Annotated in this window: 119 protein-coding genes and 5 tRNA genes (1 of these 124 only partly in view); 83 read left to right on the top strand and 41 right to left on the bottom strand. The window is 68.9% G+C overall.

Annotated elements, in window-relative coordinates; genetic code table 11:
* From ACFYQQ_RS34735 to ACFYQQ_RS34720, 4 genes are all read right to left on the bottom strand, one after another.
* Window positions 1–1,477: the 5' portion of a 2-oxoacid:acceptor oxidoreductase subunit alpha gene (locus ACFYQQ_RS34735; RefSeq protein ID WP_355782581.1), read on the bottom strand. It extends 452 nt beyond the left edge of the window; the window shows 1,477 of its 1,929 coding nt (coding positions 1–1,477); the start codon lies at window positions 1,475–1,477; the stop codon falls past the left edge of the window.
* 296 nt (window positions 1,478–1,773) lie between these two features.
* Complete coding sequence (locus ACFYQQ_RS34730) at window positions 1,774–2,433, bottom strand: response regulator transcription factor (RefSeq protein WP_355782578.1); 660 nt, start codon at window positions 2,431–2,433, stop codon at window positions 1,774–1,776.
* Between the two features lie 355 nt (window positions 2,434–2,788).
* On the bottom strand, window positions 2,789–4,156 hold the full coding sequence (locus ACFYQQ_RS34725; RefSeq protein WP_355782575.1) for a sensor domain-containing protein: 1,368 nt from the start codon (window positions 4,154–4,156) through the stop codon (window positions 2,789–2,791).
* Between the two features lie 574 nt (window positions 4,157–4,730).
* A complete protein-coding gene (locus ACFYQQ_RS34720; protein WP_355782572.1) occupies window positions 4,731–5,939 on the bottom strand; it encodes a sensor domain-containing protein in 1,209 nt (402 codons plus the stop codon).
* Between the two features lie 223 nt (window positions 5,940–6,162).
* On the opposite strand from ACFYQQ_RS34720, the gene ACFYQQ_RS34715 reads away from it, so the two are divergent.
* The 14 genes from ACFYQQ_RS34715 (at window position 6,163) to ACFYQQ_RS34650 (ending at window position 20,351) form a co-directional block, all read left to right on the top strand.
* Window positions 6,163–6,591, top strand: coding sequence for an NADH-quinone oxidoreductase subunit A (locus ACFYQQ_RS34715; protein ID WP_355782569.1), 429 nt, complete (start codon window positions 6,163–6,165; stop codon window positions 6,589–6,591).
* Window positions 6,582–7,178 (top strand): NADH-quinone oxidoreductase subunit B family protein, encoded by a 597-nt coding sequence (locus ACFYQQ_RS34710; RefSeq protein WP_355782566.1) that lies wholly within the window; start codon window positions 6,582–6,584, stop codon window positions 7,176–7,178. Before ACFYQQ_RS34715 ends, ACFYQQ_RS34710 begins: the two co-directional genes overlap by 10 nt.
* Window positions 7,175–8,938, top strand: a complete 1,764-nt coding sequence (locus ACFYQQ_RS34705) for an NADH-quinone oxidoreductase subunit C (RefSeq protein WP_388906528.1) — start codon at window positions 7,175–7,177, stop codon at window positions 8,936–8,938. The genes ACFYQQ_RS34710 and ACFYQQ_RS34705 overlap by 4 nt, the downstream gene beginning before the upstream one ends.
* Window positions 8,935–9,903, top strand: a complete 969-nt coding sequence (locus ACFYQQ_RS34700; RefSeq protein ID WP_355790090.1) for a complex I subunit 1 family protein — start codon at window positions 8,935–8,937, stop codon at window positions 9,901–9,903. The genes ACFYQQ_RS34705 and ACFYQQ_RS34700 overlap by 4 nt, the downstream gene beginning before the upstream one ends.
* Entirely contained in the window at window positions 9,903–10,673 is a 771-nt protein-coding gene (locus ACFYQQ_RS34695) for a 4Fe-4S binding protein (protein WP_356167144.1), read from the top strand. The genes ACFYQQ_RS34700 and ACFYQQ_RS34695 overlap by 1 nt, the downstream gene beginning before the upstream one ends.
* Window positions 10,670–11,434, top strand: a complete 765-nt coding sequence (locus ACFYQQ_RS34690) for an NADH-quinone oxidoreductase subunit J (protein WP_388906524.1) — start codon at window positions 10,670–10,672, stop codon at window positions 11,432–11,434. The genes ACFYQQ_RS34695 and ACFYQQ_RS34690 overlap by 4 nt, the downstream gene beginning before the upstream one ends.
* Window positions 11,434–11,826: an NADH-quinone oxidoreductase subunit NuoK gene (nuoK, locus tag ACFYQQ_RS34685; protein ID WP_355784845.1), complete on the top strand. Its 393-nt coding sequence runs from the start codon at window positions 11,434–11,436 to the stop codon at window positions 11,824–11,826. The genes ACFYQQ_RS34690 and nuoK overlap by 1 nt, the downstream gene beginning before the upstream one ends.
* Window positions 11,823–13,814: an NADH-quinone oxidoreductase subunit L gene (locus ACFYQQ_RS34680; protein WP_355784848.1), complete on the top strand. Its 1,992-nt coding sequence runs from the start codon at window positions 11,823–11,825 to the stop codon at window positions 13,812–13,814. The genes nuoK and ACFYQQ_RS34680 overlap by 4 nt, the downstream gene beginning before the upstream one ends.
* 6 nt (window positions 13,815–13,820) lie before the next feature.
* The gene (locus ACFYQQ_RS34675; protein ID WP_355784850.1) at window positions 13,821–15,398 is read left to right on the top strand and encodes an NADH-quinone oxidoreductase subunit M; all 1,578 of its coding nucleotides are present in this window, start codon (window positions 13,821–13,823) and stop codon (window positions 15,396–15,398) included.
* The gene (locus ACFYQQ_RS34670; protein WP_355784853.1) at window positions 15,395–16,894 is read left to right on the top strand and encodes an NADH-quinone oxidoreductase subunit N; all 1,500 of its coding nucleotides are present in this window, start codon (window positions 15,395–15,397) and stop codon (window positions 16,892–16,894) included. The genes ACFYQQ_RS34675 and ACFYQQ_RS34670 overlap by 4 nt, the downstream gene beginning before the upstream one ends.
* Window positions 16,895–17,202: 308 nt before the next feature.
* Entirely contained in the window at window positions 17,203–18,066 is an 864-nt protein-coding gene (gene htpX / locus ACFYQQ_RS34665) for a zinc metalloprotease HtpX (protein WP_355793258.1), read from the top strand.
* Window positions 18,063–18,455 carry a YccF domain-containing protein gene (locus ACFYQQ_RS34660; RefSeq protein WP_355793260.1) on the top strand — a complete coding sequence of 131 codons (393 nt, stop codon included), beginning with the start codon at window positions 18,063–18,065 and terminating at the stop codon, window positions 18,453–18,455. The genes htpX and ACFYQQ_RS34660 overlap by 4 nt, the downstream gene beginning before the upstream one ends.
* An 8-nt stretch (window positions 18,456–18,463) precedes the next feature.
* Window positions 18,464–19,612, top strand: a complete 1,149-nt coding sequence (locus tag ACFYQQ_RS34655) for a barstar family protein (RefSeq protein WP_355793262.1) — start codon at window positions 18,464–18,466, stop codon at window positions 19,610–19,612.
* A gap of 178 nt (window positions 19,613–19,790) precedes the next feature.
* Window positions 19,791–20,351, top strand: a complete 561-nt coding sequence (locus tag ACFYQQ_RS34650) for an SMI1/KNR4 family protein (RefSeq protein WP_356167157.1) — start codon at window positions 19,791–19,793, stop codon at window positions 20,349–20,351.
* A 246-nt stretch (window positions 20,352–20,597) separates the two neighbouring features.
* Here ACFYQQ_RS34650 and ACFYQQ_RS34645 read toward each other — a convergent pair whose 3' ends face one another.
* Window positions 20,598–21,863 carry an APC family permease gene (locus ACFYQQ_RS34645; RefSeq protein ID WP_355789829.1) on the bottom strand — a complete coding sequence of 422 codons (1,266 nt, stop codon included), beginning with the start codon at window positions 21,861–21,863 and terminating at the stop codon, window positions 20,598–20,600.
* Window positions 21,864–22,027: 164 nt separating this feature from the next.
* Between ACFYQQ_RS34645 and ACFYQQ_RS34640 the strand changes: the two genes are divergently transcribed.
* Entirely contained in the window at window positions 22,028–22,294 is a 267-nt protein-coding gene (locus ACFYQQ_RS34640; RefSeq protein ID WP_355789826.1) for a GlsB/YeaQ/YmgE family stress response membrane protein, read from the top strand.
* Window positions 22,295–22,390: 96 nt separating this feature from the next.
* Here the strand turns inward: ACFYQQ_RS34640 and ACFYQQ_RS34635 are convergent, their stop codons facing one another.
* Entirely contained in the window at window positions 22,391–22,879 is a 489-nt protein-coding gene (locus ACFYQQ_RS34635; RefSeq protein ID WP_355789823.1) for a YajQ family cyclic di-GMP-binding protein, read from the bottom strand.
* Window positions 22,880–23,080: 201 nt separating this feature from the next.
* Here ACFYQQ_RS34635 and ACFYQQ_RS34630 point away from each other — a divergent pair.
* A tRNA-Tyr gene (locus ACFYQQ_RS34630) sits at window positions 23,081–23,162 on the top strand.
* Window positions 23,163–23,315: 153 nt separating this feature from the next.
* Here the strand turns inward: ACFYQQ_RS34630 and ACFYQQ_RS34625 are convergent.
* The 6 genes from ACFYQQ_RS34625 to ACFYQQ_RS34600 all read right to left on the bottom strand — a co-directional run bounded on the left by ACFYQQ_RS34625 (window position 23,316) and on the right by ACFYQQ_RS34600 (window position 29,003).
* Complete coding sequence (locus tag ACFYQQ_RS34625; RefSeq protein WP_388906515.1) at window positions 23,316–24,680, bottom strand: tyrosine-type recombinase/integrase; 1,365 nt, start codon at window positions 24,678–24,680, stop codon at window positions 23,316–23,318.
* A complete protein-coding gene (locus tag ACFYQQ_RS34620; protein WP_355789818.1) occupies window positions 24,677–24,886 on the bottom strand; it encodes a helix-turn-helix domain-containing protein in 210 nt (69 codons plus the stop codon). The genes ACFYQQ_RS34625 and ACFYQQ_RS34620 overlap by 4 nt, the downstream gene beginning before the upstream one ends.
* A 445-nt stretch (window positions 24,887–25,331) precedes the next feature.
* The gene (locus tag ACFYQQ_RS34615; protein WP_355788481.1) at window positions 25,332–26,807 is read right to left on the bottom strand and encodes an ATP-binding protein; all 1,476 of its coding nucleotides are present in this window, start codon (window positions 26,805–26,807) and stop codon (window positions 25,332–25,334) included.
* 2 nt (window positions 26,808–26,809) lie between these two features.
* Window positions 26,810–27,658 carry a bifunctional DNA primase/polymerase gene (locus ACFYQQ_RS34610; RefSeq protein ID WP_355788478.1) on the bottom strand — a complete coding sequence of 283 codons (849 nt, stop codon included), beginning with the start codon at window positions 27,656–27,658 and terminating at the stop codon, window positions 26,810–26,812.
* Window positions 27,655–28,305, bottom strand: coding sequence for a DNA cytosine methyltransferase (locus tag ACFYQQ_RS34605; protein ID WP_355788475.1), 651 nt, complete (start codon window positions 28,303–28,305; stop codon window positions 27,655–27,657). The genes ACFYQQ_RS34610 and ACFYQQ_RS34605 overlap by 4 nt, the downstream gene beginning before the upstream one ends.
* The gene (locus tag ACFYQQ_RS34600; RefSeq protein WP_355788472.1) at window positions 28,302–29,003 is read right to left on the bottom strand and encodes an SAM-dependent methyltransferase; all 702 of its coding nucleotides are present in this window, start codon (window positions 29,001–29,003) and stop codon (window positions 28,302–28,304) included. Before ACFYQQ_RS34600 ends, ACFYQQ_RS34605 begins: the two co-directional genes overlap by 4 nt.
* 106 nt (window positions 29,004–29,109) lie before the next feature.
* Between ACFYQQ_RS34600 and ACFYQQ_RS34595 the strand changes: the two genes are divergently transcribed.
* On the top strand, window positions 29,110–30,096 hold the full coding sequence (locus tag ACFYQQ_RS34595; protein WP_355788469.1) for an HNH endonuclease signature motif containing protein: 987 nt from the start codon (window positions 29,110–29,112) through the stop codon (window positions 30,094–30,096).
* Here the strand turns inward: ACFYQQ_RS34595 and ACFYQQ_RS34590 are convergent.
* The 12 genes from ACFYQQ_RS34590 to ACFYQQ_RS34535 form a co-directional block, all read right to left on the bottom strand.
* On the bottom strand, window positions 30,093–30,281 hold the full coding sequence (locus ACFYQQ_RS34590; RefSeq protein ID WP_355788466.1) for a hypothetical protein: 189 nt from the start codon (window positions 30,279–30,281) through the stop codon (window positions 30,093–30,095). The two genes, ACFYQQ_RS34595 and ACFYQQ_RS34590, sit on opposite strands and share 4 nt — an antisense overlap.
* Window positions 30,272–30,535 carry a hypothetical protein gene (locus tag ACFYQQ_RS34585; RefSeq protein ID WP_355788463.1) on the bottom strand — a complete coding sequence of 88 codons (264 nt, stop codon included), beginning with the start codon at window positions 30,533–30,535 and terminating at the stop codon, window positions 30,272–30,274. The genes ACFYQQ_RS34590 and ACFYQQ_RS34585 overlap by 10 nt, the downstream gene beginning before the upstream one ends.
* A gap of 150 nt (window positions 30,536–30,685) precedes the next feature.
* Complete coding sequence (locus ACFYQQ_RS34580) at window positions 30,686–32,767, bottom strand: cell division protein FtsK (protein ID WP_388906509.1); 2,082 nt, start codon at window positions 32,765–32,767, stop codon at window positions 30,686–30,688.
* Window positions 32,768–32,858: 91 nt separating this feature from the next.
* A complete protein-coding gene (locus ACFYQQ_RS34575) occupies window positions 32,859–33,056 on the bottom strand; it encodes a DUF6257 family protein (RefSeq protein ID WP_355789121.1) in 198 nt (65 codons plus the stop codon).
* Between the two features lie 76 nt (window positions 33,057–33,132).
* Complete coding sequence (locus tag ACFYQQ_RS34570; protein WP_355789118.1) at window positions 33,133–33,507, bottom strand: DUF6251 family protein; 375 nt, start codon at window positions 33,505–33,507, stop codon at window positions 33,133–33,135.
* Complete coding sequence (locus ACFYQQ_RS34565) at window positions 33,491–33,787, bottom strand: RRQRL motif-containing zinc-binding protein (protein WP_355789116.1); 297 nt, start codon at window positions 33,785–33,787, stop codon at window positions 33,491–33,493. The genes ACFYQQ_RS34570 and ACFYQQ_RS34565 overlap by 17 nt, the downstream gene beginning before the upstream one ends.
* Entirely contained in the window at window positions 33,784–34,395 is a 612-nt protein-coding gene (locus ACFYQQ_RS34560; protein WP_355789113.1) for a GGDEF domain-containing protein, read from the bottom strand. The genes ACFYQQ_RS34565 and ACFYQQ_RS34560 overlap by 4 nt, the downstream gene beginning before the upstream one ends.
* A complete protein-coding gene (locus ACFYQQ_RS34555; RefSeq protein ID WP_355789110.1) occupies window positions 34,392–35,504 on the bottom strand; it encodes a conjugal transfer protein in 1,113 nt (370 codons plus the stop codon). The genes ACFYQQ_RS34560 and ACFYQQ_RS34555 overlap by 4 nt, the downstream gene beginning before the upstream one ends.
* On the bottom strand, window positions 35,501–35,947 hold the full coding sequence (locus tag ACFYQQ_RS34550) for a Pycsar system effector family protein (RefSeq protein WP_355789107.1): 447 nt from the start codon (window positions 35,945–35,947) through the stop codon (window positions 35,501–35,503). Before ACFYQQ_RS34550 ends, ACFYQQ_RS34555 begins: the two co-directional genes overlap by 4 nt.
* The gene (locus ACFYQQ_RS34545) at window positions 35,944–36,207 is read right to left on the bottom strand and encodes a DUF6284 family protein (protein ID WP_388906502.1); all 264 of its coding nucleotides are present in this window, start codon (window positions 36,205–36,207) and stop codon (window positions 35,944–35,946) included. The genes ACFYQQ_RS34550 and ACFYQQ_RS34545 overlap by 4 nt, the downstream gene beginning before the upstream one ends.
* Before the next feature lie 201 nt (window positions 36,208–36,408).
* Window positions 36,409–36,789: an RNase adapter RapZ gene (locus ACFYQQ_RS34540; protein WP_355779448.1), complete on the bottom strand. Its 381-nt coding sequence runs from the start codon at window positions 36,787–36,789 to the stop codon at window positions 36,409–36,411.
* A gap of 38 nt (window positions 36,790–36,827) precedes the next feature.
* The gene (locus ACFYQQ_RS34535; RefSeq protein WP_355779451.1) at window positions 36,828–36,998 is read right to left on the bottom strand and encodes a hypothetical protein; all 171 of its coding nucleotides are present in this window, start codon (window positions 36,996–36,998) and stop codon (window positions 36,828–36,830) included.
* 947 nt (window positions 36,999–37,945) lie between these two features.
* Here ACFYQQ_RS34535 and ACFYQQ_RS34530 point away from each other — a divergent pair.
* Together ACFYQQ_RS34530 and ACFYQQ_RS34525 are read left to right on the top strand one after the other, a co-directional pair.
* On the top strand, window positions 37,946–38,671 hold the full coding sequence (locus ACFYQQ_RS34530) for an XRE family transcriptional regulator (protein ID WP_355786917.1): 726 nt from the start codon (window positions 37,946–37,948) through the stop codon (window positions 38,669–38,671).
* A 2-nt stretch (window positions 38,672–38,673) separates the two neighbouring features.
* Window positions 38,674–39,147: an NUDIX domain-containing protein gene (locus tag ACFYQQ_RS34525; RefSeq protein ID WP_175434197.1), complete on the top strand. Its 474-nt coding sequence runs from the start codon at window positions 38,674–38,676 to the stop codon at window positions 39,145–39,147.
* Here ACFYQQ_RS34525 and ACFYQQ_RS34520 read toward each other — a convergent pair.
* The 3 genes from ACFYQQ_RS34520 to ACFYQQ_RS34510 form a co-directional block, all read right to left on the bottom strand.
* Complete coding sequence (locus ACFYQQ_RS34520) at window positions 39,135–39,701, bottom strand: HD domain-containing protein (RefSeq protein ID WP_355786921.1); 567 nt, start codon at window positions 39,699–39,701, stop codon at window positions 39,135–39,137. The genes ACFYQQ_RS34525 and ACFYQQ_RS34520 overlap by 13 nt on opposite strands.
* 1 nt (window position 39,702) lies before the next feature.
* Window positions 39,703–40,164 carry a GntR family transcriptional regulator gene (locus ACFYQQ_RS34515; protein WP_355786924.1) on the bottom strand — a complete coding sequence of 154 codons (462 nt, stop codon included), beginning with the start codon at window positions 40,162–40,164 and terminating at the stop codon, window positions 39,703–39,705.
* A 119-nt stretch (window positions 40,165–40,283) separates the two neighbouring features.
* Entirely contained in the window at window positions 40,284–43,289 is a 3,006-nt protein-coding gene (locus ACFYQQ_RS34510; RefSeq protein WP_355786927.1) for an AAA family ATPase, read from the bottom strand.
* 201 nt (window positions 43,290–43,490) lie between these two features.
* Here ACFYQQ_RS34510 and ACFYQQ_RS34505 point away from each other — a divergent pair, with 201 nt between their 5' ends.
* Window positions 43,491–43,679 carry a hypothetical protein gene (locus ACFYQQ_RS34505; protein ID WP_355786930.1) on the top strand — a complete coding sequence of 63 codons (189 nt, stop codon included), beginning with the start codon at window positions 43,491–43,493 and terminating at the stop codon, window positions 43,677–43,679.
* 77 nt (window positions 43,680–43,756) lie between these two features.
* Window positions 43,757–43,832, top strand: a tRNA-Tyr gene (locus ACFYQQ_RS34500).
* A 248-nt stretch (window positions 43,833–44,080) separates the two neighbouring features.
* Here ACFYQQ_RS34500 and ACFYQQ_RS34495 read toward each other — a convergent pair.
* The 4 genes from ACFYQQ_RS34495 to ACFYQQ_RS34480 all read right to left on the bottom strand — a co-directional run bounded on the left by ACFYQQ_RS34495 (window position 44,081) and on the right by ACFYQQ_RS34480 (window position 49,690).
* On the bottom strand, window positions 44,081–44,869 hold the full coding sequence (locus ACFYQQ_RS34495) for an NUDIX hydrolase (RefSeq protein ID WP_355787695.1): 789 nt from the start codon (window positions 44,867–44,869) through the stop codon (window positions 44,081–44,083).
* 37 nt (window positions 44,870–44,906) lie between these two features.
* Window positions 44,907–47,600, bottom strand: a complete 2,694-nt coding sequence (locus tag ACFYQQ_RS34490) for a CHAT domain-containing protein (protein WP_355787698.1) — start codon at window positions 47,598–47,600, stop codon at window positions 44,907–44,909.
* A gap of 162 nt (window positions 47,601–47,762) precedes the next feature.
* Complete coding sequence (locus ACFYQQ_RS34485; RefSeq protein ID WP_388906497.1) at window positions 47,763–49,298, bottom strand: CATRA conflict system CASPASE/TPR repeat-associated protein; 1,536 nt, start codon at window positions 49,296–49,298, stop codon at window positions 47,763–47,765.
* Window positions 49,299–49,345: 47 nt separating this feature from the next.
* Window positions 49,346–49,690, bottom strand: coding sequence for a CATRA system-associated protein (locus tag ACFYQQ_RS34480; protein WP_355781611.1), 345 nt, complete (start codon window positions 49,688–49,690; stop codon window positions 49,346–49,348).
* A 206-nt stretch (window positions 49,691–49,896) separates the two neighbouring features.
* Between ACFYQQ_RS34480 and ACFYQQ_RS34475 the strand changes: the two genes are divergently transcribed.
* The gene (locus ACFYQQ_RS34475) at window positions 49,897–50,109 is read left to right on the top strand and encodes a hypothetical protein (protein ID WP_151474131.1); all 213 of its coding nucleotides are present in this window, start codon (window positions 49,897–49,899) and stop codon (window positions 50,107–50,109) included.
* Between the two features lie 78 nt (window positions 50,110–50,187).
* On the opposite strand, the gene ACFYQQ_RS34470 is transcribed toward ACFYQQ_RS34475, so the two are convergent.
* Window positions 50,188–50,844, bottom strand: a complete 657-nt coding sequence (locus tag ACFYQQ_RS34470) for an NAD(P)H-binding protein (RefSeq protein WP_355781616.1) — start codon at window positions 50,842–50,844, stop codon at window positions 50,188–50,190.
* A 182-nt stretch (window positions 50,845–51,026) separates the two neighbouring features.
* Between ACFYQQ_RS34470 and ACFYQQ_RS34465 the strand changes: the two genes are divergently transcribed.
* Window positions 51,027–52,019, top strand: coding sequence for a hypothetical protein (locus ACFYQQ_RS34465; protein ID WP_355781619.1), 993 nt, complete (start codon window positions 51,027–51,029; stop codon window positions 52,017–52,019).
* Between the two features lie 305 nt (window positions 52,020–52,324).
* Here the strand turns inward: ACFYQQ_RS34465 and ACFYQQ_RS34460 are convergent, their stop codons facing one another.
* Window positions 52,325–53,578 carry an amidohydrolase family protein gene (locus tag ACFYQQ_RS34460; protein WP_355781621.1) on the bottom strand — a complete coding sequence of 418 codons (1,254 nt, stop codon included), beginning with the start codon at window positions 53,576–53,578 and terminating at the stop codon, window positions 52,325–52,327.
* Window positions 53,579–54,272: 694 nt separating this feature from the next.
* On the opposite strand from ACFYQQ_RS34460, the gene ACFYQQ_RS34455 reads away from it, so the two are divergent.
* The 9 genes from ACFYQQ_RS34455 to ACFYQQ_RS34415 all read left to right on the top strand — a co-directional run bounded on the left by ACFYQQ_RS34455 (window position 54,273) and on the right by ACFYQQ_RS34415 (window position 59,856).
* A tRNA-Thr gene (locus ACFYQQ_RS34455) sits at window positions 54,273–54,345 on the top strand.
* Between the two features lie 46 nt (window positions 54,346–54,391).
* Window positions 54,392–54,464: transfer RNA gene (locus tag ACFYQQ_RS34450), tRNA-Met, on the top strand.
* An 88-nt stretch (window positions 54,465–54,552) separates the two neighbouring features.
* Window positions 54,553–54,717, top strand: coding sequence for a 50S ribosomal protein L33 (rpmG, locus tag ACFYQQ_RS34445; RefSeq protein WP_003948671.1), 165 nt, complete (start codon window positions 54,553–54,555; stop codon window positions 54,715–54,717).
* Between the two features lie 234 nt (window positions 54,718–54,951).
* Window positions 54,952–55,404, top strand: coding sequence for a MaoC family dehydratase N-terminal domain-containing protein (locus ACFYQQ_RS34440; RefSeq protein ID WP_355781623.1), 453 nt, complete (start codon window positions 54,952–54,954; stop codon window positions 55,402–55,404).
* 1 nt (window position 55,405) lies between these two features.
* A complete protein-coding gene (locus tag ACFYQQ_RS34435) occupies window positions 55,406–55,834 on the top strand; it encodes a MaoC family dehydratase (RefSeq protein WP_356167181.1) in 429 nt (142 codons plus the stop codon).
* 307 nt (window positions 55,835–56,141) lie between these two features.
* Window positions 56,142–56,711, top strand: coding sequence for a TetR/AcrR family transcriptional regulator (locus ACFYQQ_RS34430; RefSeq protein ID WP_355786746.1), 570 nt, complete (start codon window positions 56,142–56,144; stop codon window positions 56,709–56,711).
* 93 nt (window positions 56,712–56,804) lie between these two features.
* Entirely contained in the window at window positions 56,805–58,253 is a 1,449-nt protein-coding gene (locus tag ACFYQQ_RS34425; RefSeq protein WP_355786744.1) for an MFS transporter, read from the top strand.
* Between the two features lie 30 nt (window positions 58,254–58,283).
* Complete coding sequence (locus tag ACFYQQ_RS34420; RefSeq protein ID WP_355786742.1) at window positions 58,284–58,673, top strand: DUF3291 domain-containing protein; 390 nt, start codon at window positions 58,284–58,286, stop codon at window positions 58,671–58,673.
* Between the two features lie 127 nt (window positions 58,674–58,800).
* Entirely contained in the window at window positions 58,801–59,856 is a 1,056-nt protein-coding gene (locus tag ACFYQQ_RS34415) for a UDP-N-acetylmuramate dehydrogenase (RefSeq protein WP_388906493.1), read from the top strand.
* 19 nt (window positions 59,857–59,875) lie between these two features.
* Here the strand turns inward: ACFYQQ_RS34415 and ACFYQQ_RS34410 are convergent, their stop codons facing one another.
* Together ACFYQQ_RS34410 and ACFYQQ_RS34405 are read right to left on the bottom strand one after the other, a co-directional pair.
* The gene (locus tag ACFYQQ_RS34410; protein ID WP_355781635.1) at window positions 59,876–60,895 is read right to left on the bottom strand and encodes an adenosine deaminase; all 1,020 of its coding nucleotides are present in this window, start codon (window positions 60,893–60,895) and stop codon (window positions 59,876–59,878) included.
* Between the two features lie 160 nt (window positions 60,896–61,055).
* Window positions 61,056–62,282 (bottom strand): pyridoxal phosphate-dependent aminotransferase, encoded by a 1,227-nt coding sequence (locus tag ACFYQQ_RS34405; protein WP_355781637.1) that lies wholly within the window; start codon window positions 62,280–62,282, stop codon window positions 61,056–61,058.
* Window positions 62,283–62,497: 215 nt separating this feature from the next.
* Between ACFYQQ_RS34405 and ACFYQQ_RS34400 the strand changes: the two genes are divergently transcribed.
* The 16 genes from ACFYQQ_RS34400 to ACFYQQ_RS34325 all read left to right on the top strand — a co-directional run bounded on the left by ACFYQQ_RS34400 (window position 62,498) and on the right by ACFYQQ_RS34325 (window position 82,460).
* Window positions 62,498–62,570: transfer RNA gene (locus ACFYQQ_RS34400), tRNA-Trp, on the top strand.
* A gap of 107 nt (window positions 62,571–62,677) precedes the next feature.
* Window positions 62,678–62,965 (top strand): preprotein translocase subunit SecE, encoded by a 288-nt coding sequence (secE, locus tag ACFYQQ_RS34395; RefSeq protein WP_121405488.1) that lies wholly within the window; start codon window positions 62,678–62,680, stop codon window positions 62,963–62,965.
* Window positions 62,966–63,042: 77 nt separating this feature from the next.
* Window positions 63,043–63,948: a transcription termination/antitermination protein NusG gene (nusG, locus tag ACFYQQ_RS34390; protein WP_355781640.1), complete on the top strand. Its 906-nt coding sequence runs from the start codon at window positions 63,043–63,045 to the stop codon at window positions 63,946–63,948.
* Between the two features lie 190 nt (window positions 63,949–64,138).
* A complete protein-coding gene (gene rplK, locus ACFYQQ_RS34385; protein ID WP_030359033.1) occupies window positions 64,139–64,573 on the top strand; it encodes a 50S ribosomal protein L11 in 435 nt (144 codons plus the stop codon).
* Between the two features lie 79 nt (window positions 64,574–64,652).
* On the top strand, window positions 64,653–65,378 hold the full coding sequence (gene rplA, locus ACFYQQ_RS34380; protein ID WP_356167199.1) for a 50S ribosomal protein L1: 726 nt from the start codon (window positions 64,653–64,655) through the stop codon (window positions 65,376–65,378).
* 178 nt (window positions 65,379–65,556) lie between these two features.
* On the top strand, window positions 65,557–66,405 hold the full coding sequence (locus ACFYQQ_RS34375) for a hypothetical protein (protein ID WP_356167202.1): 849 nt from the start codon (window positions 65,557–65,559) through the stop codon (window positions 66,403–66,405).
* Between the two features lie 122 nt (window positions 66,406–66,527).
* Complete coding sequence (locus ACFYQQ_RS34370) at window positions 66,528–67,385, top strand: DUF1396 domain-containing protein (RefSeq protein ID WP_388906490.1); 858 nt, start codon at window positions 66,528–66,530, stop codon at window positions 67,383–67,385.
* 353 nt (window positions 67,386–67,738) lie between these two features.
* Window positions 67,739–68,269 (top strand): 50S ribosomal protein L10, encoded by a 531-nt coding sequence (gene rplJ / locus ACFYQQ_RS34365; protein WP_355788074.1) that lies wholly within the window; start codon window positions 67,739–67,741, stop codon window positions 68,267–68,269.
* A gap of 112 nt (window positions 68,270–68,381) precedes the next feature.
* Window positions 68,382–68,765 (top strand): 50S ribosomal protein L7/L12, encoded by a 384-nt coding sequence (gene rplL / locus ACFYQQ_RS34360; protein ID WP_355788072.1) that lies wholly within the window; start codon window positions 68,382–68,384, stop codon window positions 68,763–68,765.
* A 612-nt stretch (window positions 68,766–69,377) separates the two neighbouring features.
* Window positions 69,378–72,863 (top strand): DNA-directed RNA polymerase subunit beta, encoded by a 3,486-nt coding sequence (gene rpoB, locus ACFYQQ_RS34355; RefSeq protein ID WP_355788069.1) that lies wholly within the window; start codon window positions 69,378–69,380, stop codon window positions 72,861–72,863.
* A 99-nt stretch (window positions 72,864–72,962) separates the two neighbouring features.
* The gene (locus tag ACFYQQ_RS34350) at window positions 72,963–76,862 is read left to right on the top strand and encodes a DNA-directed RNA polymerase subunit beta' (protein WP_356167209.1); all 3,900 of its coding nucleotides are present in this window, start codon (window positions 72,963–72,965) and stop codon (window positions 76,860–76,862) included.
* Window positions 76,863–77,372: 510 nt separating this feature from the next.
* Window positions 77,373–77,744, top strand: coding sequence for a 30S ribosomal protein S12 (gene rpsL, locus ACFYQQ_RS34345; protein ID WP_003948652.1), 372 nt, complete (start codon window positions 77,373–77,375; stop codon window positions 77,742–77,744).
* 2 nt (window positions 77,745–77,746) lie between these two features.
* Window positions 77,747–78,217: a 30S ribosomal protein S7 gene (rpsG, locus tag ACFYQQ_RS34340; protein WP_003974303.1), complete on the top strand. Its 471-nt coding sequence runs from the start codon at window positions 77,747–77,749 to the stop codon at window positions 78,215–78,217.
* Between the two features lie 39 nt (window positions 78,218–78,256).
* Window positions 78,257–80,383, top strand: coding sequence for an elongation factor G (fusA, locus tag ACFYQQ_RS34335; RefSeq protein ID WP_355791266.1), 2,127 nt, complete (start codon window positions 78,257–78,259; stop codon window positions 80,381–80,383).
* 144 nt (window positions 80,384–80,527) lie between these two features.
* Window positions 80,528–81,721, top strand: a complete 1,194-nt coding sequence (tuf, locus tag ACFYQQ_RS34330) for an elongation factor Tu (protein ID WP_093905285.1) — start codon at window positions 80,528–80,530, stop codon at window positions 81,719–81,721.
* A gap of 550 nt (window positions 81,722–82,271) precedes the next feature.
* Window positions 82,272–82,460: a hypothetical protein gene (locus ACFYQQ_RS34325; RefSeq protein ID WP_355782944.1), complete on the top strand. Its 189-nt coding sequence runs from the start codon at window positions 82,272–82,274 to the stop codon at window positions 82,458–82,460.
* A gap of 427 nt (window positions 82,461–82,887) precedes the next feature.
* Here ACFYQQ_RS34325 and ACFYQQ_RS34320 read toward each other — a convergent pair whose 3' ends face one another.
* The 5 genes from ACFYQQ_RS34320 to ACFYQQ_RS34300 are packed head-to-tail and all read right to left on the bottom strand — an operon-like array spanning window position 82,888 to window position 87,329.
* Complete coding sequence (locus tag ACFYQQ_RS34320) at window positions 82,888–84,189, bottom strand: YrhB domain-containing protein (protein WP_355782947.1); 1,302 nt, start codon at window positions 84,187–84,189, stop codon at window positions 82,888–82,890.
* 1 nt (window position 84,190) lies between these two features.
* A complete protein-coding gene (locus tag ACFYQQ_RS34315) occupies window positions 84,191–84,496 on the bottom strand; it encodes a YrhB domain-containing protein (protein WP_355782950.1) in 306 nt (101 codons plus the stop codon).
* The gene (locus ACFYQQ_RS34310; RefSeq protein ID WP_355782952.1) at window positions 84,497–86,251 is read right to left on the bottom strand and encodes a putative T7SS-secreted protein; all 1,755 of its coding nucleotides are present in this window, start codon (window positions 86,249–86,251) and stop codon (window positions 84,497–84,499) included.
* Window positions 86,251–86,904: a hypothetical protein gene (locus tag ACFYQQ_RS34305; protein WP_355782955.1), complete on the bottom strand. Its 654-nt coding sequence runs from the start codon at window positions 86,902–86,904 to the stop codon at window positions 86,251–86,253. The genes ACFYQQ_RS34310 and ACFYQQ_RS34305 overlap by 1 nt, the downstream gene beginning before the upstream one ends.
* Entirely contained in the window at window positions 86,901–87,329 is a 429-nt protein-coding gene (locus ACFYQQ_RS34300) for a hypothetical protein (protein ID WP_388906486.1), read from the bottom strand. Before ACFYQQ_RS34300 ends, ACFYQQ_RS34305 begins: the two co-directional genes overlap by 4 nt.
* Before the next feature lie 820 nt (window positions 87,330–88,149).
* Here ACFYQQ_RS34300 and rpsJ point away from each other — a divergent pair.
* The 31 genes from rpsJ to truA all read left to right on the top strand — a co-directional run bounded on the left by rpsJ (window position 88,150) and on the right by truA (window position 105,705).
* Window positions 88,150–88,458: a 30S ribosomal protein S10 gene (gene rpsJ, locus ACFYQQ_RS34295; protein WP_003948644.1), complete on the top strand. Its 309-nt coding sequence runs from the start codon at window positions 88,150–88,152 to the stop codon at window positions 88,456–88,458.
* A gap of 17 nt (window positions 88,459–88,475) precedes the next feature.
* Entirely contained in the window at window positions 88,476–89,120 is a 645-nt protein-coding gene (rplC, locus tag ACFYQQ_RS34290; protein WP_355782961.1) for a 50S ribosomal protein L3, read from the top strand.
* Window positions 89,121–89,125: 5 nt separating this feature from the next.
* A complete protein-coding gene (rplD, locus tag ACFYQQ_RS34285; protein WP_010986343.1) occupies window positions 89,126–89,791 on the top strand; it encodes a 50S ribosomal protein L4 in 666 nt (221 codons plus the stop codon).
* Window positions 89,791–90,207: a 50S ribosomal protein L23 gene (rplW, locus tag ACFYQQ_RS34280; protein ID WP_121405501.1), complete on the top strand. Its 417-nt coding sequence runs from the start codon at window positions 89,791–89,793 to the stop codon at window positions 90,205–90,207. Before rplD ends, rplW begins: the two co-directional genes overlap by 1 nt.
* 39 nt (window positions 90,208–90,246) lie before the next feature.
* Window positions 90,247–91,083 (top strand): 50S ribosomal protein L2, encoded by an 837-nt coding sequence (rplB, locus tag ACFYQQ_RS34275; protein ID WP_059192905.1) that lies wholly within the window; start codon window positions 90,247–90,249, stop codon window positions 91,081–91,083.
* Between the two features lie 12 nt (window positions 91,084–91,095).
* Window positions 91,096–91,377, top strand: coding sequence for a 30S ribosomal protein S19 (gene rpsS, locus ACFYQQ_RS34270; protein ID WP_015035577.1), 282 nt, complete (start codon window positions 91,096–91,098; stop codon window positions 91,375–91,377).
* A gap of 41 nt (window positions 91,378–91,418) precedes the next feature.
* Window positions 91,419–91,766, top strand: coding sequence for a 50S ribosomal protein L22 (rplV, locus tag ACFYQQ_RS34265; protein ID WP_003974262.1), 348 nt, complete (start codon window positions 91,419–91,421; stop codon window positions 91,764–91,766).
* Entirely contained in the window at window positions 91,766–92,608 is an 843-nt protein-coding gene (rpsC, locus tag ACFYQQ_RS34260; protein ID WP_356167229.1) for a 30S ribosomal protein S3, read from the top strand. The genes rplV and rpsC overlap by 1 nt, the downstream gene beginning before the upstream one ends.
* Before the next feature lie 5 nt (window positions 92,609–92,613).
* Complete coding sequence (gene rplP, locus ACFYQQ_RS34255; protein WP_099500627.1) at window positions 92,614–93,033, top strand: 50S ribosomal protein L16; 420 nt, start codon at window positions 92,614–92,616, stop codon at window positions 93,031–93,033.
* Window positions 93,033–93,257, top strand: coding sequence for a 50S ribosomal protein L29 (gene rpmC, locus ACFYQQ_RS34250; protein ID WP_003998824.1), 225 nt, complete (start codon window positions 93,033–93,035; stop codon window positions 93,255–93,257). Before rplP ends, rpmC begins: the two co-directional genes overlap by 1 nt.
* Window positions 93,254–93,541: a 30S ribosomal protein S17 gene (rpsQ, locus tag ACFYQQ_RS34245; RefSeq protein WP_095748091.1), complete on the top strand. Its 288-nt coding sequence runs from the start codon at window positions 93,254–93,256 to the stop codon at window positions 93,539–93,541. Before rpmC ends, rpsQ begins: the two co-directional genes overlap by 4 nt.
* 135 nt (window positions 93,542–93,676) lie before the next feature.
* Window positions 93,677–94,045, top strand: coding sequence for a 50S ribosomal protein L14 (rplN, locus tag ACFYQQ_RS34240; protein WP_003998823.1), 369 nt, complete (start codon window positions 93,677–93,679; stop codon window positions 94,043–94,045).
* Window positions 94,046–94,047: 2 nt separating this feature from the next.
* Window positions 94,048–94,371, top strand: coding sequence for a 50S ribosomal protein L24 (gene rplX / locus ACFYQQ_RS34235; protein WP_030967306.1), 324 nt, complete (start codon window positions 94,048–94,050; stop codon window positions 94,369–94,371).
* Window positions 94,371–94,928: a 50S ribosomal protein L5 gene (rplE, locus tag ACFYQQ_RS34230; RefSeq protein WP_121405503.1), complete on the top strand. Its 558-nt coding sequence runs from the start codon at window positions 94,371–94,373 to the stop codon at window positions 94,926–94,928. The genes rplX and rplE overlap by 1 nt, the downstream gene beginning before the upstream one ends.
* 5 nt (window positions 94,929–94,933) lie before the next feature.
* Window positions 94,934–95,119, top strand: a complete 186-nt coding sequence (locus ACFYQQ_RS34225; RefSeq protein ID WP_003948630.1) for a type Z 30S ribosomal protein S14 — start codon at window positions 94,934–94,936, stop codon at window positions 95,117–95,119.
* 209 nt (window positions 95,120–95,328) lie between these two features.
* Entirely contained in the window at window positions 95,329–95,727 is a 399-nt protein-coding gene (rpsH, locus tag ACFYQQ_RS34220) for a 30S ribosomal protein S8 (RefSeq protein ID WP_010986352.1), read from the top strand.
* A 24-nt stretch (window positions 95,728–95,751) separates the two neighbouring features.
* Window positions 95,752–96,291, top strand: coding sequence for a 50S ribosomal protein L6 (gene rplF / locus ACFYQQ_RS34215; protein WP_355793269.1), 540 nt, complete (start codon window positions 95,752–95,754; stop codon window positions 96,289–96,291).
* 3 nt (window positions 96,292–96,294) lie between these two features.
* Window positions 96,295–96,675, top strand: coding sequence for a 50S ribosomal protein L18 (gene rplR, locus ACFYQQ_RS34210; RefSeq protein WP_121405505.1), 381 nt, complete (start codon window positions 96,295–96,297; stop codon window positions 96,673–96,675).
* A gap of 41 nt (window positions 96,676–96,716) precedes the next feature.
* On the top strand, window positions 96,717–97,322 hold the full coding sequence (gene rpsE / locus ACFYQQ_RS34205; RefSeq protein WP_006376045.1) for a 30S ribosomal protein S5: 606 nt from the start codon (window positions 96,717–96,719) through the stop codon (window positions 97,320–97,322).
* Between the two features lie 2 nt (window positions 97,323–97,324).
* A complete protein-coding gene (gene rpmD / locus ACFYQQ_RS34200) occupies window positions 97,325–97,507 on the top strand; it encodes a 50S ribosomal protein L30 (protein ID WP_033319647.1) in 183 nt (60 codons plus the stop codon).
* A 2-nt stretch (window positions 97,508–97,509) separates the two neighbouring features.
* On the top strand, window positions 97,510–97,965 hold the full coding sequence (gene rplO / locus ACFYQQ_RS34195; protein ID WP_355780843.1) for a 50S ribosomal protein L15: 456 nt from the start codon (window positions 97,510–97,512) through the stop codon (window positions 97,963–97,965).
* 383 nt (window positions 97,966–98,348) lie between these two features.
* On the top strand, window positions 98,349–99,668 hold the full coding sequence (gene secY / locus ACFYQQ_RS34190; protein ID WP_355780846.1) for a preprotein translocase subunit SecY: 1,320 nt from the start codon (window positions 98,349–98,351) through the stop codon (window positions 99,666–99,668).
* Window positions 99,668–100,318, top strand: coding sequence for an adenylate kinase (locus ACFYQQ_RS34185; RefSeq protein WP_355780848.1), 651 nt, complete (start codon window positions 99,668–99,670; stop codon window positions 100,316–100,318). Before secY ends, ACFYQQ_RS34185 begins: the two co-directional genes overlap by 1 nt.
* Window positions 100,319–100,417: 99 nt before the next feature.
* A complete protein-coding gene (gene map, locus ACFYQQ_RS34180; RefSeq protein WP_355780850.1) occupies window positions 100,418–101,254 on the top strand; it encodes a type I methionyl aminopeptidase in 837 nt (278 codons plus the stop codon).
* 143 nt (window positions 101,255–101,397) lie between these two features.
* Entirely contained in the window at window positions 101,398–101,619 is a 222-nt protein-coding gene (gene infA / locus ACFYQQ_RS34175) for a translation initiation factor IF-1 (RefSeq protein WP_003948620.1), read from the top strand.
* Between the two features lie 57 nt (window positions 101,620–101,676).
* Entirely contained in the window at window positions 101,677–101,790 is a 114-nt protein-coding gene (gene rpmJ, locus ACFYQQ_RS34170) for a 50S ribosomal protein L36 (protein ID WP_003998809.1), read from the top strand.
* Window positions 101,791–102,002: 212 nt separating this feature from the next.
* Window positions 102,003–102,383, top strand: a complete 381-nt coding sequence (rpsM, locus tag ACFYQQ_RS34165; RefSeq protein WP_355780853.1) for a 30S ribosomal protein S13 — start codon at window positions 102,003–102,005, stop codon at window positions 102,381–102,383.
* A 99-nt stretch (window positions 102,384–102,482) separates the two neighbouring features.
* Complete coding sequence (rpsK, locus tag ACFYQQ_RS34160) at window positions 102,483–102,887, top strand: 30S ribosomal protein S11 (RefSeq protein WP_003956432.1); 405 nt, start codon at window positions 102,483–102,485, stop codon at window positions 102,885–102,887.
* A 140-nt stretch (window positions 102,888–103,027) separates the two neighbouring features.
* Window positions 103,028–104,050 carry a DNA-directed RNA polymerase subunit alpha gene (locus tag ACFYQQ_RS34155; RefSeq protein WP_003966937.1) on the top strand — a complete coding sequence of 341 codons (1,023 nt, stop codon included), beginning with the start codon at window positions 103,028–103,030 and terminating at the stop codon, window positions 104,048–104,050.
* Window positions 104,051–104,228: 178 nt separating this feature from the next.
* A complete protein-coding gene (gene rplQ, locus ACFYQQ_RS34150) occupies window positions 104,229–104,750 on the top strand; it encodes a 50S ribosomal protein L17 (RefSeq protein WP_355780856.1) in 522 nt (173 codons plus the stop codon).
* A gap of 91 nt (window positions 104,751–104,841) precedes the next feature.
* Window positions 104,842–105,705, top strand: a complete 864-nt coding sequence (gene truA, locus ACFYQQ_RS34145; protein WP_355780858.1) for a tRNA pseudouridine(38-40) synthase TruA — start codon at window positions 104,842–104,844, stop codon at window positions 105,703–105,705.
* Window positions 105,706–105,720: 15 nt separating this feature from the next.
* Here truA and ACFYQQ_RS34140 read toward each other — a convergent pair whose 3' ends face one another.
* The gene (locus ACFYQQ_RS34140) at window positions 105,721–106,587 is read right to left on the bottom strand and encodes a hypothetical protein (protein WP_355780861.1); all 867 of its coding nucleotides are present in this window, start codon (window positions 106,585–106,587) and stop codon (window positions 105,721–105,723) included.
* 74 nt (window positions 106,588–106,661) lie between these two features.
* Here ACFYQQ_RS34140 and ACFYQQ_RS34135 point away from each other — a divergent pair, with 74 nt between their 5' ends.
* From ACFYQQ_RS34135 to glmM, 4 genes are all read left to right on the top strand, one after another.
* Complete coding sequence (locus ACFYQQ_RS34135) at window positions 106,662–107,873, top strand: glycosyltransferase 87 family protein (protein ID WP_355780864.1); 1,212 nt, start codon at window positions 106,662–106,664, stop codon at window positions 107,871–107,873.
* Window positions 107,874–108,142: 269 nt separating this feature from the next.
* On the top strand, window positions 108,143–108,586 hold the full coding sequence (gene rplM, locus ACFYQQ_RS34130) for a 50S ribosomal protein L13 (protein ID WP_010986363.1): 444 nt from the start codon (window positions 108,143–108,145) through the stop codon (window positions 108,584–108,586).
* 42 nt (window positions 108,587–108,628) lie between these two features.
* Window positions 108,629–109,150 (top strand): 30S ribosomal protein S9, encoded by a 522-nt coding sequence (gene rpsI, locus ACFYQQ_RS34125; protein WP_355780867.1) that lies wholly within the window; start codon window positions 108,629–108,631, stop codon window positions 109,148–109,150.
* Window positions 109,151–109,374: 224 nt separating this feature from the next.
* On the top strand, window positions 109,375–110,733 hold the full coding sequence (glmM, locus tag ACFYQQ_RS34120) for a phosphoglucosamine mutase (RefSeq protein WP_355780869.1): 1,359 nt from the start codon (window positions 109,375–109,377) through the stop codon (window positions 110,731–110,733).
* Window positions 110,734–110,823: the final 90 nt, after the last annotated feature.

The raw sequence follows: 110,823 nt of genomic DNA, 5'->3' as shown, positions 1-110,823 counted from the left end.
GTTCCAGGCCGGGCGTGCCGGGGACGGCCCACGGGCGGGCGAGGGTCTGCGGGTCGCGCTTGTACGGCCAGAAGACCTCGGTGCCGTCGTCCAGGGTGTGATTCGGCCCCTGGGCGAACTGCACGCGCAGGTCCGGGAGTTCCTCGATGTCGGGGATGCGCCAGGGCTCGCTGCCGTTGGCGAGGTAGCCGTCCGAGAGCAGCAGGACCGGGGTGCGGTAGGTGAGCGCGATCCGGGCGGCCTCGACGGCCGCGTCGAAGCAGTCGGCGGGCGTCTTCGGGGCGACGACCGGGACCGGCGCCTCGCCGTTGCGCCCGTACATGGCCTGGAGCAGGTCGGCCTGCTCGGTCTTGGTCGGCAGACCGGTGGAGGGCCCGCCGCGCTGGATGTCGATGACCAGCAGCGGCAGTTCCAGGGAGACGGCGAGCCCGATCGTCTCGGACTTCAGCGCCACCCCGGGCCCCGACGTCGTGGTCACCGCGAGCGAACCGCCGAAGGCCGCCCCGAGCGCCGCGCCGATGCCCGCGATCTCGTCCTCGGCCTGGAAGGTCCGCACACCGAAGTTCTTGTGCCGGCTCAGCTCGTGCAGGATGTCCGAGGCCGGCGTGATCGGGTACGAGCCCAGGTACAGAGGCAGGTCCGCCTGCCGCGAGGCCGCGATCAGCCCGTACGACAGCGCCAGGTTCCCCGAGATGTTCCGGTACGTGCCCGTCGGGAACGCCTGCGCCGCCGGGGCGACCTCGTAGCTGACCGCGAAGTCCTCGGTCGTCTCGCCGAAGTTCCAGCCCGCGTGGTACGCCGCGATGTTGGCCGCGGCGATCTCGGGCTTCTTCGCGAACTTGGTCCTGAGGAACTTCTCGGTGCCCTCGGTGGGCCGGTGGTACATCCAGCTCAGCAGGCCGAGCGCGAACATGTTCTTCGACCGCTCCGCCTCCTTGCGGGACAGGTCGAACTCCTTGAGCGCCTCGACGGTGAGCGTCGTCAGCGGGACGGGGTGGACGCTGTAGCCGTCCAGGGAGCCGTCCTCCAGCGGGCTCGTGACGTAGCCGACCTTGGCCATCGCCCGCTTGGTGAACTCGTCGGTGTTGACGATGATCTCCGCGCCGCGCGGCACGTCGGCGATGTTCGCCTTCAGCGCGGCCGGGTTCATCGCCACCAGCACGTTCGGCGCGTCGCCGGGGGTGAGGATGTCGTGGTCGGCGAAGTGCAGCTGGAAGGACGAGACGCCCGGCAGGGTGCCCGCGGGGGCGCGGATCTCGGCCGGGAAGTTCGGCAGGGTGGACAGGTCGTTGCCGAAGGAGGCCGTCTCCGAGGTGAAGCGGTCTCCCGTGAGCTGCATGCCGTCACCGGAGTCGCCCGCGAAGCGGATGATGACGCGGTCGAGGCGGCGTACGTCCTTCGTGCCCGCCGGTTTGCGCTGCTCTCCTACGACGGCTTCGTCGGCCTGTTCGGTTGGACTGCTGACCTGGCTGGTCACTGAACTGGACCTCCCTCGAGGCGGCTGTCTGGGAACGGTCGTCCCGCCGACCCTCCCAGGATCAACCCTACGTCGGTAAGGGTCGCCTTCCCTCGGCCATTCGCATGACGGTCCCGGTTTCGGGACGCTCGGACGCGCTGCTGTGCCATGGTGTGCTCGCCCTCCGGCGCTCTACGTGAAGACGTTTCCCTGCCGTTCTGCGGTTCTCGTGCTCGGTGCGTGTCGCGGCCACCCGGCTACGTACTGCACACGAGCGGACTCGACGCCTGCTGGATAACTGACACAGTGTCGGCCACTCAGGAGTTCAGGTAGGTCAGAACGGCCAGAACACGCCGGTGGTCCCCGTCGCTGGGAGACAGCCCCAGCTTCAGGAAGATGTTGCTGACGTGCTTCTCGACGGCACCGTCGCTGACCACCAGCTGCCGGGCGACGGCCGAGTTGGTGCGGCCCTCGGCCATCAGCCCGAGCACCTCCCGCTCCCTCGGCGTGAGCCCGGCGAGCACGTCCTGCTTGCGGCTGCGCCCCAGCAGCTGCGCCACGACCTCCGGGTCCAGCGCGGTGCCCCCGCGGGCCACCCGCACCACCGCGTCCACGAACTCGCGCACCTCGGCCACCCGGTCCTTGAGCAGATAGCCGACCCCGTGGCTGGAACCGGCCAGCAGTTCGGTGGCGTACTGCTCCTCCACGTACTGCGACAGCACCAGCACACCGAGTCCCGGATGCTCCTTGCGTAGCTGCACCGCCGCCCGGACGCCCTCGTCGGTGTGCGTCGGCGGCATCCGCACGTCGGCCACGACGACGTCGGGCAGCTCGCCCTGGGCCGCGAACTCGGTGATCGTCTTGATCAGCGCCTCCGCGTCCCCGACACCGGCCACCACGTCGTGCCCGCGGTCGGTCAGCAACCGGGTCAGGCCCTCCCTGAGCAGCACTGAATCCTCGGCGATGACCACTCGCACCCTGTCCTCCACGATCTTCGGCCCCCCACAGCCCTGTGCCCGGCACGCGCCGGTTCTCTTCCACCCCGTGCGGACCGCCGCGTCACTTCCCGGCCCGGTCCGTCCCGCTCGTACGACAGCCCCAGCATTCCAGCATTCGAACCGTGCCGCGCCCGGGCCGGCGAATCCGTACGGGAACCGGGACCGGGGCCCGCCGCGCCCCGCTTCCGCAGCCCCGGACCACCCGGCCCGGCGCCCCCTCCGTCCGGTCCCTGGGGCGTGGACAGCGCGACGACGGCAAGCCCGACGTGGAGTCGGGCTTGCCGTCCTGTCCGTGTGCGGCGGCGGCCGGGTCCGGGGAACGCCGGGAACGCCGTCAGGCGATGTGCTGTCCCCGCCAGGGCAGCTCCGCGGTGACCCGGGTCGGTCCGGCCGGCGGCGAGTCGACCACGAGGATCCCGTCCACCGCGTCCAGCCGCTCGGCGAGCCCCGCGAGACCGGACCCGGCGGACGGCTCGGCGCCGCCCACCCCGTTGTCCGTGACCTGGAGCATCAGCCGGTTCTCGACCCGCCACACGTCGACCGTGGCCCGCGTCGCCCTGGAGTGCTTGCTGATGTTCTGGAGCAGCTCGGAGACCGTGAAGTAGGCGATGCCCTCGATGGCCGGGGCCGGCCGGGACGGCAGGTCCACCTCGACCCGCACCGGCACCGTGCAGCGCGAGGCGACCGCGGAGAGCGCCGCGTCCAGTCCGCGGTCCGTCAGCACGGCCGGGTGGATGCCCCGCGCCAGGTCCCGCAGCTCCTGGAGCGCCGTCTTCACCTCACCGTGCGCCTCGTCCACCATCCGGGCCGCCTCGCGCGGGTCCTCCGACAGCTTCTCCTTCGCCAGCCCCAGATCCATGGCCAGCGCCACCAGCCGGGCCTGTGCCCCGTCGTGCAGGTCGCGCTCGATGCGCCGCAGGTCGGCGGCGGCCGTGTCCACGACCACCCCGCGGTCCGACTCCAGCTCCACCACCCGCGTCGCCAGCTTCGACGGGCCGAGCAGCCCCAGCACCATCAGCCGGTCCACGGTCGTCAGCGCCCGCACGATCCAGGGCGTGGCCAGTGTGAACAGCAGCCCCACCAGCGCCGTCACCCCGATCTCGAACGGGTTGTCCAGGTAGATCCGGTGCCCCTCGTCGCCGTAGAGCTGGAGCCCGCCCTGGCCGCCGTACAGCGGGAAGAGCCAGAACCACAGCGGATACGTGAGCATCGCCCAGCCGTACGCCCAGAACGACAGCGCCACCACGAACGCGAACACCGCCCACGGGAACTGCACCAGCGTGTAGAGCAGGTGCCGCCAGGACGTGCCGCTCCTGAGCAGCGCCCCCATCGACGCCATCGGGCCCCGGCCCTTGCGGCGCAGCGGCTCGGGGTCGGCGATCTCGACGCCGAGCAGCGCCCGGGCCCGGGCCCGCTCCAGCGCGCCGAACCCGCGGCACCCGGCGAGCGCCGCCGCCAGCACCGGAACCCCGAGGAACGTGATCAGCAGTCCCGCGCCGAGCGAGACCATCGTGACCGCGTAGACGAAGCCGGCGATCGCTATCGGCAGGCTCAGCATGAGGTACCCGAACTCGCGCCAACTGCGGGCCTCGACCGGCGCCCGCAGCGCGACGGGGAGCCGCCGCGTCCAGCCTTCGGCGCCCGCCCCGTGGAAGCCGGGCCCGCCGTGCCGCCCGTATCCCTGTCCGTAGTCCGTGGCCATCGGCGTCGTCCGTTTCTTCTCGTCAGGTCGGTGAACTGTCGTGCGCTGAGCGGTGGTGCGCTGAGCGGTGCGCTGTCCTACCTCCACCCTGCTCGGCCGGGGGCCCACGGGCCATGGAGTCCATCGGCGTCTTCGACGGGGGGTTTTCCCTACCTCGGGAGGACGGGGCCCGGGTCGGGCGGGGCGGCGCCGGGACGCGGGGGGAGACCCCCTCCGGGGCGTGGCTCTCCAGAGACGCCGGTGAGAGCGTGCGGAGGATGGGGCTCACACGACTGCCCTCCGGCCACGGGACCGGGCGGCGCCCGCCAGGAGGCTGCCTCCGGGCGGGCGTGGGGATGGGGCGGCCCGTCTGGGGAGCCGTGGGAAGCCCTGTGTGTCAGCCAGGGACCGCGCCGGCAATCGCCCGCGGGTGCGGGCGGTGCGGGCGGTGCGGACGGTGTCCGTCGGGGTGATCGGTTCGGCGATCGCCGGTGCGGGGCCGCGGCTGCGCGGAGGTGCGAGGGGGCCGCGCCCTGCCCGTCAGGGTGGACGGGTGTGGAGGGCGCGGCCCCGGGGGGTGTGCCCGGAGTTGTCGCTAGCGGACTTCGCCGGGCTCGCGGTTCCGCCAGGGGAGCTCCGCCGTGATCGTGGTCGGCCCGCCCTCGGGCGACTCGATGAGGAACAGCCCGTCGACCGCGCCCAGCCGGTCGGCGAGGCCCGCCATCCCCGTACCGCCGTCGAGCCGCGCCCCGCCGCTCCCGTCGTCCCACACCTGGATGAGCAGCCGCTCGTCCGCCCGCCACACGTCGACAGAAGCCGAACGCGCGCCGCTGTGCTTGCTCACGTTCTGCAGCAGCTCGGAGACCGTGAAGTACGCGATGCCCTCGATCGCCGCCGCCGGCCGCTCCGGCAGGTCGGCGGTCACCTTCACCGGCACCGTGCACCGCGAGGCGATCGACGAGAGCGCGGCGTCCAGGCCGCGATCCGTGAGCACCGCCGGATGGATCCCGCGGGCCAGATCACGCAGCTCCTGCAGCGCGAGCTTCACCTCGCCGTGCGCCTCCTCGACCATCACCGCGACGCTTTCGTCGGCCTGGCCCTCCAGGAGCTTCTCCTTGGCCAGACCCAGCCCCATCGCGAGGTTGACCAGCCGGGCCTGCGCCCCGTCGTGCAGGTCGCGCTCGATGCGCCGCAGGTCCGCCGCGGCCGTGTCGACCACCACCCCGCGGTCCGACTCCAGCTCGGCGATGCGCCGCTCCAGCTCGTCCGAGGGGGACAGCAGCCCCCGCACCATCGCCCGGTCCGCGTTGGTCAGCCCCCGTGTGATGAACGGCAGCACCGGCCACAGCACGAAGAAGGAGACCAGCGTGACCGTGAACGTCGCGATGCCCCACGGCAGCCTTATGAACTCGTACAACGTCGTCCGCCAGGCCACCGGGTCCTTCAGCGTCGACCAGAGCCAGCCGAAGAAGCCGGTCCGCCGTACCGGCAACGGGCTCGGCTCGTCGATCCGCACGCCGAGCAGCGCCCGTGCCCGCGCCCGCTCGGCCCGGCCCAGCAGCCGCGAGCCCATCAGCCCGCCCGCGAGCAGCGGCAGCCCGACCACCGTCACCGAGAGCCCGGTCCCGATGGACATCACGGTCACGACGTACGTGAAGCCGATGATCGACACCGGAAGGTTCGCGAGGAGATGCGCGATCTCCTTCCACGTCTGCGATGGCAGCGCGAGGCGGGCGGGGGGCAGGAGCCCGCTGTCGGACGCCGGTTCGTCCGCGGCGCCGGTGGTCGTGATGCGTTCGGTCATATTCGCTAGCGTGCCGGGCCGCGGGCCCCGGCGCCATGAGGTGGGCCGCCACGATCCACTGGGGAAAACCCCACCCCGGCGGTTCCCGGCGGACACGTCCTGCCCATGCCAAGGCGTGACGGGCTGCTTACGGGTTCTTTAGCAGGCCCTAGACTCCCGTGCGTACAGATCGTCGAACGCGAGGTTCACGAAGGACCACGAGGTCAGAGAGCGAGGGGCGGACGTGCCGGAACCGACCGTGATCGCCGGGACCGGGGGCGCGGACACCGCGACCGTGGTCGCGTCGGACTATTTCCAGTCCTATTCGGTCGTCGGACTGCTCACTCTCGTCGGCGTGCTGTTCGTCGCCGTCGCCTTCGGCGCGGGACGGCTGCTGCGACCCGTCGTACCGACGCCCGAGAAACTCCTGACGTACGAGTGCGGCGTCGACCCCGTCGGCGAGGGCTGGGCCCACACCCAGGTCCGCTACTACGTCTACGCCTTCCTGTACGTGATCTTCGCCGTGGACTCGATCTTCCTGTTCCCGTGGGCGACCGTCTTCGCCCGGGACGGCTACGGTGCCGCCACGCTCGTCGAGATGTTCGTCTTCCTCGGCTTCCTGGCCGTGGGCCTGCTGTACGCATACAAGAAGGGCGTCCTCACATGGACGTGACCCCGGAGCCGGCCCAGCCGGTACTGCTTCCCGAGCCGAAGAGGCTGGGCGCGCTCGCCCGCCTGGCCCCCGAGCCGATGAAGGTGGTCCTCAACTGGGGCCGCCGCTACAGCCTGTGGGTCTTCAACTTCGGCCTCGCCTGCTGCGCGATCGAGTTCATCGCCGCGTCGATGGCCCGGCACGACTTCATCCGCCTCGGCGTGATCCCGTTCGCGCCCGGCCCCCGCCAGGCCGACCTGATGGTCGTCTCCGGCACGGTCACCGACAAGATGGCCCCCGCCGTGAAGCGTCTGTACGAACAGATGCCCGAGCCCAAGTACGTCATCTCCTTCGGCGCCTGCTCCAACTGCGGCGGCCCGTACTGGGACTCGTACTCCGTGACCAAGGGCGTCGACCAGATCATCCCCGTCGACGTCTACGTCCCCGGGTGCCCGCCCCGCCCCGAGGCCCTCCTCCAGGGCATCCTGAAGCTCCAGGAGAAGATCGCCCGCGAGTCGCTGAGCGAGCGCTACGGCACGTCCCGCCCCTCCACGGCCGCGCTCCAGAGCGGCCTGGTGCGCCCGCCGGCAGCGGGGGAGGACCGATGACCACCGGCTGGCTCCCCGCCCCCGTCGAGGAACTCTTCGGCCCCGACGCCACCGTCGAGGAGTCGTACGCGCTCCTCACCGTCGACGTACCGCCCGCTTCCTGGACCGACGCCCTGCGGACGGCCCGCGACACCCTGGCGTGCACCTACTTCGACTGGCTGAGCGCCGTCGACGAACCCGGCACGGGCTTCCACGTCTGCGCCCACGTCGTGGCACTGTCCCCGGTACGCCGCCTCCTCGTCCGTACGACCGTCCCGCACTCGGCGCCCGTCCTGCGCTCCGCCGTCGACGTCTACGCGGGCGCCGGCTGGCACGAGCGCGAGACCCACGAAATGTTCGGCGTCGACTTCGAGGGCCACCCCGGCCTGGACCCGCTGCTCCTGCCCGACGGTTTCGAGGGCCACCCGCTGCGCAAGGACTTCGTGCTCGCGGCCCGCGTCGCCAAGGCGTGGCCCGGCGCGAAGGAACCCGGCGAGTCGGACCACGGCGGTCCCAAGCGCCGCCAGATGCTGCCGCCGGGGGTGCCCGACCCGAACGAGTGGGGCCCCCTCAAGGGCCAGCTCCCGCCCGCGCCCGCCCGCCCGGCGCGGGGTGCCGCCCGCGGCGCCGCAGCCGACCGCCCGCCGCGCCGCACCCGCACCACGGGCGAGGGCTCGGCCGGCCAGCCCACGCCCGCTACCTCCGCGGCCACCACGCCCGCGTCCGCCCCGGCCTCCACGCCCGCCGAGCCGACCCCGGCAAGGCCGCCGCGACGCACCCGCTCGGCAACCGAGGGCTCGGCCAGCCAGCAGGTCGCGGGGGGTACGGGTGCTGGTGCCGGTGCCGGTGCCGGTGCCGGTGAGGCGTCGGGTGCTGGTACGGGTGGCGGTGCTGGTGCCGGTGACACGTCGGGTACCGGTACGGGTGCTGGTACCGGTGCGGCGTCGGGTGCTGGTACTGGTACTGGTACTGGTACTGAGGGCGCACGTCGGCCGACGGGTGCTGCCGGTTCGGCGGGGCCGCGACGGGCCCGCAGAGCGGGCGAGGGGTCCGCGACCCAGCGTTCCGCGGCCGGGCAGGCCGAGCCGAGCGCCTCGGGAACGGACGCGGTTACCGGTCGCGACGCCGGTCCGCGAACCCCGGGAACCGACACGGGCTCGGCGGAACCGACCCCTGAGGGGCCGACTCCGCCGAGCCCGACCACACCGACGCCCGCCAGAACCCCACGCAGCGCGGACGCCCCCTGGCACCACGCCCGGCCCGCTTTCGACGAGCGTGAGCCGGACGCCGGTCCGGGTACCGATGCCGGTGCCGAACCTGGTGCTGGTACTGAACCGGGTGCGGGTGCGGGTGCTGGTGCTGGTGCCGGTGCCGGTGCCGGTGCCGGTGCCGAGAGTAGGCCGGCAGCGACCGGGGCGCAGGCCGAACCGGACCGCGTGACCGACGCCGACGCGAACCCCGACGCGGAGCCTGCTCCGGAACGGGAGCCGAAGTCGGAGCCGGAGCCGGAGCCGAAGTCGGCGTCAGAGCCAGATTCCGGTGCCGAGCGGGACCGCGAGCGGGATTCCGACCCCGCGCAGGATTCCGCCCCCGCGTCGGATACCGGTACCGAGCCGGAGACCGGTACCGAGCCGAGTACCGGTACCGGGACCGAGCCGAGAACCGGGACCGAGCCCGACCGCGCCCCGCACCCCGGTACCGGTACCGACGCCGACCCCGGCTCGGACTCCGCACGCCGGAACACCCCCACCAAGGACGACCCCGCCGGAGGCCCGCAGTGAACGACGCTCTCGACGTCGCCCTGCGACTCCTCGTCGTCTTCGTCGTCTTCCTGACCTTCCCGCTGATCGTCGGTCAGACCGAGCACAAGGTGATGGCCCACATGCAGGGCCGCCTGGGCCCGATGTACGCCGGCGGCTTCCACGGCTGGGCCCAACTCGTCGCGGACGGCGTCAAGTTCGCCCAGAAGGAGGACGTCGTCCCGGCCGGGGCGGACCGCCGTGTCTTCCAGCTCGCGCCCGCCGTCGCCCTCCTCCCGTACCTCCTGGTCCTCCTCGCCATCCCGATCGGGCCGGGTGAGGGCGCCGTCGGCGAGGTCGTGGACGCGGGCATCTTCTTCGTGCTCGCGGTGATGGGCGTGGGCGTCCTCGGCTCGCTCATGGCCGGCTGGGCCTCGGCGAACAAGTTCTCCCTGCTCGGCGGCCTCCGCACCGCCGCACAGCTCCTGGCCTACGAACTGCCCATGCTCCTCACCGCGGCCTCGGTCGCGATGGCGGCCGGCACGGTCTCCCTCCCCGGCATCGTCGACGCCTTCGAGTGGTGGTGGCTGCCCTGGCAGATCGTCGGCGCGATCGTCTTCTTCGTCGCCGGCCTCGCCGAACTCCAGCGCCCGCCCTTCGACATGCCGGTCGCCGACTCGGAGATCATCTTCGGCGCGTACACCGAGTACACGGGCCTGCGCTTCGCCCTGTTCCTCCTCGCCGAGTACGCCGGAATCGTCGTCCTGTGCGGCCTCACCACCGTCCTCTTCCTGGGCGGCTGGCACGGACCGTGGGGTGCCGACGGCCTCGGCTGGGTCTGGACCCTGCTGAAGACCGCGATCCTCGCCTTCGTCGTCATCTGGCTGCGCGTCACCTACCCCCGTCTCCGCGAGGACCAGCTCCAGAAACTCGCCTGGACCCTCCTCGTCCCGCTCGCCCTCGCCCAGATCGCCCTCACCGGCGTCGTCAAGGTGGTGATCTCCTAGTGGCCCCCATCCCCGGCGCCGGCCTCGCCAAGGGCCTCGCCGTCACGCTCCGCACGATGACGAAGAAGACCGTCACCGAGCAGTACCCGGACGCCCAGCCCGAACTCCCGCCCCGCACCCGCGGTGTCATCGGGCTCTTCGAGGAGAACTGCACGGTCTGCATGCTGTGCGCCCGCGAGTGCCCGGACTGGTGCATCTACATCGACTCCCACAAGGAGACGGTCCCGCCCGCCGCCCCGGGTGGCCGCGAGCGCAGCCGCAACGTCCTCGACCGCTTCGCCATCGACTTCGCCCTGTGCATGTACTGCGGTATCTGCATCGAGGTCTGCCCCTTCGACGCGCTGTTCTGGTCCCCGGAGTTCGAGTACGCCGAGACCGACATCCATGAACTCACCCACGAGCGCGACAAGCTCCGCGAGTGGATGTGGACCGTCCCGGCCCCGCCCGCCCTCGACCCCGGTGCCGAGGAGCCGAAGGAGATGACCGCGGCCCGCAAGACAGCCGACAAACTGGCCGCCGAACAGGCCCAGCAGCTCCAGTCGACCCAGCGTCCCGAGCCGACCCATCCCACCGAGCCGACCCAGCCCACCGAGTCCGCCCAGCCGGCCAAGCCGTCGCAGTCGCCCGACCCGACCGGCCAGGCGGGCCAGGCGGGCCAGGCCGGAGAGGCGGGCCGGCCCGGACAGACCCGGCAGCCCCCGAGCACCGACGGACCAGATCAAGCCGCCCCTCCGACCGGCCCCACCGACCCGCGGGAGGGCCAGTCGTGAGCCTCGCAGCAGCCACGGCCGCCGCCACGGCGCACGCCACGGCCGCCGTCACCGCGCCCGTGACGACCACCGCCGCCGGCAGCCACGGCTTCCTCTCGCCGACCGGCGTGGAGATCGCGTTCCTGCTCGTCGGCCTCGTCACCTTCGGCGCCGCGATCGTGACCGTGACCACCCGGCAACTGGTGCACGCGGCCCTGTGGCTCGTGGTCGCGCTCGGTGGTCTCGCAGTCGAATACCTCCTCCTCACGGCCGAGTTCATCGCCTGGGTGCAGGTCCTCATCTACGTCGGTTCCGTCGTCGTCCTCCTCCTGTTCGGACTGATGCTCACCAGGGCTCCCATCGGCCGCTCGCCGGACGCCGACTCCGGCAACCGCTGGGCCGCCCTGGCCGTGGCCGTCGCCGCCGCCTGCGCCCTGGTATGGGTCGTCGTCGACGCCTTCCGTACGACCTGGATGGACCTGGAGGGCCCCGCCGAGGGCTCCACGGAGACCGCGGGCGAGAGCCTGTTCCAGAGCTGGGTGCTCCCCTTCGAAGCCCTCTCGGTCCTGCTCCTCGCCGCCCTCGTCGGCGCGATCGTGCTCTCCCGCAAGACAGCCGCGGAGGAGGACCCCGGCAAGGCACGCACGTCGTCCGGCCCGCTTCGGCCCTCCGGCACGCTCCCCCCGAGCCGCACAGCCCCCGGCCCGACGGCGACCCGCCCAGCCGCGGCGGACCCGAAGACGGCCGACGAGCGGCCCTCCGGCAAGGAAGGGAACCGCTGATGCACCTCGCCTATCCCGCCGTGCTCTCCGCCCTCCTGTTCTGCACGGGCCTGTACGGAGTCCTCGCGCGCCGCAACGCGATCCTGGTCCTGATGTCCGTCGAGCTCATGCTCAACGCCGTCAACCTGAACCTCGTCGCCTTCGACGTCTGGCTCTCGAAGGCGGCCCGCGACACCCTGCACTCCGGACAGGCGCTCACCCTGTTCACCATCGCCATCGCCGCCGCCGAGATCGGCATCGGCCTGGCGATCGTCCTCGCCGTGTACCGCAACCGCGGCACCTCGGACATCGACAAGCTCCGCGACACCGCCGAGACCGGCGACGGCCCCGACGGCGACGGCCCGGACACCGCCGCGCCGGCCACGGCCGAGAAGGCTGAGGCCACCGCGTGACCACGACCACCCTCGCCGTCCTCGTCCCCCTCCTCCCGTTCCTGGGCGCCGCGGCCGGCCTGCTCCTCGGCCGGACGGCCCCCGGCTTCGTACGCCCCCTCGCCGTGCTCCCGACCCTCGCGGCGCTCGTCATCGCCGTACTGGTCGCGGTACGCCAAGGCGGCGGCCGGGCCGTCGACGCGGCCACCGAACTCACGCCCACCGGCTCGGTCCCGATCGAACTGGCCCTGCACATCGACGGCTTCGCCGCCCTCGTCGCCGTCCTGGTCGGCCTGGTCGCCTCCTGCGTGCAGATCTACTCCACGGGCTACCTCCGCGACGACCCGCGCTACCCCTCGTACGCCGCCCTCGTCTCCCTCTTCACCTCCGCGATGCTGCTCGTCGTCTACTCCGGCGACCTCATCGTGCTGCTGGTCGGCTGGGAGATCATGGGCATCTGCTCGTACTTCCTGGTCGGCCACTACTGGGAGACCCCCGAGGCGCGCGCCGCCTCGATCAAGGCCTTCCTGGTCACCAAGCTCGGTGACGTCCCCTTCCTGATCGGCCTGTTCGCGCTCGGCACCGACGCCGGGTCCTTCCGCATCACGAAGATCCTCGGCACCGTCGCGAGCGGCGGACTCGACCACCCGACGCTGATCGCCCTGCTGCTCCTCGCCGGTGTCGCGGGCAAGTCGGCGCAGTTCCCGCTGCACACCTGGCTGCCCGACGCGATGGCGGGCCCCACGCCCGTCTCCGCGCTGATCCACGCCGCCACGATGGTCGCCGCCGGTGTCTACTTCATCGCCCGCCTCCTTCCGGTGTTCGAGGCCTCCTCGGCCGCGATGGTCGTGCTCGCCGTGATGGCCGCGGTCACGATGACCGGTTCGGCGCTGGCGGCGCTCGCCCAGGACGACATCAAGCGCGTCCTCGCCTATTCGACGATCGGCCAGCTCGGCTACATGACCGGCGCCCTCGCCGTCGCCGACCGCGGGGCCGCCGTCTTCCACCTCCTGTCGCACGGCGCCTTCAAGGCGCTGCTGTTCCTCGCCGCCGGCGTGGTCATCCACGCCTCCGGTACCAACTCGCTGGCAGCCATGTCCCGCATGAAGGACCTGCGCGCCCGCATCCCCGACGCCTTCTGGACGATGACCGTGGCGCTGCTCGCGCTCGCCGCCATCCCTCCGTTCAGCGGCTTCTTCTCCAAGGAGGCCGTTCTCGGCGCGGCCGAGCACGTCGCCACCGGCCACACCGAGCGCGCCCCCGGCGCCGCCGGCTGGATCGTCCTCCTCGCCGGCCTCGTCACGGCCGTGCTCACCGCCGCGTACGCGACGCGACTGTGGCTGCTGGCCTTCAACGGCCGGGGAGCCGAGGCCCCCGACCACGGCAGGCAGCCCCTCACCATGACCGCGGTGCTCTGGGTACTCGCCGTCCCGTCGCTCGCCTTCGGTCTGGCGTACGGACCGCTGCCCGACTGGTTCGACGGCCGCGACCTGACACCGGTCCTCACCACCTCCGTCCTCGGTACAGGGCTCGCCCTCGTCGGCGGACTCGTCACCTACGGCGCCTGGCGGCACACCACCGCGATGGCCGCCCGCACACCCCTCGGGGCGGTCGCCGCCCACCCCGAGGGCGACGCCGGACTGGTGGAGGCCGAGGCCATCGCGAGTCACACGCCCGCCTACGGAGACATCGCCTCCGCGCCCGACCCGGCGGACCCCGGCCGCCTGCTGCTCGGCCCGCTGCACCGTCATGCCGCCGCCGGCTTCCACCTCGACGCCGTGTACACGACGCTGTTCGTCCGCCCGGTCCAGGCCGCGGCCGCACTCGTCCGGTTCCTCGACCGCGAGGTCGTCGACACCTACGTACGGGGTGCGGGCGCCCTGCCCCGCTGGCTCGGCGAGGCCGCACGGCGCGCCCAGACCGGCAACGTCCAGACCTATGTGAGCGCGCTGCTCGCCGGCACCGTCGTCCTGACGGTCGCCGTCCTCCTCGTCGCCACGGGAGCGTGAGCAGGCGTGATCGATATCAGCGAATCCGTGATGCAGATCCTTCTCGCATTGATCGTCGTCGGCCCGCTCATCGGCGCGGCCGCGGCTCTCCTGCCGGCCCCGCCCGGGCTGAAGGGGAAGTCGCCCGAGCAGGCGGTGCTGCGGCACGGCGTGCTCGTCACCGGTGTGGTGCTCATCGCCGCGATCGTCCTCGCGCTCGGCTTCGACCACGACCATCCGTCAAAGATGCAGGCCACGACGGACATCAGCTGGATCCCCGCACTCGACGTGCGCATCCACCTCGGCATCGACGGCATCTCCCTCCCCCTTCTGGTCCTGACCGCGCTGCTGACCTTCCTCTGCGCGCTCTACAGCTACTTCAAGATGCCCGCGGGCCCCACCCCGAAGGCGTTCGTCGCACTCGTCCTCGTCCTCGAGTCCGGCACCCTCGCCACCTTCGCCGTCCTCGACCTGCTGCTGTTCTTCCTCGCCTTCGAGATGGTGCTCATCCCGATGTACTTCCTCATCGCCCGCTGGGGTGGTGCCGGGCGGCAGGCCGCCGCCTGGAAGTTCATCCTCTACACACTGCTCGGTTCCGTCGTCATGCTGCTGGGCCTGCTCCTGATCGGGATCAAGGCGGGCACATTCGACATGGTGGCACTCGCCACTGACAACGGCCGCGAACTCACCACATCCGTGCAGGTCATCGCGGTTCTGGCGATCGGGATCGGACTGGCTGTCAAGACGCCGATGTGGCCGCTGCACAGCTGGCTGCCCGACGCGCACACCGCCGCGCCCACCGTCGGCTCGGTCCTGCTGGCCGGCGTCCTGCTGAAGATGGGCACGTACGGATTCGTCCGGATCCTGCTCCCCGTCGCACCCGAGGGCATGAGCACCTTCGCGCCCTACCTCGCGGCGCTCGCGGTGGTCGGGATCATCTACGGATCGCTGGCCTGCCTCGCCCTCGCCAAGCAGGGCGCGAAGGGCGACCTCAAACGCCTCATCGCGTACTCCTCCGTCGGCCACATGGGCTTCGTCCTGCTCGGCATCGCGACGATGACCCCGACCGGCGTGAACGGCGCGCTGTTCGCCAACATCGCCCACGGCCTCATCACCGGCCTGCTCTTCTTCCTGGTCGGCGCCCTCAAGGACCGTACGGGCACGACCGACCTCGACACCCTCGCCCAGGAGACCGGCGCCGCCCTCTACGGCAAGGCACCCCGGCTCGGCGGTCTGCTCGCCTTCGGCGCCGTCGCCTCGCTCGGACTGCCCGGCCTCGCCGGGTTCTGGGGCGAGATGCTGGCGCTGTTCGGCGCCTTCGACCCAGCCGACGACCTCAGCCGCCCCGCGTTCCTGACCTTCATGTCGATCGCCGCCTTCGGCACCCTGCTCACCGCCGCGTACATGCTCGTCGTGGTGCGCCGCGTCTGCATGGGCGCGGTTCCGCAGCAGGACGCCCCGCGGCTCGCCGACGTCCAGGCCTACGAGTTCGCGGCCTGGACCCCGCTCGTCGCCCTCACCGTCATCGCCGGACTCTGGCCGAAGGCCCTGCTCGGCCTGACCGACCCGGCCGTGCAGCAGCTCCTCGCAGGAGGCACCCGATGAGCTCCCTGGTCCAGTCCGTCGACTGGCTCGCGATCGCGCCGCCCACCCTCGCGGCGGCCGTCGGACTCGCCGTGCTCGTCGCCGACCTCTTCGTCGGCGACGCGAGGAAGGCGCTGCTCGGCTGGATCTCGGTCGCCGGACTCGCCGCGTCCGCACTGTTGCTGCTGCCCCTCCTGGACGGGGACCGCGCCACGTTCTGCCTGACCGGCGACGCCGACGTGTGCAGCTACACCGCGGACCGGTTCACCCTCGTCATCCAGTTCCTGGTCCTCGGTGGCGCCCTCCTGGTGGCGCTGCTCTCGGTGACCGCCCTCAAGGACGCCGACAAGGAGCTCCCCGAGGGCGAGTACTGGTTCCTGCTGCTGTCCTCCGCCGCCGGCGCAGCCCTGCTCCCCGCCTCCCGCGACCTCGCGACCCTCATCGTCGCCCTCGAGGTCGCCTCCCTGCCCGCCTTCGCCCTGGTCGGCATCAGGCGCGGCGACCGCAGGTCCTCCGAAGCGGCCCTCAAGTTCTTCCTCTCGTCGGTCACCGCGACCGCCGTCAGCCTCATGGGCGTCAGCTTCGTGTACGCCACGACCGGCACCCTGTACCTGACGGAGATCGCCGACAAGATCCAGCACGTGGACGGGCAGTTCGACACCCTCGCCCAGACGGGCGTAGTCCTCACGCTCATCGGGTTCGCCTTCAAGACGGCCGCGGTGCCCTTCCACTTCTGGGTGCCCGACACCTACGTGGGCGCGCCCCTGCCGATCGCCGCCTACCTGTCGGTCGTCGGCAAGGCGGTCGGCTTCTCCGGCCTGATCCTCGTCACCGTCGTCGCGTTCCCCTCGTACGCGGACGTCTGGGGCCCCGCGCTGGCGGTGCTCGCCGCGCTGACGATGACCATCGGCAACGTCGGCGCCCTGCGCCAGCGCACCACGCGCGCGTACAGCGCGGTCCGGCTGCTCGCCTGGTCCTCCGTCGGCCAGGCCGGCTACCTGCTGGTGCCGATCGCCTCCGCCGCCTACTCCGACGACGCCGAGAAGGCCGTCGGCTCCACCCTCGCGTACGCCCTCATGTACGCCGCCGTGAACCTCGGCGCCTTCGCCGTGGCGGCCCTCGTCGGCCGTACGAGCCCGCTGAACCGCGTCAGCGACTACCGCGGCCTGTACGCCAAGAGCCCTCTCTCGGCGCTGATCCTCGGCTTCTTCCTGCTCTGCCTCGCGGGACTGCCGCCGGGCATCATCGGCCTCTTCGCCAAGGTGACCGTCTTCTCGGCGGTCGTCGACGCCGGACTCGGCTGGCTGGCCGTGGTGATGGCCGTCAACGTCGTGATCGCCCTCTTCTACTACCTCCAGTGGACGACGCTGCTCTTCCGGGCTCCCGAAGGCGAGACGGCCAGGCACCCGGTCCCGGCCCCGCTGACCGCGGCCATCGCCCTGACGGCCGTCCTCGGTATCGCCCTCTCCGGAGCACCCCAGTTGGTCCTGCGCTTCTCCGACACCGGCCTCTTCTGACCGGACCGCCCACCGCGGCCCACACCCGGGCGGGCCCGACCAGGACCCCGGCCCGGCACCCGCACGCGTGGACGCGGACGTGCCTTGGGCCCGCGCGCACGCGTGCCCCACGGCGCCCTCAAAACGCCCGCACGCGCGCGTGGGACACCCGCCCCGTCACCCGGTCGGCCCACGCCCGCCGGCGCGGGCACAAGGGAACTAGTGCCTCCCGCCTGGCGTTGACCTGTACGGGAGGGTCCACTGAGGAGTGGACGCATGCAGCATCCGCAAGCAAGGGTTCCCCTGCCGCACCACTTGGAGGGCGTACCGTGCACCGCCGGCACAACGGGCTCAGGACCGCCGTACTCCTCGGGGGACTGTCCGCACTCATCATCGTCATCGGCAGCTTCTTCGGGCGCACCGGTCTGATCGTCGCCCTCGTGATCGCCGTCGGCACGAACGCGTACGCGTACTGGAACAGCGACAAGCTGGCGCTCCGCGCGATGCGCGCCCGCCCGGTGAGCGAATTCGAGGCCCCGGCGCTGTACCGCATGGTCCGCGAGCTCTCGACCCAGGCCCGCCAGCCCATGCCGCGGCTGTACATCTCACCCACCGAGGCGCCCAACGCGTTCGCGACGGGCCGCAACCCCCGCAACGCCGCCGTGTGCTGCACCGACGGCATCCTGCGCCTGCTCGACGAGCGCGAGTTGCGAGGCGTCATCGGCCACGAACTCAGCCACGTCTACAACCGGGACATCCTGATCTCCTCGGTCGCCGGCGCCCTCGCGTCGGTGATCATGTTCCTGGTCAACTTCGCCTGGCTGATCCCGATCGGCCGCTCGAACGACGACGACGGACCCGGCATCCTGGGCCTGCTGCTGGTCATGATCCTCGGCCCGCTCGCCGCGTCCCTCATCCAGCTCGCCATCAGCCGCTCCAGGGAGTACGAGGCGGACGCCTCCGGCTCCCAGCTCACCGGGGACCCCCTGGCCCTCGCGAGCGCCCTGCGCAAGCTCGACGCCGGCACCAAGCAGCTGCCGCTGCCCCCGGAGCCGCGCATCGAGACCGCCAGCCACATGATGATCGCCAACCCGTTCCGCCCGGGCCAGGGACTCTCCAAGATGTTCTCCACGCATCCGCCCATGGCGGAGCGCATCGCCCGGCTCGAGAAGATGGCAGGTCGCCAGCAGTGAAGACAATCCTGAACGTCATCTGGCTCGTCCTGAGCGGCTTCTGGCTGTTCCTCGGATACCTGCTCGCGGGCGTACTGCTGTGCGTCACGATCATCGGTATCCCGTTCGGCATCGCCGCCTTCCGCATCGGCGTCTACGCCCTGTGGCCCTTCGGCTACACGACGGTGGAGCGCCGCGACGCGGGCGCGCCCTCGTGCGTGGGCAACGTCCTGTGGCTGGTCCTCGCGGGCTGGTGGCTCGCCCTGGCCCACATCGTGACGGGCATCGCCCTGTGCGTCACGATCATCGGCATCCCCTTCGGCATCGCCAACTTCAAGCTCCTCCCGGTGTCACTGCTCCCGCTGGGCCGCGAGATCGTGCGCTCGGACCAGCCGTTCGCGACGCGCTAGCCGCCGGGGTGCGCCCGCCGAAGTACGCCCTGGTGGCGTACGACCAGGACGCCGAATACGAGGCGGAGAACCGCGAGACCTGGGCTCTGTGCGCGGAGGCCGAGGACCTCTGCGCCGACCCGCCCGCTCCCACGCGCGCGAGGTACACGCTGCTGGGCTGCGGTCCCGAGGGCCGACTGCGCACCGCGCTGACCCGGTCCCGCGCCGAGGGCTCGGCGCCCGTGGGCGTCCTGGTCCTGACGATCCTCGACGGACGGGGCGAACCGGTCGAGGAGTGGGCCCTGGAGGACGTACGGGTCCTCGGCGACCGCCCGTGCGCACGCGACCTCGCCCTCCGCGACGTCGTGGTGGAGGCGTCCGAGTCCGCAGACAACCCCTTCGACTATCCGCAGTGCCCGCCGCTCTCCCCGGGCTACCGGATCCACGGCGAGACCGGCGAGAGCCACGGCACCTGCAAGGACCTGGCGCGCACGCGCGAAGAGGAGCCCGCGACGGAGTCATCCCTGCGGCTGCTCGGCTGCACCCCGCGCGGTGCCCTGCGCGAGGCCATGGACGCGGGCGAGGAGGACCTGGGCCACGCCGCGGTACTGCGCCTCGACGCGCACGGCCGCACCGTCCAGGAGGCCGTGGAGGGCGAGATCACCGCCTGGATCCCGTCCGCGCGCGGTCCCGGCCTCGTCGACCTCGCCCTCGAACCCTGGTCCGAGCGGCCCCCGTCCGCCGCCCCCGAGGTCTGGGACCTCTGGTGGGACGGGCGCCCGACCGAGCCCGGTCTCTGGGCGCGGCTGAGCCCGGAAGGCCGGAGTGCCTGGCTGGGGACGGCTCTGGCGAACCATCCGCACGGAGGGCCGGACCGGCCGGCGGGCACCACCTTCCACCTCGACGGCCGTCACGTCACCGACCTGCCCGCCTTCTTCTGCGCGCTCGGCGAAGCCGTGAACGGCCCGGGCGGCTACTTCGGCTCGGGTCTCGACGCCGTCACCGACTGCCTCCGCGGCCGCTGGGGCGCCCGACAGCCGCTGACACTGGTCTGGCACGACGCCGACGTCGCCCGCACCTGCCTCGGCCCCACACCGCACGTGAGCCGGCGTCCGTGGACGTTCGAGGAACTGGTCGCCTTCCTCACCGAGGAGGGCGTGGACCTCCGCCTCGCGTGACGACGCCTCAGGAGTCCCCACGCGGACTGCCCGAACCCACCTGAACCAAGGGCCGAGGATGCGGGCACCCTTGGTCCACGGCCGTGCGGGCGCAGTTGTCCACAGCACCGAACCCGCCCGCCGCGGAGGTTATCCACAGGCCCGCACGGTTGTCGGTGCCGCGCTGCATCATGAGCCCATGACCGAAATCGAGCAGTTGCTGGCAAGGGTCGCCCGACAGGCCCGCGACACCCGCCCGTGGGGCTGGCCGTCGCTTCCGGAGCCGGTGGACCCCTCCGTGATCGCCCGCGCGGAGTCCGCCCTGGGCTTCCCGCTGCCGGCACTGCTCGCCGCGCTCTACCTGCGGATAGGAGACGGCGGATTCGGCCCGGAGTACGGCCTGTTGCCCCTGCTCGACAGCGCGCCGTCCGGCGAACCGGCGGCCGTCCCGCAGTACGCCGCCAACCGCGCCGAGGGCCTCAAGGACCCCGACTGGCCCTGGCCGGAGGGAGTCCTGCCGATATCCCACTGGGGCTGCGGGATGTACGCGTGCGTGGACTGCCGGGACCCGGACGGCACGGTCCTGTTCTTCGAACCGAACGCCGACCGCGCCGACGACGCCTGGTACGTGGACGCCGCGAGCCTCAAGGACTGGCTCCACGCCTGGCTGGACGGCACCGGCTGGTACGAGGAGTCCAACGACGGCGCGGACCTGCCCCCTTGGCCCGACTTCCGCAGCCGCACGGCCCCGACCAGGTAGCCCGACGACGCGACTCACGCCCACGGCGGGGCGACGTACCGCGAAGCCGCGCCGCCTCACTTCCACCCGCGAGGCTGCCCACCGGGGGACAGCTTTCGCCTCACCCCGTCCGCGCGAGGTCGGCGTACCGCGAGTCAGCTCCCGGCTGACTCCTCGCCATCCGCGGGGCGGTCCTACGGCTGGGCAGCCCCCACCAACTCCCTGCCGTTCGAGAGGCGACGTACCGCGAAGCCGTCCTCCACTCGCCTACCGCGAGGCCGCCCACCGCCGTACGACGTACGCGGCCGCTCCCGCCGCCAGCACGGCTGCGCCCACGACGACCGAGACACCCGGCAGCGCGAACGCCAGCGTCGCGCACCCGACGAGCCCGACCAGCGGGACGACCCGCTGGACGGGAGCCGAACCGAGCGTCCACGCCGAGGCGTTGGCGACGGCGTAGTACGCCAGCACCCCGAAGGAGGAGAAACCGATGGCACCCCGCACGTCGACCGTCGCCGCCAGGATCGCGACCACCGCTCCCACGGCCAGTTCCGCCCGGTGGGGCACCTGGAAGCGCGGGTGGACGACGGCCAGGACGCCCGGCAGATGCCGGTCACGCGCCATGGCCAGCGTCGTCCGCGAGACCCCGAGGATGAGGGCGAGGAGCGATCCGAGCGCGGCCACGGCCGCACCCACGCGCACCACGGGTACGAGCCCCGGAACCCCCGCCGCCCGCACGGCGTCGGCCAGCGGCGCCGAAGCCGCGCCCAGCCCTTCCGCACCCAGCACGGACAGGACCGAGACCGCCACGGCCACGTACACGACCAGCGCGATACCCAGGGCCAGCGGGATGGCACGGGGAATGGTGCGCGCCGGATCCCGGACCTCCTCCCCGAGGGTCGCGATCCGCGCGTACCCGGCGAACGCGAAGAACAGCAGACCGGCCGCCTGAAGCACCCCGCCCAGGCCACCGGACAACCCGATGTCCAGTCGGCCGGCGTCCGAGGCGTCGGAGCCGAGGCACACGACCACCACGGAAGCGAGGACGGCGAGGACCACCGCCACGATCACCCGGGTCAGCCAGGCCGACTTCTGGATCCCGCCGTAGTTCACCGCGGTCAGGGCCACCACGGCACCGACCGCCACCGCGTGCGCCTGATCCGGCCAGACGTACGCGCCCACGGTGAGCGCCATCGCCGCACAGGAGGCCGTCTTCCCGACGACGAACGACCAGCCCGCGAGATAGCCCCAGAACTCCCCGAGCCGCTCGCGTCCGTACACGTAAGTGCCGCCCGAGGCGGGATACAGGGCGGCCAACCGCGCCGACGACATCGCGCTGCAGTAGGCGACCACGGCGGCGACGGCGAGCCCGATCAGCAGCCCTGAGCCGGCGGCCCCGGCGGCGGGCCCCAGTGCGGCGAAGATCCCGGCGCCGACCATCGACCCCAGTCCGATGACGACAGCGTCCCCGACGCCGAGCGTCCGCCGCAGGCCGGCACCGGCGTCCTGACCGGCGGCCCTTTGTCGTGTCATGCGCAGCACCCTACTGATCAGCGCAACCGGCCGACGGCGGGCAGGCGTCCTCCTGGGCAACGGGGCACCAACACGGGTGCGACCAGCGGCTCGAACGCATGGACACTGCCCGGCCGGAGCATGATCACAGTCCGGGCACGACGCGGAGAGGCAGGGTTCAGGGCATGGGCATCATCGGCTGGATCGTTCTGGGGCTGTTGGCCGGAGCCATCGCCAAGTTCCTGCTGCCGGGGCGCGACCCGGGCGGCTTCGTCGGGACGACCGTCATCGGCGTCGCGGGCGCCTTCATCGGCGGCTGGATCTCCGCCCGCTGGCTGGACCACCCGATCACCAAGGAGTTCTACGACGGGGCCACCTGGGCCGCCGCCATCGGTGGCTCCCTCGTCCTGCTGGTGCTCTACCGCATCTTCTTCGGGGACTCGCGCCGCTGAACTCATGACGGAGACCCGGGCAGACAGAAAGCCCGAGCAGGCCGAAAGGGTGGGCACCCAGGGCGCCCACCCTTCCTCGTACCCGCACCGGATCCGCTAGCGGTAGTTCACGAACTGCAGCGCGAAGTCGAAGTCCTTGCCCTTGAGCAGCGCCTGGACGGCCTGCAGGTCGTCCCGGCTCTTGGAGCTGACGCGCAACTCGTCACCCTGCACCTGCGCCTTCACGCCCTTGGGGCCCTCGTCACGAATGATCTTCGCGACCTTCTTCGCGTTCTCCTGGGAGATGCCCTCCTCGATGGACGCGAAGATCTTGTACTCCTTGCCGGAGAGCTGCGGCTCACCGGCGTCCAGCGACTTGAGCGAGATGCCGCGCTTGATCAGCTTGGTCTCGAACACATCGAGGATGGCCTTGACCCGCTCCTCGGAGTTCGCCTCCATGAGGATCTTCTCGCCGGACCAGGAGATCGAAGCGCCCACGTTCTTGAAGTCGTAGCGCTGCGAGATCTCCTTGGCGGCCTGGTTGAGGGCGTTGTCGACCTCCTGCCGCTCGACCTTCGAGACGATGTCGAAACTGGAGTCGGCCATGTCCTGTGGCTCCTTGTATCGGGGTGCGTGGGGGCGGCCGCAGAGCCGGCATGGGCCCCGCGCCGCATCCGCATAAGCCTAGCCACCCGCCCCCCGCCGAGTACTGATCAATCGGGTGGCGAAGCACCCCCGGGCATCGGGTATCGTTTACGTCGTTGCCACGGAGCACCGCCGCAAAGCGGTCCTCACGGCAGCAACCCCGGCGGTGTGCCCGAGCGGCCAAAGGGAGCAGACTGTAAATCTGCCGGCTCAGCCTTCCCAGGTTCGAATCCTGGCGCCGCCACACGGGAACGAAGGGCCCGTGACCTGCTGTTACAGCAGGTCACGGGCCCCTTGTCATAGACCGCCCCAAAGGGCGCGGTGTCTCACCATGTCTCGCGTTCGAACGTCCCGTCTCGGACTCTGCGGACGGAGCGCGGACGGGATTTCCGCCGCGTCAGACGCCCCGCCCCAGCCGTGCGGAGATCTTGGCGTTGGCCGCGTCGTCGCCGTCCTTCAGGAACTTGGCGTACACGCGAAACAGGACCGCCACACTGTGGCCGGCCCGCTCAGCCACGAGTTGCGGTTCAACGCCAGAGCTGAGCCAGGTGGACACTGCGGCGTGTCGAAGGTCATAAGGCCGCTTGGCCAGTGCGGAATGGAACTCGGTCGGCGTCAGAGCGCGCGACCGCGCTTCAGCCCACACCTCCCCGTATCCGGTGTCCTGCACGAGTCCACCCCGCAGCGTTTGGAAGACGCGCCCGTCCGGCGCCGTGCCGTACGCGGTGAGGTGCCACCGCAGCAGCGCGACCAGTTCCGGCGGGATCGGCACGGGCCGCACTGCCTTCCGCGGGCGGTGCTTCAGGCCCCGTTTCTCGTGCGCCTCACCACTGTCTGTCCACGCGGTGCCGGATCGGGGGCGGGTTTCATGGAGCCGGAGCACGCCCCACCCCCGCCGGGGGAGATCGCAGTCCGTGACCCGTAGGCCGATCACTTCCGCCGGCCGCGCGGCGGCGTAGTACATGCAGCCGAAGAACGCGGCGAGCCGGCGCCCCCGCTTGCTCTGGTCGCGCACGGCGGTCAGCAGCTTGGCTGCTTGCGCCGGATTCGGGACGCATGCCGGGTCCACTTCCTCCGTGACCTGCTCCGGCGCCTTCCACTTGACGCGGTCCAAGGGGTTGTCCGTCAGTAACTCGGCATCGACCGCGAACTCAAGGGAGTTGTAGAAGATCGCACGCTTGCGACTGATTGTCCCCGGGGCCGCAGTCTTCCCGTCCAGCCGCTTGGACAGGGCCCTCAGCGCGGCTTTCACCAACAGCCGGTCCGTGAGGGCCGACGTGGGCAGCGACTTCCGCTGGAACCAGGCGAGCACCTGTGCCACCTCGGCCGGCGGCTCTTCCTCCCACCGGTTCTTGTTGAACGCCCACCCGTACAGAGCGCTCCGTACGGTCCGGGCGTCGGGCATGCCCTTGGTGTCCTTCACGAACGCCGGCGTCACGGTCGCCATGGCTTCGGCCAAGGTCCGCCGGGTGTTGCCGGGGGAGTCGTCCCACTTCATCGCGATGTAGTTGCGCGCGTGCTCGTACCAGGAGATGTCACGCTTCTGGTCGACCATGGACTTCGGGAGGCCGCTCTCCACGTCGAACGGCTCACCCCTTCGGGCCGCCGTCATGAGTTCCGAACGGCGGCTGTCGGCCAGGCCTTGGGTGAGGAACGACTCTGCGTGTTCGCGGGTGCCCACCATCCATCGGAGCTGGTACGGCTTCCGGTAGCTGCGCTTTCGGATGGCCCAGAACTTGACGGCGTAGCTCCACTCGGTCACGCGGCCTCCAACTCGTCCTTGAAGGCGTCCAGGACGCTGCGGCGTACGCAGATGCGGCCGGACGGCGTGCGGCGAGCCTCGGGAGTGAGGCCACGGTCCCGCCAGCGGTACCAAGTCGGGCGGCTGATGCCGAGTTCTTCCAGCACTTCTGGCAGTGGGATCAATTCGTCTTTCGGAGTGCGGCGGTGCCGGGTGGGCGTGGTCATGCTGAGTCTCCATACCTGTGCGGCTGGGTCGGCTGTGCTGTCCGAAGCAGGGATTTCTGCGTCATCGCGTCACGTGCGTCAATCAGGCGTCTGACCTGCGGGTTCTGGTGACGTAGCGGGCCGGGCCCTGCGTCACCGATGACACGGGCGCTCGTCACGGGGTGACGCTGATGACGCGGGATGACGCAGGATTCGCCGTCTGCGTCACCGCTGTTGCCGCAGGTCAGCGGCCGTCTGTCGGGCCCGTGGTGACGCAGTGACGCAGATCTTCCCTACTTAGGAAAGAAAGGGGTGGTGTCTGTGGGTCTTACGTCCGCTCAGGGCATGAAGAACGGGCCGCTTCGCGGCGCGACCTGTGCAGGGCGGCTGGCGCCGCCGAACAGCAAGAGGAGCACCCCGCGGCGGGGCGTGCTCCTCTTGCTTGTCCGCCGACCAGGGCGTGCGGTCAGAACGCGGTCTGCTGCGCGGGGGGCGGGGGCGGGGCCTGGCGGGTGATCTCGATGTAGCGGGCGGCGCTGGTGCGGCCCCAGTCGACCAGGACGCCCCGCGCGGCGAGGGTGGGCTGGATGCGCCGCAGCCGGTCGGAGAGCACCTTGCCGGTGGTGGGCCAGCCCTTGGGCAGGGGGCGGCATTCCTCGCCGCTGTAGAGGGTGCTGAGGGTGTGCAGCCACTCCGCAGACGTCATCCGCACGTCCTCGCCCGGGTCCAGTTCCTCGGCGCGCTTGAGGACCGTCTGCGCCAGCAGGTCACCTTCGATCACGTCGTCGTTCAGATCGTCCAGGCTGGCCCGGTACGCCTCCAGCGTTCCGAAGCCGGTGGCCGCGTCGAGCTGCGCGCACAGGTGCGCGAAGTCGGCCATGCGCAGATCGGTCGGGGTCTCGGCCTGTACTGCGCGGACCTTCACAGTCAGGTCGAGCAGGGAGCCGAGGACGATGGGCAGGATCTCGGCGTACTCCGCCCACAGCTCTGCTTCGGTGCGTCGCACGCGGGGGCGTTCCAGGCGCAGGGTGAGGAGCCGTTCGGCGAGGTCGGGGCGGATGACGCCGACGTCGATGCCGGTCAGCAGCATCGGGCGGCGGTAGCGGGAGCGGACGACGTCGCCGTCGGTGAACAGCGCGCGCTTGATGCTCTCGGCTCCGGTGATGATGCAGCACATGAGGTCGGACAGGTCCGGGGGCAGGTGGGAGAGGTTGTCCAGGGCGGTGATCCATCCGGCCGCGACCGCCGTGATCATGTTCTCTTCGTCCTTGGGCGCCCTGCGCAGGTCGCCGGTCATGCCCTCGATGATCCGCACGAGCATCCGCCCGCCGGTCGACTTGCCAGCGCCCTGCGGGCCGGTGAGGAACGGGGCCGGGACGGGCACGGACGGCTCCAGGCAGCCGATGAGCCACGCGATGGCCAGGGCCTCGGTCTTGGCGTCGGCGAAGTTGCACAGCCGCATCAGCAGGTCGATGCCCTTGCCGTTGGTGTCCTTGGCGGGCAGGGGGAGTTCCCCGGTGAGCTGGGTGCGCCGCCAGCACACCTCTTCGGGGTCGGGGACGCGGATGTCCCAGCCGGTGGGGTGGATACGGACGGACCGGCCGTCGTCGCGGCCGAGGTCGAGCCAGGTGGCTCCGTCGAATCCGGGGGCCACACGGATGTGGGTGGGCTGTACCTGCTCGGTGAGCGCGAGTGCCTCGATCAAGTCCAACGCCTCCTTGAGGGCAGTTCCGTTGAAGACGCCGACCCCGTCGCGGAAGAGGCCGACCATGAGTTCCTGCCGGTGGCTCCCGGTCGTGCCCTGGGAGCGGATCGGGCGGGCCACGGGGTGGCCGGTGCGCTGCGCGTACACGGTCCCGTCCACGGTGCGGAAGTACCGGAAGTGGGACTGCGCGTAGTCGGTGATGACTTGCCGGGCGGGGTTCTTCTCGTCGTCGGACACGGTCACAGTCCCAACGTGGTCAGGGCGTTGGTCCACGCGTCCGTGCAGTGCCGGGGCGACTCGCCCTTGGCCTGCGCGGCGGTGAACAGCCGGTTGACGTGGGTGTCGGTGAGGCAGCCGCACCGGCCGTGCGTCGACAGCACAGCGAGGAAGGTCCGGTAGACGGTGGCGTGCACTACCTCACGGGCCTCGGTGATGTGCTGCTCTGCCATGGCGATGCCACGTTCCAGGTAGGCGGGCGTGCGGTGCGGGCACTCCCCGCCCGCGGTGCCGGTGGGCACGACGGCCGCATGCGGTGCCGGCAGGGCCGGGGAGGGCTCCTTGAAGGTCAGCGCACGCACGGCGTCCGGCAGGTTGGCCATGTGGCCGGTGCCGGGGCCGAGGTAGCGGGCGTAGGACATGGTCGACTTGATGTCCACGCCGGGGCGCACTGCGTTCATGGAGCGCATGGCGCCCCGGTAGATCCAGTGCTGGCCGCGTGTCGTCGGCACGGTCCGAGTGGCGGGCAGGGCGGTACGGGCCCACGCGATGGCGTCCGCGTCGTCCAAGTCGACCACGGTCAGACCGGCGCCGCCGGGGTGGTAACCGACGCACACCGCCCGTCGCCATGCGGCCACCCATGCAGGCGAGACGATGACGGCCGGGACGGTGGTGGCGGCGGCCCAGGCGTGGCAGACGCCGGGGCAGCGGCACGGGCCCGGGGTCTTCATGTTCGGCCGGCCGCCGCACGCGTTGTCCGCGCACGCCGGGCAGTTGCCGAACGGCACCTTGTCCCGGCGCAGGGGCAGCACCGGCACGCCGGACGCGGCAAGGCTCAGCGCGGTGTGCAGGGCGTACGGAGTGGTGGTCATGCTGCTGTCCTCCCTTCCAGGGCGAGGAACTGGGCGGCGATCCACTGGGTGTAAGCGGGGGGCACGGCCTTGCGGGCCTCCAGGTTGGTCATCCAGGTGCAGCCCATGGCGTCGGCGTAGGCGCGTTCGCCTTTGTGCTCGAAGGCGAGCAGGTCTTTGCGGTGCCAGCAGGGCGGGACCAGGTCCCCGCCGCCGCCCCACGACGTCTCGAAGACGCGGTGACGGCGCACGTTCAGGCCGAACTGCGTGCCGCACAGCAGGTAGTCCGGCCGCAGGATGCCCGCGGCAGCCGTCTCCGGGACGTTCTCCATCACCCACGGCCGCCCGGTAGCTCGCATGACCTCCCGCCCCGGGCCTACCAGGTCGGGGTGATCGTCGGGGGTGCCGCGCCACTTCGTGACGGCGGCGTAGCGCTCGCACGGCCAGGACCCGTGGACCAGGTCGAAGGTGTGCCCGTGTTCGGCGGCGTAGGCGAGGCCGTCGGCCTGGACGAAGGTGAAGGGGTAGTTCGGCTGCGGGCGGACGTCGACGCCCACGACGTCGAATCCGGCGAGGTAGTAGCCCATGGACAGGCCACCGGCACCGCAGCACACGTCCAGCAGCCGCAGCCCGTTCGGCCGCCGCAGCGGCAGCACACGCGCGCTCACGCCGCCACCCCCAGACGCCCGGTGAACAGCAGCTCCAGGGCGGCGGTGCCGATGTACTGGGTGTAGGCCGGGGGGATGCACTCGCGGACGCCGTCGCGGTTCATCCAGGGCACCCCCAGCACCCGGCGGGCCAGGTCGACGCCGGAGAAGTTGCCGACGAACTGCCCGTAGTGCCCCGGCGGGACCGGGCGGCCCATCTTGGCCTGCGGGACTAGGTGCGCGGGGTGGGCGGGCTGCGTGAGGGTGAAGCCGCCGCCGGTCTCAAAGAACCGGTGCCGGTAGTTGGCCAGGCCGAACATCTGCCCGCACAGCATCACGGGAGCGCGCAGTTTGGGCACTGCACCGCGCACGTTCTCCATCACCCACGGCCGCCCGGCCGCCTGCAGCGCCGCGCGGGTCGGGGCGATCAGGTCGGGGTGGGTGTTGCCCTGGATGCGCTGGCATTCGGTGTCGTGCTGGCACGGCGGTGAGCCATGGATGAAGTCGAACTCCGCGCCATGTTGCAGGACAAAGGCGATGGCGTCGGCCTGGACGAACCGGTACGGGTAGCGGGGCTGCGCATCCTTGTCGACGCCGGTCACGTCGAAACCGGCGTCGACGTAGCCCTTGGCGGCGCCGCCTTGGCAGCAGAACAGGTCGAGCAACCGCGGCTTGGGCCGGACCCTTGTGCGGGTCCGGATGTCGGTGGTGTGGGGCATGCTGGTTGTCTCCAGTTCTGTTGAGTGGAGCTGGGGTTGAGGGGCAGCCGCGGTCTTTGGCGAGATGGGCGGCTGCCCCGGCTTGCTGGGGACATGAGGGGGCGCAGTGACGACGGCATGGCTGGTGCTGGCTGTGGGCGACGACCGTCAGCACGGTGGGAACGACGGGTACGACGACGACCCGTCGCAGCACTACAGCTGGGATGACACCGTCCCTAACCACGGCCGTATCGCCGTGGGGGATGTGATCGCCCTGTGGGACAAGAAGCATCTGCTCGGTGTCGGGGTGATCTCCGAGATCGAGACCGGGCGCGAGACCAAGACGCTGTACTTCTGTCCCGAGTGCAAGAGGGCGGACTTCAAGCGGCGCAAGCGGCTGACACCGGCATGCCGCTGCAACCAGTGCGGCGCCCTATTCGACGTACCGGGCAGCAAGACCCGGGAAGTGGTCACCTACCGTTCCCGGCACGGCGAGGCATGGATGGACGGCCGCGGCCTGCTCACCGGACGTGAACTGCGGGCGCTGTGCGACTCACCCGACTCCCAGCTGAGCATGCGGCCCGCCCGCTGGGAGAAGCTGCGCGACGCCATCATTGACGTCGCAGGCATCAGCCTTGACGACCTGGACCTAGACGACGAGGGCGCCGCGGGCACGCGGCGGCCGATCGCGGGCGGGCACCGGATGAAGAACGTCCGTACCCGCGTGGGGCAGGCGCCCTTCCGCAAGCAGCTGCTCATGGACTACGGCCAGGTGTGCGCGTTCACCGGACCGGCGCCGGCCGGGGCGCTCCAGGCAGCTCACCTCTACAGCTACGCGGACGAAGAAGAACATCACGACTGGGGCGGCCTGCTGTTGCGCAACGACGTTCACAGCCTCTTCGACCGCGGGCAGATCACCGTCAACCCCGACACCGGACGTATCGAGGTCGACGACGAACTCCTCGGCTACCCGGCCTACGCCGAGCTGCACGGTAAGGTGCCGCGGGTCAGCCTGCGGCCCGAGCATGAGGTGTGGCTGGCCGCGCACTGGCGCACCCACCGTTCCGCTGCCGTGTCCGTGCCTGCCAGCCGTCGTGCGGGAGCTGCGTCCTAGAGGTCCGGGATGGCGCTCACGATGGCCGCGGCCATCTCGTTGATGGGTCCGGCCGCGCCGGTGGAGGCGAGGAAGAACCCGAACATGACGGCGGTGAAGGCTGCGCCGGGGGTGAGGCTGCGCTGGCGCAAGAGGAAGAACAGGACCAGTCCGAAAAGGAAGACGAGGGAGACGGTCACGGCCATGTGGGGAACTCCCGGTCGGTGTAGTGGGGGCGGCGGGTGCCGGCGCGGTGGATGTCGCGTCCGGTGTTGAGCAGGCGGCGGCCGATGCGGAGCCGGTAGCGCTGCCCGCGGCAGCGGCGGCACAGCTTGACCGTGCGGCGGGCCTGGCGGATGCCGGTGCCCGAGCACGTGCGGCACGGCGCGAACGGCCGGACGGCACATAGCATTGCGTAACCGGCGAGGACGAGCAGGACGGCGAGGCTAGCGAGAGCCACGGGGGCTCACTTCCCTTCTCAGGGTGGGTTTCGGGGGTTTGCGCAGGTGGACCGCTAGACGCTAGTGCGCTGATCAGTGGCGGTCGGGGGCGCTAGTGGGGCTGCTAGACCTAGCAGGCGCGGCTGCTAGGTCTAGCAGCGCTGCTCGGGTCAGGCGGCGGCCCGGTCGGCGTTACGGCGAGTGATGGCGGCGGTGATGTCGGCGCGCTTGATGCCGCGCCGGTTGGCTCCCTCGCCGTCGTCGGTGGTGCCCCAGACCTGGCCGGGCTTGACGCCCCAGGGCTTGAGGGCGGCGGTGACGTTCTCGCCCTGCCATCCGGTGTAGGTGTCGGGGCGGGCGGTGGTCAGGCGGGCGGCGATGCGCTCGCACCACACGGCCTTCTCGTCGTCGGCGATGACGTTGAGGACGTCGGCGAGGATGTCCGAGCCGCTGCCGGTCTGCTCGGGTCCCTTGCCGATGGCGTGGCCGGTGACGTTGCCGTATGCCTCGCGGGCGGCGCGGGCGCGGGCGACGATGCGTTCGGCGGCGACCGCGTCCACGAACGCGGAGGCGACGATGCGGGGGTCGTCTCCCTCGCCGGCCATCCAGCAGATGCCCCGGTCGGAGCGGGAGAACATGGTGGCCCGGTACCCGGACTTGTACATGGACGTGCCCAGCACCATGTCGTTGGCGGGCTGGCCCATGACCTTCAGGCAGAACCGCAGGACGGCGTTGGCGGAGATGCCGGTGGGCAGGGATTTGGCGTCGGGGCGCTGGGTGCCGAACATGGCCACGATCCCCAGCGCGGGGCCGCGCTTGACCAGGTCGGTGCAGATGGCCTCGATCTCCTTGCCGTGCTCCTCGTGCTCGAAGGGGACCTGGCACTCGTCGAAGCCGACCACGATTGGGTGCAGGCCCAGGCTCTTGTCTTCGGCGAGTTCCGGGGTGACCTTCGACTCCGGGCAGCGGGAGCGCGGCAGGGACTTGATGACCTTCGCCCGGCGGCGCAGTTCCTCCTTCAGCTCCCGCAGCGCTGCGAGGACGTAGGCGATGTCGTCGTCTTCCTCGCCGGCGCGGTAGCGGTGGCAGACCGGTTCCAGGGCGCCGAAGTCGCCGGTGCCCTTGAAGTCGAACGCGAGGACCCACGCGCGGGGGTCGAGGGCGGCGATCAGCAGGAACAGCCGCATCAGGAAGGTTTTGCCCATGCGGGGGATGGAGCCGACGACGACGGAGGCGAACATGAGGGTCACGGCCACGTCGCGTATGCGCTGGTCGTTGCCGAAGACCACCGGCCGGAACAGGTCCACCGTGCCCGACTTGGCCAGCGGCCACGCCGGTTTCGTGGTCTCGTTCATCGGCTTGTCCCCGACCCACAGCACCAGGCGGCCTTCGTGCTGCTCGGGGTCGGGAGCGGGCCACACGCAGCCGGTCTTACGGCGCAGACCGGAGGCAAGCGGCTTACGGGCCTCCATGATGTCCTCGGGAGTGACGCCGTAGGGCAGGTCCAGGTCGGCACGGTAGCCGGGGCCGTCGCGCACGATCTCCGAGACGAACCGCAGCCCGTTCATGTCACCGCCCTTCTTGATCGCAGCCGTGATCTTCGCGTTCCCGATCGAGTCCAGGCCCCGCAGCACGATCGAACCGGTGAGCTTCTGGATCTCGGTCTTCAGCACCGCTGGACCGACCACGGGGGCGTCGGGCTGCTGCCCGCCCAGGCCGAGCAGCAGCACCCCACCGGCCGCGAACGCGTACAGGTAGGCGGGCGCCAGCACGTACAGCCACAGGGCGAAGCCGAGCCCGAACACCGCCGCGACCAGCGTGACCAGGCAGCGCAGCCGGATACGGCCCGAGCGCAGCCGGGCCAGACGCATGTACTCCTCCACGTCCTCGGTGCGCACCGCGGACTCCCGCAGCGGTGCGGCCTCGCGGTCCCACACCCACCGGTTCGTGGAGGCGACGAACCGGCACGCGCCCCGGGGCGACATCAGGGCGAGGCGGCCGGCGTACACGGGGATGCGGACCCCGTGGTAGAGGGCGGCGTAGCCGACGTTCGCGCCGGCGTGGCGGGCGGTGGCGAGGAAGTCACGCCGGTTGGTCAGCCACCCGGCCAGGACCGGCTTGCGCTTGGTGATGCTCACCTTCGGGTCCGGCAACGCCGGATTGTCCACCGGCATCGGGGCCGCCGGCGCGTCCTCGTCCGGGACGGTGTCGGGCACGGGGCGCAGCTGCGGGCCCGTCGTGTTGTCCGTCATGCTGGGGACTCCCTGCTACTCACACTGTGGGTGGTGGGTGGCCCGGGGGCGGCCAGTTTCCTTGGCCGGGACGACCGCCCCCGGGGCGTTGCTACTTGCCGTTGCGCTCGCGCTCGGCGCGCTTGCGGGCCTTCTCCTCGATCCGCTCGACCTTGCGCTGAAGGTCCCGCTGGTCGACCCGGCCGCCGCCCGGGCGGGTGTCGGCCAGACCGCGCTTGGCCATCCGGGCGACGTACCAGGCGATCTGCGCCTTCTCACCAGCGGTCAGACGCAGGTTGTTGCTGCTCACGGTGTCTCCGTTCCGGGCCGGACTGTCCGGCTCCCGACGGCCCCGGGACACGGGGTCCCGGGACCGCGGGGAACCGTCAGCGGCGGCGGGCGCGGCGGACCGTGGCGGCGGCGCGCTTGCCGTCCTCGCCGCCCACCGAGCGGACGACGGTGACGACACCCCACGCGCACACAGCCGCGAGCAGAGCGAGCAGCGCGAGGTTCGCAGCCATCGCGGTCAGCACGCCGACCAGCAGCGGGCCGAAGTACACGCCGGCCGCCACCGCACCGGCCCCGACACCGGAGCCCAGCGCGATCCGCTGAACGGTGCGGTCCGGCGGCGCCTGGTGCACGTGCTGGTGGACGATCTGCGGCCCGCTGTAGGGCTGCGGCGCGGCGGGCAGGTGGTCGGTGTAGGCGTAGGTGCCGTCCGGGAGCCGGACGACCTTGGGCACGTCAGGCAGCGATTCCATGCCGACTTCCTTCGGGATAGGCGCACGGCACACAGGTGCCGAGCGAAGCGGGGATGACGTAGCCGGCGTCCCGGCAGCACTCAGGGCAGCGCCGGCGGGCGGCGTTCGCCTTGTCCAGCGCCGCGCGCCGCGCGGGGGTCATGGGCCGGACCGGCTTGGCGAGGTCGATGCGGTAGAGGTAGGCGACCAGCGGGCCCCGGCGGCGGCGCGGCCGTTCGAGCTGAGCGGCCACCGGCTGACCGCCGGGGCGCAAGCCCCGTAAGCGGAGTGGCGTGCTCATGCGGCGCCGCGCCGTCCGGGGCGGCGTCCGGCGACCGATCCGAGCAGTCGCCCGAGGCGGGCCCGCCGGGGCGCGGAGCGGCCAGACCGCTTCGCCGCGTACATGGCCTCATCGGCGCGGCGCAGCAGCGCGGACAGGTCCTCGCCCGGGTGGTCGGTGGCCCGCACCCAGCCGAGGGACACGGTGGTGTGCACCTCGGGTGCGGTGTCGACCGGCCGTGCGAGGACGCGGGCGAGGACGTCCAGCCGCTCGGCGGCGGTGCCGTCGCGGTCGATGACCACGGCGGCGAACTCGTCCCCGCCCAGCCGCCCGACGACACCGCCGGGGGTGCCGTGGGCGAGTCGGGCGGCGACCGTGGCCAGCAGCAGGTCACCGGCGGTGTGGCCGTGGGTGTCGTTGATCTGCTTGAAGTGGTCGACGTCGGCCAGTACGACCACGGCGCGCGGGTCGCGCAGCAACCGGCGGGCCCGCCGGGTGAACGCCTCCCGGGTCCACAGTCCGGTGAGCGGGTCACGGCGGGCGGTGGTCAGCCGCGTGTGCAGCCACCAGGCGTGTGCCGCCCACCCGAGGGCGGGCGCGGCCGGTAAGAGCGCGGCGAGGGTGCTCACGGCGTCACCGCCGTGGCGGCGCGTTCGGCGAGCAGGGCGTCACGCAGCTTGCGGGCGTTCGCCGGGGAGGTGCGCAGGGCCCGGCGGATGCCCTCGCCGGTCACCTCGGCGTCCGTCCATCCGGCCGTCGCCTTGCGCGCTTCGGCCATGAGCTGATCGGGAGTGCGGTGGGTGCGGGGCGACTTGGCAGCGACCGGGACACGGCCTGTCGCCCGACGCGGCGGGGTCGATGCGGCCGGGACCGAACGGGCGGCCGCGGGGGCGATCGGGACCGGCTTCACCGCCGGGACGACGGCGGGCATCGGCTTCATGCCGCCGCCCGACTTGCCCAGGTCGACCGGTGCCGGGTCGGGCACCGCGAGCCGCGTCAGCACGACCGTGGGCGTACTCGATTCGGACAGGTCAGGGATAGACCGTTCTCGACTGCTTCCGGTCGATTCCTCCGCATTCGCGACCGGCGTGGGATCGAGGGCGAAGCCGCCGAACATGGCGGCGAGGGCGGCGTCTGCACCGTCGGTGATCCGGGTGCGCTGGACGTCCAGCAGCCTCGATCCGAGCGCCGCGTCCCCGACTCCGATCTTACGGGCTAGGCGCCATGACTTGCGCTCCGACCACTTCTTGACCCATCCGCTCGGGTGGTTGGCGGCACGCGCCTGGTGGTAGGCGAGGGCCTGCACGATGTCGGCGGTGCGCCGCTCGTTCTCCGCGTCGCGGCCGTCGGTGTGGACGACGATCCGGCGGGCCAGGAATGCCATGCCCTCGGCGGAGACGGACATGCCCATGGGGGTGAGGGCGTAGATGACGGTGCGGCCCGGGTCGGTGGCGGCCGTCGCCCCCATCACGGCGGCGGCGGCCGGCAGGGCCCAGAGCCCGGCGCGGACGATGCGAGGGGAGGACTGGCCCAGCATGGTCAGCCCGAGCAGGACCAGGGCGAGGACGGCGGTGGCGCCCTCGCCGGCGGCGAGCGCACCGAGCGCGGTGCCCTTGCCGTAGGCGTGGCCGATGTTGCTGTAGGTGCCGATCCCGCCGAACACGCCCGTGGCGAGCATCGGTACGAACGCGGCGGCCAGGACGCCGATCTGTACGCGGGTCAGCTTCGCGCCGGTCATCGGGCACCCCCGGCGGTGAGCAGGGCGGCGAGGATGAGCAGGGCGCCGCCGGTCATGGTCAGGTCGACCGCGCGGCGCAGACAGGTGAACTTGGCGACCGCGAGCCGGGACAGTCCGGCGACGTCGGCGGCCAGGTCCGAGGCGACGGCGGTGGTGATCTGGTCGGCGGTGAGGGTGGCCCACAGGGGGAAGCCGTGCCGGCCGGACAGGTTCGGTCGCACCGACCGCAGCAGCAGTCCGGCCGCACCCACCAGCAGCAGCAGACCGGCCCCGCCCACGATGCCGGCGGGCCAGTTCAGGGGCAGGTCGCGGGCGACCGACCAGGTTCCGGCGAGGACCGCGCCGACGAACGCCAGCAGCAGCGCCGTCTTACTGTCCGTCCGCGCGATCTCCGCCTTCACCTCGGCGTGCGCGGCGATCAGGTTGCGTTCCGTGGCGCTCATGCCGCACCGTCCGTCCGGCCGGCCGTGCGGTTGACCAGCGCGACGCGGGCGGCGAGCGCCCGGCGGCGGGCCCGGCGGATGCGGCGGGCGTTCACCTCGTTCGGCGTGCGGTCCAGCGTGAGGATCTGCGCGTCCAGCAACTCGACGTCGGCGAGGATGACGGGCATCTCCCGCTCGATCGCGTCCAGCTCCGCGGGCGTCGGCTCCATGAAGTCGGCGAACGCGGTAACAGCGTCCTGAACAGTGACGATGTGTTCCATTGGGTCGTGGTCTCCCTTGCAGGTGGTACGGCCCGAACGCGGTCCCCGGGATGCCCCCCGGGGACCGCTCGCCGTTGAAGGTGAATGCCACACGCGAACGGTGCGGCGGGCCGCGTACCAGCGGCCGGTGCCCCGGGCCGGATTCGATCCGGCGCCCTCACGGCTGAATGCCGGGGCCGACGTGCGAACGGGTGGTGCTGGTCAGTGCTGGACGACGGGGCGGTGCAGGTCCCGGTGCGCGACCGTGACCCGGTGGCCTTCCCCGCGCAGCCGCTCAGCCAGCGCGAGGGCGAACGTCGGGGCACGGTGCCGGCCACCCGCGCACCCATCCGCGACGGTGACGGTTCCCGCGCTCGGACCGGCGGCGAACGCGCTGACCGCCGTGGCGGTGGCGTCCACCAGGGCGGTAATGCCGGGGGTGCCCAGCACGGCGGCCCGTACCGGGGCGTCCACGGCGGTCATGTACCGCAGCTCGGGCGACACGTGCGGGTCACGGAAGTGGTGCCGCAGGTCGATGGTCAGATGCGCGGTGGGCGGGGCGTCGTGCAGGTAGCCGAACGAGACGATCTCGACAGTGCTCATGCGAACTCCCAACGAAGTGACCGGTGGTGTCGGGCGGGTCAGCGCTCCCGGCGCTCCAGCTCCCGGGCGATGTCGTTCTGCGCGTTGATCGCGCCGAGCGCGTTGTGGCCCCCGGCGCGCTCGCGGGTGATCAGGTCGTACTCGCGCTGCAAGTCGTCGCTGGTGCGGTTCTGCATGTCGGACGCGGTAGAGAAGGTACGGAAACGCATGGTGATCTCCCTGTAGGGGTGAGTGGCCCGCTGGTCAGCGGGAGCGCCCCGGCCTGCATTTGAGGCGTAGGCCCGGAATTGGCCGGGCCGGGTTGCGGCTAGGCCGCTGAAACCGGCCCGCACGAGTAGGCGCCACCCGGGCAGACCTGGGCGCCCCACGTGCTGACAGGCTGTAAGGACTCAGTGGGCAGGGCCGCTCGCGTCGGTCCGACACGGCGGCGCCCTAGGTATGTCGTCGGTTCACACCGAACTCCCGCAGGTCGCAGGGACACGGCTTCACCGGTACGCCGTTGGCACGGAGCACCGGTCCCGAGCCGGGAAAGTCGGGTGCGTCATCGTCACTGCTCTGACGCCAGCAGGGCGGCCCACACCGGGCGGAACCCCAGGTCAGGGGTTTTCTCCGGAGCCGGTGGGCTTGGCATTGCCGCCGACGACATCACCCGGTCGTCGCGGGGGCGGTCTCACTCTTGCCGCCACGTGCGTTGGGGCCCCGCTGTACTTCCCCACACCCGAGACCGGGTGGCGCCTGCCAGGCGCGTAGGGGGAGAGCAACGGTTCACCACGGCGGATTGCCCCCGAAACCTCGTCCTGGGCACCTGCCGTGACCGCCACTCTCGCGTCAGCCCCGCACGATCACTGTTCAGTTCTCAACTAACGGCCGCTTCCTTCGTACTCACCCCCAGCGAGAGCGGGGGCTTTCCTCCGTGCGGTGCAGTACCTGTTTTACAGGTACCGCATAGGGCTCCGTCAAGTACAGCGACGCAATCTCTTCGTCTCGCGCCGGGACGTCTTGACGTATCTTCAGAATCGCGGCAGGTCAGGGGAGTTGGTCACCCCACTCATGGACAGCTCTGGGACTTCTAGTTACGGTCAAGAAGTCCCTAGACGTCCCACCGGGGGTGCAGATGTCGAACGAGCGCTTACGAACCGCTCTCCTCGCCCGTGGCATGACCGTGCAGAGCCTCGCTGAGGCGATCGAGGTGAGCCCCAAGACGGTCGAACGCTGGATTACCCAGGGCAAGGTGCCGTACCTGCGTCACCAGTACGCGACGGCAGCAGCCCTCAAGGTCGACGTGACCATGCTGTGGGAGGACGGGCGGACCGTCGGCAGTGCGGCGGACCTCACCAAAGCCGAGATAGCGACGGTCTACCCGCATCGCCACACGGTGCCTACTGGCCTCTGGCGAGAGCTGTACGGACGTGCTGAGCGAAACCTAGACGTCCTCGTGTACTCGGGTCTCTTCCTGTCTGAGGACCCGCTCTTCCATGACCTCGTGAGGGCGAAGGTGGAAGTGGGGGCGCGGGTGCGCATCCTGCTGGGGGACCCGGAGTGTGCGGCTGTCCGGCAACGCGGCATTGACGAGGGACACCACATCATGGACGGCAAGATCCGCAATGCCCTCGTGCTGTACCGGCCCCTCATGCGGAGTCACCCGGACGTCGGTTTCCGGCTGCACGACTCGACGCTGTACAACTCGATCTACCGGGCCGATGACGAGATGCTCGTCAACCCCCACGTCTACGGCATCGGCGCCTACATGGCGCCCGTACTGCACCTGCGGCGACTACCCGGCGGAAGCCTCTTCGACACGTACGCGAATAGCATCGATCACACCTGGGAGAACGCACGTCCGATCACCGACCAGGACGTCAAGAGCATCACGGGAGCCTGACCATGGGACGTATCGACTACCTGCACGACCCGGACGCCCCGCCGGCCAACTCGGTCGTGCCGTCCGTCGTTGCTTTCGTCCAGAACGACGCAGGGCAGGTGTTGATGATCCAGCGTTCTGACAACGGCAGGTGGGCACTGCCCGGCGGTGGTCACGACGTGGGGGAGTCCATCAGCGACACGGTGGTCCGTGAGGTCTGGGAAGAGACCGGCATTAGGGCGGAAGTGATCGACGTGTCCGGCCTCTACACAGACCCCGGGCACGTCATGCAGTACGACGATGGCGAAGTCCGTCAGCAGTTCAGCATTTGCTTCCGGGCCCGGCCGGTCGGCGGCGACCTCCGTACGAGCAACGAAACGACTCAGGTCCGATGGGTTGCCCCGGCGGACCTGGCGACGCTGGACGTGCACCCCACGATGCGGCTCCGGATTGAGCACGCTATGGACCGGACGCGCACGGCGCCTTACATCGGCTGACGCTTGGCGGCGGCGACCCGTTCGAGGACGCGGCAGGTGCACGCGAGGATCTCGGGTTCGGCACGCCGGATGAACTTGCCGATCAGGCTGTCCGGCCCGTAGCGCCCGGTGATTTCGTTGATCCGGTCCACGGGGTTGGTCGGGGTGCCGTCCGGGGTGGTGTTCATGTCGCAGTAGCACAGCGCGTCGTTCAAGTGCTCGCTCTCAAGAGGGAACTCGCCGTCAAGCTCCGCACGCAGGCCGCGCGCATCCGCCTCAAGCCATGAGCATGAGTGATGGGCGACCAGGTTGACGACCTGCTCGTCAGCAGCGGCCACGTCCCGGAGATACCGCGCACCGTCCAAGGGGTGAAAGCCCGTCTTGGCAAGATCCGGCGCGTAGCCGATGTCGTGCAGGACCGCAGCAGCCTCCAACAGGTCCGCGTCCTGATCGAGGATGAGCGCGATCGTGCGCGCTCTCTCAGCGACCCCGAGACAGTGTTTCCAGCGTCGCGGCAGCGGCTCAGCGAGCAACGCCTCAGCCAGGGGATAGGCCCACTCCGTCAACTTCGGCAAGCTACGAACGCTCCTCTCGCGTCGGCATGGCGCGGACCGTCCGCACCCTGCCCTGTCCTCCCCCCACCAGCACTCCGGCGGCTTCCAGCTTCTCCAGCGCCTTGGTCACCGTCGGACGCGAGACCCCGAACCGCTCCGCAAGCACCGAAGCACTCGGGAAGGCTTCCCCTACTTCCAGCCCGTCAGCCGTGATGACGTCCGCGATCCGCTCATGGAGCGGACGTCGGTCGACTCCCGTCGCCGAGCGCACGACGCGCCACCGCTCGCCCGGCGCCGGTTCGGCGACACCCTCCTGCTTCAGCAGTCCGAAGGCGCGCACAGCAACGCCACGCGAGACTTTGTAATCGCGTACGACCTCCGCCAGTGACGGCAGCACCGTCATGTCCGGGTCCCCTTCGATCCGCATCTTCAGCGCGTCAGCGATCTTCAGGAAGGTTCCCCGAGGGTTGGCCTGTTGCGACACTCGCTCTCCTTCTTTGGGCACCCGACGTCAGCCTTAAGAGTCGCACGCCTCCACCGTGCGACCGACCCCCTGCAGCGGTCCATCCACGGCGGGCCGCTCGCCTGCGTTTTCCAACTCGCCTATTGAGCGGCGGAGTGAATGGTGGAAATCGCCTTGTCAATCATGGACACTCGAGAGTTTTCCATGCCGACGAGCTCAACTTGTTTCGCCTTTGTGTGTTCAAACGCTTCCAGTGCCTCTGAGGCTGTCAAAAGACCCATATCAAAGCGGCACTGGTCGATCCTGAAGCGAGTTACTAGCGTGTCGGAGTGGTTATCTCCGAGTTCGGTGACCTCTGCGGCTAGCACCTGTTCATACAGATCGAGTGCTTCTGCGTGCTCTCCGTGGTGGTGCAGCGAGCGGGCCAAGCAGAAGCGTGAGCTGCGTGTGCGTTCAGCATTCGCTCCAAGGATTTCCGCGTACCCTCTAGCCACGGTGCGGAATTCTTCCTGTGCTTCAGTGCATCGATTAATGGCTTCCAGCGAGTGGGCCAAGCAGTGACGTTCAGAAAGAACCACGGAGTCGTTGGCATCTGTCGTGCGTAGCCGCTCTTCCAGTACCGCTCGAATCTCGGACTCGGCTTCTGTCTTGCTCCCGCATTTGCTGAGGAGGTCGCCGCGTAGGTGCCTGATGTGAAGGGCCCAAGGGCTTACTGGGGAGCGTTCGGCATCTCGGCCATCGAACCAGGGCATGCATTTATTGATTACTTCAACGGCATCTGCGTATTTCCTTTGTTTCTGGAGGTTTTTCGCGAGACACTTACTCATGTCGCGATAAAGGGTAGAATCTTCCGCGCCGGAGACTTCCAAATCATCAAGGACTGATCGGTACTCGGCTTCGGCCTCGGCCCAACGCTCAGCCGTATCCAAGGCGTGGGCCATGTGATGGCGGCTATATAGGGGGAGATAGCGATGATCTTCTGGCGTCGTACTGCGAGTGTGTTCGATGAGAGAGCGGTACTCTGCCTCGAATCCATCATCGTCATGCCCTCGAGCCGCCACGACTGCTGCTAATGCTCCGTGTGTGAGCAGGGTGTAGGCATCAGCAGGGCCTAGGATTCGGCGACGTGCATTCAATACCGCACGTAGCTCTGCCTCCTTCTCGGCGGTATCTTCTTCTGTGAATACCGCAATGTCGTGGCGGGTTATCAAGGTCTCTCGATGTTCTGGGCCGAGTTCTGCGAGTTGTTCCGAAAGGATTTGCTCGAACTCCGCAAGCTGCTCTGCCCCTTCTAGCGACGAGAGTGCCACACGGTGTCGGATAGACAGGCTGATAGGATGGCAGGCCGGGAGGGAAGTTCCGCGTGCTCTCAGCAAGTGAGCCAATTGTGCCGCATCGTCGAAATCGTTAGCGAAGGCATAAAATGCGTAAGCTGCTAGCCCTGAGCGTAGGAGTGGGAGCAGAACTTCCTCCGAGTCGGGCGCTGCGGTGAGTGCGGCGACTACATGGGGCGCCACTAGCCGCCACCAAGGCCAATTGCGCGGTAGCTCGGGGGCAGGTGTAGCACCTTTCTCGAGAATTCGCGTGATGGCCTTCCATACGCCAGCACGTTCCTGGAGGGGGCTGTCGGCCAGCCGGAGCGCGTTGGCCTCAAGCACGAGCCGGTGGCTAACCAGACATGGAACGGGTTCTTGGCCCTTGAAAGCGCCGCCTTGTGCAACGTCGACGACGTCCACGAGGCTGAGATCGACCAGGGCCTCAAGGGCCCGGTCAGCCCGGTCCAATGCAGAGTCCAATTCTGTTGGTGTGTCCCAGAGATCCGGATCTAGTAGCTCGACTGGCAGGGGTGCTGGTGCGCAACACGACAGCAACCTCATGAGGGTCCTTGCCTCAGGAAGTTGTTGTTCATCCAACAGGTTCAGGGAGATCTCCCAGGTACGGCCGATCAAGCGACGGTGCGTGTGCTCCACGTCGGATTCGTCCAGACGCCAGTGTTCCCCTTGGTCGAGGAAGCCAGCGCCGGCCTCGCCCAAGGCCTCGATGTACGCAGCGAACGTCCGTACCCTGCCCTGGCTGCGACCTTGGCGCCGGAGAAGTCCAGCGCCGCGCGCGGAACGGGAGAGGTACGACCCAGCCAGTTTCAGGGCTAGGGGAAGACCGTCGAGGCGTTCGGACAACACGCGTGCTTCAGCCGGATCGCCTGATTGCCCAGCAAGGTCTAGCAGCACGTCCCGCCCGTCCTCAGGGCTGAGCACCTCGATGCGGTGGGTGTCAGATTGGCGGCCCCAAACATCTGGGTTGCTAATACGGGAGGTCACGACGGTCATGCCAGCACTGCTAGACCGTAGCCAGCCAGTGCCATCCCCGGGACTGCCCCCCTCGGGTGCAAGCCAGCCGGGCTCATCAGCGTTGTCCACAACCAGCAACCAGGGCCGTTCGGCGGCGTCCAACTCACGCCAGACCAAGTCAGTCGCACTGATATGACCAGCCCACGCTGCTTCGATGGCTTCCTCATCGGCGCCGAGTTCTCGAGCTACCTCTCGCATCCCAGTGACCACACGGTCGGGGGTTGATGCGGACAGCCAAAAGACGCTGTATCCGCGATCACGGGCGTGACGCGCGAGATTCAGTGCCACGGTGGTTTTTCCACAACCACCCAGGCCGTAGAGGACCTGCACCCGACTCTCGCCCTCCGCGAGAGCGGATTCAAGTTGACGCAGCAGGTCGTCTCGGCCGCGCAGCCGCGGCGGCAGCTCCCCGTAGGGAGCTCGGATGGAGAATGTGCCTGGCCCACGCGACGCGAGAGCTGCTGGTGACGCGTCGTCAGGCTCAGCACCAGTGCGATTGACGCCTTTGGCTGCCTGCTTCTCTCGCTCGACCGCCTCACGGGCCGCCTCACAGGCCTTGGCCCAGTTTCCATCCGGCGTGATATCGCAGCCGCGTAGCAGCGCAGCGAGGGTTTTCCATGTTGGGACCCGCTTCGCCGTAAGGGCATCGGACACCGTTGTGCGCCCGATCCCTGTACCAGCGGCAAGCTCGCGTACGCCAACGTAACCCGCTTGCCGAGCAACAGTACGCAGCCTGTCGGCGAACTCTCGCGCAGCCTGTGGCGCGCTCGCGTCCACCTGCCCGAAACCCACGGCCATTCCCGTCCCCCTCGCTCCCCACCACGAGCTTATGCGGTGTCCCGTCGGACGTCCTGCGGACAGCGGACATCCGTCAAGCGAGCAGGTAGACGCGCTGCCGTCCTTCCGCTGTCCTTTGGCGGTTCAGGACAGAGGCCTGTGGACCTACACAGGAGGCATGGCGGGCATCACCGCCCAACCAGAGAGCTGGAGGGGAAAGCAATGGAGCTGATGCGCTTCGTTCACGATCACGGACCAGAATTGTCGATCATGCTCGGCACTATGCGCCTGGCGATCGACGTCGGGCGGGGACTGCGCGCTTGCTGGAAGCGGCTCCGATCACCGGTTGAGGAGGTTCCGGACGGCGGCGGCGACCTGCTGGCTCCTGAGGGTACCGGCAGCCGACCCTGACTTCGCCTCGCTGGACGAGACGCGGACGCGAAAGGACTACCCAGGGCTGAGTGCAAACAAAGGGGCAGGTCAGCCGGGGCGCAATGAGGTGATCATGAGCGGACTGTAAATCTGCCGGCTCAGCCTTCCCAGGTTCGAATCCTGGCGCCGCCACACGGGAACCAAGGGCCCGTGACCTGTCCAAAGGACAAGGTCACGGGCCCTTGGTCGTGCTCTTGCGATGCCTGACTCCTCACTTCCCGTTCCGTGTCCGACGAGGTTGTCCCGAGAAGCGGGCGCGCGATTCGCACGGTGACTTCCCGGATGACTCGCAGAACGTTGGGTTCCCGCGCGGCTTGCATAGGCACTACGTCCGTCACCTCCGCCCTCGGTGCCGACCACCGGCAGAGGCCGGCGGCTCGTCAGTCCGTGGGGCGCAGCAGGTCGCGGGCCCGTGCCAGGCCGTACGCGGCCAAGGTGTACGCGTCCGAGATCTGGCCGCCGAGGAGCATGTTCTCGAACTCCTCCAGGGAGACGGGACGGATGCTCCCGATGCCCTCTTCCCGGGCATCCGCGCTCGCGGTGTCCTGGAAGACCGCCGTGTCGACGCGGCCGAGATACAGCTCGTCGTGTCCGGCTTGCAGGCCCGTGTCCGAGGACATCGGGCCCAGGTAGGTCAGGTCCACGGCGTCACACCCCAGTTCCTCCCGCAGTTCCCGGCGGGCGGCTTCCGAACCGTCCTCCCCGGGAGCTCCGAAGCCGCGCGGGATCTCCCAGTGCCAGCCGCGCGCCGCGTGACGGAAGTGGTGGAGCAGGACGAGCCGCCCGTCGCTGAGCACCGGCAGCACCGCAGCACCCGGTGCTCCGCTCTCGGGGACGATACGGATGTAGGTGCCGGTGCGACCGGAGGGAAACCGCACGGCGTCGCGGAGCACCCTGACGTAGGGGTCGCGGTAGACGATGCCGATGTCTCCGGACTCCTCCGGAAACCCGAGAGCGACAGCGAGCTCCGACGTCTCACGTGCCACTCGTTCCTGATCCGAGGGGTCGAGGAGGATGTCGATCGTTCCGCCCGGCGGGTTGACGAACATGTCCGGGTGCCGCTCGCGGAGCTCGTCGTACGCGGCGAGCCGGGCGCTCCTGCGTGCTCTGCTCGCCGTTCCCTCGCTGTCGGCCCCGTCGTGCGCTTCGTGGCTGTCACTGCGGTTCATATCTGCCCCTCGTCAGCCGCGACCTCGGTGATCCCGATCATAGATACAGGGCGAGCGGCGTCGCCTCGATACGTCCGGCTGCGCCGTCGTAGTCCTCCGCGACCTGCCGGTAGTGGCCGTGCAGGGCCTCGACCACGTCGAAGATTCCCGCCCCCGAGGGCCCGACCGCCTCCCTGCTCTGCCGCAGTACGGACCGAACCGTGGCCACCATCGCCGAATCCAGAACCTTCCACAGAGGGACGCCGATGGCACCGGCACCGCTGATGATCAGTGACCGCATGAACCCGAGCACGTCGCCACCTTCCGACCGCATACCCTGACCTGCCAGGCAGGCCCCCAGAATCGCCACCTTGTTCCGAGGAAGACTGAGACGTAGCGCGAGGTCGAACTGGGTGACCCAGTCGCCGTCGCCCAGGTGCAGGAGGGGGCCGTAGTCCTCGGAGGTGTCGACGAAACGGCCGTGACCGGCGTACACGAAGAACTCCGGTTTGGACGCGGTCAGCTCCGCGATGCCGTCCCAGTCCCCGGGCAGCTTCCGGACGAGACCCGTCAGTTGCGCCGGAACCCGTCCCGCGACGGCGATGTGCTCGGGCGGCCAGCCCGTTTTGACGACCTCACCGCCCGTGGCCGCGGCGTCTGTCACGAGCAGGGCCGCCAAGTCGTCGTTCGCTTCGACGAGTTGCCGTTTGAGCAGGTGCCGGCCATGGGTCACGAACGCGGCCACGCTCACCGAGTGGGACAACGGAACGCGCGCGGCGAGGGGGCGTGGATCGTCGGGTGCCAGGGCGACGTGCAGCGGGACAGCGAAGACGTCGTCGGTCGGGATCAGCGTCAGATGGGTGGGCATGCCACCCCGGCAGACCGAATCCCACGCAGGAGCGATGAGCAGATCCCAGACGCGCCGACAGGTCCGTTCGGTAGGTGCCTTGTCCTGGCGGTCGGACGACACCTGGCGGGCCAGTTCGACCACGTGGTCGTACGGGACCGAGGGCAGCATCGTCAACTGCCCTTCCCTGCAGACCACCATGCCGAGGGAGTCGGGTACGGCCTCGCCTCCGGTGCCTTTGACGCCGTCAGGAGCGGCGAAGCGGAAGTAGCGGATCACACAGGAGCCCGGGTGGTTGAGCGTGTACTGGGCGAGACGGTGGGCGATGTCCTCGTCGTGGGTCGCGGAGGTGAGCGGATTGTGCAGGAACCGGTCCTCGTAGGCGCGCTCCCGCTCGGCGACCAGCTCCCGCAAAGCCTCTTCCTCCTCGCCGGTGACGGGTTGCGGTGCCCCCCTGCGCTTCTCGTCGCTGCCCGCCGGGCCGGGCGGGCTGGACAGCGTCAGGGTTCGCGCCGGAGGGCCGAGGGTCTGGGGGCGGGAGGAGGCAAGCAGATCCAGCAGCTCACGACCGGACGATTCCTCGATCAGGGACACCACCTTCTCCACGTTCTCCCGCGAGCCGTCCCCGCAGCGGACGTGGTGGGCGATCGCCTGCATGTACGCCGGCCGTACGTGGCGGGCGTAGGCGCGTTTGTAGAGGGGGAGGGCGATGGCCGCACGGACCGACTTCGCCATGTCGAGCCGGCGGGAGAGCAGGTCGTCCGGGCGGTTCTCCTCAGGAAGGGTTTCGGCCACCCGCCGGTATCCCTGCACGGTGTACGCGTGGAAGTCCACGTCCATGCCGATCTGGCGGCCCGCTCCGGGCGCGTCCTGGCCGAGCTCGTCCAGGAGTTGGCCCAGCTCCCTCAGACCCTCCAGTCCTCCGGTGTTGATGGCGAGGTTCTGTCGGGCGATGAGCCGGCCCCGACGCCACCCCATGCCGTGCAGCCTGGTGAAATGCTCCGCGGACCGTTCCCTGTCCCGCAGGCCCTGGTTGGTGACCGACTGGGCGATCCGGTACTCGTCCCGCAGTCCCTCCGAGATGGCCAGGGACCGCGCGGTGACCTCCAGTGAACGCGCGCTGTCACCGGACTGACCGAGCGCGGTCGCCAGGTTGTGCAGGGCGTTGGAGTATCCCCGCAGGAACTCCCTGTGCTCGCGGGGGAGTTCCGGGGACGGCTGCCCTTCCATGTCCACCCCGTGCGCGCGGCCGGCATCGGCGATCGCGTCGCACAGCTCGCTCAACACGGTGATGAAGGAGGGCGCCTCCGTGCTGCCGTCCCCCGCGCGTGCCGTCTGGTTCTGTTCCTCGTAGCGGGCACGGGCGTAGTTGCTCCGCAGGTCGGGCAGGACCCACCACAGCTCGGACGCCTCCGCCACGGCGGCGGCGGTCTCGAAGGAGAGCCGCGCCGTGGTGAAACTGCCCAGCCGGTACTGGATCCGGCCCGCCCCGTCGAACCACCGAGCGATCACGTAGCGGCTGAAGACGTCCGTAGGGTCCAGCTCGCCACGCGTCAGCCGTGCGTGCAGATACTCGGCGTCGGACCGGGAGGCCTCGATCTGCCGCAGTCCGGTGAGCAGTTCGTAGGCCACGTCGGCCCGGACCGTCTCACACCAGTGCACACCGACGCGGCGGGCCGTGCGGCGGATGTCGTCCTGGGCGCTCGGCTCGTCCGCCTCGGCCAGTCGCAGCATGCCGATCGCGCGGGACTGCTGCATCGGTACGTCGAAGTCGACGTCGAACCTCATGATGAGGTCCTCCACGTCCAGCGCCGCGACGAAGTCGCTGATGGCCGAGCCGGGGTCCGGCTCCGGACGTGCCCGCGGCGTCTCAGGCACCTCGGATACGTCCGGATCCTCGGGCATGCCCGGCTCCTGGACTTCATCCGGGTCCTGAGGTTCCTCCGGCTCTTGACGTGCGTCATCGTTCCGGCCCATGGGGAACCTCGTTCCAGTCGCCCGAGATGGTCAGGGAAGTCCGCAATCACGCCGCTCGCGAGTCCCACCCGCCGGACTCGGTTCGGAAGGTCAGTCGGGCCGGGACCTGCGCCGGTCCCAGTAGTAGTACGCGCCGTAGGCGAGCAGTCCGCCCGCTCCGCTGCACGGCACGGTGATGGCGGCGGGAACGGGGGCGTGCCCGTAGTGCACGCCCCACGCCACGACCGCCGTCCAGCCCGCTGCGACACCCAGCAGGACCACGGCGCTCGCATCCAGCCACCGGTACGGCGTGGACACCGCCGCTCTGGCGGAGCGCAGCACCAGCAGTGGCAGGGCGAGTGCGAGTGATGCCAGCAGCAGAATCACCGGAGACTGCAGATGCCGGGGGAGCGGGGGTTCGTACTGGAAGGCCTGGACGACGGTCAGCGCCGTGAGCACCGCACCCAGAACGGAGGTCTGGACGAGCGTCAACCAGACCCGGTGCTCGTTGAGCGCCCGTTCGGTGATCCCGGAGGCCACGGTGCGAGCCGCGTCGGCGCGTTCGCGACAGGCTTCCAGCTGGACCTGATCGCTCTCCACCTGTTTGATCACCCGCTGCGCGACGGCGAGTTCGGCCTCCGGCCACGTGACGTCCGGACCATGCCGCCGGACGCTCGGCGTGTGGATGCGCAGGTTGTCGACGGCGATCGAGACGGTACGTATCAGTTGGCGCTGTCGCGTGATCGTCCACAGGAGTCCTTGGGGACCGAACTGACCGCGGTCGAGCAGCGCCGCCGCGCTGCGGATGCGGTCCAGTGACACCGGGCGGTCCGTCGATGTCGGTGCGAGGACCTGGAGCAGGGCTTCCGTCTCTGCGTCGCTGCGGTCCACGCGCGTGGGCACGTTCTCGGAGGACGCGTACAGCCGTTCCTCGTAGCGCACCTTCGCCGCGTGCATGAGGTAGCGCGTCAGCGGCCTGAGGCCCTGCTGACCGGGCAGCGCCCAGGCCCAGGCGTCCAGTGTGTTCTCATGCCGGACCGGTGCCAGGACGTAGAGGTCCGAGAGCGGGGCCGGGGAGTCGTACCCGTCGGCGTTCCATATGCGGAAGCCTTCGTCCGTCTCGTCGAACCCCTGCCACCACGTACCGTCCCCGCCCGACGGCGCGTTCCTGCGGATGTGCTCGGGGTCGGCACGTCTGCCTCTCGCGCCGCGACCCCCGTACAGCGCCTCGAAGATGCGGAACTCGTGCAGGATCCCTTCCGAGGAAGGCACCGGTCCCGCGGCCGTGAGCGCGTCCGTCCATTCCCGGAGCAGTGGATTCCAGCCCTCCAGCCCGGTTTCGGTCTCGTTCGGCGCGAGCAGTGCGACGAGACCGGTCACGTCGTGCTCCGTGAAGGCGAACGCGGAGTAGAGCCCGCTCGTACTCGCTCGGGCGGCGATACCCAGCGACGTGAATTCCTGGCCATGGTCGAGACCGGGCGGCAGGACCTCCACGGGTGCCGGAGCGCCGACGACCGGTGAGGTCATCCCAAGAGCGCGGCACGCCGACCACAGGGCCTGCAGATACGGATGGTTCGGTTCACCGGCATCCTTGGCGCGCGGCGCGAAACACGTCACGAGCAGGGCCGGTCTGATGAAGGGGCGCATTGCCGGTGACTCGCTTCCCGGTGCGGAGAGCCGGACGGATGCCGTGGTCAGCCGCTGTGTCGCGGCTGTCGTCCCTCGGTGCCGTCCGATGCCGGCGGCGGCTGTCCCAAATCGAGTGTGAGGCGACGGACCAGGTAGTTCAGCTGTTCCCGCTGATGCGGCGGGATGGGGGTCTTCGCCGGACCGGGCAGGGCATTTGCGCGCCGCGCGCCTTCCTCCAGTGACTGCAGCGTGTCAAAGACGGCGCGGACCGCTGTGTCGTCGCGCCGTACGAGAGCCGATTCCAGCTCCGTGAGTGCCGAACTGACCACCGGCCATTGATCTTCGGCCAGGAACCAGTCCTCGACGGCTTCCACGCGACGGCGTACCCGCCCGACGTCGATGGTGTTCACACCGGCCCCCCTCGGCCCTCGGAAGGCGCGCCGTGCCTGAAGGCGCCCCCCACCTTCGGTATGCACAGGGTAGCGCTCCGCGATCGACGCGACCTGCGATCCGTCGAAGTGAGCGTTGCGGGACACGACGGCGCCCCGCCGGTGCGCCGCTGCGCACGACGAGTGCCGTCACCCCGTTTCACCCGGCGCCGGGCACACTTGATCCCATGTCGTCCCGTCGCAGGAAGTGCCCCGAGTGCCGTCGCGAGATCGCCGTCGTCGCGGGACGGTTCGCGCGCCACGACCCGGCCGGGGCCCGGGGTAGCGGTGACCTCGTGTCGTGTCCCGGGTCGCGTCGCCAGGCCGAGCTCGGAGCGGCCCAGCCGGCGCTGGACGGGTACGTGGTGCCCGACTTCCCCGGCCAGCTGCCGCTCTTCTAGGACCCGCCCTCGGGCGCCACCGACCCGTGGGCGGAAGCCCGCCGGGCCGCGCCGCCGAGGGCCATGCGCTGTGCGCCCCTAGTTCCCCGCCACCGACTTCACGGCCACCGAGATCGGTGCGGAACCGCTGATCAGTTCCAGGGTGAGGCCCGCCGTCGCCGGGGTGTCCACCAGCTCCGCGAGCACCGCCGCGACGTCGTCGCGGGGGACCGAGCCCCGGCCGGTGGAGGCCTCCAGACGGACGAGGCCCGTGCCGGCGTCGTTCGTCAGGGCGCCGGGCCGCAGGATCGTCCAGTCCAGCGCCTCCCGGTTCCGTACGTACTCGTCCGCCTCGCCCTTGGCGCGCAGATACGCGTCGAAGACCTCGTTGCCCTGGTGCGCGGGATCGGCGCCCATGGAGGAGACGACGACGTACCGCCGTACCCCCGCCAGCTCCGCCGCGTCCGCGAACAGGACCGCCGCGGCCCGGTCCACCGTGTCCTTGCGGGCCACGGTGCTGCCCGGACCGGCTCCCGCCGCGAAGACGGCCGCGTCGGCGCCCCGCAGATGCCCGGCGACCTCCTCGACCGAGGCGGACTCCAGATCGCACACGATCGGCTCGGCGCCGGCCTCTCGCAGCTCGTCGCCCTGTTCCGCGCGGCGGATGATGCCCGCCGCCTCGTCCCCGCGCGCGGCGAGCAGACGCTCCAGCCGCAGCGCGATCTGACCATGACCTCCAGCAATGACAATGCGCATGATTCCGACCGTACGCCCGGGTGGGCGCATTCGCCGCACAACCCTGTGGACGACTCGTGGGTCGTACCAGTGATCACTGTGAATTCAGAGGTCGTCGTACGCCGTACGAGCCACGGGGGCCGCGCGGAGCCGTACGGCCTCGTAAGGAGACCGCCATCACCGCCATACGCAAGACCGTCACCGTGGCCGGCTGTGCCGCCGTCCTGTTCGCCACGGCGGCCGCCTGCGGCACGGTCGAGAACCTCACCGCCGGACAGAAGGTCGACCACGCCGTCGACCGGCTCGGCGAACAGAAGTCGCTCGGCATCGAGTTGAGCCTGGACGCGACCCCCGAGGCGCTGGCCTCGCTCTCGGACGACGCCGACGAGATGCCGGACGAGTTCGCCGACTTCATCGCCGGACTGCACGTCGACATCTCGGTCAAGTCCCGCAAGAAGCTGGCGGATTCGGGCGAGAAGGACCTCGTCGGTACGAGCGTGAAGGTCGCCGGCTCCAAGGGTGTCCTGGTCGAGTACCGGGTCGTCGGCGACTTCATGTACTACCGCGCCGACATGAAGGCGGTCGGCGAGGCCATGGGCTTCCCCCTCCCGTCCACGGACGAACTCCCGCAGGAGGACAAGCGGTTCCAGAAGGTGCTCGACGGCGGGTGGGCCAAGATGGACACCCGCGAACTGGAGGCGTCCGGGAAGGGCGCGAAGGGCTCCGGCGGCGACGACATCGACGCCAGGACGCAGCGGAAGATCATGAAGGCCGTACGCGGTGTCCTCGCGGACGAGGTCACCTTCCGTGACGGGAGCGGCAGCGACGGGGCCGAGCACGTCGTCGCCAAGGCCAACCTCCGCGACGTGCTCACCGAGCTGTTCGACCGGCTCCGTCCGCTGGAGGGCGACCTCCCGCCGGGCGCCGAACTGCCCACGTCCCGCGACCTCAAGGACGCTCCGGACAAGAAGGTCGCTGTCGACTTCAAGATCAGGAACGGCGACCTCGAACAGGTGAAGGTCGACCTGGCCGTCCTCGCCGAGCACCCCAAGGGCGCCAAGGTGCCCCTGGTCCTCAAGTTCGCCGAGGCGGGCGAGGTCAAGGCTCCTTCGGGCGCCACGGAGTTCCCCGTCGGCGACGCGCCGGGCCTCGGCAACCCCTTGACCGGAGCCATGTTGGGCGGCGGCATGCTCTGATCGCTGCCGACGGACACCGCCTCGGACACCCGGACCCCGCCTCGGACACCGGGAGTCCGAGGTGTCCGAGGCGCTGGGAGGGCGCGCCGTAGCTCACGGAGTGCGGACCGGACCACCTGTCGCGCACCACAGGCCGCGGACCGCGGACCCAGACGGCATGCCATGGGCCACCAATCACGGCCCCGGCCACGAGTCACGGGCCCCGGCCACGAGTCACGGGCCCCGGGTCACGGTCACCCACGTGCCCTACGGAAGCTCTCCCGCCGCACCCCTCCCGCCGCTCAAGACGGCAGGTGTCCCGTCGTTCAGGACGGCAGGCCCCGCCCCTGCCGGGGCAGATCCAAGCCCGCCGCACCCGAACTGCAGTACTCCCGCACCGCGCTCGTCCGTGCGACAACGCGCCCCCCGTGTACGACGATCCGGCTGTACGCCAGCGACAGCGCGCCCGCGAGGCCGTCGCCGCGTACCGCGAGCAGTTCCGCCGGGAAACCGGCCTCCACCCGCACCTCGGGCAGGCCGAGGGCGGCCCGGGCGGCCGAACTGACCGTGTCGTAGGCGTCCTCGGGCCGCAGCCCGTCGCGCGAGGCGAGCAGGTACGCCGCCTCCAACGGGTCCCCTCGGCCCACCGGGTTCGAGACGTCGCGCAGGGCGCCGCTGCCCGCCGCGACCCGTACGCCGGCCGCCCGCAACAGCCGTACCGGAGCCGTCCCCTGGCGGTCGACGCTGCCGCAGCCGCCCTGCGGGAGGCACACCACCGTGATCCCCGCCGCCGCGAGCTGGTCCGCGGCGCGGATCGCCACGTCGGACGGCAGCCGCCCGAGTCCGCCGCACGGGCCGAGCGTCACTCCCGGGCGCAGACCCCCCGCCATCGCCGCCAGCCGGGCGAGGCGGGCCGGGTCGGCGCCGTCCGTGTGCAGATCGACGGGGCAGCCGTGCTCGGAGGCGATCTCCAGTACGGCCTCGACGTAGCCCGTCGGGTCCGGGTCGGCGTCCGGGCAGCCGCCCACCACGGAGGCGCCCATCTTCACCGCGTCCCGCAGCATCGCGAGCCCGTCCGCCCCGGCCACCCCGGTCAGCAGCCGCGGCATCGCCACCGTCGACAGCTCGGTGAGACCGCGCAGCGCCCGGCGGGCCTGGAGCACGGCCGTCAGCGCGCCCAGCCCCTGGACGTCGCCTACGTGCACGTGCGCGCGCAACGCCGTGGCCCCGTGCCCGAGTTGGAGCAGCGCCGCCTCGGTGGCCCGGCGCTGGACCTCCTCGCAGTCGTACGAGACCGGGCCGTACCCGTCGGCCGTGAACGCCGTGTCCCCGTGGGCGTGCGCCTCGGCCGGGGCAGGCAGGAGCAGGTAGCCGTCGAGGTCCACGCGCGTGCCGTGGGCAGCGTTTCCGCTCGGAGCGAGGCTCCCCGCGGTGCCGACGGCCTCGATGCGTCCGCCGCCCAGCCGCACGTCCACGGTCCGGCCGTCGGTGAGCCGTGCTCCGCACAGCAGGAGGGCGGAGGCGTCGGCGTGCCCCGAGGAGGACGAGGAGTGGGGCGGCTGCGGCTGGCTGTCGGGCATCGCGCTCCTGGGGTCGGTGACGTCTGCGCGGCAGGGACGCAAGATCACGCAGAGTGAGTCGAGCCTAGGGTCGCGACGCGCCCGTATCCGGGAGGAGCGCAATAGTCGTACCGGTGTGGTCGCCAGGTTGACGCGGACGCCGGCGCTCGGGCGGGAGCGAGGCGGTGGGCTGGGCGAACCCGGTGACGGCGGCGACGCGCGCACGGTTCGCGACGGCCCGGAGTCCGTGCCGGCCTCATCGCTTCACGTGGAACCAGCGGTCCCGGTGACCTCACGCACATCAGCGATCACTTCCGTATCGCGGGTACGAGGAGTCACAGGAGGCGTGGTTCGCGTCCGCCGCAGGGCCCACGCGAGAGGGCATGTTTCGGTAGCCGCGGGGGCCACGCGAGAGGGCACGGTTGCGGTAGCCGAGGGCCCACGCCAGAGGGGTCGGTTCCGATCGCTGCGGTGCCCACGCGAAGGGCACGGTTCCCGGCAGCTCCAGGGCGCCCGGGAGGGCATGGCTCCCGGAGTTCCAGGGCTCGCGCGTGGGCCACGGTTCCCTTCCGCGGCAAGGCCCGCGGAAGGGTGGAAAACGGACGGCGGAGTGGGTGCGGGACGACCCGAGGGGCGGGTGGGAGACAGCCCGGGGCAGGTGCCGCGAAACGGATTTGGGCGATCGGCGGCCGACCGTGTAATGTCTTCATCGCTCGCCCCAATAGCTCAGTCGGCAGAGCGTCTCCATGGTAAGGAGAAGGTCTACGGTTCGATTCCGTATTGGGGCTCTGGTGTGTGAGGTTCCCGTCGCAAGGCGGGGCCCGATCGCATCTCAGCGGTGTAGCTCAGTCGGTAGAGCAAGCGGCTCATAATCGCTGTGTCACCGGTTCAAGTCCGGTCACCGCTACTGACAGTAGCCGATTGTGGGGTCGGTCCTTCGATCGGCTACTCTTCTATGCGTTAATCGTCCCATCCGTTCGTCAAGGAGCACTCCTGTGGCTGCCACCGACGTCCGCCCGAAGATCACGCTGGCCTGCGTGGAGTGCAAGGAGCGGAACTACATCACCAAGAAGAACCGGCGTAACAACCCGGACCGACTGGAGATGAAGAAGCACTGCCCGCGTTGCAACGCGCACACCGCGCACCGCGAAACGCGATAATTTCAGGCTCGTACACGAGGCCGTCCCCAGCAACGGGGGCGGCCTCGCGTCGTTGGATCGCCGAGCGTCCCGCCGTGGATCTCGTCGTTCATTCGCTGAGCGTCCAGCCGTGGACCCTCGTCGTTCAGTCGCCGAGTGTCCGCAGAGGACACTCGGCGTTCGTCCGGCGAGCGTCCTGCCGTGGGCCTCGGCCGTGACTTGTTGTTCCGGCTGAAAACCAGGAGGTGCCGAGCCATGGCGCTCGACCAGTCCTTCGTGGGGCGGACCTACCCGCCCACCGACCCCTATGAGGTCGGCCGGGAGAAGATCCGCGAGTTCGCGGAAGCCGCGGGGGACGACAACCCCGCGTACACGGACCCCGACGCCGCCAAGGCTCTCGGGCATCCCGATGTGATCGCCCCGCCGACCTTCGTCTTCGCGATCACCTTCAAGGCCGCCGGCCAGGTCGTCCAGGACCCCCAACTCGGCCTCGACTACACCCGCGTGGTGCACGGCGACCAGAAGTTCGCCTACACCCGGCCGGTGCGCGCGGGGGACCGGCTCACGGTCACCTCGACCATCGAGTCGATCAAGTCCCTCGCGGGCAACGACATCGTGGACATCCGCGGTGAGGTCCACGACGAGGCGGGCGAGCACGTGGTGACGGCTCTCACGAAGCTCGTCGCCCGCGCGGCGGAGGGAAGCTGACATGACGGCGAAGATCTCTTACGCGGACGTCGAGGTCGGCACCGAGCTGCCGGCCCAGGTCTTCCCCGTGACACGCGCCACGCTGGTGCAGTACGCGGGTGCCTCCGGGGACTTCAACCCGATCCACTGGAACGAGAAGTTCGCGGTCGAGGTCGGTCTCCCCGACGTCATCGCGCACGGCATGTTCACCATGGCCGAGGCCATCCGCGTCGTCACCGACTGGGTCGGCGACCCGGGCGCGGTGGTCGAGTACGGCGTGCGCTTCACCAAGCCCGTCGTCGTCCCGAACGACGACCAGGGAGCGACCATCGAGGTCAGCGCCAAGGTCGCCGCCAAGCTCGACGACGACACGGTCCGCGTGGACCTCGTGGCGATGAGCGCCGGCCAGAAGGTGCTGGGCATGTCACGGGCGGTCGTACGCCTGGCCTGAACGGCGGGGGTGTGACAGAGGCCGTGCGGTGACTCGACCTAAGTGACAGACCCCACGTGAACGCCATCCGAAGCTCCGCGGGAACCGGCGCGACGGGGGGCGACGAAGTGCGATGTAAGGGGCGTCCTCAATGGAGGGGCGCTCCTTACGCGTATCAGGCCCCCTGCCCGCCCCAACGCCCACCGCGCTCCAGGCGTTCCGGTTTCCGCACTCCTCTCGCTCTCACTGTCCCCTTCCAGCCCCTCGTAAAAGCCACCCCCCACCCCACCCCTTGACCAAGTTAGTGATTGAGTACTAACTTTCTCTCATGGTCAGGATGAGTGCGGAGGAGAGGCGCGAGAGCGTCATCCGTGCGGCGACGAGCGAGTTCGCCCGCGGTGGCTACTACGGCACGTCGACCGAGGCGATCGCCAAGCGGGTCGGCGTCTCGCAGCCGTATCTCTTCCGGCTCTTCCCCACCAAAAAGGCGATCTTCCTGGCGGCCGCCGAGCGCTGCGTGGAGGACACGATCCGCACCTTCGAGGAGGCCTCAGAGGGCCTCGAAGGCGAAGAGGCCCAGGTGGCCATGGGGAACGCGTACAGCAGGGTCATCGCGGAGCAGCCCGAGCAGCTCATGATGCAGATGCAGATGTACCTCGCCGTGGCCGCCGCCGAGCAGGCCGGTGAGCGTGAGTTCGGGGAAGCGGTGCGGGCCGGCTGGACGCGGCTGTGGGACACCGTCCATCTGTCGCTCGGGGCGGACGTCGACGAGACGACGACCTTCATGGCGTACGGGATGCTCATCAACTGTCTCGTGGCCATGGGCTTTCCGTCGGAGCACCGGGTCTGGGAAGGGATCTACCCGTCGGCGCGACTCGACGGGCGGCTGGAGAAGTAGGCGGCAGGGGGCGTCTTCGGTGCCCTTCGCCATGCTCACGAAAGTTAGTCATCAATTACTAACCAGCACCACCGAACATCCTCTGGGGGAGAGATGTCAGAGCAGACCGCACGTCGCGGGGGAGCCGCCTGGGCCCTCGTCATCACCAGCGTCGCCGGGTTCATGGCGGCCCTGGACAACCTCGTCGTCACCACCGCCCTGCCCTCCATCCGCGAGGACCTCGGAGGAGCGCTGGACGATCTCGAATGGACCGTGAGCGCGTACACGCTCACCTTCGCCGTACTGCTGATGTTCGGCGCGGCCCTGGGTGACCGGTTCGGCCGGCGGCGGATGTTCCTGGCGGGCCTCACCGTCTTCACCGGCGCCTCCGCCGCCGCGGCCATGGCGCCCGGCATCGACTCGCTGATCGCCGCCCGCGCGGTCCAGGGCGTCGGCGCCGCGATCATGATGCCGCTGACGCTGACCCTGCTGACCGCCGCCGTGCCGGCCGCCAAGCGCGGGACGGCGTACGGGATCTGGGGAGCCGTCAACGGCCTCGCCGTCGCCTCCGGGCCCCTCATCGGCGGCAGCCTCACCGAACACGTGTCCTGGCACTGGATCTTCTGGCTGAACGTCCCGCTGGGCCTCGCCCTGCTCCCGCTCGCCCGGCTGCGCCTGTCCGAGTCCTACGGCAGCGGAGCCCCGCTCGACATCACCGGCACACTCCTCGCCAGTGGCGGCCTCTTCGGGATCGTCTACGGGTTGGTCCGCGGGCCCGCCGACGGCTGGACCAGCGCGTACGTCCTGACGGCTCTCGTCACCGGTGCCGTGCTGCTCGGCGGGTTCGTCCGGCACGGCATCCGCGACAAGGCCCCGATGCTGCCGATGCGGCTCTTCCGCTCGCGGGCCTTCTCCGGGATCAACGCCGCGAGCCTGCTGATGTTCCTCGGGATGTTCGGCTCGATCTTCCTGCTCAGCCAGTACATGCAAGGCGTCCTCGGCTACTCGCCCACCGAGGCCGGACTGCGGATGCTGCCCTGGACCGGCATGCCGATGCTCGTCGCGCCGATCGCCGGCTACCTCTCGGACCGCGTCGGCGGCCGGCCGGTCGTCGCGGCGGGACTGTTCCTGCAGGCCGCGGGACTCGCGTACCTCGCAGCCGTGGTCACCGCCGACGTCGCCTACTCGGGACAGCTGCCCGGCCTGATCGTCAGCGGCATCGGGATGTCCCTGTACTTCGCCCCGGCGTCCGCCCTGGTCATGTCCAGCGTCCACCCGAGGGAGCAGGGCATCGCCTCCGGCGCCAACAACGCCCTGCGCGAGGTCGGCGGCGCTCTCGGCATCGCGGTGATGTCCTCGATCTTCGCGTCCCAGGGCGGCTACGAGTCCGCCCAGAGCTTCGTGGACGGACTGCGGCCCGCGCTCTGGGTGGGCGCCGGCGTGGTGGCCGTCGCGGCCACGGCTGCCCTGGCCATCCCCTCCGCCCGGCGCACCGCCGGGACTGTCGAGGCCGCCGCCACCGCCGAGCCCGAGGAACCGGCCCTGGAGACCGCCGCCCGCTGACCGTCCGCCGCACCGGAAGGAGTACACCCCGTGCCCACTCTTCCCTGGACCGTTCCGCACCCCCCGCCGCAGCACGGGCAGGTCCACGTCATGGCCTCCCGGTTCGAGACCCGCACCCGCTGGGGAGCGCTCAGATTCTTCCTGCGCACGCCCGCCGTGTGGCGGCAGGTCGCCAGGTCGCCCGGCGCGTACGGAGCCTCCCTGAAGGCCTGGCCCCTGCGGCGCACCTTCTGGACCCTGTCCGCCTGGGAGTCGCCCGCGGCCCTCAAGCACTTCGCCCGCTCGGGCGCGCACGCCCCGGCCGCCGGCACGCTGCGGCCCCTGATGCGGGACGCGACGTTCCTCACCTGGACGGCGCCGGCCGACGAGCTGCCGCCCGACTGGGACGAGGTGCTGCGGCGCTTCGAGCGGACGCCGTAGGACGTGAGGGAGGCCCGCCGCGACGCGGGCCTCCCCGACGCCGTACCGGCACGCCGGGGTCAGCCGGACACACACCGGGCCCCACCGATGGGCGGCGGCCCCCGTGCTCTCTCGTACTCTTGAGCCCGTGCAGGAACTCCACGACGCTCCGCTCGCCCCCCTGACCACCTTCCGGCTCGGCGGGCCCGCCACCCGGCTGGTCACCGCCACCACCGACGACGAGGTGATCGCCGCCGTCCGTGAGGCCGACGACAGCGGTACGCCGCTGCTGGTCATCGGCGGCGGATCGAACCTGGTCATCGGCGACAAGGGGTTCCCGGGGACCGCCCTGCGCATCGCCACCACCGGGTTCGCGCTCGACGGCACGAGGCTGGAGCTGGCCGCCGGCGAGGTGTGGACCGACGCGGTCGCCCGCACCGTCGAGGCCGGACTCGCGGGCGTCGAGTGCCTCGCCGGCATCCCCGGCTCGGCGGGCGCGACCCCCATCCAGAACGTCGGCGCGTACGGCCAGGAAGTGTCGTCGACCATCACCGAGGTCGTCGCGTACGACCGGCGCACGCGCGAGACGGTCACGCTGGCCAACGCCGACTGCGCCTTCTCCTACCGGCACAGCCGCTTCAAGGCGGACCCCGAGCGCTACGTCGTGCTCCGCGTCCGCTTCGAACTGGAGGACGCCGCCGGACTCTCGGCTCCGCTCAAGTACGCCGAGACGGCGCGCGCCCTCGGTGTCGAACCGGGCGACCGCGTGCCCCTCGCAGCGGCCCGCGAGACCGTCCTGAAGCTGAGGTCCGGCAAGGGCATGGTCCTCGACCCCGAGGACCACGACACCTGGTCGGCCGGGTCGTTCTTCACCAACCCGATCCTCACCCACGAGGAGTTCGCCGCGTTCCACGCGCGCGTGCGTGAGCGGCTCGGCGACGAGGTGATGCCGCCGGCCTACCCGGCCGGGGACAGCCACACCAAGACCTCCGCCGCCTGGCTGATCGACAGGTCCGGCTTCACCAAGGGCTACGGCACCGGCCCCGCCCGGATCTCGACCAAGCACACCCTGGCCCTCACCAACCGGGGCGGGGCGACCACCGAGGACCTGCTCGCCCTGGCCCGCGAGGTCGTCGCCGGAGTCCGCGACGTCTTCGGCATCACCCTGGTCAACGAGCCCGTGACGGTGGGCGTCAGCCTCTAGGGCCCGGCCGGGACACCGGTCACGAGTTCAGCCAGTCGTCCACTCCGGCCAGCAGCTTCGCGCTCACGTCGTGCGGGGCCGCCGACGCCCGGATGGACTGGCGCGCCAGCTCGGCCAGTTCCGCGTCCGTGAAGCCGTGGTGGCGGCGGGCGATCTCGTACTGGGCGGCGAGCCGCGAGCCGAACAGCAGCGGGTCGTCGGCCCCGAGCGCCATCGGCACCCCGGCCTCGAACAGAGTGCGCAGGGGTACGTCCTCGGGCTTCTCGTAGACGCCGAGGGCGACGTTGGACGCCGGGCAGACCTCGCAGGTCACCTGGCGGTCCGCCAGCCGCTTCATCAGCCGGGGGTCGTCGGCGGCCCGCACGCCGTGCCCGATCCGCGTGGCCTCCAGGTCGTCCAGGCAGTCACGGACGGACGAGGGCCCGGCCAGCTCACCGCCGTGCGGCGCCGACAGCAGCCCGCCCTCCCGCGCGATGGCGAACGCCCGGTCGAAGTCCCGGGCCATGCCCCGCCGTTCGTCGTTGGACAGCCCGAAACCGACGATGCCCCGGTCCGCGTACCGCACCGCCAGGCGGGCCAGCGTGCGGGCGTCCAGCGGGTGCTTCATCCGGTTCGCGGCCACCAGGACCCGCATCCCGAGGCCGGTCTCCCGCGCGGCGGAGTCCACCGCGTCCAGGATCACCTCCATGGCCGGGATGAGCCCGCCGAGGCGCGGCGCGTACGACGTCGGGTCGACCTGGATCTCCAGCCACCCGGAGCCGTCCTTCAGGTCCTCCTCGGCGGCCTCGCGCACCAGCCGCCGGATGTCGTCCGGATCCCTGAGGCACGAGCGGGCCGCGTCGTACAGCCGCTGGAAACGGAACCAGCCGCGCTCGTCGGTCGCCCGCAGCTGCGGCGGCTCCGCGCTGGTCAGCGCGTCCGGCAGCCGGACGCCGTGCTTGTCGGCCAGCTCCAGCAGCGTGCTGGGGCGCATGGACCCCGTGAAGTGCAGGTGCAGATGGGCCTTGGGCAGTTCAGAGAGATCACGTACACGCTCCATCCCAGGATCCTGCCGTACGGGAATGTCGCGCCGGTAGCGTTTTCCCTGATCGTGGTCTTGCTCGAACGAAGAAGCGGACCGCCTCCCCGGAGGGAGACGGCCCGCACACGCGCGTGGAGCGCGAAAAGGAGAACGACACCCCAGGGGGTGTACGCAGACGTCAGGCGCGGGCCTCCGCCAGCAGCTTCTGGATCCGCGAGACGCCCTCGACCAGGTCCTCGTCACCCAGCGCGTACGACAGACGCAGGTAACCCGGCGTACCGAAGGCCTCGCCCGGGACGACGGCGACCTCGGCCTCCTCCAGGATGAGCGCGGCCAGCTCGACCGTGTCCTGGGGGCGCTTGCCGCGGATCTCCTTGCCGAGCAGGCCCTTCACCGACGGGTACGCGTAGAAGGCGCCCTCGGGCACCGGGCAGAGCACGCCGTCGATCTCGTTCAGCATCCGCACGATGGTCTTGCGGCGGCGGTCGAAGGCCTCGCGCATCTTCGCGACGGCCTCCAGGTCGCCCGAGACGGCGGCGAGCGCGGCGACCTGGGCGACGTTGGACACGTTCGAGGTGGCGTGCGACTGGAGGTTGGTCGCGGCCTTGACGACGTCCTTCGGGCCGATGATCCACCCCACGCGCCAGCCGGTCATGGCGTACGTCTTGGCGACGCCGTTGACCACGATGCACTTGTCGCGCAGCTCGGGCAGGAGCGCCGGCAGCGAGACGGAGACCGCGTCCCCGTAGACCAGGTGCTCGTAGATCTCGTCGGTGAGCACCCACAGGCCGTGCTCCACGGCCCAGCGGCCGATGGCCGCGGTCTCGGCCTCGGTGTAGACCGCGCCGGTCGGGTTGGAGGGCGAGACGAAGAGGACGACCTTCGTCTTCTCCGTGCGCGCCGCCTCCAGCTGCTCGACCGAGACCCGGTAGCCGGTGGTCTCGTCCGCGACCACCTCGACCGGCACGCCGCCCGCGAGCCGGATCGACTCCGGGTAGGTCGTCCAGTACGGCGCCGGGACGATCACCTCGTCGCCCGGGTCGAGGATCGCGGCGAAGGCCTCGTAGATGGCCTGCTTGCCGCCGTTGGTCACCAGGACCTGCGAGACGTCGGGCTCGTAACCCGAGTCGCGCAGCGTCTTGGCGGCGATCGCGGCCTTCAGCTCGGGCAGACCTCCCGCAGGCGTGTAGCGGTGGTACTTCGGGTTCTTGCACGCCTCGACGGCGGCTTCGACGATGTAGTCCGGGGTCGGGAAGTCGGGCTCACCGGCGCCGAAGCCGATCACCGGACGCCCGGCGGCCTTGAGGGCCTTCGCCTTGGCGTCCACGGCGAGGGTGGCGGACTCGGAGATCGCACCGATCCGGGCGGAGACCCGGCGCTCGGTGGGAGGGGTTGCAGCGCTCATGGGGCCCATCGTTCCAGACCGGAAACTCCCCCGGCACGCGGGTTTCACAGACTGAACACCCATGGATCAACCACGGACAAAGCCCGTACGGACACTTTCTGTTCGACGCCCGGCCGCCGAGCACGTACACTCTCACCTCGTTGGCCTTCACCGGCCGCACTCTCCCGGTGCACACACCGAGCACCCGGGTGGATGCGGTACGTTGGGGGAACCAAAGGGTCGTAGCTCAATTGGTAGAGCACTGGTCTCCAAAACCAGCGGTTGGGGGTTCAAGTCCCTCCGGCCCTGCTACACACTCCTTCGCCAGGATGTGTGCGCATGTACGTACTGCTTTGCACCGCCGTGCGGCTCAACCGGGCGCGGCGCGGCCACGACCCGGAATCAGGTGAGGACGAGTGACGGACGCCGTGGGCTCCATCGACATGCCTGATGCCCAGGATGAGGCGCCGGAGTCCAAGAAGAAGACCCGCAAGGGCGGAAAGCGTGCCAAGAAGGGCCCGCTGAAGCGCCTTGCCCTCTTCTACCGCCAGATCGTCGCGGAGCTCCGCAAGGTCGTCTGGCCGTCTCGCAATCAGCTGACGACGTACACGACCGTGGTGATTGTCTTCGTCATCATCATGATCGGTCTGGTCACCGTGATTGACTATGGACTCGATCACGCCGCCAAGTACGTCTTCGGCTGAGCCAAGAGCGAAGGGCGCCGTCACCGGCGCCCCTTTCGCGTGTTCCACCCCCATGTATCCAGGAAGAAGCAGCCACCGTGTCTGACCCGAACCTGAACGACGCCACCGAGTCGGTCGAGTCCGCTGAGGACGAGCTCGACATCGTTGAGGCGGCGGACGCCGAGGACCCGGACCAGGCCCAGGCTGCCGACGACGAGGCGGGCGAGCCCGCCGACGAGGCGTCCCTGCAGGTCGAGGACGAGTCCGAGGAGTCCGCCGAAGGCGTCGAGAACGCCGAGAACACCGCGGATGCCGACGCCGAGGCGTCCGACGAGGACACCGAGGACGAGGCCGTCGCCGAGGACGCCGAGGAAGAGGCGGAGCCGGTCGACCCGGTCACCGCACTGCGCGAGGAACTGCGCACCCTCCCCGGCGAGTGGTACGTCATCCACACGTACGCCGGCTACGAGAACCGCGTGAAGACCAACCTCGAGCAGCGTGCCGTCTCGCTGAACGTCGAGGACTTCATCTTCCAGGCCGAGGTGCCGCAGGAAGAGGTCGCGCAGATCAAGAACGGCGAGCGCAAGACCATTCGCCAGAACAAGCTGCCCGGCTACGTGCTGGTCCGCATGGACCTGACGAACGAGTCCTGGGGCGTCGTCCGCAACACCCCCGGCGTCACCGGCTTCGTGGGCAACGCCTACGACCCGTACCCGCTGACCCTGGACGAGATCGTCAAGATGCTCGCCCCGGAGGCCGAGGAGAAGGCCGCCCGCGAGGCCGCCGAGGCCGAGGGCAAGCCGGCTCCGTCCCGCAAGGTCGAGGTCCAGGTGCTGGACTTCGAGGTCGGCGACTCGGTCACCGTCACCGACGGCCCCTTCGCGACACTGCAGGCGACGATCAACGAGATCAACGCCGACTCGAAGAAGGTCAAGGGACTCGTCGAGATCTTCGGCCGCGAGACCCCGGTCGAGCTCTCCTTCGACCAGATCCAGAAGAACTAGCTTTCTGGAACAGATGCCTCCGACCAGGTCAGACAGGCTCTCGCAGCCCGTCTGACCTGCTCGGTTTTTGGCCGCGCACAGATACCCGTTATCGTTGTGCGGTATGCCTCCATCCGGATCTTTGGTCCGGTCGGGGCAGCCGTCTGGGGCGACTCGGACGTAGGAAGGCGAAAACGAAAGAGGACCCGGAATGCCTCCCAAGAAGAAGAAGGTCACGGGGCTTATCAAGCTCCAGATCCAGGCCGGTGCCGCCAACCCGGCTCCGCCGGTGGGCCCCGCGCTGGGCCAGCACGGCGTCAACATCATGGAGTTCTGCAAGGCCTACAACGCCGCGACCGAGTCGCAGCGTGGCTGGGTCATCCCGGTGGAGATCACGGTCTACGAGGACCGCTCCTTCACCTTCATCACCAAGACCCCGCCGGCCGCGAAGATGATCCTCAAGGCCGCGGGTGTGGAGAAGGGCTCCGGCGAGCCGCACAAGACCAAGGTCGCCAAGATCACCCAGGCGCAGGTCCGCGAGATCGCCACGACCAAGATGCCCGACCTGAACGCCAACGACCTGGACGCCGCGTCGAAGATCATCGCCGGCACCGCCCGTTCCATGGGCATCACGGTCGAGGGCTGAAGCCCACCTCGTACGCCTTGAACCGTGGAAGGGCCTGCTCGGCCCGTACCACGACTCCTCAGAACACACAGGAGCAGTAGTGAGCAAGCGCAGCAAGTCTCTCCGCGCTGCGGACGCCAAGATCGACCGGGACAAGCTCTACGCCCCGCTCGAGGCCGTCCGTCTCGCCAAGGAGACCTCCACGACCAAGTTCGACGGCACCGTCGAGGTCGCCTTCCGCCTGGGTGTCGACCCGCGCAAGGCCGACCAGATGGTCCGTGGCACCGTGAACCTCCCGCACGGCACCGGTAAGACCGCCCGGGTCCTGGTCTTCGCGACCGGTGACCGTGCCGAGGCCGCGACCGCCGCGGGCGCCGACATCGTCGGCTCCGACGAGCTCATCGACGAGGTGGCGAAGGGCCGTCTGGACTTCGACGCCGTCGTCGCCACCCCGGACCTCATGGGCAAGGTCGGCCGCCTCGGCCGAGTCCTCGGCCCGCGTGGTCTGATGCCGAACCCGAAGACCGGCACCGTGACCCCGGACGTGGCCAAGGCCGTGACCGAGATCAAGGGCGGCAAGATCGAGTTCCGCGTCGACAAGCACTCGAACCTGCACTTCATCATCGGCAAGGCGTCCTTCGACGACACCCAGCTGGTGGAGAACTACGGCGCCGCGCTGGACGAGATCCTTCGTCTGAAGCCGTCGGCCGCCAAGGGTCGCTACATCAAGAAGGCCGCGATCAGCACCACGATCGGCCCCGGCGTTCCGGTCGACCCGAACCGCACCCGCAACCTCCTCGTCGAGGAGGACCCGGCTGCCGTCTGAGCCTTCCGCTCACCAAGGCAGCCGCGTCGCGCACGCGAACCCAGGACGGGCCCCGCACCTTTCGAGGTGCGGGGCCCGTCCCCTTTTTCCCGGCTCCCACGGGATGCGCGAACCCCGCCCCCGCGCCGGTGGCCTGCGCTAACGTGCCGATCACAGTCATCGCTCAGGGGTGGGGGACATGATCAGCACCGTGCTGCGGCGCGCGGGCCTGTCGCTGGCCGTGCTCGGCGCGCTGACCGGCGCCCTGACCGCCTGCGGCCCGGACGGCCCGTCGGCGGGCCGGGACGACGACCGGGGCGCCGCCGTCAGCCCCTCGGTCACCGCCGCCCTGAAAGAGGTCCGGAGCAGGACGCACCGGGCGGGATCGGCCCGCGTCGACTGCACCATGGCCCTGGGGGACACGGTGGCCACCCGGTCCAAGGGCACCCTCGGCTGGAGCAAGGGCCTCTCGGGCACCCTGACCATCACCTACACCGGCGGCAGTTGGGCCCGGACCATGCGGGAGCTCGGCAACACCTCCACGCCGGCCCGCTTCGTCTCCCGTGCCTACTACGCCCGGATGAGCGACCGGTTCGCCACCGTCTCCGGCAGCGGCAGGCACTGGATCCGGTACGACTACGACGCCTCCGTGAACTTCACCCCGGCCCAGTCCGTCGAACTGCTCCTGGCGGCGCCCGACGCCCGCGAGGTCGGAACGGAACGGGTCCGCGGAGTCCGTACGACGCACTACTCGGGCACCGCGACCGCGGCCGGGCTGGGCGGATCGCACCCCGGGCTGACCGCCGCCGAGGTGGCCGGTCTCCGGAAGTGGTTCACCCAGGCCGGGGTCACGAAGGAGAAGGTCGACATCTGGGTCGACGCCGAGGGCCTGCTGGTCAAGCGGTCGGAGCGGGGCGAGACGGGGAACGGCACCTCGCTGACGACGGCGTACTACCGCGACTTCGGGACGCCGGTCCGGGTCCCCGAGCGGCCGCCCGCCGACGACACCGTCGACTTCGCGGACCTCGCGGACACGAAGACCCCCTGACCCGGCCGTACCGGCCTCACGTGCCCCTCCGGCCCCACGGAACTCGGGAGACCGCGTGAATCCCGCTGGGTTACGCTCTGCGCTCTTGCTGTGAGAAGGCTGTCCGTTCCTTGGGGGGAACCATGCTGACGACTGTGCGCGGAACCGTACGACGCGGGACGACCGGAGTGGCACTCGCCGCCCTCGCCCTGGGCGGGGGAGCGGTCGCGTGTTCCAAGGGCGGCGAGGAGTCGCCGTCGATGGCGCCCGCCGCCGCCGTGGCCAAGGCCGCGAAGAACACGCAGGACATCACGTCCCTGCGGTACCGGATGAAGGGCCAGGTCCCGGAGCAGGGCCGGGTGGAGGCCGAGGCCTCGATGAGCATGAAGCCGATGGCCATGAGCATGAAGATGTCGGCGAAGGAGGCGGGGCCCGACAGCGGAGAGGTGGAGCTCCGCTTCGTCGACGGCGCGCTGTACGTGAGCGGCGGCGCCGAGGCCGCCGAGGAGATGGACGGCAAGCACTGGATGAAGTTCGGCGTCTCGGAGAAGGACGGCGCCTCCGGTGCCGGCGGCCTCGGCATGCAGGACCAGGTCGAGAAGAACCCGGCCCAGGAGTCCACGTTCCTCACCGGCTCCAAGGACGTGAAGAAGGTCGGCACCGAGAAGGTGGACGGCGTCGAGACCACCCACTACAAGGGCACGGTCACCCTCGACGAGTTCCGCGACGGGCTCAAGGACGAGGACAAGGCCACGCGCGAGTCGCGCGAGAAGAGCCTCAAGCAGTACGAGGACATGGGCGTCGACAAGCTCACCATGGACATGTGGATCGACGAGGACGAGCACACCAAGCAGTTCCGGATGCGCGGTGACGCGGACAAGGGCCCGCTCGACATGACCATCACCTTCCTCGACCTCAACAAGCCCGTGACGGTGCGCGCCCCGGCCGCAGCCGACACGGTCGACCTGGCCGAGGCCCTGAGCGACGCCCAGGAGGGCTGAGCCCGCCCCGGCGCCCGGCAGGCACCCGAACCAGGCGCTCCCCGCCCCGGCAGGGCGGGGAGCGCCGCGGTCCGGACCGGTGCCTTCCGGGCGGATTTGCTCGACGGCGATGCGGTCGCGTACGCTTCCACAGAAGCCAAAGACCGCTGGTCGTTGCCGTGCGCTCGTCAGAGAGTGCGGCGGCCGAAGGATCCGCTGAAACTGCGGACGACCCGCGTAGGTGACTGTGGATGTGTTCCCGTACGTTCGCTCGCGAGCAAACGGTTGAGCCACGCCCCTGCGCCTGCGCCGGGGCGTTTTGTTTTGTCGGCCTCTTCTGAGCGGTCCTCATCACCCGGAAGGAGGCCACGCTTATGGCAAGGCCCGACAAGGCTGCCGCGGTAGCCGAGCTCGCGGACCAGTTCCGCAGCTCGAACGCCGCCGTGCTGACCGAGTACCGGGGTCTCACCGTGGCGCAGCTCAAGACGCTGCGCCGTTCGCTCGGTGAAGACGCCCAGTACGCCGTGGTGAAGAACACGCTGACCAAGATCGCGGCCAACGAGGCCGGGATCAACCAGCTCGACGACCTGTTCAACGGTCCGACGGCGGTTGCCTTCATCACCGGTGACCCGGTGACGTCGGCGAAGGGTCTTCGTGACTTCGCCAAGGACAACCCCAACCTCGTCATCAAGGGCGGTGTCCTTGACGGCAAGGCGCTGTCCGCCGACGAGATCAAGAAGCTTGCGGACCTCGAGTCCCGCGAGGTTCTGCTCGCCAAGCTGGCGGGCGCCTTCAAGGGCAAGCAGACGCAGACTGCTCAGCTCCTCCAGGCGCTTCCCTCGAAGCTCGTCCGCACCGTGGACGCGCTCCGTGCCAAGCAGGCCGAGCAGGGCGGTGCCGAGTAATTCGGCTCGCGCATTGACCGCCGCCTGAGGCGACGGTCGTAGCGGGCCGAACGTACGCCCGCCTCACCAGTACATACCGGCACCAGCCGAATTAGTGGAAGGATCGCCCATCATGGCGAAGCTCAGCCAGGAAGACCTGCTCGCGCAGTTCGAGGAGATGACCCTCATCGAGCTCTCCGAGTTCGTGAAGGCGTTCGAGGAGAAGTTCGACGTCACCGCCGCCGCGGCCGTCGCCGTCGCCGGCCCCGCCGGCCCGGGCGCCCCGGCCGAGGCCGCTGAGGAGCAGGACGAGTTCGACGTCATCCTCACGGGTGCCGGCGACAAGAAGATCCAGGTCATCAAGGTCGTGCGTGAGCTGACCTCCCTGGGTCTGAAGGAGGCCAAGGACCTCGTGGACGGCGCTCCGAAGCCGGTCCTCGAGAAGGTCGCCAAGGAAGCCGCCGAGAAGGCCGCCGAGTCCCTCAAGGGCGCCGGCGCCTCCGTCGAGGTCAAGTAACACCACGAGTCCCGCCAGGGGCTCACGCGCGCCGACACAGCCGCTCGCAGAGCGCTGTAACGCTGACGCACCGAGGAGCGATCACCCACTTGGGTGGTCGCTCCTCGGCGTTCAGGGGGTCCCAGAGCGGCTGCCTTGCGCCGCCGGTCGCGACGAGTATGGTGATCTTCGTCGTGCCTCCGGCGGACCCCGGGACAGCGGTCAGTGACGTTGGCAGCACCTTGTTCGGGCTTGGGGGGCCTTGACGAACCGCACGGAGCGCGCAATTCTCAGGACGCGTCGTCACAACGATCCGGATCCGAGGCATGGATCGGCGGCGAAGAGGGCAGTATCGATGTGCATCGAGGGCGTGGCTTGCAGCAGGGGTTGAGAACAACGAGGGTCTTCAAAAACCCGCACTGGACATCAGTGGGCCTAGTGGCTACACTGACCCTTTGCGCTGCCTGTTAGCTGCCTCCTGCCCGTCACCAGGGGCATACCCTCGCTTGAGCACCGACGATCGAACCACCTCTGACCTGGCCGTACCGGCCGAATCAGGAACGGTCCGACTCTGTGCCCCAGCTGGGGACCGGTACGCGCGTAGTGAGTCCGAGCCCTCGGAAGGACCCCCTCTTGGCCGCCTCGCGCACTGCCTCGACCGCGAATACGAACAACGGCGCCAGCACCGCCCCGCTGCGCATCTCCTTTGCAAAGATCAAGGAGCCCCTCGAGGTTCCGAACCTTCTTGCGCTGCAAACCGAGAGCTTCGACTGGCTGCTCGGCAACGACGCGTGGAAGGCTCGTGTCGAGGCGGCTCTGGACAATGGACAGGACGTCCCCACCAAGTCCGGTCTGGAGGAGATCTTCGAGGAGATCTCCCCGATCGAGGACTTCTCCGGGTCGATGTCGCTGACCTTCCGCGACCACCGCTTCGAGCCTCCCAAGAACTCCATCGACGAGTGCAAGGAACGCGACTTCACGTACGCGGCCCCGCTCTTCGTCACCGCTGAGTTCACCAACAACGAGACCGGCGAGATCAAGTCCCAGACGGTCTTCATGGGCGACTTCCCGCTCATGACCAACAAGGGCACCTTCGTCATCAACGGCACCGAGCGTGTCGTGGTGTCGCAGCTGGTCCGTTCGCCGGGTGTCTACTTCGACTCCTCCATCGACAAGACGTCCGACAAGGACATCTTCTCGGCCAAGGTGATCCCCTCCCGGGGTGCCTGGCTGGAGATGGAGATCGACAAGCGCGACATGGTCGGTGTCCGCATCGACCGCAAGCGCAAGCAGTCCGTCACCGTTCTCCTGAAGGCTCTCGGCTGGACGACCGAGCAGATCCTCGAGGAGTTCGGCGAGTACGAGTCCATGCGCGCCACCCTGGAGAAGGACCACACCCAGGGCCAGGACGACGCGCTCCTCGACATCTACCGCAAGCTGCGTCCGGGCGAGCCGCCGACCCGCGAGGCCGCGCAGACCCTGCTCGAGAACCTCTACTTCAACCCCAAGCGCTACGACCTCGCCAAGGTCGGCCGCTACAAGGTGAACAAGAAGCTCGGCGGCGAGGCCCCGCTGGACGCCGGCGTCCTGACCGTCGAGGACATCATCTCGACGATCAAGTACCTGGTGAAGCTGCACGCCGGCGAGACCGAGACGGTCGGTGACAACGGCACCTCGATCGTCGTCGAGACCGACGACATCGACCACTTCGGCAACCGTCGTCTGCGCAACGTCGGCGAGCTCATCCAGAACCAGGTCCGCACGGGTCTGGCTCGTATGGAGCGTGTCGTCCGCGAGCGGATGACGACCCAGGACGTCGAGGCGATCACGCCGCAGACCCTGATCAACATCCGGCCGGTCGTCGCCTCCATCAAGGAGTTCTTCGGCACCAGCCAGCTCTCGCAGTTCATGGACCAGAACAACCCGCTGTCGGGTCTGACGCACAAGCGTCGTCTCTCGGCGCTGGGCCCCGGTGGTCTGTCGCGTGAGCGGGCCGGCTTCGAGGTCCGTGACGTGCACCCCTCGCACTACGGCCGCATGTGCCCGATCGAGACCCCCGAAGGCCCGAACATCGGCCTGATCGGCTCGCTCGCCTCCTACGGCCGGGTCAACGCGTTCGGTTTCGTCGAGACGCCCTACCGCCGGGTCACCGACGGTGTCGTCACCGACGAGGTCGACTACCTGACCGCCGACGAGGAGGACCGCTTCGTCATCGCCCAGGCCAACGCGCCGCTGGGTGAGGACTTCCGGTTCGAGGAGTCGCGCGTCCTGGTCCGCCGTCGTGGCGGAGAGGTCGACTACGTCCCCGGTGACGACGTCGACTACATGGACGTCTCGCCGCGCCAGATGGTGTCGGTCGCGACCGCCATGATCCCGTTCCTCGAGCACGACGACGCCAACCGTGCCCTCATGGGCGCGAACATGATGCGTCAGGCCGTGCCGCTCATCAAGTCCGAGGCGCCGCTGGTCGGCACCGGCATGGAGTACCGCTGCGCGGTCGACGCCGGTGACGTCCTGAAGTCGGAGAAGGACGGTGTGGTCCAGGAGGTCTCCGCGGACTACATCACCACCGCCAACGACGACGGCACGTACACCACGTACCGCCTCGCCAAGTTCTCGCGCTCGAACCAGGGCACCTCGGTCAACCAGAAGGTTGTCGTGGACGAGGGCGCCCGCGTCATCGCCGGCCAGGTCCTGGCCGACGGTCCCGCGACCGAGAACGGCGAGATGGCGCTCGGCAAGAACCTGCTCGTGGCGTTCATGCCGTGGGAGGGTCACAACTACGAGGACGCGATCATCCTGTCGCAGCGCCTCGTGCAGGACGACGTCCTCTCCTCGATCCACATCGAGGAGCACGAGGTCGACGCCCGTGACACCAAGCTCGGCCCCGAGGAGATCACCCGGGACATCCCGAACGTCTCCGAGGAGGTCCTCGCCGACCTCGACGAGCGCGGCATCATCCGTATCGGTGCCGAGGTCGTCGCCGGCGACATCCTCGTCGGCAAGGTCACGCCCAAGGGCGAGACCGAGCTGACCCCCGAGGAGCGCCTGCTCCGCGCGATCTTCGGTGAGAAGGCGCGCGAGGTGCGCGACACCTCGCTGAAGGTGCCGCACGGCGAGATCGGCAAGGTCATCGGCGTCCGCGTCTTCGACCGCGAGGAGGGCGACGAGCTTCCCCCCGGTGTGAACCAGCTGGTGCGCGTGTACGTGGCGCAGAAGCGCAAGATCACCGACGGTGACAAGCTCGCCGGCCGTCACGGCAACAAGGGCGTCATCTCCAAGATCCTGCCGATCGAGGACATGCCGTTCCTGGAGGACGGCACCCCGGTCGACATCATCCTCAACCCGCTGGGTGTCCCGTCCCGAATGAACCCGGGACAGGTCCTGGAGATCCACCTCGGCTGGCTCGCCAGCCGCGGCTGGGACGTCTCCGGTCTCGGCGAGGAGTGGGCGCAGCGCCTGCAGGCCATCGGTGCCGACCAGGTCGACCCGGGCACGAACGTCGCGACCCCCGTCTTCGACGGTGCGCGCGAGGACGAGCTCGCGGGTCTGCTGCAGCACACCATCCCGAACCGCGACGGCGAGCGCATGGTGCTCCCCTCCGGCAAGGCGAGGCTGTTCGACGGCCGCTCCGGCGAGCCGTTCCCGGAGCCGATCTCGGTCGGCTACATGTACATCCTCAAGCTCCACCACCTGGTCGACGACAAGCTGCACGCCCGGTCGACCGGTCCGTACTCGATGATCACCCAGCAGCCGCTGGGTGGTAAGGCCCAGTTCGGTGGCCAGCGCTTCGGTGAGATGGAGGTGTGGGCGCTGGAGGCATACGGCGCCGCGTACGCCCTCCAGGAGCTGCTGACCATCAAGTCCGACGACGTGACCGGCCGCGTGAAGGTCTACGAGGCCATCGTCAAGGGCGAGAACATCCCCGAGCCCGGCATCCCCGAGTCCTTCAAGGTGCTCATCAAGGAGATGCAGTCCCTGTGCCTCAACGTGGAGGTGCTGTCCTCGGACGGCATGTCCATCGAGATGCGCGACACCGACGAGGACGTCTTCCGCGCTGCGGAAGAGCTCGGCATCGACCTGTCCCGGCGCGAGCCGAGCAGCGTCGAAGAGGTCTGACGGGAGTTCGGCCCGGGGCTCAGCGATGAGCCCCGGCCGGCCCCAGGACCCCCGTTTCAGACCCCTAAGACTTACAACCCTGAGAGGGATTGACGCATAGTGCTCGACGTCAACTTCTTCGATGAGCTCCGGATCGGTCTGGCAACCGCTGACGACATCCGTCAGTGGAGCCACGGCGAGGTCAAGAAGCCCGAGACCATCAACTACCGCACGCTCAAGCCCGAAAAGGACGGACTCTTCTGCGAGAAGATCTTCGGTCCGACCCGGGACTGGGAGTGCTACTGCGGCAAGTACAAGCGTGTCCGCTTCAAGGGCATCATCTGCGAGCGCTGCGGCGTCGAGGTCACTCGCGCCAAGGTGCGTCGTGAGCGGATGGGTCACATCGAACTGGCCGCTCCCGTCACCCACATCTGGTACTTCAAGGGCGTCCCGTCGCGCCTGGGCTACCTGCTCGACCTGGCCCCGAAGGACCTCGAGAAGGTCATCTACTTCGCCGCGTACATGATCACGTACGTGGACGAGGAGCGCCGTACGCGTGACCTGCCCTCGCTGGAGGCGCACGTCTCCGTCGAGCGTCAGCAGGTCGAGAACCGTCGCGACGCCGACCTCGAGGCCCGCGCCAAGAAGCTCGAGACCGACCTGGCCGAGCTCGAGGCCGAGGGTGCGAAGGCCGACGTGCGCCGCAAGGTGCGCGAGGGTGCCGAGCGCGAGATGAAGCAGCTGCGCGACCGTGCGCAGCGCGAGATCGACCGCCTCGACGAGGTCTGGACCCGGTTCAAGAACCTCAAGGTCCAGGACCTGGAGGGTGACGAGCTCCTCTACCGCGAGCTGCGTGACCGCTTCGGCACGTACTTCGACGGTTCGATGGGTGCCGCGGCGCTGCAGAAGCGCCTGGAGTCCTTCGACCTCGACGAGGAGGCCGAGCGCCTCCGCGAGATCATCCGCACCGGCAAGGGCCAGAAGAAGACCCGCGCGCTCAAGCGCCTCAAGGTCGTCTCCGCGTTCCTGCAGACCAGCAACAGCCCCAAGGGCATGGTGCTCGACTGCGTGCCGGTCATCCCGCCGGACCTGCGTCCGATGGTGCAGCTGGACGGTGGCCGCTTCGCGACCTCCGACCTGAACGACCTGTACCGCCGCGTGATCAACCGCAACAACCGCCTGAAGCGGCTTCTCGACCTCGGCGCGCCCGAGATCATCGTGAACAACGAGAAGCGCATGCTCCAGGAGGCCGTGGACGCCCTCTTCGACAACGGTCGTCGTGGTCGCCCGGTCACCGGTCCCGGTAACCGCCCGCTGAAGTCCCTGAGCGACATGCTCAAGGGCAAGCAGGGTCGTTTCCGTCAGAACCTTCTCGGTAAGCGTGTGGACTACTCCGCGCGTTCCGTGATCGTCGTCGGTCCGCAGCTGAAGCTGCACCAGTGCGGTCTGCCCAAGGCCATGGCGCTGGAGCTCTTCAAGCCGTTCGTGATGAAGCGCCTGGTGGACCTGAACCACGCGCAGAACATCAAGAGCGCCAAGCGGATGGTCGAGCGCGGCCGCACGGTCGTGTACGACGTCCTGGAAGAGGTCATCGCCGAGCACCCGGTTCTGCTGAACCGTGCGCCGACGCTGCACCGCCTCGGCATCCAGGCCTTCGAGCCGCAGCTGGTCGAGGGCAAGGCCATCCAGATCCACCCGCTCGTCTGCACCGCGTTCAACGCGGACTTCGACGGTGACCAGATGGCCGTGCACCTGCCGCTCTCCGCGGAGGCGCAGGCCGAGGCCCGCATCCTGATGCTGTCCTCGAACAACATCCTCAAGCCGGCCGACGGCCGCCCGGTCACGATGCCGACCCAGGACATGGTCCTCGGTCTGTTCTTCCTGACCACCGACGGTGCCCTGCGCAACGTCAAGGGCGAGGAGCGCTCCTTCGCGTCCGTCGCCGAGGCGATCATGGCGTTCGACGCCGGCGAGCTCTCGCTGCAGTCCCGCGTGGACATCCGCTTCCCGGTGGGCACCATCCCGCCGCGCGGCTGGACCCCGCCGGAGCGCGAGGAGGGCGAGCCGGAGTGGCAGCAGGGTGACACCTTCCGCCTCCGTACGACGCTGGGCCGTGCGCTCTTCAACGAGCTGCTGCCCGAGGACTACCCGTTCGTCGACTACGAGGTCGGCAAGAAGCAGCTCTCCGAGATCGTCAACGACCTCGCCGAGCGCTACCCCAAGGTCATCGTGGCGGCGACGCTCGACAACCTGAAGGCGGCCGGCTTCTTCTGGGCGACCCGCTCCGGCGTGACCGTGGCCATCTCCGACATCGTCGTTCCCGAGGCGAAGAAGGAGATCGTCAAGGGTTACGAGGCGCAGGACGAGAAGGTCCAGAAGCAGTACGAGCGCGGTCTGATCACCAAGGACGAGCGCACGCAGGAGCTCATCGCGATCTGGACCAAGGCGACCAACGAGGTCGCCGAGGCGATGAACGCGAACTTCCCGAAGACGAACCCCATCTTCATGATGGTCGACTCGGGTGCCCGCGGAAACATGATGCAGATGCGTCAGATCGCCGGTATGCGTGGTCTGGTGTCGAACGCCAAGAACGAGACGATCCCGCGTCCCATCAAGGCGTCCTTCCGTGAGGGCCTGTCCGTGCTGGAGTACTTCATCTCCACGCACGGTGCCCGTAAGGGTCTGGCCGACACCGCTCTGCGTACCGCCGACTCGGGTTACCTCACCCGTCGTCTGGTCGACGTCTCCCAGGACGTCATCATCCGCGAGGAGGACTGCGGCACCGACCGCGGTCTGCGCCTGGCGATCGCCGAGCGCGGCGCCGACGGCGTCCTGCGCAAGGCGGACAACGTCGAGACCAGCGTGTACGCACGTGCGCTGGCCGAGGACATCGTCGTCGACGGTGTGGTGCTGGCCCCGGCCAACACCGACCTGGGCGACGTCCTCATCGACGAGCTGGTCAGGCACGGCATCGAGGAGGTCAAGACCCGTTCGGTCCTGACCTGCGAGTCCGCCGTCGGCACCTGCGCCATGTGCTACGGCCGCTCGCTGGCCACCGGCAAGCTGGTCGACATCGGTGAGGCGGTCGGCATCATCGCCGCCCAGTCCATCGGTGAGCCCGGTACCCAGCTGACGATGCGTACCTTCCACACCGGTGGTGTGGCCGGTGACGACATCACCCAGGGTCTGCCCCGTGTCGTCGAGCTCTTCGAGGCTCGTACGCCGAAGGGTGTCGCCCCGATCTCCGAGGCGGACGGCCGTGTCCGCATCGAGGAGACGGAGAAGACCAAGAAGATCGTCATCACTCCCGACGACGGCAGCGACGAGACGGCGTTCCCGATCTCGAAGCGTGCCCGTCTGCTGGTGAGCGAGGGCGACCACGTCGGGGTGGGCCAGAAGCTCACCGTGGGTGCCACCAACCCGCACGACGTGCTGCGGATCCTCGGTCAGCGCGCGGTCCAGGTCCACCTGGTCGGCGAGGTCCAGAAGGTCTACAACTCGCAGGGTGTGTCGATCCACGACAAGCACATCGAGATCATCATCCGGCAGATGCTCCGCCGGGTGACGATCATCGAGTCCGGCGACGCGGAGCTGCTGCCGGGCGAGCTGGTCGAGCGCGGCAAGTTCGAGACCGAGAACCGTCGTGTGGTCCAGGAAGGCGGCCACCCGGCCTCCGGCCGTCCGCAGCTGATGGGTATCACCAAGGCCTCGCTCGCCACCGAGTCGTGGCTGTCGGCGGCGTCCTTCCAGGAGACGACCAGGGTTCTGACGGACGCGGCGATCAACGCCAAGTCCGACTCCCTGATCGGCCTCAAGGAGAACGTCATCATCGGTAAGCTCATCCCGGCCGGTACGGGTCTGTCCCGCTACCGCAACATCCGGGTCGAGCCGACCGAGGAGGCCAAGGCCGCGATGTACTCGGCCGTCGGCTACGACGACATCGACTACTCGCCGTTCGGCACGGGCTCCGGCCAGGCCGTTCCGCTGGAGGACTACGACTACGGTCCGTACAACCAGTAAGGCGTAGGTCTGTCGGCGGGCGGCCGTCCCTTCGGGGATGGCCGCCCGCCGGCGTGTACGGGGGAGCGGTGCCGCGCCGGCACGGATGCGGCCGTCCCGCGGGCACGCTCGCTGCCTCTGAGGGCGGCGCGTGGGCCCGGGGCACCCCGGCGCCCGTACGGGGTGCGGGGGCGTCTGGAGGGCCCCTGGGGCCCCTCAGAGCCCTGCTCGGAGCCGCCGGCCGGGGTGTTGCGGCGGTGTGGCGATCGTGTGGCGGACCCGGCGTGTCCTGCGCGAGAGCATTTGTTTTGACCGGAGTGGATGCGATAGGTACGCTCAGACCTTGTGCCTGGGGTGTGCCCTGGCTCCCGTGCGTGCCTTCAAACCGCAAGGGGAGCCGTCAGCGGCCACCGCAATCTGCGCCCTTTCCGCCTCACGGCGGGAATCTGCAGTATTCGACACACCCGACCGCGTGGGTCGGCGATGTTCCAGGTTAGCTTCACCATTCGGCACACAGAAACCGGAGAAGTAGTGCCTACGATCCAGCAGCTGGTCCGGAAGGGCCGGCAGGACAAGGTCGAGAAGAACAAGACGCCCGCACTCGAGGGTTCGCCCCAGCGTCGCGGCGTCTGCACGCGTGTGTTCACGACCACCCCGAAGAAGCCGAACTCGGCCCTGCGTAAGGTCGCGCGTGTGCGTCTGACCAGCGGGATCGAGGTCACTGCTTACATTCCGGGTGAGGGACACAACCTGCAGGAGCACTCGATCGTGCTCGTGCGCGGCGGCCGTGTGAAGGACCTGCCCGGTGTTCGTTACAAGATCATCCGCGGTTCGCTCGACACCCAGGGTGTCAAGAACCGCAAGCAGGCCCGCAGCCGCTACGGCGCCAAGAAGGAGAAGTAAGAATGCCTCGTAAGGGCCCCGCCCCGAAGCGCCCGGTCATCATCGACCCGGTCTACGGTTCTCCTCTTGTCACCTCCCTGATCAACAAGGTGCTGCTGAACGGCAAGCGCTCCACCGCCGAGCGCATCGTGTACGGCGCCATGGAGGGCCTGCGCGAGAAGACCGGCAACGACCCGGTCATCACGCTGAAGCGCGCTCTTGAGAACATCAAGCCGACCCTCGAGGTCAAGTCCCGCCGTGTCGGTGGTGCGACGTACCAGGTTCCGATCGAGGTCAAGCCCGGTCGTGCCAACACGCTCGCGCTGCGCTGGCTGGTCGGTTACTCCCGCGCCCGTCGCGAGAAGACCATGACCGAGCGTCTGCTCAACGAGCTTCTCGACGCCTCCAACGGCCTTGGTGCCGCTGTGAAGAAGCGCGAGGACACCCACAAGATGGCCGAGTCCAACAAGGCCTTCGCGCACTACCGCTGGTAGTCGCTACCCACATCGAGACCGAGAGAAGACTGAAGCCTTATGGCTACCACTTCACTTGACCTGGCCAGGGTCCGCAACATCGGGATCATGGCCCACATCGACGCGGGCAAGACGACCACCACCGAGCGGATCCTCTTCTACACCGGCGTTTCGTACAAGATCGGTGAGGTCCACGACGGCGCTGCCACCATGGACTGGATGGAGCAGGAGCAGGAGCGTGGCATCACGATCACGTCTGCTGCCACCACCTGTCACTGGCCGCTCGAGGACAACGACTACACGATCAACATCATCGACACCCCGGGGCACGTCGACTTCACCGTCGAGGTGGAGCGCTCCCTGCGTGTGCTCGACGGTGCCGTGACGGTGTTCGACGGTGTCGCCGGTGTTGAGCCGCAGTCCGAGACCGTGTGGCGTCAGGCCGACCGCTACGGCGTGCCGCGTATCTGCTTCGTCAACAAGCTCGACCGGACCGGCGCGGAGTTCCACCGCTGCGTCGACATGATCTCGGACCGCCTTGGTGCGCAGCCGCTGGTCATGCAGCTTCCGATCGGTGCCGAGGCCGACTTCAAGGGCGTCGTGGACCTGGTCCGCATGAAGGCGCTCGTGTGGTCCGCCGAGGCGGCGAAGGGCGAGATGTACGACGTCGTCGACATCCCGGCCACGCACACCGAGGCCGCCGAGGAATGGCGGAACAAGCTGGTCGAGGCCGTCGCGGAGAACGACGAAGAGATCATGGAGCTGTACCTCGAGGGCCAGGAGCCCACCGAGGAGCAGCTGTACGCCGCGATCCGTCGCATCACCATCGCGTCCGGCAAGTCCAACGACACCACGGTCACCCCGGTGTTCTGTGGCACCGCGTTCAAGAACAAGGGCGTCCAGCCCCTGCTCGACGCGGTCGTGCGCTACCTGCCGACCCCGCTCGACGTCGAGGCCATCGAAGGCCACGACGTGAAGGACCCCGAGCTGGTCGTCCGGCGCAAGCCGTCCGAGGACGAGCCGCTGTCCGCCCTCGCGTTCAAGATCATGAGCGACCCGCACCTGGGCAAGCTCACCTTCGTCCGGGTTTACTCGGGCCGCCTGGAGTCCGGCACCGCGGTGCTGAACTCCGTCAAGGGCAAGAAGGAGCGCATCGGCAAGATCTACCGCATGCACGCGAACAAGCGTGAGGAGATCGAGTCGGTGGGCGCCGGCGACATCGTCGCCGTGATGGGCCTCAAGCAGACCACCACCGGTGAGACGCTGAGCGACGACAAGAACCCGGTCATCCTGGAGTCCATGGACTTCCCGGCGCCGGTCATCCAGGTCGCCATCGAGCCCAAGTCCAAGGGTGACCAGGAGAAGCTGGGTGTCGCCATCCAGCGTCTCGCGGAGGAGGACCCCTCCTTCCAGGTCCACTCGGACGAGGAGACCGGCCAGACCATCATCGGTGGTATGGGCGAGCTGCACCTCGAGGTGCTGGTCGACCGTATGCGCCGTGAGTTCAAGGTCGAGGCCAACGTCGGTAAGCCGCAGGTCGCGTACCGTGAGACGATCCGCAAGGCCGTCGAGCGCGTGGACTACACCCACAAGAAGCAGACCGGTGGTACCGGTCAGTTCGCCAAGGTGCAGATCGCGATCGAGCCGATCGAGGGTGGCGACGCCTCCTACGAGTTCGTGAACAAGGTGACCGGTGGTCGTATCCCGAAGGAGTACATCCCTTCGGTCGACGCCGGTGCGCAGGAGGCCATGCAGTTCGGCATCCTCGCCGGGTACGAGATGACGGGCGTCCGCGTCACGCTTCTCGACGGTGCCTACCACGAGGTCGACTCCTCCGAGCTGGCGTTCAAGATCGCCGGTTCGCAGGCGTTCAAGGAGGCCGCGCGCAAGGCCAGCCCTGTGCTGCTCGAGCCGATGATGGCCGTCGAGGTCACCACGCCCGAGGACTACATGGGTGAGGTCATCGGCGACATCAACTCCCGCCGTGGTCAGATCCAGGCCATGGAGGAGCGTGCCGGTGCGCGCGTCGTGAAGGGCCTCGTGCCCCTCTCGGAGATGTTCGGCTACGTCGGCGACCTCCGCAGCAAGACCTCGGGTCGCGCAAGCTACTCGATGCAGTTCGACTCCTACGCCGAGGTTCCCCGGAACGTCGCCGAGGAGATCATCGCGAAGGCCAAGGGCGAGTAACACACCCCGTTTACACGCTTTAGGCTTGACACCGACCGCCGGGGATCACCCCGGTAAGGGAGAACCCCGGCGGGCGGCATCCCAGCAAAGATCACCTGGCGCCGATGAGTAAGGCGTACCAGAACCACTCCACAGGAGGACCCAGTGGCGAAGGCGAAGTTCGAGCGGACTAAGCCGCACGTCAACATCGGCACCATCGGTCACATTGACCACGGTAAGACGACCCTCACGGCCGCCATTACCAAGGTGCTGCACGACGCGTACCCGGACCTGAACGAGGCCTCGGCCTTCGACCAGATCGACAAGGCTCCTGAGGAGCGCCAGCGCGGTATCACCATCTCCATCGCGCACGTCGAGTACCAGACCGAGACGCGTCACTACGCCCACGTCGACTGCCCCGGTCACGCGGACTACATCAAGAACATGATCACGGGTGCGGCGCAGATGGACGGCGCCATCCTCGTGGTCGCCGCCACCGACGGCCCGATGCCGCAGACCAAGGAGCACGTGCTCCTGGCCCGCCAGGTCGGCGTCCCCTACATCGTCGTCGCCCTGAACAAGGCCGACATGGTGGACGACGAGGAGATCCTGGAGCTCGTCGAGCTCGAGGTTCGTGAGCTCCTCTCCGAGTACGAGTTCCCGGGCGACGACCTTCCGGTCGTCAAGGTCTCGGCGCTCAAGGCCCTCGAGGGCGACAAGGAGTGGGGCCAGTCCGTCCTCGACCTGATGAAGGCCGTCGACGAGAACATCCCGCAGCCCGAGCGTGACGTCGACAAGCCGTTCCTCATGCCGATCGAGGACGTCTTCACGATCACCGGTCGCGGTACGGTCGTCACCGGCCGTATCGAGCGTGGTGTCCTGAAGGTCAACGAGACCGTCGACATCGTGGGCATCAAGCAGGAGAAGACCACCACCACGGTCACCGGCATCGAGATGTTCCGCAAGCTGCTCGACGAGGGCCAGGCCGGTGAGAACGTCGGTCTGCTCCTCCGTGGCATCAAGCGCGAGGACGTCGAGCGCGGCCAGGTCATCATCAAGCCCGGTTCGGTCACGCCGCACACCGAGTTCGAGGCCCAGGCCTACATCCTGTCCAAGGACGAGGGTGGCCGCCACACGCCGTTCTTCAACAACTACCGTCCGCAGTTCTACTTCCGTACGACTGACGTGACCGGTGTTGTGACCCTCCCCGAGGGCACGGAGATGGTCATGCCGGGCGACAACACTGAGATGAAGGTCGAGCTCATCCAGCCCGTCGCCATGGAGGAGGGCCTCAAGTTCGCCATCCGTGAGGGTGGCCGGACCGTCGGCGCCGGCCAGGTCACCAAGATCAACAAGTAAGCATCGCTTGCCTGTTGGGCTTGAACGCCTGGTAGCTCTTCCCTGAGCTCCTGAAGGGGCCCGCACGACTTCGGTCGGGCGGGCCTCTTTGCGTTGGGGGATGTGAGTACGGTGCCCATGTGCGGCTTGGGGCGAGGGTGCTGAGTGGCGGGGCACAGCGATGTCCCGCGAGCCCTCGCGCCCGGGCTCCGCGGCGACGCGAGCCGGCTGCAACGAGGGCTGCCAGTCGTCGGACGGCGTCACCGAACACACGGGTGCGCGTGGGGTGTGAAGGCCGCTCCGCCGCCCGATCCTAGGAAGCAGGGATCTCTGACGTGAAGACCGAACTGGGCGCCTTGACGCTCGCCGTCCCCCTGGCTCTGATCGCCCTCACCGGATGCGGCATGACCGCCGGCGGATCCACGGGGATTCCGTCCGCCGGCATCAGCACCTCGCGTGACGCCTCGGACGCGATGGAGGAGGTGCCGAGTGGGATCCGTGAGCTGATCGGCGTCAAGGGGAAGGCGTCCGACAGTCGGCCCGGTGTCACCGCGGAACTGCCGAAGCACGGGTGGAAGTCGTCGGCTATGAGGCGGACATCAGCAAGAACAAGAACCTCACCCTCGCTGCCGATGACGACGAGCGAAAGGTGGGCGTCAATGTCGTGCGGCGTGCGAAGAATGATCCTCCGAAGCTGAGCGTGACCGTGGTGTCCGGTTGCTACACGGTGCCCGAGGGCCGGGAAGTCGAGCGCTTCTGACGGTTGGGGCTCAGCAAGCGGTGGGTCGTCCCGGCGGGGGTTCATCCCGGGGCCGTCTCGGCGTGGGGGCCGTATCTGAGGACCGGCACTCATGTGCCTCCTGCGGCTGGGGTGTTGGGTGGGGGAGTGGCCGATCTCGGGCGCTGCCTGTGACAGGCCGCGTGGGGAGTGTCACTGGCCGTGGCTAGAGTTACCGGTGAGTGTGGGTCCGGCGTGTTGGCGAGTGAGGGTGGGACGGGGGCCGGGGCTTCGCCGTGGTACGTCGACGTGTTCGACGCGGCACGGGATGCCGTCGCCGACGTCGCCACGGAGCTCTCCTCGTTCACAAGAAGGTCCGCCGGGAGGCTGCCGCGGAGATGACGAATTGCCTCCGGTCCTCTGAACGCAGCGCGGACAGTCCTCCGGCCTGACTCGGCCGTCCCCGGTCTCAGCGGTACCGGATCACGTGCAGCGCGCGGACGCCAACGGGGTCGAATGACACTGGCTCGTCGGACGAGCCGTCGAACAGCATCACACCCGTCGCTGTAATGAGCGCATTGAGCAGCCATCCCACGGCCTCACGGCCACGGCCGTCGGTGCGACGGACCCAGACCAGGGCGCGAGACCCTACTGGCAACGATGAGAGTTCACCAACCGCCGACTGCCAGTCGTGGTGGTCGGCGGTGGATAGGACGGGCCCGAGTTCGGCGAGTGTCGGCTCGAACCAGTGGGCGCGGCCGGGGGCTGGTGCCGGCGGGAACCGACCAGTGCCCGGAGCCCCACCAACGTCCCAATGGGCCAGCCAGTTCCACGGATCAGAGTTCGGCAGGCCAAAGGGCGTGCCCGTGTCCTTGGGAACGACCAGCGTCGCGTCCAGCATGGTGTCCTGCCAATGACCTTCCCGGAGGTGGCGCCGTGTGTCGCAGGAGAACACCCAGCCGCGACGGGTCTCGTCCTCGGCTTTCGGAGCCACCAGCTCGACCTGGCCTCCGTATGTGCTTTCCAGCCATAGCCGGGCCTTCGTCACCGCCGAGTCGTAGTCGAACGCCTCCTGCTCCCAGGGGCGGCGCCGCGGCCTGATCGCCTCCGGCGTGGCCCGGATGAGTACGAGCTCGCGCACGTGCTGGCTGTCGAGCCGTGCCAGGGACGACGTCAGGCCGTCGAGGAAGACGACCTGCCCCTTGTTGTTGTGGGCATAAATCAGGTTGCCCGTCGCTTCCCGACCGTTGATCTCACGACGTAGCCACACAACGCCCCGGGTGTCGGGGCCCGTCTCCTGGACCGCCTTGACAATCTCGTCCCAGCTGCTCGTCCGCTGTCGCTCGAACTCCGGAAAATACCTGCGGGAGAGTCTGCTCCACCAGCCCGGAGCCTCGTCCGAGGGTTGCCAGGCCAGAGGGGACGAGGGGCTCTTGTTGATCGCCGAATGCAGGGAGACGACACAGCCGCGCGCGTTGATCCGCCGCCCTTGGTTCTCTACGCGCGCGATGGCGGCATCGAGCAAGGGAGCCGGTTCAAGATCTCCGAGCGGATCACTGGGTGACGGGTGGAACGGGGAGCTGCCGTCTTTGGGAAGCACGATCGATGCCGCGAGCATGGGCGTCTGGGGGTAGCCCGGCTGTTGCACGGCCCGGCACGCCATCAGCCAGGCGGTTGCCGACTCGTGCACCGGCTGGAGGTCTGCCAGTTCGACGAGACCCCGGTAGGTGCGCTGGAGCCACTCCGCAGCCTGCCGTTCGGGGGTGGGCATTTCAGTGCCCCTTCCTGGGGGGCCAGTTGCCTGCAGCCTGAAGATCCATGTATTCCGCTACTGCAGGGAATGTCGGAGCGAGGTGGACAGTGCTTCCATCATGCGGCACGACGACAACAGAGGTGAACGGAGCCTGCGCGGGGTCACCGGTCTCGATGTGTTCCTTGAAATCGAAGCGAATGGTCCAGCCGTACGTGAATTCGACCCCTGTTTCCGGGAGTACCACTACGGAATCCGGCCTGTCCGGGTAAGCGCGGTTCTTCAGGAAGTCAGTGGCCGCGGCCACTACCTCATCCTTGGTCAACATTTAGGGAGCTCCATTGCGATACGGGATGTGCCCGATGGAAGAGACGTTTTTCTCCAACATGCCCAGTGTTCCGCTTTGGCCGTCCAGGAAGACCACGCCATGGGGAGTGTTAACGGCGTTGAAGACGTGGGCCGTGCCGTCCGGGCGTGAGATGTAGACGGCGCTTCGTGAGTCCTGCCCCCGCCCCTGAAGGTCACGAATGATGTCGTCGTAGCTGTCCACCATGTCATAGTGGCCTTTTACTCTGTCCTTCATGCCGAGCTGTTCCGGCGGAATGTGGTCACCGGCATGCTTGGGAGCGGCGCTCACGTCGATTCCGTCCAGGCGGCGGTCCACGGCGACGGTGTTGTGGCTGCAATTCAACGTGTATCCAGGCTGCCCAGTATTGTTCACGTCCTTGAGCCAAGGATACTCGGAGTCCAAGAAGTCCTGTGCCTGTTTCGGATCCACCGAGTCGTAATGGATTGCCTTTTCTTTGACGTGCTCGGTGCTGCTCGCCAGATCGTCCCAGTTCTTCGGCGCCGCTCCGGCTGCCTCGTCGCCGTATTTGAGGCCCTTGGATGCCACATTCGATGCCGCGACCTCCATTCCCTCTTTTACGCTCAGGCTTACGCCGCTGCGGGCGAGGCCGGCCCCCTTGGTGCCGATGGCCTCCGGAATGAGACGGCCAAAAAATTCGGAGGGATCCTTCTTGAATCCTTCCACCGCTGCCTGGACGACCCGCTCGGGATGTGCGGCTGTGGACACCAACCCGCTCAACGTCATGTTGACGTTCTGGAGATACTCGGCGGGATGGGTCAGGTTGTAGGGATCGGTGGGGTTGAGACCGCGGACGAAGGTGACGAGACCCGCGCCACCTTTGAGGACGCCACCGACGACATGGGTGAGTTCCATGTCGATCGCCTGGTAACCGTCGATGATGTTGTTGCCGAGACGATCGAGGGGCGGAGGTTCGGCGGGGGCGTGCTCCAGCGCCGCTTTGATCTTGCCCTGAGCGGTCGAGGCTGCCGTGTTCCGCTGTTTGCGGGCCTCGGCGAGCTTCTCCCGGGCCGCCTGGATGTCGGCCCTGCCTGGATCCTTGAAGGGGTCGGGCACCGGTCCCGGATCCTGGTCCGCTCTGACCTTCGCGTTGTAGGCGTCGATCCGTTTGTTGTAAGCGCGCACGGCCTCTTCGGAGGCATGCTTGCCCTTCTTGTACAGGCCAATGGCGTCTTTGGCCTGCTCCTGAGCCCACTTGACGGTTTCGGCGTATCCGTCCAGGGCGCTTGCCGCCGTCTCACAGGCGTCCGACGCCCGGAGCCATCGCGTGGGGTGCAGCTCGAACTTCTCGCGAAATGCGTCACCCGCTTCGCCCCTCCAGTGCGAGGAGTCGAGTCTGCGCATCCCTTGGCCGACCTTGTCGAAGGCTCCGTGGAAGTCCCTGAGGTGTTGCGCGCTCGTGCGGATCCTGGCGGGATTGCCGTGGATCAGTTCGTCAGGATCCTCTGTCTGGCCGAGTTGCTGCTCTCCCGGAGTCGCGCCGAGATCGGACGCGAGGCCGTCACCCCAGTCCTCGACGGCGTCAGCAGCGTCATGCATGCCGACTTTGTCCAGGCCGTCCCCGACCTTGTCGGTGCCCCAGTCGACCCCGACTCCGACGAGTCGTTTGCCCTCGTCGACACCCTCCTCAATGGCACCCAAGCCGTCGTTGACACCATCTTTGATGTCGCGGCCCAGGCCTTTGAGGTCATTGCCGATGTCACCGAAGACGCCCATCAGCCCGCTCCGTTGCCCTGCTGCGCCGCTTCGGCCCGTTTCTCCGGCGAGGGGCCGAACGTGCTGTCCAGCATCTGGTCGTACTCGGCATCGGATACGCCGAAGCTGTCGTGCAGGTTCGCGGGGTTCAGCCCCACCGGTCCCATGGTGCGCGAAGTCATCACATCGCGGCTGGCGTCCTTCCAGCCTTGCTTGATGTTCTCCCCGGCCCGGTCGAACGACTCCTGGCTGTAATCGGCGCCGCCAAAGGCGCCGGATGTCGCGATGTCACCCCAGCCCTGTTGCGTGACCTCGTCCTCGGAGGCGTAGGGGTTGCCTATCGCGGCATTGGCGACAACTTTGAAACTGCCCTCGACGTACTGTTCAGTCTCGTAATACGTGCCGGCGGACAGGCCGGTCCTGACCGCGAATCCGTTTCCCTCATTGATGAGGGAGCGGACGCCCCATTCCCAGCGCTCGCAGAACGACGTGAAGACGTCGACCAGCCCTTCATGGCCCAGTTCCATTCCGGAAAGGGAAACGTCGCCGAAGCCACGACCGGCGCCAGCCTGACCGACCATGCCCAGCTCTTTCAACTCACCGAGCGCGTCGGTCAAGCCCTTGGCGATGAGGCCGAGACCCTGGGCTTTGAGATCCTTGCCATCGGCGCTCATCGATTGCTCCTCCCGGGCCAGTCGGCGTCTACAGCGGCCTCGATGGGCACAATCCCCTGCACCGGCGGGAAGACCGCACCGTCAGGTCCGTCCGCACAGTCCAGCGCGACTCCACACGCCGTACCGGCCGCCGGGACGGCCGCATCGAGCAGGCGCGAGCCGAGAACGGTCTGATAGGTCCACTCACGGTGGAACTCACCACGGGCCTGGGCGTACCGCGCCAAGGCTTGCTCATCCGAGAAGGCCAGGATGAAGCGGACGCCATTGAGGTCGGCCGTCAGCATGCCGCGCTCGTCAACGGGTCCCTCGGTGTCGCCCAAGGGCACCAGAACCGGCGTCCGCCGGAACTCCTCCAGCAACGTGACATACCTGAGACGTCGCTCGACGAGCAGGGGGTCTTCGTCGGGAGGACTCGGATCGCCCACCGTCGGCGTGCTGGGAGGAACGGGCGCCGCGGCTCCAGAGGGCGCACCCTCGGGCCCTTCCCGTCGCCGGCTCCCCGCATCATCGATTTTTCTCGGCTGTCCGGTCATCTCCGCGTATGCGGCAAGACTCGACCTGGGGACGCCGGTCCGCGGTGGTTCTGCCGCTCTTCCCCCGTGCTCAGACATGCGGCACATCATCACAAGTGCATCCTGAGCAACGCAACGCGCGTGTGCGGCAGTTCGCTTCTGGGGCGAGTGGCGGCAAGAGAAGGGTGATCCGCGTGATGTTTCTGCGAAGGAGTGCGAGAGGGACAAGGGGTTGACCGGCTCCGGCGTCCGCTCCGTGAGCCTGGTCACGTAGGAGGGGGATCGACCTTGGCGCCAGGGCGGAAGCCTCCCAAGTCCGCCAGGGTTTGACCTGTGTCACCTTCGGGGTAAAGTCCTCGGCTCGATTGGCCAGCGACATGCCCCGTATGGCAGACTAGCGGGGTTGCTCGGTCGAGTGCCGATGCTGCGCGCCTCCCGCCGGGGGGACCGGAAGCGAGTCCCACAGTACTCGTCGCTCCAACTGCCGAGAGGCAGCGCTGGGGCGGACGTACGGGAATCTTCCGGGAAGTGTCAGCGGGGTGCCGACCAGGCGCTCGGTGGGTGTTCAGCCCCCGATCTGCGGTCTCAGGGCCGCGTCCCTCGTAGGGAAATCCATTCGTGGAGATCTCTGTCAGCGAGGACGCGACACGCCCGACCGCGTGGGTCGGAGGAGGGACGCAAACCCCCCGGGTACCAGAGCGTTTTATTCGAGACAAAGGACTACTGAGTAGCCATGGCGGGACAGAAGATCCGCATCCGGCTCAAGGCCTACGACCACGAGGTCATCGACAGCTCGGCGAAGAAGATCGTCGAGACGGTGACGCGTACTGGTGCGTCGGTCGCGGGCCCGGTGCCGCTGCCCACTGAGAAGAACGTGTACTGCGTCATCAAGTCGCCGCACAAGTACAAGGACTCGCGCGAGCACTTCGAGATGCGCACGCACAAGCGCCTGATCGACATCCTCGACCCGACCCCCAAGACCGTTGACTCTCTGATGCGACTCGACCTCCCGGCCGGTGTCGACATCGAGATCAAGCTCTGAAGGCCGGTGATCTGAAGATGGCTAAGCAGATCAAGGGCATCCTGGGCGAGAAGCTCGGCATGACGCAGGTGTGGGACGAGAACAACCGTGTTGTTCCGGTCACCGTCGTCAAGGCCGGCCCCAACGTCGTCACCCAGGTCCGTACGAACGACACCGACGGCTACGAGTCGGTCCAGATCGCCTTCGGCGAGATCGACCCTCGCAAGGTGAACAAGCCCCTCAAGGGTCACTTCGCCAAGGCCGACGTCACTCCCCGCCGCCACCTCGTCGAGATCCGTACCGCTGACGCCAGCGAGTACACCCTCGGCCAGGAGATCACCGCCGAGACCTTCGAGGCCGGCGTCAAGGTGGACGTGACCGGCAAGAGCAAGGGCAAGGGCTTCGCCGGTGTCATGAAGCGTCACAACTTCAAGGGCCTCGGCGCCGGTCACGGCACCCAGCGCAAGCACCGCTCTCCCGGCTCCATCGGTGGCTGTGCCACCCCGGGCCGTGTGTTCAAGGGCCTCCGCATGGCGGGTCGCATGGGCAACGAGCGGGTCACCACCCAGAACCTGACCGTTCACGCCGTTGACGCGGAGAAGGGCCTGCTCCTTATCAAGGGCGCGGTTCCTGGTCCGAACGGCGGCCTCGTCCTGGTCCGCACCGCGGCCAAGGGGGCCTGAGGACTATGAGCACCATTGACATTCTGTCGCCCTCCGGCGACAACGCCGGGACCGTCGAGCTCCCGGCCGAGATCTTCGACGTAGAGAAGATCAGCATTCCGCTGCTTCACCAGGTCGTCGTCGCGCAGCTGGCCGCCGCCCGTCAGGGCACGCACAAGGTCAAGCGTCGTGGCGAGGTCCGCGGTGGTGGCAAGAAGCCTTACCGCCAGAAGGGCACCGGCCGCGCCCGCCAGGGTTCGACCCGTGCGCCGCAGTTCGCCGGCGGTGGCGTCGTTCACGGCCCCACGCCGCGTGACTACTCGCAGCGGACCCCGAAGAAGATGAAGGCCGCGGCCCTGCGCCACGCCCTCACCGACCGGGCCCGCAACGCTCGTATCCACGTCATCACCGGCGTGATCGAGGGCGAGACCCCCTCCACCAAGGCCGCGAAGAGCTTCCTCGGCAAGGTCAGCGAGCGCAAGAACGTGCTCCTGGTCATCGAGCGCTCCGACGAGGCCGCGCTGCTCTCCGCGCGCAACCTGCCCCAGGTCCACATCCTGGAGCCGGGCCAGCTGAACACGTACGACGTTCTCGTCTCGGACGACGTGGTCTTCACCCAGGCCGCGTTCGAGTCCTTCGTGTCTGGCGCGCCGCAGTCGTCGGCTGCTGACACCGAAGGGAGCGAAGCCTGATGGCTACGCGTCACCCGAGCATCGCCTCGAAGGCCGCCAAGGCCGCCAAGGCCGCGCGCGTCGCCAAGGCGAAGCGCCACGCCACCGAGGGCAAGAACACCGTCGAGACCCCGCTGAGCAAGTCCTTCACGGACCCCCGTGACGTGCTGCTCAAGCCGGTCGTCTCGGAGAAGAGCTACGCGCTTCTCGACGAGGGCAAGTACACCTTCATCGTCGCGCCCGGCGCCAACAAGACGCAGATCAAGGAGGCCGTCCAGGCGGTCTTCTCGGTCAAGGTCACCGGGGTCAACACGATCAACCGTCAGGGCAAGCGCAAGCGCACCAAGACGGGCTTCGGCAAGCGTGCGGACAGCAAGCGCGCGATCGTGACCCTCGCTGAGGGCGACCGTATCGACATCTTCGGCCAGGCCTCCTAACGGAGCGCCCTGGTCCGAATATCGGACGAGGACTGAGAAATGGGAATCCGCAAGTACAAGCCGACGACGCCGGGCCGCCGTGGCTCCTCCGTCGCCGACTTCGTCGAGGTCACGCGGTCCACGCCGGAGAAGTCGCTGGTCCGCCCGCTGCACAGCAAGGGCGGCCGTAACAACGCCGGTCGTGTGACCGTTCGCCACCAGGGTGGCGGACACAAGCGCGCCTACCGCGTGATCGACTTCCGTCGTCACGACAAGGACGGCGTGCCGGCGAAGGTCGCGCACATCGAGTACGACCCCAACCGCACCGCGCGCATCGCGCTGCTGCACTACGCGGACGGCGAGAAGCGCTACATCCTCGCCCCGCGCAACCTGCAGCAGGGTGACCGCGTCGAGAACGGTCCCGGGGCCGACATCAAGCCGGGCAACAACCTGGCCCTCCGCAACATCCCGGTCGGTACCACGATCCACGCGATCGAGCTCCGTCCCGGTGGCGGTGCCAAGTTCGCCCGCTCCGCCGGTGCCTCCGTGCAGCTGCTCGCGAAGGAGGGCCAGATGGCCCACCTGCGCATGCCGTCCGGAGAGATCCGCCTGGTCGACGTGCGCTGCCGCGCCACCGTCGGCGAGGTCGGCAACGCCGAGCAGTCGAACATCAACTGGGGCAAGGCCGGCCGCAAGCGCTGGCTCGGCGTCCGCCCGACCGTTCGCGGTGTGGCGATGAACCCGGTTGACCACCCGCACGGTGGTGGTGAGGGCAAGACCTCCGGTGGTCGCCACCCGGTCTCGCCGTGGGGTCAGAAGGAGGGTCGTACTCGTTCGCCGAAGAAGGCTTCGAACAAGTACATCGTCCGCCGCCGCAAGACGAACAAGAAGCGCTAGGAGCGGGTTTAGATGCCGCGCAGTCTCAAGAAGGGACCCTTCGTCGACGGACACCTTGTAAAGAAGGTGGACGCTCAGAACGAAGCCGGTACCAAGAACGTCATCAAGACCTGGTCCCGTCGCTCGATGATCATCCCGGCCATGCTCGGCCACACGATCGCGGTGCACAACGGCAAGACCCACATTCCGGTGTTTGTCACCGAGTCGATGGTCGGCCACAAGCTCGGCGAGTTCTCGCCGACGCGCACCTTCCGGGGTCACGTGAAGGACGACCGGAAGTCGAAGCGCCGCTAACGCGGGGTGGAATGACCATGACAGACACTGGAAGGACAACCATGGAAGCCAGGGCCCAGGCGCGGTACATCCGCGTTACGCCCATGAAGGCCCGCCGCGTGGTGGACCTTATCCGTGGCATGGATGCCACGGAGGCTCAGGCGGTCCTGCGTTTCGCCCCGCAGGCCGCGAGCGTGCCGGTGGGCAAGGTGCTCGACAGCGCCATTGCCAACGCCGCGCACAACTACGACCACACCGACGCCGACAGCCTCTTCATCTCCGAGGCCTACGTCGACGAGGGCCCGACCCTGAAGCGGTTCCGGCCGCGCGCCCAGGGCCGCGCCTACCGGATCCGCAAGCGGACCAGCCACATCACCGTGGTCGTCAGCAGCAAGGAAGGAACCCGGTAATGGGCCAGAAGGTTAACCCGCATGGGTTCCGGCTCGGCATCACCACGGACTTCAAGTCCCGTTGGTACGCCGACAAGCTGTACAAGGACTACGTCAAGGAAGACGTCGCCATCCGTCGGATGATGACGTCCGGCATGGAGCGCGCCGGCATCTCGAAGGTTGAGATCGAGCGCACCCGTGACCGCGTGCGGGTGGACATCCACACCGCGCGTCCCGGCATCGTCATCGGCCGCCGTGGCGCCGAGGCCGACCGCATCCGCGGCGACCTCGAGAAGCTCACGGGCAAGCAGGTCCAGCTGAACATCCTCGAGGTCAAGAGCCCCGAGACCGACGCTCAGCTGGTCGCTCAGGCCGTCGCCGAGCAGCTGTCCTCCCGCGTCTCCTTCCGTCGCGCCATGCGTAAGAGCATGCAGGGCACGATGAAGGCCGGCGCCAAGGGCATCAAGATCCAGTGCGGTGGCCGTCTCGGCGGCGCCGAGATGTCCCGCTCGGAGTTCTACCGCGAGGGCCGCGTGCCCCTGCACACGCTCCGCGCGAACGTCGACTACGGCTTCTTCGAGGCCAAGACGACCTTCGGCCGTATCGGTGTGAAGGTCTGGATCTACAAGGGCGACGTCAAGAACATCGCCGAGGTCCGCGCCGAGAACGCCGCTGCCCGTGCGGGTAACCGCCCGGCCCGTGGCGGCGGCAACGACCGCCCGGCCCGTGGTGGCCGTGGTGGCGAGCGTGGCGGTCGCGGCCGCAAGCCGCAGCAGCAGTCCGCGCCGGCTGCCGAGGCCCCCAAGGCCGACGCTCCCGCCGCCGCTGCCGCTCCGGCTGAGAGCACCGGAACGGAGGCCTGACCGAAATGCTGATCCCCCGTAGGGTCAAGCACCGCAAGCAGCACCACCCGAAGCGCCGTGGTCAGGCCAAGGGCGGTACGCAGGTTTCGTTCGGCGAGTACGGCATTCAGGCCCTCACGCCGGCGTACGTCACCAACCGCCAGATCGAGGCGGCGCGTATCGCGATGACCCGCCACATCAAGCGTGGCGGCAAGGTCTGGATCAACATCTACCCGGACCGCCCGCTGACGAAGAAGCCCGCCGAGACCCGCATGGGTTCCGGTAAGGGTTCTCCCGAGTGGTGGGTCGCGAACGTGCACCCGGGCCGGGTCATGTTCGAGCTGTCCTACCCCAACGAGAAGATTGCGCGTGAGGCGCTCACTCGCGCAGCCCACAAGCTGCCGATGAAGTGCCGGATCGTCAAGCGCGAGGCAGGTGAAGCGTGATGTCGGCCGGTACCAAGGCGTCCGAGCTGCGCGAACTGGGTGACGAGGAGCTTCTTGCGAAGCTCCGCGAAGCCAAGGAAGAGCTGTTCAACCTCCGCTTCCAGGCGGCGACCGGTCAGCTCGAGAACCACGGACGGCTCAAGGCCGTCCGCAAGGACATCGCGCGGATCTACACCCTGATGCGTGAGCGCGAGCTGGGCATCGAGACGGTGGAGAGCGCATGAGCGAGAACAACGTGACTGAAGAGACCAAGACGGACCGCGGATTCCGCAAGACCCGTGAGGGCCTGGTCGTCAGCGACAAGATGGACAAGACCGTCGTCGTCGCCGTCGAGGACCGCGTCAAGCACGCGCTGTACGGCAAGGTCATCCGCCGTACGAACAAGCTCAAGGCCCACGACGAGCAGAACGCCGCGGGCGTCGGCGACCGTGTCCTCCTGATGGAGACCCGGCCGCTGTCCGCGACGAAGCGCTGGCGCGTCGTCGAGATTCTCGAGAAGGCCAAGTAAGGAAATCCCCGCGAGGGGATTCCAACGACACACCTGAGGGGTTTCCCCCTCGGGTTCGTTCCGCCAGGCTCGGCAGGGGCTCCGCCTCCCAGAGGCAGCCCCTGCCGGGAACCGGCAGACAATCAGGAGATAGACGTGATCCAGCAGGAGTCGCGACTGCGTGTCGCCGACAACACTGGTGCGAAGGAAATCCTTTGCATCCGTGTGCTCGGTGGCTCCGGTCGCCGCTACGCGGGCATCGGTGACGTCATCGTCGCCACCGTCAAGGACGCGATCCCCGGTGGCAACGTGAAGAAGGGTGACGTCGTCAAGGCGGTCATCGTTCGCACCGTCAAGGAGCGCCGCCGTCCGGACGGCTCGTACATCCGCTTCGACGAGAACGCCGCCGTCATTCTGAAGAACGACGGCGACCCTCGCGGCACCCGTATCTTCGGCCCGGTCGGCCGTGAGCTGCGCGAGAAGAAGTTCATGAAGATCATCTCGCTCGCGCCGGAGGTGCTGTAAGCATGAAGATCAAGAAGGGCGACCTGGTCCAGGTCATCACCGGTAAGGACAAGGGCAAGCAGGGCAAGGTCATCGCGGCCTACCCCCGCGAGGACCGCGTCCTGGTCGAGGGTGTCAACCGGGTCAAGAAGCACACGAAGGCCGGCCCCACCGCTCGCGGTTCGCAGGCCGGCGGCATCGTGACCACCGAAGCCCCTGTCCACGTGAGCAACGTTCAGCTCGTCGTGGAGAAGGACGGCAACAAGGTCGTCACGCGCGTCGGTTACCGCTTCGACGACGAGGGCAACAAGATCCGCGTTGCCAAGCGGACGGGTGAGGACATCTGATGGCTACCACCACCACTCCGCGTCTCAAGACGAAGTACCGCGAGGAGATCCAGGCCAAGCTGCAGGAAGAGTTCTCCTACGAGAACGTCATGCAGATCCCCGGCCTGGTCAAGATCGTGGTCAACATGGGTGTCGGCGACGCCGCCCGTGACTCGAAGCTCATGGACGGTGCCGTCCGTGACCTGACCACGATCACCGGTCAGAAGCCGGCCGTCACCAAGGCCCGCAAGTCCATCGCGCAGTTCAAGCTGCGCGAGGGCCAGCCGATCGGTGCCCACGTCACGCTCCGTGGCGACCGCATGTGGGAGTTCCTGGACCGCACCCTGTCGCTCGCGCTGCCGCGCATCCGCGACTTCCGCGGCCTGTCCCCCAAGCAGTTCGACGGCCGTGGCAACTACACCTTCGGTCTCACGGAGCAGGTCATGTTCCACGAGATCGACCAGGACAAGATCGACCGCGTCCGGGGTATGGACATCACCGTGGTCACCACGGCGACCAACGACGCCGAAGGCCGTGCCCTTCTCCGTCACCTCGGCTTCCCCTTCAAGGAGGCGTAAGCGAGATGGCGAAGAAGGCTCTGATTGCCAAGGCTGCTCGTAAGCCCAAGTTCGGCGTCCGTGGCTACACGCGCTGCCAGCGCTGCGGCCGTCCGCACTCCGTGTACCGCAAGTTCGGCCTCTGCCGCGTGTGCCTTCGTGAGATGGCTCACCGTGGCGAGCTCCCGGGCGTGACCAAGAGCTCCTGGTAATCCCGTACTTCGGGATTCCGGAAGCTCTCGGTAAGTAGAGGTTCGGTCAGACCCCGGCTCTCCATGGCTTAGGCTAGGAGGGTTGGGCGTCTGACCGCCCGTACGACTTACTACGCCGTAGGTCCCCGCACCGCACCCGTCCCGCCACTGAGTGGGGAGAGGGATGGCGCATACAGGAAACCCCGGCGAGAGAGGCCGAAGGCCAATTCATGACCATGACTGATCCGATCGCAGACATGCTTACGCGTCTGCGTAACGCGAACTCGGCGTACCACGACACCGTGGGTATGCCGCACAGCAAGATCAAGTCGCACATCGCGGAGATCCTCCAGCAGGAGGGCTTCATCACGGGCTGGAAGGTCGAGGACGCCGAGGTCGGCAAGAACCTCGTCCTCGAGCTGAAGTTCGGCCCGAACCGTGAGCGCTCCATCGCGGGCATCAAGCGGATCTCCAAGCCCGGTCTCCGGGTGTACGCGAAGTCCACCAACCTGCCCAAGGTGCTGGGCGGCCTCGGCGTGGCGATCATCTCCACGTCCCACGGGCTCCTCACCGACAAGCAGGCCGGCAAGAAGGGCGTAGGCGGAGAAGTTCTCGCCTACGTCTGGTAGCGGAAGGGAACGGAGGAAACAGCTATGTCGCGTATTGGCAAGCTCCCCATCACGGTTCCCGCCGGCGTGGACGTCACCATCGACGGCCGTACGGTGCAGGTGAAGGGCCCGAAGGGGACCCTCTCCCACACCATTGCGTCGCCGATCGAGATCGCTAAGGGCGAGGACGGCGTTCTGAACGTCACCCGCCCGAACGACGAGCGTCAGAACAAGGCCCTCCACGGCCTGTCCCGCACGCTGGTGGCGAACATGATCACCGGCGTGACCCAGGGTTACGTGAAGAAGCTCGAAATCAGCGGTGTCGGTTACCGCGTCCTGGCGAAGGGCTCCAACCTGGAGTTCTCGCTCGGCTACAGCCACTCGATCACTGTCGAAGCGCCCGAGGGCATCACCTTCAAGGTGGAGGCTCCGACCCGTTTCTCGGTCGAGGGCATCGACAAGCAGAAGGTCGGCGAGGTTGCGGCCAACATCCGCAAGCTGCGCAAGCCCGACCCGTACAAGGCCAAGGGCGTCAAGTACGAAGGCGAAGTCATCCGCCGCAAGGTCGGAAAGGCGGGTAAGTAAGCCATGGCATACGGTGTCAAGATTGCTAAGGGCGACGCTTACAAGCGTGCTGCCATCAAGCGTCGTCACATCCGGATCCGTAAGCACATCTCGGGTACGGCTGAGCGTCCGCGCCTGGTCGTGACGCGCTCCAACCGCCACATCGTGGCCCAGGTCATCGACGACATCAAGGGTCACACCCTGGCGTCGGCGTCGACCCTGGACGCGTCGATCCGCGGCGAGGGCGAGAAGTCCGCGCAGGCCGGCAAGGTCGGCGCCCTGGTCGCCGAGCGCGCCAAGGCCGCGGGCGTCGAGGCTGTCGTATTCGACCGTGGTGGTAACCAGTACGCCGGGCGCATTGCCGCTCTGGCGGACGCCGCCCGCGAAGCCGGACTCAAGTTCTGAGTCGGTTCCGTAGCTAGCGGAAACAGAGAGAGGTAATTCCAATGGCTGGACCCCAGCGCCGCGGAAGCGGTGCCGGTGGCGGCGAGCGGCGGGACCGGAAGGGCCGTGACGGCGGCGCTGCTGCCGCCGAGAAGACCGCGTACGTTGAGCGCGTCGTCGCGATCAACCGCGTCGCCAAGGTTGTGAAGGGTGGTCGTCGCTTCAGCTTCACCGCGCTGGTCGTGGTGGGCGATGGTGACGGCACCGTCGGTGTCGGTTACGGCAAGGCCAAGGAGGTGCCGGCCGCCATCGCCAAGGGTGTTGAGGAGGCCAAGAAGCACTTCTTCAAGGTCCCCCGTATCCAGGGCACCATCCCGCACCCGATCACGGGCGAGAAGGCCGCGGGCGTCGTCCTGCTCAAGCCTGCTTCCCCCGGTACCGGCGTCATCGCCGGTGGCCCGGTGCGTGCGGTGCTCGAGTGCGCCGGCGTTCACGACATCCTGTCGAAGTCGCTCGGCTCGTCCAACGCGATCAACATCGTGCACGCGACCGTGGCGGCCCTCAAGGGCCTGCAGCGTCCCGAGGAGATCGCGGCCCGCCGCGGTCTGCCCCTCGAGGACGTCGCCCCCGCGGCTCTGCTGCGTGCGCGTGCGGGAGCGGGTGCGTAATCATGGCTCAGCTCAAGATCACGCAGACGAAGTCGTACATCGGCAGCAAGCAGAACCACCGCGACACCCTTCGTTCGCTTGGCCTCAAGCGGATCAACGACGTGGTCGTCAAGGAGGACCGCCCCGAGTTCCGCGGAATGGTGCACACCGTCCGCCACCTCGTGACGGTTGAGGAGGTCGACTGATCATGGCGGAGAACAACCCGCTCAAGATCCACAACCTCCGTCCCGCCCCCGGCGCCAAGACCGCGAAGACCCGTGTGGGCCGTGGTGAGGCGTCGAAGGGTAAGACGGCCGGTCGTGGTACCAAGGGCACGAAGGCCCGCTACCAGGTTCCGGAGCGCTTCGAGGGTGGCCAGATGCCCCTCCACATGCGTCTCCCGAAGCTGAAGGGCTTCCGCAACCCGTTCAAGACCGAGTTCCAGGTCGTGAACCTCGACAAGCTGGCGTCGCTGTACCCGGAGGGTGGCGAGGTCACCGTCGAGGGTCTCGTCGCCAAGGGTGCCGTTCGCAAGAACAGCCTCGTCAAGGTCCTCGGCCAGGGCGAGATCTCCGTGGCGCTGCAGGTGACGGTCGACGCCGTCTCCGGTTCCGCCAAGGAGAAGATCACCGCCGCCGGCGGCACCGTCACCGAGCTCGTCTGACCGACGTCTCGCTGACCTGAACGACCCGACCGGGGATGCCTCTTGGAGGCATCCCCGGTCGGCGTATGTGTCATCCGCGGCGAGTTCCCCGTCCGGGTGGTTGTGAGAAAGCCGTCAGACGCACGGTGGTCGCGGTCCGCCGGGACCACCCGCGTCACGGTTCACCTGGGAGCGGCGGGCCTCGTCCTCCGTCGACCCGGGGCGGCCGAATTCCGAGACAGAGCGTTTAGGCGGAGATCGTCGTTCCGAGATGCCGCTGGTATCGGTAGGCTGTGCCGCTGGTGCCCAATGCGTTGCCGGGGTGCCGTAATCTCGTTTGACAGGCCATCATCCCTTTTGACCATCACCTCACGCGACGATACGCGGGGGTCGCAGGAGGCACCGTGCTCACCGCGTTCGCCCGGGCGTTCAGGACGCCCGACCTGCGCAAGAAGCTGCTCTTCACGCTCGGCATCATCGTGGTCTACCGGGTCGGTACCCACATCCCGATCCCGGGAGTCGACTACAAGAACGTCCAGACCTGTATCGATGCGGCGTCGCAAGGCGGCAGCCAGGGTCTGTTCGGTCTGGTCAACATGTTCAGCGGTGGCGCGCTGCTGCAGATCACGATCTTCGCGCTCGGCATCATGCCGTACATCACCGCGAGCATCATCCTTCAGCTGCTGACGGTGGTGATCCCGCGCCTGGAGGCCCTCAAGAAGGAGGGCCAGGCCGGCACCGCGAAGATCACGCAGTACACCCGATACCTGACGGTGGCGCTGGCCATCCTGCAGGGCACCGGCCTGGTGGCCACCGCCCGCAGCGGCGCGCTGTTCAGCACCTGCCCGGTCGCCAACCAGATCGTGCCGGACCAGTCCATCTTCGTGACCATCACGATGGTCATCACGATGACCGCCGGTACGGCCGTCGTCATGTGGCTCGGTGAGCTCATCACCGACCGCGGCATCGGCAACGGCATGTCGATCCTGATGTTCATCTCGATCGCCGCCACCTTCCCGGCCGCCCTCTGGGCGATCAAGCAGCAGGGCTCGCTGGCCGACGGCTGGATCGAGTTCGGCACCGTGATCCTGGTCGGTCTGGTCATGGTCGGCCTGGTGGTCTTCGTCGAGCAGGCCCAGCGCCGCATCCCGGTCCAGTACGCGAAGCGCATGATCGGTCGCCGGTCCTACGGCGGTACGTCCACGTACATCCCGTTGAAGGTGAATCAGGCAGGTGTGATTCCTGTCATCTTCGCCTCGTCGCTGCTCTACATTCCCGCTCTGATCGCGCAGTTCTCGAAGAGCAACTCGGGCTGGAAGACGTGGATCGAGCAGAATCTGACCAAGGGCGACCACCCGATTTACATCACTATGTACTTCCTTCTGATCGTTTTCTTCGCGTTCTTCTACGTGGCGATCTCGTTCAACCCCGAGGAAGTCGCGGACAACATGAAGAAGTATGGTGGCTTCATCCCGGGCATCCGGGCTGGCCGGCCGACCGCTGAGTACCTCAGCTACGTACTCAACCGGATCACCTGGCCGGGTTCGCTGTATCTGGGCCTGATCGCTCTCGTACCGACGATGGCGTTGGTTGGCTTCGGGGCAAGCCAGAACTTCCCGTTCGGTGGCACCAGCATCCTGATCATCGTGGGTGTCGGTCTCGAGACGGTGAAGCAGATCGAGAGCCAGCTTCAGCAGCGCAATTACGAAGGGTTCCTCCGCTGATGCGAATCGTCCTCGTCGGGCCGCCCGGTGCCGGCAAGGGAACGCAGGCTGCGTTCCTCGCCACGAACCTGTCGATCCCGCACATCTCGACGGGCGACCTGTTCCGCGCCAACATCAGTCGGCAGACGGAACTGGGCAAGCTCGCGAAGTCCTACATGGACGCGGGCAACCTGGTGCCGGACGAGGTCACGATCGCCATGGCGAAGGACCGCATGGAGCAGCCGGACGCCGAGAACGGCTTCCTGCTGGACGGCTTCCCGCGCAACGTGCTGCAGGCCGAGGCGCTGGACGCCATGCTCAAGGCAGAGGGCATGAAGCTGGACGCGGTCCTGGACCTGGAGGTCCCCGAGGACGAGGTGGTCAAGCGCATCGCGGGCCGCCGCGTGTGCCGCAAGGACTCGAGTCACGTGTTCCACGTGCAGTACAAGAAGCCGGCCGTCGAGGGCGTCTGCGACGTCTGCGGCGGCGAGCTGTACCAGCGCGACGACGACTCCGAGGAGACCGTCCGCAAGCGACTCGAGGTCTACCACACGCAGACCGAGCCGATCATCGACTACTACCGGGCGCAGGACCTGGTCGTCACGATCTCCGCGCTCGGCAAGGTCGAGGACGTCACCGCCCGCGCGATGGACGCGCTCAAGAGCAAGTAGATGTGAACGCTGCTGCGGCCGCGGTGCCCTCGACGGGCGTCGCGGCCGTAGTGTTGTGTACGTAACGGATGTCGGAGAAGACGGAGAGCGCAGGCCGCCATGGTGCAGATCAAGACCCCCGAGCAGATCGCCAAGATGCGTGAGGCGGGCCTGGTCGTCGCCGCCATCCATGCGGCCACACGCGAAGCGGCGGTCCCCGGGGCCACCACGAAGGACCTGGACGAGGTCGCCCGCAAGGTCCTGGAGGAGCACGGCGCCAAGTCGAACTTCCTCGGGTACGGCGGCTTCCCCGCGACGATCTGCACCTCGGTCAACGAGGTCGTCGTCCACGGCATCCCGGACGAGAAGACCGTCCTCAAGGACGGCGACATCATCTCCATCGACGCCGGCGCCATCGTCGACGGCTGGCACGGCGACGCCGCCTACACCGCGTTCGTGGGCTCCGGGCACGCTCCGGAACTGGTCGAGCTCTCCCGGGTGACCGAGGAGTCGATGTGGGCGGGCATCGCGGCCATGAAGCTCGGCAACCGCCTGGTCGACGTCTCCCGCGCCATCGAGACGTACATCCGCCGCCAGCCCAAGCCCGGCGGCGGCAAGTACGGGATCGTCGAGGACTACGGCGGCCACGGCATCGGCACCGAGATGCACATGGACCCGCATCTGCTGAACTACGTCGAGCGCCGCCGCGGCAAGGGTCCCAAGCTGGTCCCCGGTTTCTGCCTGGCGATCGAGCCGATGGTCTCCCTCGGCACCCCGCGGACCGAGGTCCTGGACGACGACTGGACGGTCATCACGACCGACGGCACCTGGTCCTCGCACTGGGAGCACTCCGTCGCGCTGACCGAGGAGGGCCCGCTGGTCCTGACCGCTCCCGACGGCGGCCGGGCGAAGCTCGCCGAGCACGGCGTGACAGCTGCTCCCGATCCCCTTGCTTAAAGATCACCCCTGTGGGGCAAACTTCCTCGATTCGTCTTTCCGGGTGCGCTGACGTAGACTGACTCGTCGGCTCTCGTGCACCCGCATGCCTGCATGCGCTCACCACGCGAGCCGATCAAGGTAGTCGATTCGAAGGGCGAAGCGTGGCCAAGAAGCAAGGTGCCATCGAGATCGAGGGCACTGTCGTCGAGTCTCTTCCGAACGCCATGTTCAAGGTCGAGCTCCAGAACGGCCACCAGGTCCTGGCACACATCAGCGGCAAGATGCGTATGCACTACATCCGCATCCTCCCTGACGACCGGGTCGTGGTGGAGCTGTCTCCGTACGACCTGACGCGTGGCCGGATCGTCTACCGGTACAAGTAGATCTTGCCTGTGCCCCGTGTCCGCGGGGCGGTGGCACTGACCCGGAGAACCTCACCAATGAAGGTCAAGCCGAGCGTCAAGAAGATCTGCGACAAGTGCAGGGTGATCCGCCGTCACGGCCGGGTCATGGTCATCTGCGAAAACCCGCGCCACAAGCAGCGCCAGGGCTGACGCACGACCGCACCTTCTGCATCCGCAGATACTTCGCGCGACGCAAGCAGTACATGTTCATACGCAGAGCCCAGGGCCTGAGTCTCATCGGACCCTGACACCCCCGGTCGGAGGCCGGGGACCCGCGCCGTACCGACTTCTCCCGAGGGAGGACGACGGCGGGCGGGATCCGGTTCTGCGGAAGACCTCCGAACGACAACTGGAGCCATTGAATGGCACGCGTTTCCGGTGTTGACATCCCGCGCGACAAGCGCGTGGAGGTCGCCCTCACCTACGTGTTCGGCATCGGCCGGACCCTCTCGCAGAAGACGCTGGCCGAGACCGGCGTCAACCCGAACACCCGCGTTCGCGACCTCTCCGAGGAGGAGCTGGTCAAGATCCGCGAGTTCGTGGACAGCAACATCAAGACCGAGGGTGACCTCCGTCGTGAGGTTCAGGCCGACATCCGCCGCAAGGTCGAGATCGGCTGCTACCAGGGTCTGCGCCACCGTCGTGGCCTGCCCGTCCACGGTCAGCGCACCAGCACGAACGCCCGTACCCGCAAGGGCCCGCGTCGCGCCATCGCCGGCAAGAAGAAGCCGGGCAAGAAGTAGTCCTCAGCGGACGCTGCGGAGCGTCCGGGTGCGTCCCGGACGCCCGCATTCCAGCGGTCTTCGCTGTAGGACCGACCACCTCCCGTAGGAGAACAAGACATGCCCCCCAAGGGACGTCAGGGCGCCGCCAAGAAGGTGCGCCGCAAGGAAAAGAAGAACGTCGCTCACGGCCACGCGCACATCAAGAGCACGTTCAACAACACGATCGTCTCCATCACGGACCCCTCGGGCAACGTGATCTCCTGGGCCTCCGCCGGCCACGTCGGCTTCAAGGGCTCGCGCAAGTCCACCCCCTTCGCCGCGCAGATGGCCGCCGAGTCGGCCGCCCGCCGCGCGCAGGAGCACGGCATGCGCAAGGTCGACGTCTTCGTCAAGGGTCCCGGCTCCGGCCGTGAGACCGCGATCCGCTCCCTCCAGGCCACCGGCCTCGAGGTCGGCTCGATCCAGGACGTCACCCCCACCCCGCACAACGGCTGCCGTCCGCCCAAGCGCCGCCGCGTCTGAGGCTCGGTCGTCTTGAGGTTCCGGGCGGTACGGCTCTTCTGCCGTGCCGCCCGTACCCTTGCAGTAACCGCACCGTCGAACGTGCGGATCCGTCGGGCGTCAAATAGCGGGCGTCCACGAAAGAAGGATCTGATTCACACATGCTGATCGCTCAGCGCCCCTCGTTGACCGAAGAGGTCGTCGACGAGTTCCGGTCCCGGTTCGTGATCGAGCCGCTGGAGCCGGGCTTCGGTTACACCCTCGGCAACTCCCTGCGCCGTACGCTCCTCTCCTCGATCCCGGGTGCGGCGGTCACGTCCATCCGTATCGACGGTGTCCTGCACGAGTTCACCACCGTGCCGGGCGTCAAGGAGGACGTCACCGACCTGATCCTCAACATCAAGCAGCTGGTCGTCTCCTCGGAGCACGACGAGCCGGTCGTGATGTACCTGCGCAAGCAGGGCCCGGGTCTGGTCACCGCCGCCGACATCGCGCCCCCGGCCGGTGTCGAGGTGCACAACCCCGACCTCGTCCTCGCCACGCTCAACGGCAAGGGCAAGCTGGAGATGGAGCTGACCGTCGAGCGCGGCCGCGGCTACGTCTCCGCCGTCCAGAACAAGCAGGTCGGTCAGGAGATCGGGCGCATCCCGGTCGACTCGATCTACTCGCCGGTTCTCAAGGTCACCTACAAGGTCGAGGCGACCCGTGTCGAGCAGCGCACCGACTTCGACAAGCTGATCGTCGACGTCGAGACCAAGCAGGCCATGCGTCCCCGTGACGCCATGGCGTCGGCCGGCAAGACCCTGGTCGAGCTGTTCGGTCTGGCCCGCGAGCTCAACATCGACGCCGAGGGCATCGACATGGGCCCGTCCCCCACGGACGCCGCCCTGGCCGCCGATCTCGCCCTGCCGATCGAGGAGCTGGAGCTCACCGTTCGGTCGTACAACTGCCTCAAGCGTGAGGGCATCCACTCCGTGGGTGAGCTCGTCGCCCGCTCCGAGGCCGACCTCCTGGACATCCGCAACTTCGGTGCGAAGTCCATCGACGAGGTCAAGGCGAAGCTGGCCGGCATGGGCCTGGCCCTCAAGGACAGCCCGCCCGGATTCGACCCGACCGCCGCCGCCGACGCCTTCGGCGCCGACGACGACGCGGACGCCGGATTCGTCGAGACCGAGCAGTACTGACGGCTCGGACCCGACGGTCCGTACCCGGTGCGGGTGCGCTGTGGCACGACGCGCAGCTCCCCGCACCTCCTCCGGGGCGCCTCTTCGAGGCCGCCCCGGATCTTCGACAGGCGATCGCCTGCTCGGACACTGACCTCGGTACCTGATACGGCCGGGGCAGACACCTAGGAGAAACACCATGCCGAAGCCCACCAAGGGTGCCCGTCTGGGCGGCAGCGCCGCGCACGAGAAGCTGCTCCTCGCGAACCTCGCGAAGTCGCTCTTCGAGCACGGCCGCATCACCACGACCGAGGCGAAGGCCCGCCGCCTGCGCCCGTACGCGGAGCGTCTGGTCACCAAGGCGAAGAAGGGCGACCTTCACAACCGCCGTCAGGTGCTCCAGGTCATCACGGACAAGAGCGTCGTCCACACGCTCTTCACCGAGATCGGCCCGCGCTACGAGAACCGCCCGGGTGGCTACACCCGTATCACCAAGATCGGTAACCGCCGTGGCGACAACGCGCCCATGGCCGTCATCGAGCTGGTGGAGGCCCTGACCGTGGCCCAGCAGGCCACCGGTGAGGCCGAGGCGGCCACGAAGCGGTCCGCCAAGGACGCCGAGGCTCCGGCCAAGGCCGAGGAGACCAAGACCGAGGACGCCAAGGTCGAGGACGCCAAGCCGGCCGACGAGGCCGCCGCCGAGGAGTCCAAGGACGCCTGAGGCTCTGCCTGGCTGTGAGCGGGTCCGTCCCTTCGGGGGCGGGCCCGCTTCCCTGTGTCCGGACGGAATCCGGTCCTGAGAGGATCAGCGAGTGAGTGACGAAGTACAGCCCGGGTTCGTACGGGTGCGGCTGGACCTGTCGTACGACGGCAGCGCCTTCTCCGGCTGGGCCAAGCAGGCCAGCGGCCGGCGGACCGTCCAGGGCGAGATCGAGGACGCCCTGCGCACGGTCACGCGGTCGGGGGAGACCACGTACGAGCTGACCGTGGCCGGGCGCACGGACGCCGGGGTGCACGCCCGCGGTCAGGTGGCGCACGTCGACCTGCCCGGGGAGCTGTGGGAGGAGCACCGCGAGAAGCTCCTCAAGCGGCTCGCGGGGCGGCTGTCCAAGGACGTGCGGGTGTGGTCCCTTACCGAGGCGCCGAGCGGCTTCAACGCCCGTTTCTCGGCGATCTGGCGGCGCTACGCGTACCGCGTCACGGACAACCCCGGAGGCGTCGACCCACTGCTGCGGGGACACGTGCTGTGGCACGACTGGCCGCTGGACGTCGACGCCATGAACGAGGCCGCCGCCCGGCTCGTCGGTGAGCACGACTTCGCCGCCTACTGCAAGAAGCGGGAGGGTGCGACCACCATCCGCACGCTGCAGCAGCTGAGCCTGGTGCGGGGCGACGACGGGGTCATCACGGCGACCGTCCGGGCCGACGCGTTCTGCCACAACATGGTGCGCTCGCTGATCGGGGCGCTGCTGTTCGTGGGGGACGGGCACCGCGGGCCCGAGTGGCCGGGGAAGGTGCTGGCGGCCGGTGTGCGCGACTCCGCCGTGCACGTCGTACGGCCGCACGGGCTGACGCTGGAGGAGGTCGGCTACCCGGCCGACGAGCTGCTGGCCGCGCGCAGCAAGGAGGCACGCAACCGGCGCACGCTCCCTGGAGCCGGCGCCGGCTGCTGCTGAACTCCCGGCGTCCCGCTACTGGTTGGCCGCTGCGGACGCCTGTGCCTCACCGCGGCGCCGGATCTGGCGGAACGTGAACTCGGCGAGGTCGTCACCGGTCGTGAAGACCTTGGCGTCCTTCGTCGTCACGTCCTTGCCGTCGGTGAACCCGGCGAGGGTGAAGTAGGCGTAGCGGCCGAAGGAGTTGGTGGTGGAGCGGCAGATCGCCGTGCGGCAGAACGTGGGGACGCCCTGGCCGGACAGGGAGGCGACGATGCTCTTCTTGTCCGCGTCGGTCTTGGCCTTGGCGGCCTGCGCCTCGGTGTCGAAGACGGCGACCCCGACGGTCACCGCGACGCCGTCCTTGGCGTAGGTGACCCGCAGGAGGCGCGTGCATTTGTTCTTGGTGAGCACCGCGGGGAGCGTGCTCTGGGCGGCGGACGCGCAGTCGGTCGTGGAGGCGGTCGGGCCCTTGCGGTAGACGCGCTCGCCCATCGTCAGTTGCGAGCCGGGGAAGAGGATGTCCGGGCTGAGCGGCGCGGTGTCCTTCTTGGCGCTGGATATGAAGTCCTTCGGATCCAGCGGGGGAGGGGCCGAGGTCGGCTCGAACGAGGGCGTCGGGTCTGCCGTGCCGCTCGGGATGTCCGCGGTGGCGGGCAGCCCGCTGGGCGACTGGGAGGCCCGGCTGTCGCCGTCCGAGGAGACGATGGCCACCGCGACCGCGGCGCCCACCGCGACGGTGGCCAGCGCCGCGCCGCCGACGAGCAGCAGCCTGCGGCGTCGGTTGCGCGACTCGGACGCCTCGGCGAGTGCGGCCCAGTCCGGCGTCGAGCTGTCCCACTGCGGCTGCTGAGAACCCGGTTTCCAGGGATCCCACGGGGGCTCCCCCTGCCCATAACTCATGGGCCGCATCTTAGACGTGCCGCACGGGGTGCCGGTCCGCCCCGAAGGGCACTTGAGCCCCTAGCGTGATCTGAATGCACACGGGCAAAAGTGACATCTCCGGGTGGTTGGTGCGTCGGGCGTCCTGGCACGCGTGGCCGGTGCTCGCGGCGGTCCTCGGTGCCGGCGTGCTGGGGGTCGCGCGCCGGCGGGCGGACGGCGGGATGGACAACGCCATCGTCGTACGGGCCGCGCGCGCCTGGCTGGACGGCGGCTCGCCGTACGACGACCCGCACTTCCTCTATCTGCCGAGCGCGGTCCTCGCCGCGGTGCCGCAGGCGCTTCTCCCGGCGTACGTGCTGAAGGTGCTGGTCCCGCTGGTGGTGACGGCGCTGCTGGTGGCGGGGTGGGCGTGTGCCCTGCGGATCCACGGGGTGCCGTGGCGCAGCCGCTTCGCCGTGCTCGGTCTGACGGCGCTCGCGATGGGCTTCGCGCCGTTCGGGCACCTGGTGCGGCTCGGGAACTGGACCGTGACGGCGGCCGCGGCGCTGCCGCTGGCGTTGCTGTGCGCGGTGCGCGGGCGGTGGGTCGCGGCGGGTGCCGTGATCGGGGCCGCGGTCGCGCTGAAACCGCTGCTCGCGCCGGTGGCCCTGCTGTTCGTCTTCGCCGGGAGGTGGCGGGCGCTGGCCGCGGCCGTGCTGGTGCCGGCGGCGGTCTCCGGCGGGGCGGCGCTGCTGATGCCGGACCCGGCGGGCTTCTTCACGCGGACGCTGCCGTTCCTGCTGCGCGGGGGCGACGACTTCGTACGGCTCTACGAGGCGTCGCCCGGGGCGGTGCTGCCGCGGCTCGGGGTGCCGGCCGGAGCGGCGGCGCTGCTGGGGCTGGCGGCGGCCGGCTGCGGCACCTGGTGCGCGTACCGGCGGTGGCGGCTCGGTGATCCGGGGCCGCTGCGGGTGGTGGAGACGGCGGTGCTGCTGATGCTGTCGGCGTTCCTGGTCTCGCGGCCGTCCTACGACCACTATCTGCTGGTCGTGGTGCCGCTGCTGCTGGCCGGGGCGCTGTCGGCCGGGTCGGTGGCGCGCGGGCCCTGGTTCTGGCTCGCGCTGGTGCCGCAGGTCCCCGGCGTCGGCTGGCCGGGCCTGGAGCCGGTGACCAGGCGGGCCTTCAAGGACTGTCTTACGCTGTGCGTACTGGCCGCTTCGGTGGCCGTGCGGCCCGGGGTCCTCCCACGGACCGTCCCCCGGCGCCCGGCGCCACGGGTCGTCCCGGCCCGCCCCGCGGGGCGGGAGGACTGTGCGCAGCGGTAGCGTCATAGTGGCCGGCACGGTCGCGGCGACAGCCGCCGGACGGGTGGTGCACGCGCGTTTTGACCCGTCCGGGGCAGGACGGTACTCTTGCAGTTCGTTATGTGTATTGGCTTGCTCATTCTCACGTGAGGGGCCCTTACACCGGTCCACCGGGCCGATGACCAGCGACCAGCACGCGGTTTGCGTCACCGCAGTGCGGTCAGGGCTGTCGTGATCGTCCGTGGTGGCCATGTCAGGACCCACTCACTGAAGAAGCGAAGGCTACGACCGTGCGTACGTACAGCCCCAAGCCCGGCGACATCACTCGCCAGTGGTACGTCATCGACGCCCAGGATGTCGTCCTGGGTCGTCTGGCGACCACCGCCGCGAACATCCTGCGGGGCAAGCACAAGCCGATCTATGCGCCCCACGTCGACGCTGGTGACTTCGTCATCATCATCAACGCCGACAAGGTGCACCTCTCCGGCAACAAGAAGACCCAGAAGCTGGCGTACCGCCACTCCGGTTACCCGGGTGGTCTGCGCTCCGTCCGTTACGACGAGCTGCTGGCGAAGAACCCCGAGAAGGCCGTCGAGAAGGCCATCAAGGGCATGATCCCCAAGAACACCCTGGGCCGTCAGGTGCTCTCGAAGCTGAAGGTCTACTCGGGCGACCAGCACCCCCACGCTGCCCAGCAGCCGGTGCCGTTCGAGATCACCCAGGTCGCGCAGTAGTTCCGGCCACCCCCTAAGACTGAAGAGAATCTGAGGAGAATCGTGGCCGAGACCACTGTTGAGCAGCCGGTCGAAGAGACTGAGCTCGTCGACGTCGAGAACTACACCACCGAGTCCGAGGTCCCCGTCGAGGGCGAGTACACCTCCGAGTCGATGGCGTCCCGCTTCGGTGACCCCCAGCCGGCCGCCGGCCTGGGCCGCCGCAAGAACGCCATCGCGCGTGTGCGCATCGTGCCGGGCAGCGGCAAGTGGAAGGTCAACGGGCGCACGCTCGAGGACTACTTCCCGAACAAGGTCCACCAGCAGGAAGTCAACGAGCCCTTCAAGGTGCTCGAGCTCGACGGCCGCTACGACGTCATCGCCCGCATCTCGGGTGGCGGCGTCTCCGGTCAGGCCGGTGCCCTGCGCCTCGGCGTGGCCCGCGCGCTGAACGAGGCGGACGTGGACAACAACCGCCCGGCGCTGAAGAAGGCCGGTTACCTCAAGCGTGACGACCGTGCGGTCGAGCGCAAGAAGGCCGGTCTCAAGAAGGCCCGTAAGGCCCCGCAGTACAGCAAGCGTTAATCGCTGCCTGCTTCGTACGTTCGTTCGCCCCGGCGGCACGCTGTGTGCCGCCGGGGCGTTCGTTTATCACAGCCGTGGGCGTATAACGGCATAAGGCGTTCAAAGCATTGGCTGCTCGGATGCTTATAGAAGCCTCATACGGCTTCCTTTACTTTCTGAGTCCTCGTCAGGGTCGAGGCCTCGGACGGTTTCTTCGGGATTTCCGATAGTTCGGAGGACAGCAAGTGGGACGACTCTTCGGCACGGACGGCGTGCGCGGTGTCGCCAATGCGGATCTGACGGCCGAGTTGGCACTCGGTCTCTCCGTCGCGGCGGCTCACGTACTGGCCGAGGCGGGTACGTTCGAGGGCCACCGGCCGGTGGCGATCGTCGGGCGGGATCCGCGCGCGTCCGGGGAGTTCCTGGAGGCCGCCGTGGTCGCGGGCCTGGCCAGCGCGGGCGTGGACGTCCTGCGGGTCGGTGTGCTGCCCACCCCCGCGGTGGCGTATCTCACCGGCGCGCTCGGCGCCGACCTCGGCGTGATGCTCTCGGCGAGCCACAACGCGATGCCCGACAACGGCGTCAAGTTCTTCGCCCGGGGCGGGCACAAACTCGCCGACGAGCTGGAGGACCGGATCGAGGCCGTCTACGAGGAGCACCGCACCGGCGCTCCCTGGGACCGCCCGACCGGAGCCGGCGTCGGCCGGGTGTCCTCGTACGAGGAGGGCTTCGACAAGTACGTCGCCCACCTGATCAACGTGCTGCCGAACCGGCTCGACGGGCTGAAGGTCGTCCTCGACGAGGCGCACGGCGCCGCGGCCCGGGTGTCGCCGGAGGCGTTCACGCGCGCCGGCGCTGAGATCGTCACGATCGGCGCGGAGCCGGACGGCCTCAACATCAACGACGGCTGCGGCTCCACCCACCTGGACCTGCTGAAGACCGCCGTCGTCGAGCACGGCGCCCACCTCGGCATCGCGCACGACGGCGACGCCGACCGCTGCCTCGCCGTGGACCACACCGGCGCCGAGGTGGACGGCGACCAGATCCTGGCCGTGCTCGCGCTCGCGATGCGGGAGCGCTCGGCGTTGCGGTCCGACACCGTTGTCGCGACGGTCATGTCGAACCTGGGCTTCAAGCTCGCCATGGAGCGCGAGGGGGTCTCCCTGGTGCAGACGGCGGTCGGTGACCGCTACGTCCTGGAGGAGATGAAGGAGCACGACTACGCGCTGGGCGGCGAGCAGTCGGGCCACGTCATCATCCTCGACCACGCCACCACCGGCGACGGCACGCTGACCGGCCTGCTGCTGGCGGCCCGCGTCGCGGAGACCGGCCGTACGCTCCGGGACCTCGCGTCCGTCATGGAGCGGCTGCCGCAGGTGCTCATCAACGTGCCGGACGTCGACAAGTCCCGCGTGCAGACCTCCGCAGAGCTGGCCGCCGCCGTCGCCGAGGCCGAGCGCGAACTCGGCTCCACCGGGCGGGTGCTGCTCCGCTCGTCCGGCACCGAGCCGCTGGTGCGCGTGATGGTCGAGGCCGCCGACATCGACCATGCCCGGTCCGTCGCCGGACGCCTCGCCGACGCGGTGAAGTCCGCGCTCGGCTAGGGCCTGTCGTTTGGATCAGGCCGGTGTCGCGGGGTCTGGCACGCACATCTGCGGCGTTGTCGTCGGTCGCCGACTCCCCCACTCTCGGCT

This window comes from Streptomyces sp. NPDC005496 (assembly GCF_042872045.1).
GTDB lineage: Bacteria > Actinomycetota > Actinomycetes > Streptomycetales > Streptomycetaceae > Streptomyces.
The sequence above is the reverse complement of the archived record's forward strand: the minus strand, read 5'-3'. Positions and strand labels throughout refer to the sequence as shown.

Excerpts from the sequence above, each read along its gene's own strand:
- ACFYQQ_RS34725 (WP_355782575.1), bottom strand. The coding sequence starts at position 4,156 with ATGGCCACGGACTACGGACAGGGATACGGGCGGCACGGCGGGCCCGGC.
- ACFYQQ_RS34720 (WP_355782572.1), bottom strand. The coding sequence starts at position 5,939 with ATGACCGAACGCATCACGACCACCGGCGCCGCGGACGAACCGGCGTCC.
- ACFYQQ_RS34710 (WP_355782566.1), top strand. The coding sequence starts at position 6,582 with ATGGACGTGACCCCGGAGCCGGCCCAGCCGGTACTGCTTCCCGAGCCG.
- ACFYQQ_RS34705 (WP_388906528.1), top strand. The coding sequence starts at position 7,175 with ATGACCACCGGCTGGCTCCCCGCCCCCGTCGAGGAACTCTTCGGCCCC.
- nuoK (WP_355784845.1), top strand. The coding sequence starts at position 11,434 with ATGCACCTCGCCTATCCCGCCGTGCTCTCCGCCCTCCTGTTCTGCACG.
- ACFYQQ_RS34670 (WP_355784853.1), top strand. The coding sequence starts at position 15,395 with ATGAGCTCCCTGGTCCAGTCCGTCGACTGGCTCGCGATCGCGCCGCCC.
- ACFYQQ_RS34650 (WP_356167157.1), top strand. The coding sequence starts at position 19,791 with ATGACCGAAATCGAGCAGTTGCTGGCAAGGGTCGCCCGACAGGCCCGC.
- ACFYQQ_RS34645 (WP_355789829.1), bottom strand. The coding sequence starts at position 21,863 with ATGACACGACAAAGGGCCGCCGGTCAGGACGCCGGTGCCGGCCTGCGG.
- ACFYQQ_RS34640 (WP_355789826.1), top strand. The coding sequence starts at position 22,028 with ATGGGCATCATCGGCTGGATCGTTCTGGGGCTGTTGGCCGGAGCCATC.
- ACFYQQ_RS34635 (WP_355789823.1), bottom strand. The coding sequence starts at position 22,879 with ATGGCCGACTCCAGTTTCGACATCGTCTCGAAGGTCGAGCGGCAGGAG.
- ACFYQQ_RS34620 (WP_355789818.1), bottom strand. The coding sequence starts at position 24,886 with ATGACCACGCCCACCCGGCACCGCCGCACTCCGAAAGACGAATTGATC.
- ACFYQQ_RS34610 (WP_355788478.1), bottom strand. The coding sequence starts at position 27,658 with ATGACCACCACTCCGTACGCCCTGCACACCGCGCTGAGCCTTGCCGCG.
- ACFYQQ_RS34600 (WP_355788472.1), bottom strand. The coding sequence starts at position 29,003 with ATGCCCCACACCACCGACATCCGGACCCGCACAAGGGTCCGGCCCAAG.
- ACFYQQ_RS34590 (WP_355788466.1), bottom strand. The coding sequence starts at position 30,281 with ATGGCCGTGACCGTCTCCCTCGTCTTCCTTTTCGGACTGGTCCTGTTC.
- ACFYQQ_RS34580 (WP_388906509.1), bottom strand. The coding sequence starts at position 32,767 with ATGACGGACAACACGACGGGCCCGCAGCTGCGCCCCGTGCCCGACACC.
- ACFYQQ_RS34570 (WP_355789118.1), bottom strand. The coding sequence starts at position 33,507 with ATGGAATCGCTGCCTGACGTGCCCAAGGTCGTCCGGCTCCCGGACGGC.
- ACFYQQ_RS34565 (WP_355789116.1), bottom strand. The coding sequence starts at position 33,787 with ATGAGCACGCCACTCCGCTTACGGGGCTTGCGCCCCGGCGGTCAGCCG.
- ACFYQQ_RS34555 (WP_355789110.1), bottom strand. The coding sequence starts at position 35,504 with ATGACCGGCGCGAAGCTGACCCGCGTACAGATCGGCGTCCTGGCCGCC.
- ACFYQQ_RS34550 (WP_355789107.1), bottom strand. The coding sequence starts at position 35,947 with ATGAGCGCCACGGAACGCAACCTGATCGCCGCGCACGCCGAGGTGAAG.
- ACFYQQ_RS34545 (WP_388906502.1), bottom strand. The coding sequence starts at position 36,207 with ATGGAACACATCGTCACTGTTCAGGACGCTGTTACCGCGTTCGCCGAC.
- ACFYQQ_RS34540 (WP_355779448.1), bottom strand. The coding sequence starts at position 36,789 with ATGAGCACTGTCGAGATCGTCTCGTTCGGCTACCTGCACGACGCCCCG.
- ACFYQQ_RS34535 (WP_355779451.1), bottom strand. The coding sequence starts at position 36,998 with ATGCGTTTCCGTACCTTCTCTACCGCGTCCGACATGCAGAACCGCACC.
- ACFYQQ_RS34530 (WP_355786917.1), top strand. The coding sequence starts at position 37,946 with ATGACCGTGCAGAGCCTCGCTGAGGCGATCGAGGTGAGCCCCAAGACG.
- ACFYQQ_RS34525 (WP_175434197.1), top strand. The coding sequence starts at position 38,674 with ATGGGACGTATCGACTACCTGCACGACCCGGACGCCCCGCCGGCCAAC.
- ACFYQQ_RS34510 (WP_355786927.1), bottom strand. The coding sequence starts at position 43,289 with ATGGCCGTGGGTTTCGGGCAGGTGGACGCGAGCGCGCCACAGGCTGCG.
- ACFYQQ_RS34505 (WP_355786930.1), top strand. The coding sequence starts at position 43,491 with ATGGAGCTGATGCGCTTCGTTCACGATCACGGACCAGAATTGTCGATC.
- ACFYQQ_RS34495 (WP_355787695.1), bottom strand. The coding sequence starts at position 44,869 with ATGAACCGCAGTGACAGCCACGAAGCGCACGACGGGGCCGACAGCGAG.
- ACFYQQ_RS34490 (WP_355787698.1), bottom strand. The coding sequence starts at position 47,600 with ATGCCCGAGGATCCGGACGTATCCGAGGTGCCTGAGACGCCGCGGGCA.
- ACFYQQ_RS34485 (WP_388906497.1), bottom strand. The coding sequence starts at position 49,298 with ATGCGCCCCTTCATCAGACCGGCCCTGCTCGTGACGTGTTTCGCGCCG.
- ACFYQQ_RS34475 (WP_151474131.1), top strand. The coding sequence starts at position 49,897 with ATGTCGTCCCGTCGCAGGAAGTGCCCCGAGTGCCGTCGCGAGATCGCC.
- ACFYQQ_RS34470 (WP_355781616.1), bottom strand. The coding sequence starts at position 50,844 with ATGCGCATTGTCATTGCTGGAGGTCATGGTCAGATCGCGCTGCGGCTG.
- ACFYQQ_RS34460 (WP_355781621.1), bottom strand. The coding sequence starts at position 53,578 with ATGCCCGACAGCCAGCCGCAGCCGCCCCACTCCTCGTCCTCCTCGGGG.
- ACFYQQ_RS34440 (WP_355781623.1), top strand. The coding sequence starts at position 54,952 with ATGGCGCTCGACCAGTCCTTCGTGGGGCGGACCTACCCGCCCACCGAC.
- ACFYQQ_RS34435 (WP_356167181.1), top strand. The coding sequence starts at position 55,406 with ATGACGGCGAAGATCTCTTACGCGGACGTCGAGGTCGGCACCGAGCTG.
- ACFYQQ_RS34430 (WP_355786746.1), top strand. The coding sequence starts at position 56,142 with ATGGTCAGGATGAGTGCGGAGGAGAGGCGCGAGAGCGTCATCCGTGCG.
- ACFYQQ_RS34425 (WP_355786744.1), top strand. The coding sequence starts at position 56,805 with ATGTCAGAGCAGACCGCACGTCGCGGGGGAGCCGCCTGGGCCCTCGTC.
- ACFYQQ_RS34410 (WP_355781635.1), bottom strand. The coding sequence starts at position 60,895 with ATGGAGCGTGTACGTGATCTCTCTGAACTGCCCAAGGCCCATCTGCAC.
- ACFYQQ_RS34405 (WP_355781637.1), bottom strand. The coding sequence starts at position 62,282 with ATGAGCGCTGCAACCCCTCCCACCGAGCGCCGGGTCTCCGCCCGGATC.
- rplK (WP_030359033.1), top strand. The coding sequence starts at position 64,139 with ATGCCTCCCAAGAAGAAGAAGGTCACGGGGCTTATCAAGCTCCAGATC.
- ACFYQQ_RS34375 (WP_356167202.1), top strand. The coding sequence starts at position 65,557 with ATGATCAGCACCGTGCTGCGGCGCGCGGGCCTGTCGCTGGCCGTGCTC.
- ACFYQQ_RS34370 (WP_388906490.1), top strand. The coding sequence starts at position 66,528 with ATGCTGACGACTGTGCGCGGAACCGTACGACGCGGGACGACCGGAGTG.
- rplJ (WP_355788074.1), top strand. The coding sequence starts at position 67,739 with ATGGCAAGGCCCGACAAGGCTGCCGCGGTAGCCGAGCTCGCGGACCAG.
- rplL (WP_355788072.1), top strand. The coding sequence starts at position 68,382 with ATGGCGAAGCTCAGCCAGGAAGACCTGCTCGCGCAGTTCGAGGAGATG.
- rpsG (WP_003974303.1), top strand. The coding sequence starts at position 77,747 with ATGCCTCGTAAGGGCCCCGCCCCGAAGCGCCCGGTCATCATCGACCCG.
- fusA (WP_355791266.1), top strand. The coding sequence starts at position 78,257 with ATGGCTACCACTTCACTTGACCTGGCCAGGGTCCGCAACATCGGGATC.
- ACFYQQ_RS34320 (WP_355782947.1), bottom strand. The coding sequence starts at position 84,189 with ATGCCCACCCCCGAACGGCAGGCTGCGGAGTGGCTCCAGCGCACCTAC.
- ACFYQQ_RS34315 (WP_355782950.1), bottom strand. The coding sequence starts at position 84,496 with ATGTTGACCAAGGATGAGGTAGTGGCCGCGGCCACTGACTTCCTGAAG.
- ACFYQQ_RS34310 (WP_355782952.1), bottom strand. The coding sequence starts at position 86,251 with ATGGGCGTCTTCGGTGACATCGGCAATGACCTCAAAGGCCTGGGCCGC.
- ACFYQQ_RS34305 (WP_355782955.1), bottom strand. The coding sequence starts at position 86,904 with ATGAGCGCCGATGGCAAGGATCTCAAAGCCCAGGGTCTCGGCCTCATC.
- rpsJ (WP_003948644.1), top strand. The coding sequence starts at position 88,150 with ATGGCGGGACAGAAGATCCGCATCCGGCTCAAGGCCTACGACCACGAG.
- rplC (WP_355782961.1), top strand. The coding sequence starts at position 88,476 with ATGGCTAAGCAGATCAAGGGCATCCTGGGCGAGAAGCTCGGCATGACG.
- rplD (WP_010986343.1), top strand. The coding sequence starts at position 89,126 with ATGAGCACCATTGACATTCTGTCGCCCTCCGGCGACAACGCCGGGACC.
- rplW (WP_121405501.1), top strand. The coding sequence starts at position 89,791 with ATGGCTACGCGTCACCCGAGCATCGCCTCGAAGGCCGCCAAGGCCGCC.
- rplB (WP_059192905.1), top strand. The coding sequence starts at position 90,247 with ATGGGAATCCGCAAGTACAAGCCGACGACGCCGGGCCGCCGTGGCTCC.
- rpsS (WP_015035577.1), top strand. The coding sequence starts at position 91,096 with ATGCCGCGCAGTCTCAAGAAGGGACCCTTCGTCGACGGACACCTTGTA.
- rplV (WP_003974262.1), top strand. The coding sequence starts at position 91,419 with ATGGAAGCCAGGGCCCAGGCGCGGTACATCCGCGTTACGCCCATGAAG.
- rpsC (WP_356167229.1), top strand. The coding sequence starts at position 91,766 with ATGGGCCAGAAGGTTAACCCGCATGGGTTCCGGCTCGGCATCACCACG.
- rplP (WP_099500627.1), top strand. The coding sequence starts at position 92,614 with ATGCTGATCCCCCGTAGGGTCAAGCACCGCAAGCAGCACCACCCGAAG.
- rpmC (WP_003998824.1), top strand. The coding sequence starts at position 93,033 with ATGTCGGCCGGTACCAAGGCGTCCGAGCTGCGCGAACTGGGTGACGAG.
- rpsQ (WP_095748091.1), top strand. The coding sequence starts at position 93,254 with ATGAGCGAGAACAACGTGACTGAAGAGACCAAGACGGACCGCGGATTC.
- rplX (WP_030967306.1), top strand. The coding sequence starts at position 94,048 with ATGAAGATCAAGAAGGGCGACCTGGTCCAGGTCATCACCGGTAAGGAC.
- rplE (WP_121405503.1), top strand. The coding sequence starts at position 94,371 with ATGGCTACCACCACCACTCCGCGTCTCAAGACGAAGTACCGCGAGGAG.
- ACFYQQ_RS34225 (WP_003948630.1), top strand. The coding sequence starts at position 94,934 with ATGGCGAAGAAGGCTCTGATTGCCAAGGCTGCTCGTAAGCCCAAGTTC.
- rpsH (WP_010986352.1), top strand. The coding sequence starts at position 95,329 with ATGACCATGACTGATCCGATCGCAGACATGCTTACGCGTCTGCGTAAC.
- rplF (WP_355793269.1), top strand. The coding sequence starts at position 95,752 with ATGTCGCGTATTGGCAAGCTCCCCATCACGGTTCCCGCCGGCGTGGAC.
- rplR (WP_121405505.1), top strand. The coding sequence starts at position 96,295 with ATGGCATACGGTGTCAAGATTGCTAAGGGCGACGCTTACAAGCGTGCT.
- rpsE (WP_006376045.1), top strand. The coding sequence starts at position 96,717 with ATGGCTGGACCCCAGCGCCGCGGAAGCGGTGCCGGTGGCGGCGAGCGG.
- rpmD (WP_033319647.1), top strand. The coding sequence starts at position 97,325 with ATGGCTCAGCTCAAGATCACGCAGACGAAGTCGTACATCGGCAGCAAG.
- rplO (WP_355780843.1), top strand. The coding sequence starts at position 97,510 with ATGGCGGAGAACAACCCGCTCAAGATCCACAACCTCCGTCCCGCCCCC.
- ACFYQQ_RS34185 (WP_355780848.1), top strand. The coding sequence starts at position 99,668 with ATGCGAATCGTCCTCGTCGGGCCGCCCGGTGCCGGCAAGGGAACGCAG.
- map (WP_355780850.1), top strand. The coding sequence starts at position 100,418 with ATGGTGCAGATCAAGACCCCCGAGCAGATCGCCAAGATGCGTGAGGCG.
- rpmJ (WP_003998809.1), top strand. The coding sequence starts at position 101,677 with ATGAAGGTCAAGCCGAGCGTCAAGAAGATCTGCGACAAGTGCAGGGTG.
- rpsM (WP_355780853.1), top strand. The coding sequence starts at position 102,003 with ATGGCACGCGTTTCCGGTGTTGACATCCCGCGCGACAAGCGCGTGGAG.
- rpsK (WP_003956432.1), top strand. The coding sequence starts at position 102,483 with ATGCCCCCCAAGGGACGTCAGGGCGCCGCCAAGAAGGTGCGCCGCAAG.
- ACFYQQ_RS34155 (WP_003966937.1), top strand. The coding sequence starts at position 103,028 with ATGCTGATCGCTCAGCGCCCCTCGTTGACCGAAGAGGTCGTCGACGAG.
- rplQ (WP_355780856.1), top strand. The coding sequence starts at position 104,229 with ATGCCGAAGCCCACCAAGGGTGCCCGTCTGGGCGGCAGCGCCGCGCAC.
- ACFYQQ_RS34140 (WP_355780861.1), bottom strand. The coding sequence starts at position 106,587 with ATGAGTTATGGGCAGGGGGAGCCCCCGTGGGATCCCTGGAAACCGGGT.
- ACFYQQ_RS34135 (WP_355780864.1), top strand. The coding sequence starts at position 106,662 with ATGCACACGGGCAAAAGTGACATCTCCGGGTGGTTGGTGCGTCGGGCG.